We start from the raw sequence: 96,799 nt of genomic DNA, 5'->3' as shown, positions 1-96,799 counted from the left end.
TTGAGACTTTTTCAGTGCCCTCTTTTTTTAAAATAACCTTTTTTTTTATTGCTTTTTGAAACGCTTCGAAAAGTATAGCCTACGCTTCTACTTCTTCAGGCGCAAATTGATCATATACTTCTCCAAAAGCATCATAGTCTTGATCGCCGTTGGGCTCAAAAACCTGAATATCTTTTGATCTTGCAAAATCAACTATTTCGGTATTGACATTTTGATCTGCAACAACGACCATATCGGTAAAATGCAAAGCACCTTTATAGATAGCCTCATAGCTACCATCACCGTACACCTGCGCATCCTCAGCTTTAAATGAACCCTCTGGCGCCATTTCCGCATACTTCGTACCTAATGTACCTTTAAACTCTTCATTGAACAAAGAGTACATTACTTTTGCATCCTTGAATGTCGGATCGTCTTTATAAGTCGTCTTGACATACGCCGGTACCAACGCAGAGAACCATCCATGACAGTGCACTACATCTGGGGACCAACCTAATTTCTTCACAGTTTCCAACGCTCCTTTACAGAAGAACACCGAACGCTCATTGTTGTCTGCAAAGAACTCGCCATGCTCATCACTAAAAACTTTTTTACGCTGAAAGTAGTCTTCATTATCCAAGAAATACACCTGCATCCGGGCCGCAGGTAATGAAGCAACTTTAATAATTAGCGGATTATCATTATTATCCACAACAATGTTCAGGCCTGAAAGACGAATAACCTCATGTAATCTATTTCTACGCTCATTGATATTCCCAAAACGCGGCATTAAGATCCGGATCTCAAAACCCTTTTCTTGCATCGCTTGCGGAAGTTGACGTGTGATTTCAGAAATTTTAGTTAATTCGAGGAAAGGCGACATCTCGTGAGTAATAAACAATATCTTCGTTTTTGCCATCTCCAGTTATTTTTATTTATTATTTTCGAACAGTAAAATCGGTCTACAAAGGTACGAAAAAAATACTTACTATGCAATTTACTATTAATCATCGTTTTATATTCCCAAAATTATATGCAACTTTGCCCACAAAAACTAAATAGCAAAGTGGAAATTTTCAAAACGAAAGCCTCTCTCCAAGCATACCTGCAAGAAGCACGAAAAACCGATCAAAAAATCGCCCTAATCCCGACCATGGGGGCATTACATGAAGGACATTTATCCTTATTAAATTATGCAAAACCTTTGAGCGACATTCGCGTCTGCAGTATTTTTGTAAATCCTACGCAATTTAATGACCCAAAAGATCTCGAGAAATATCCACGCCCAATCGAGAACGATATCAAACTATTGGAAGCTGTGGGGTGTGATATTCTTTTCTTGCCAACCGTTGACGAAATGTACCCCGACAAACACGAACACTGGCATATCGATTTGGGCGAACTGGATCAAATCTGGGAAGGGGAAAAACGTCCAGGGCATTTTCAGGGCGTCACTCAAGTCGTCTATAAATTATTTACATTAGTACAACCGCATATTGCCTGTTTCGGACAAAAAGACTTTCAGCAGGTCATGGTTATTAAACGCATGATTGAAATGAAGGATCTACCTATTCAATTGGCGATATGCCCCATCATTAGAGATCAAGATGGCCTAGCTTTGAGCTCCAGAAACATGCGATTAAGTGAAGAAGGAAAAACAATAGCGTTGGCCCTTTCACGTTCCTTGACATACGTAAAAGACCACATCAATGATGCTACAGCACTCCGGGAAATAAAAGACCAAGCGCTGAAGATATTAACAGCTACAGATGGACTGAGCGTTGAATACTTTGCCATATGTGAGAGTACCAGCTTAAAGGAGGTCGATCACATCGACTTCAGCAAACAACATGTTGCCCTCGTCACAGCCTGGGTTGAGGGCGTGCGTCTGATCGATAATATGATTCTGAATAATTTGTCAAATTAATTGACAAATCTTTCAAATTCAGTAGAAAGCCCTAACTTTGCGCCATGGTAATAGAAGTAATGAAATCCAAGATTCACCGCGTTAAGGTCACACAAGCGGAATTGAATTATGTGGGTAGTATCACAATAGATGAAGATTTGATGGATGCCGCAAATATCATCGCTAACGAGAAAGTTCAAATCGTAAACAATAACAATGGAGCACGCTTTGAGACATACGTTATCCCTGGCCAACGCGGTTCGGGAACAATTTGTTTGAATGGTGCTGCGGCACGCCTGGTTCAAGTTGGCGATATCGTCATCATCATTTCCTATGCGACCATGGATTTTGAAGAAGCCAAACAATTTCAACCCTGGCTTGTATTTCCAGACGACAACAATCATTTGATTAAATAGTATGGATGTAAGGAAAAGAGAACATTAAGGTATCAAAAATAGGCATACTTAATATTTTTTTAATCCATACAGCTCTATACTGATAAAATAAAATCGTAATTTTGAAGCGTTACCCTAAAAAAGTAACGCTTTTTTATGTACCCAAAAACAACCAGAAGTCCACGTCAGCTTATTGCATTATGCCAATTGGTATTAATGTCACTGATTATTATTTCAGGTGTTGTTTTTATGCACAAAGAGGTAAAATCTACAGGTGAAATTGTCATGCACACCCACCCTTATGATTTTACCAAGAAACAAAAGCCCCAAGAAACAGATGACCAAATCGAATACCTGAATGTCATCTATCACAACACCTACGTACAAACCGAATTTACCGTCCTTGAACTTCCAATTCCCCGCGAAGTAAGACAGGTGCGTTATAATTCCTTTTGTCCGGAAGCGATTACGTCAACTATCGATCATTACCATTTACGTGGTCCCCCCTGCTTAGTATAAAACTAACATCAGAGATTTCGAAAACCGGTAGTCTGGCATGGCAGTACTCGACGCTAATAAACGGAACGTACCGTATGCGTCCAGTAACGCATTGCTAAACCACGGAATGACTATATCTGTACGACGTCTTTGATACAATTTCTTATTGGCCTCCTTTTCGAGAATTGTCGTTGATACCAAGGCGACACCCTTCGTTGGACTACCTTACAGTGGTTTCAATGAACTCCTTGGTACAATAGCCCTATATAAGGACAAGTTATTTTCTTGTTTCCTATCCGTGTTCAATACCTTGAATGCTGTTCATAGCGCGCTATAGACAATGCTATACGAGGCTTGTATTTTTAAAATTTTTATAAAATTACTATGCTAAAGCAATACACTTTATTCGCCTTATTACTGGCGGGTACATCCACTATATATGCCCAATCGAAACTGGAAGGCTATTTATTCAATAAAAACCATGAAGCAGTTCCATCCGGCACACTGACTTTAAAAAACAGCAAGCTTGCGACTACATCTGATACAGCGGGCTACTTCAAGTTGTCTGCTATACCGATGCAAAAAGTAACATTAAATATATCTGCAGTAGGCTACCGCTCAATCAGCAAGCTTATCTCCCTTGATACGCTAAAGGCTCCGTTACATATTCAACTGGAGGAAGACAACCTCAATTTGGATGAGGTTGTTGTTTCTGCTACACGTTACGGCGTCAAACGAAAGGATGCTCCGGTAGTTGTCAATGTAATAGGCCCCAAATTATTTAATGCGACACAATCTGTCGCCATGTCTGAAACACTGAATTATCAGCCGGGCGTACGCGTAGAAAACAATTGCCAGAATTGCGGTTTTTCACAAGTCCGGCTGAATGGTCTCGAAGGTCCCTATTCGCAAATATTGATCAATAGCAGAGGCGTATTCTCCGCATTGAATAGCGTATATGGATTAGACCAGATTCCCACCAGTATGATCGATCGTATTGAGGTCGTACGAAGTGGCGGTTCGGCATTATTTGGCGCCAATGCCATTGCTGGGACAATCAATATTATTACAAAAGATCCGGTAGAAAATGACTGGCAGGTAAAATCAACCAACTCACTCATAGGTGGCAGAAGCTGGGACAATACAGTTGATTTTAACACCTCCACCGTCGCGGAAGACCTCAAGAGAGGTGCGACGTTCTACGGCATGCACCGCAATCGGGAAGCATATGATGCTAATGGAGATGGTTTTTCGGAAATGACCAAACTTCGAAACACTACTTTTGGCACAAAAATATTTTACAAACCGAGTGATCTAGATAAGATAACCGTAGATTTTAGTACAGTGAATGAGTTCCGTCGCGGTGGTGATCAGCTTGATAAAGTACCCCACTTGACGCAAATCACAGAACAATTGGAAACCAGTTCGCTTGTTGGCGGAATTACCTACGATCATTACTCTAGCGATTACAAGCAAAAAATGTCGCTTTACGGCTCTGTACAGAAAACCGTTCGTGACAGCTACTATGGCGGCCTAGGGGGCGGAGCAACACTCGCAGACAGCACATTAGCTGCCAATGCATACGGAAAGACAAATGATATCGCGCTGGTTGCAGGGGGACAGTATACCTACAACTTTGAACGCGATGTATTTACCGCCGGAGCGGAGTTCTCGTACAACGATACCCAAGACGACATACCGGGGTACAAACGAACCATTGATCAGCAAAACAGAGGATTAGGCAGTTATGCCCAATATGAATGGAAGCCTTTAAGTAATTTTAAAACCTTGATCGGAGCCCGATACGATTATACCTATGTCGATGGCAAATACAGTCTTGCAGGTATAGACCGAAACTCAGATCAGCGTTTTGGCAACTTTAGCCCACGGTTGACAATCTTATATGATATCACCAAGGACCTTCAATTTAGAGGGGGCTATGCCCGCGGTTTCCGTGCGCCACAAGCTTTTAACGAGGACATGCATGTCACTTCCATTGGTGGAAATCAAGTATTTGTGTTAATTGGTGAAAATCTAAAAACAGAGTATTCTAATGCGTATACAGGTTCCTTTAGCTACAACAAAAATTTTGGAAATGTACAGACGAGTCTGCTTGTGGAAGGGTTTTATACGGATCTAAACAATCAATTTGTCAATGTCATGGCATCAGAAAAAGACGGATTGATCATCCAGGAGATGCAAAACGGTGAGGGTGCCCGGGTATATGGCTCTAATATTGAGATCAATATTGCACCATCATCTTGGTTTTCTATCCAAACCGGTGGGACCATTCAGCGCTCTCGCTATAAAAGAGATCAACTTATCTACGAGGGAAAGGAAGACGGACAGGATATCCTGACCAAGAAATACGTCCGTACACCCAATATTTATGGCTATATGAATAGCAATTTAAAGGCGACCAAACAATTTGCAGTCGATCTGACCGGAGTCTACACCGGAAAGATGATTGTTCCTCATATCCAAAACGATTTGATGACCTTGAAAGACGCGCGCGACTTCGTCGAATTAAATCTGCGGCTGGGCTATACCTTGCCCATACATAAAGATTTTAGTATTGAAATTTTCGGCGGTATACAAAACATGTTTAATGCTTTTCAGAAAGACTTTGACAAGGGGCCATTGAGGGATTCAGACTATATCTATGGTCCGACTCGTCCACGGACATTTACCTTTGGTTTGCGCGTTGGCCATTTCCATTAAAAAACAATAACTGATCTATGAAGCATTTCAGGAAAATATCCGTTCTGTCGATGATGTTATTTTATCCGCTCTGTCACTTTGGACAAGAGCGGATAAATTGGATCAGCTTCGAACAACTTGATTCTTTACTCGCTGTTGAGCCAAGGGAAACACTGCTTTTCATCCATACCGATTGGTGTAGCTACTGCAGAAAAATGGAGCAAGAAATCTTTACAAACAGAGAAATTATTGAATTAATTAACCAGCGTTACTATGCGGTGAAGTACGATGCCGAATCTACCGAAGAGATTGTTTTCGACAATAGCATATGGAAGCCCCTAAGCAGAAAAAAGAAAGTAGGGAAATACCATCCATTAGCAATACAATTACTGCGGGGCAAACAGCTTATCTTTCCAAGTATTTTAAGACTGGACCTTGAATTTCATTTAAAAAGCATACGACAAAAATACCTGAATTCAAAAGAATTATATGGTTTTTTAGAATAATTTAACATTTGATGTAGCGAAGTTTGTCCAGCCTGCGTTTTGAGTTTTATAATTAATACACACTTTAAGAAATTATGAAAAATATCACAAAATTTTTAATGGCATTTTTGTGTCTTGGTATTCTTTTTACAGCTTGTAATAAAGATAACATTGACTATGATGAATTAAGAAGACAACAAGAAGAAGCCGCCAGACAAGAGAAAGCACGCAAAGAATCCCTATTGAAAATACAAGCTCCTCAATTGGAGCAATATGCTAAAATGAAATGGGGAGCAGATGCAAAATATTCCGATTCTACGGGTATTTGGTACAAAGTTGAATTTTCGCCCACTACTGAAACTCCTTATTCATATACAGGTACAAATGGATATTATGGTCCGGCTGCAAATTCTTGGTCGGCGACTTTTAACTTTAGGGGAGAATTAATGAGTGGGCAAGTCTTTGACAAAAATACGGATGGCATCCCTAAGGTTTATGATGATATCAGAACTGCTATTACGGTATATAATACTGCTTGGGTTCAAGCATTCATCCCTACGATCATAAATATTCAGGGGAAAGATGTAAGATTTGAGGGCTTATTACCTAAAGGCCTTCAGAAAGGAGATAAGATATCCTTTATTTCACCTTCCTACTACACTTTTGACCAAACAGAATACACAGGAAGCGAAAAGGTGACCGTTCCTAAAAATACACCTGTTGTATATACTATTGAACTGAAAGCAGTCGGTCCTGTCAAATAAGAAATATAAACCATATTCAGAAAAAGCCATTTTCTCAATGAGAATGGCTTTTTTTTTAGCAGATCTTAATACAGAAATGTAAATCACTGTATCAATTTGTTAATTATTTAGGCGTAAATATACAAAAAGAAAAAAATCACATACATTTGCTAGGCCAATTTCACAATGAAATGGCTACTTATTGAAAAACTAACAAATAATACCATGAAAAAATTGTTATCACCATTATTTTTAGGAATTACAGCAATCGCTTTCCTTATTATTAGCTGTGCCAAAAGTGATGATGCGCCGATTTACGATGCAGCTGCACAATTTAAAACAGACTCCGTCGCACTTAAAAATTATGTTAGCCAAAAGTATCCCGATGCCCAATACAATAGCGAGACAGGCATTTGGTATGAAATTTTGGCTGAAGGCACAGGAAATTATCAATATAAAATTGTGGATACCTTAAATGCTAAAGCCTTTAAAGTTAATCCAACTGTAAAATATACTGGTCGCTTATTAAATGGCAGTATTTTCGACCAAACTGAAACCGATAAAACGGCTAGCTTTGAGCTCCTTACCAATACCGGTTATGATTATCCTTTCGAGAGCACGCTTATACCAGCTTGGACATTCGCCTTTGCTCCTAAAAAAATAGGTGATGTAGATCTCGGAGGACTGACAGAGAAAGGGCTTCAAAAAGGTTCTAAAATTCATATCATGGCGCCTTCTAAATTCTGTTATGGAAACCGAGCGGTAGGGCCAATTCCTGCCAACTCACCCTTGGACTTCGTGATTGAAGTGGTAGACATTAAATAAAAATATTTTAACTAAATAAGTTCTCTTGTATACAATGGTGTTAGAATCTAAAAATCCTAACACCATTGTTAAAAGGTACAAGTTGGTTACAACTTGATCCCCATTTGCCACCGTTAAGAATTAAATCAGAAAAAATGGAAGTAACTGTGCGGATGTAACAAATAGATCTATTTTAAACACTCATAATCTAGTTGGGATGAAAATGAATTGGGAGCAAAAACCGCATGCGAAATATCTATAATAATAAAAGCTCGAAGTGGGGAACTCCGAGCTTTACCTAACCAATTATTAACCTAAATTATGAAAAGTTCTTTATATATTATTTTTAATATCTTTCGTTGCTTTTGATACATCAAAGGTACTATACATCTGCATTCATGTCAAGAAATTTAACAGCATTTAACGTTGTTAAAATTATGTTAAAACAATTTAGCATAATCTATACCCTTAAAGCTATTCATTCTTCCTATCCCGATTTGCTTATAGCAGATTGCTGCCTTAAGAAGCGGCCCTATTCGATGCAATTGCCCTAGCTTATTTTATATATACCTTAGAAATACCCCAGTATATTGCCACATCGGTAACACACAGGTTACAAACATCGATTTCTCTTGATTAACTTTCCTTTATTCCAATAAGAGCAAGCTTAGTATCAAAAAAAAGAAATAAATTTGTGAGAAGATCCTCCATAAGTAGGTATCTTATTTTTAGAAGATCAATAGCATATGAAAATAGCTTTAGCACAGTTAAATTACCATATCGGTAATTTTGAAGCAAATACTAAAAAGATAATTAGCGCCATCCATCAGGCCAAAGAAGCCGCTGCCGATCTTATTATCTTCGCCGAACTCGCAATTGGCGGATATCCCGCCAAGGACCTGTTAAGAAATAAGGCATTCAGACATCAATGTGATGAAGCTATTCATCAAATCGCTGCACAGTGCCATGATATTGCCTGTATCATCGGAGCACCCGTCAAAAACGGTGATCCTGAAGGTAAAGAACTCTATAATTCTGCTGTATTTATCGAACATGGAATCGTAAAGGATGTTGTTAAAAAAGGTCTTTTGCCTGATTATGATGTATTTGATGAATATCGCTATTTTGAACCTAGTAGAGTTTTCAACTGCATCGAACTGAACGGCGTAAAGATTGCCCTAACAATTTGCGAAGATCTGTGGGACGATGACGAGGGTGGCAATTCGTACGTTGGCGATCCCATGGCAGAACTGAGAAAAGAAAATCCAGACCTACTCATCAACATTGCGGCCTCTCCTTTTTCCTATACGCATTTTGAGGAACGCGTTAAAGTTCTTAGTCAGCAGGTCAAAAAGTCGGGCAGACCGCTGATTTATGTTAATCAAATTGGGGCTCACATGGATATTATATTTGATGGACGCTCCATTGCCTTGAATAATGAAGGTACAACGGTCGCTGAACTAAAAAGCTTTGAAGAGGATCTTCAATTTATAACCTATCATCAACAAAATATAATCTCCACCACAGCCGCTCCTAAGCACCCTAAATCTGAGATGGAGCTTGTGCACGATGCATTAATCCTGGGCCTTCGGGATTATTTTCAAAAATCTGGTTTTAGAAAGGCAGTTTTAGGCCTGTCGGGCGGACTGGATTCGGCCTTGGTTGCTGCTTTAGCCTGCGAGGCTCTCGGGGCCGATAATGTATTGGCCATACTGATGCCATCGGTTTATTCTTCCGACCATTCGATAAAAGATGCCATGGATCTGGTCAACAATACTGGCTGCAAACACCATATCATTCCCATCAAAGATATTGCTAATGCATACGAACATAGCTTGGCCCCTCTTTTTGAGAATCTACAACCCGATACGACTGAAGAAAATATACAGGCACGCGCCCGTGCTGTAATTTTGATGGCCGTTTCCAATAAGTTTGGTCATATCCTGCTCAATACGTCCAATAAAAGTGAAGCTGCTGTAGGATACGGTACGCTCTATGGTGATATGGCAGGTTCCATCTCTGTAATCGGTGATGTTTACAAATCCAAAGCCTATGATTTAGCACGCTATATTAATCGAGAACGGGAAATCATTCCAATCAATACCATTGAAAAAGCACCTTCCGCAGAACTTCGGCCAGATCAAAAAGATTCAGACTCCTTACCGGAATATGAACTATTGGATCAAATCCTCTTTGAACTCATCGAAAATGAGAAAGCAGGATCTGAGGTTGTAGCAATGGGCTTTGAACAATCGTTAGTAGAAAGGATATGTAAATTGGTTAATAATGCTGAATTCAAACGTTTTCAAGCTCCTCCTATCCTGCGGATCAGTCCAAAAGCATTTGGTCCTGGAAGACAGATTCCGCTAGTGGCAAAATATCCTTATTAATTTTACAATTACGATTAAACCATATTTATAGTTTTTTGTCTAAAGTAATAGGTTGTAAAATCAAAAAGGATAATAGCATCCCGGAGGATAAAGAAACAATTGCCATAAAGACCGTCAACTGTAATATTTTTACACTTGAAAGGTATACGATAAGGAATAAAAACAAATTAGTTAAATAAATATAAGTTCAATATAGGCCATGAACCATCATGAGTTGGCCGTTAAATACGGTGATAAAATACTCATGATAGATTCATCACAGTTAATAAACAAACCGAGTGAAACGAGCTCATTTACACCGATGAGATCACACTTATAAATAATTACTACGATGAAAAAGATTCTATTATTTTTGGTGCTTTGCGTTGCACTCGCATCATGTTCGTCTTATCAATACAATACCACACGGGTAGAAAAGATGGATTTTACGCCATTTAAGACGTATGCTTGGTTGCCTCCGGTCGACTCGTTATCAAAGTCTTATTTTGACAATGATATCGCTAAAACAAATATCCTGGACGCAGCAAATGCAGCTTTGGAAGCAAAAGGCCTTCAATATTCCAAAGATAACCCTGATTTGCTATTTCGATACATCACGATTGTCAATAATAAGAGTCGCTTGGTCTATGGTGGCGGCGGTTACTACGGCTGGGGTGGACCCTGGGGTTGGTATCGTCCATGGTTTTCACCATATTACTACGGTGGCGGCTATTACCCAGTTGCAAAAGAGCGCTATCGTTATGGTCATCTAATTATTGAAGCTATTGACCGCAAAACAAATGCAGTGATTTGGCAGGCACGCGGATCGGGAGATGTCGATAACCCAGAAAAAGCAATTAATAACATCAGCAAGGTTGCAAAAGGTGTTATTGAACTGTTTCCTGTGAAGACCTTAAAAAAATAAACGAAGTTTATATATAAAAGAAAAAGACTGGTNNACCAGTCTTTTTCTTTTATATACAACTACCTCTATTACAAAAAGACAGCTACTATCGGCATACATTTTGGACTGCGCATTCCTTATGTATATTCCCCCGCTATGCGAAGAACTCATTATTATATCTTGGTTCTAAATCGATGATCTAACTTTCAAATAAAATGGAACCTCAACACGGTCTTTGGATTTTTTAATAATCAATTCGGCCGCTAAACGTCCCATCATTTCAAAATCAGTCGATATGGTTGTGATACCATTGAGAATAAATTTCTTCAATGGTGTTTCATTATAGGAGATCACACCAACGTCAGTTCCGATGACCAATTTTTTCTGTATCACTTTGTTCAGCAGTTTTACAAGATCATCTTCGATAATGTTAATGTAACACGTTCCCTTCTCTACCTTCTCTTCATCGATATCAGAAACTAATTCGTGATCAAAAGCATATTGCTGACAAAATTTATAAAACCCTTTGATAATAGCCTTTGGAAAATCACTGTAGTCCGGAAAGACCAGTTTTAAGCTTTTGTATTTACTCAAAACTTCATTAGCTTCCTCCAGAGCGGAGTAAATATCCTGTTCATAGTTCTCATAAACCGCAGGAAAATCGCCAGGTACATCTTCGATAAACTTACCCAATAGCATTAGCTTTTCTGAAGGGATTTTCCGGATAATATCCGGGGCCTTATCCCTGCCTTCTTTAAAGTGTGGAAAAAGAACATAATGGTCATAAGTTTTCGTTAGACTCCCTAAAAGTGTATTTAAATACGATAGATCTGAATTATAAACAAACAAATCCAAATTCGCATAGTCACTTAATTCCTTTGCAAAGGAATCATACACAATTTTTTTATGCGCACTGAGTTTATTCAGAAAGATTGCAATCTTAAGTTTCGATTGTACATCTGTTTTATGCACATAATAGCCCTTACCGGGGTTCGAAGCAATAATCTCATTTTTCTTAAGGTATCGGTATGCTTTTTCAACCGTATCACGTGAGATTTCTAAATAGGCACTTAACTCATTAATGGAAGGCAACATATCATCCCGGACCAATATTTCGTTTTTTACGGCATCAATAATCGTATTCGCCAATTGCAAATACTTTGGAGTAGCAGAGAAATCACTAATTTCTAACGTTTTTAAAAATTGATTTACAGAATTGGTCATTGTTAGATTTTAAGAAATATAAAATTAACGATTTGTTCATAACTTTTTTAAAAAAACTTAAAAACTACGGTTTTCAAAATTCTTTTGCGATGCAGCCTATGAAAAAAAATCTATTGTCTTCGAATCGTATAAACATACCCTTATTTTAACAGTGAATTTTTTAGCAATTGAAATCGTTATATATTGAACCGCTTAAAATGTAAATGAAGTTTAATTTAACGGATATTGAACAAACCAATGATTTCTATCCAGCAAATATTGGCGAATCTGGTTCGTTTGGCCTACGGGGTACTTCTGCGCGACGATATCGGCTAAAATTGTAGGGTCGTTCCAACGATCGGCAATGCGCATCATCGCAAAATAAGCCTTTGCTTCGCCAGCACTTTCCATCAGGGTCTCTTCAACAACTAATTTATCTAATGCCTTCTTATAAGCATCAACTTTTTCTGTCGTTGATAAATCATCTCTGCTAACACCTTCTGGGTGCACCGGTGCGAGATTGACCCGACGTCTAATTCCCCAATTTCTGGCAAGGCTAACATTCATCGCCGCATTGTCAAAAGGATACTTTAAATTGCCTGCGTTTCGTGAAAGATACAACTCTACACCATCATTCAACAATGCCTCCGCCTGATCAAACATGCCCAAGTTATTGAGGGCTTCTATCATAAAAAAGTGTACATCAGCATCTCGGTATATGACAATATGGACATTATTTTTATAGATTTCCGAAGCGCTCTCCCGATCTCTCGAAAATTTGCGGATCACCCATGCTCCGTTCTGTAAAAAGTAGGTGTAATTCTCTCCCCGATATTGATCACCCAAGGTATGCCCATCATATCGAATTTGTTCCTGGTACCGACCCATGGCGGCAGCCGTCGGCTTTAAATAATATAAGGAAGGACTTTGATTCGAGAAAAACTGCATCAAGCGATTTGTCTGGTTTCGTTCAAAATCATAGGGTACAATATTCATCAATACTCTTGTCCGTGTTATTGGATCCCTCGTAAATACCTGAACCCACTCCCCATTATAATCGTCATTACTGACTTTAAACTTATTACTACCATTGTCATAGATAAAGCGAATACCGATATCGACCACTTTTGTATATTGTCTCGTCCACAGATACAGCTCCATTAATAATGGTTCAGGCGATGGACAAATCATATTCCAAGTGAGATCTTGCTGATTAGTAGCCACCCCTGGAAATAAAATATTGCCCCAGTTCGCGACATACTTTCCATCAACACCGTCCACACCTATTTCCATCAATGAGACCAGTTTAGGCAACAGTTCATTTAAAGAAATTACGGGAATGGAAGACAGATTGTCTAAATCGATCTTAGAATCATCGAAATAAGCTACCTTACCGTATAATTTCCCTAGCGTCAGATACGTCCATACTTTAAAACGAATTGTTCCAGATATCAATGCATTATAGTGCTCGTCCTCCAATGCTTTTGGGTTTGCTTTTCGATAAGACCTAATTTTTTCCAAATAAGCATTGGCATTTACAATAAGATCATAATAGGTGCGTGGGTTGGCAAAAGTATTGCCCTTTTTTTCCTTGTAGTTGTACAAATCCCACAAATCTTGGGGTGCATTGGCCGTAGGTTCAAGTAGATCGGTTCGTAAGTCACTTAAAAATACAGTTTGATCGGCCAGAGCCTGCATTTTTGCAGCAACTCCCATATAACCTGAATACAGTTCATTGGTTTCTTGACCATAATCTTTTTCCGTCAAAACATCGTTGGTATTCACTTCAAAATATTTGGAACAACTGGTAAGAACCAAGCACACGACGACTATGCTATAGTGTATATAATAACTTTTCATACTTTCTAGAGTTTAAAATTGACGCCTAATTTAAAGGTCCGTGGTAAAGGGATTTTGCCATAGTCTGCACCGGTATAAGCCATGCTATTGCTGTATGCCGTTACAGGATCCAGTCCCAAATATTTACTCCATGTAAATAAATTTTCAGCAACGATATACCATTCCGAATGCGCAAGAATTTTAAGTCGATGATTCCCAAAACGATAAGACAAAGACAAGTTCTCTAAACGCATATAAGAAGCATCTTCAATCCAGCGGCTAGAAAAGCGTGCGTTGTCCATGGGATCACCATACTGTACCTGTGGGATATCAGTTTGTTGGCCATCGGTCTGCCAACGGCGCAGTGCCGCAATGGATTGATTATTGTAACCTGCGAGATCCTCGAGACTTCTACGTACAGCATTATAAATCTTGTTGCCCTTGGTAAAACTCAAGAGACCCTGCAATTGAACCTTCTTATAACGTAAAGTGAAATATGCGCCCCCAAATAATTTCGGCAAACTACTTCCTAGATTGACCTGATCTTCGGCATCTATAATACCATCGTTATTCACGTCCTCAAAGAAAACATCGCCTGGAGCAAACATTCTATTCTTATAATCGTATAAATTCAATTGCTCGGCCTCTCTGGCGCTAGCAATAACGCCATTGGATTGATATCCATAAAAAGAAAAGGGTGCCTTATCCACCTGATGGATGCGAACAACATCATCTTCCTGCTGTAACAGTATTGGATTCACACTCAACAGCTTTTTTACGGTACTGTTTAATGTGGATAAATTACCGCCCAGTGTGAAGGACCAGTCTGTTTTGTCAACGAAAACAAAATTAGCATCCACTTCCAAACCACGATTGTTGATTTGACCCCCATTTAAAAATATCCTGTCGATTCCCGCTATGGGCGACACAGAAAAACTATTTAAAAGATGACTGGCACGGTTGTAATAATATCCCACGTTCATATTTAAACGTTGATTTAGCCCCGAAAAGATTAAATTACCCTGCATATTTTGGTTATCTTCCCATCTAATTTCATTGCTAGGAATGTTACCCACTACAATTCCAGCAAGTTGTCGATATAATTGGCTACTGTAGTACGATTGTCCAATCTTTGATGAAAAGCGGCTGTTACCGGTTTTTGCGTAACCAAATTTTAACACGAGGTTGTTTATCGATTCATTCTCCTTCAGAAAAGACATATTAGAGAGCAGAATTGATAAGTCCGCCGCCGGGAACAGTCCAAACCTTTTGGCATTTTCGCCTGTAACGGAGGTACCGTCAACGCTAAGACTGGCATCTAATTTCAATAAGCTGCGCCAGTTGTAACGGACGAAACCATACATGTTCATCCAATTCCAGTCTTCATCATATCCCCAAAATTTACGTCCTGCGTTACTGACATAATTCAGTGTACGGTAAAAATCGGAACTTGTATTCCTGCCCGCACCGGCATCATACTCCTGACTATTCAGCAGGCCCTGTATACCGATACCAGCATCCAATTGATCGCTGCCCAACTGCTTCGCATAACTTCCATAAAAATTCCATGAAATATTAGCAGACTGCCCAGCGCCCGATCGCGCCGTATTTAAAGCAATTCCATTCTCTAAGGGCAGAATGGTACCGCTAGACAATCCTGGTACAAAGGTTGTCTGCCGGCTATAATTTGTATAGTAACCCAGCAAAGCATTAAATTGAAGATCTTTAGTCGCTCTATAGCGCAAATTAGCTTGCGCAAAAACATCGTAGACATCCGATGTAAAATCGCCGGTTTGTAGAAGAGCTAAGGGATTAGAGACACCAAATTGTCTAACACCATCCAAATCAGTCAATAGGTTGTTGTCTTTATCTTTTGTATAGGGGCTAAGAATCGGCGCTCTATACATTGCGGCCAACATGGGATTGGTGGCTTTTAACATGCCTTGTTCCTGCATTCTTCCCGTGTTATAGGTCAATGCCATAATTGCATTCAAGTCGAATTTCTGTCCTAAAGCAATCGTTGAATTCAAACGCGTGCTGTATCGGGTGTTGTTTGTATTGTCCAATACGCCCTGTTGGTTCAACACGCCAAGCGAGAGATCATATTTTGCAACCGCATCGCCACCTTTGATTCTTAAATGATGATCGGTTACAAAAGCATTTCGATAAATCTGATCTTGCCAATCCGTTTTATTATTGTACAGGTAGTTATAATAATAATTCGGATCATCTTTCAGGAAAGGAAATTGCGCCAGCAGCTCGCCCATATCGTTGTAATTGGTCATCCCAACGGCACCGAGATAGCTCTTGTATTGACTATCATTCAGCACAGGCAGCGTTCTATACTGATGCGCTACTCCAAAATTACCTCGATACTCAATAACCGTTTCCATATCATCGGATGCAGAGGTTTCTAATTTGAGTACTCCATTTGAGCCTAACGAACCGTAACGTGCTGTTTCGGCTCCCTTCAAGAATTGAATACTTTTAATATCATGAAGGTTAAATGGGGCAAAGATACTTCTCGAGTATCCACCAATAATCGGAGAATTATCCATATCTGGTAAATACGGTACATTATCGACGACAATCAGCGGATTGCTATTTGCTTCAAACGAGCGCACTCCCCTAAAATTCAATGCAGCACCTTCTGAAGGCATTCCACCTTTGTTGGCCGTGCGTAACCCTACAATCTGGCCAGTTAGTACTTGTTCAGCGGTGGCTGCGCCCTTAGGATAGTGTTCCGTGGTCAACAACGTCGCATTAGCTGCAGAAAAAGACCCCGAAACTACATTTTCATAATGTTCTCGTCCCTCCGAAATCAACTTTATTTCAATTTGGTTACGCCCCAACACTTCAATACGTGATTCAAAGAATCCGGGACTCCAAATCCGAATAACTGGCGACTCATCTCGTATATTATCGAAAACAAATGTTCCATCCGATTTCGTCTTGGTGGTATGTGTTGAGTTCAAAATACTTACAATAGCCCCCTCTACGGGAGTTTTATCGTACGATTTCACGACCTTTCCCTGAATATTTTGCTGGGCATAACTATGCATGCAGAATAATGAGAATGACAAAGCCATTGACAACTTCCACACATGTTTATTTTTCTTATACATGAGATCTGTAAAATTCATTTGGTTAATAATTATTTACTGTTGGAATCAACGCCCAGTGGTAAGGCTCAATATTTTCTACAGTTCCCTTTCCTAAGCCGGCAAATTCAACTTTAATTTTAAAGGACCGGATTTTATCGCCCTCGATCACTACAGGTCCGACCAGTCCTCCCCAACCATTATACTTGGTTCCAGCTACGGTATTTGTCGCGCGATCATAGTTCCACGGCGTCGACGGTTCCACATTTAAAGACTTTGCCACTAACTTATCGTCTACGTAGATATTCACAAATGGATGGTTTTTGGCCAAAAATCCCATATACAGATTATATTCTCCTGGTGGAACTTCCACGACTTTATAACCTGTTGAACCATCTGGCTTCCGCTCTAACATAATCGGAGTAAAATTGATTGATGCAGGCTTATTGTCAGCTATATCTCCCCGTATGAGAAGGGTTCGGTAGGTAAGCTCGATCCCCAATGTAGGAAAACTTACCTTATCCCTGTCCTTTGGTTCTATAGCGGTCACATTGGCGAGGCCAAACAGGTTTGCCTTTTCATTTTCCGGTACATATTCATAATAATGAAACAACTGCTTTATCATTTGAATATGGACATTATTGGGAATTTTTAATTTGGTCACGTTAAAGATTCTACCGTTACTCATGCGTTTATATTGCGGATCTACCAGTTGTATACCTGGCTTCCATAAGCGATTAAAGGCGGATGTCAGATCCTTTGTGCCATAGTCAGTTATAATTTCATTATAAAAAATAGCCTCTTTGATCCATGTATAGGCGATTAAGGAGTCTTCTCTCAAAAACTTCTTTCCAAATTGATTATAGAGACGCTGTAAATCATCAAAACAATTTTTAATAACCTGATTAGTAGGAAGGAACATCGTAACATTTGCAAACTCAGAGCGGATGTTCGCCTTTTCAAATATTGGATTTGTAATGGTAAATACGGAGTCGTATAACGTGTTCCCAGTTGGATCTACCCCTATGGGAACACTATTTGACAAATCAAAAATCGTATCATTCATGGCGAGAACGCTATCTCGAATGATCGAATAGTCATTCCCCAGACCACGGAGATAATCATAAATGCTAACGTCCGGCTTCAGCAACAGATCAATTTCATGCACCACCCCGTTTTTACAAAATTGATTGGCCTTAATCAGTTTGGCGTCACCAACATATGCCTGATTATCCTTACGTGAAACCATCAGATACTTCCCATTTAAAGTAATTAATTTTAAACCATCTTTAAGTTTTCCACTGTCATATTTGAGGTTATTAATATGATACTTTAAGATCGAGATTTTATCTTCTGTGGATGATTCAAAGGCTGCCATCTGATCATTAGGTACCGCCCATATGGTTAATTCTTGATCGCGGGTCAGCTCCTCAGCAATCCCATACTCTTCCAGTTTTGAGACAAATAGGCTGTATTGTGGTTGAGTTTTAAGATAAGCTAACAAATCTAATTGGGATATGGATCCTTGTTCCTCGTAGTGCTCATTCCAATTCTTTTTACATCCTGTTACTGCAACAAGCATGAACAGGAGAATTCCTACAACGTTTTTCATGTGTGTATAATTAGATCTCATTTATTTGGGTCAATTAATCGGGTCGAACTGGATGTAATCTAACGTCAGCAACTTACCATCCAGTGATAGTATGCGGAGGGTATGGTCTGTTGTTTCCCTAAATTCCACGGTTCCTAAATCCTGCGTCATCATTTTGTCGGAGCTGGTATTGGACATCACCAACCGGGGATACAGCATTTCATTATCCAATACAAAGGCACAAATTCCTGTATTTGAAGTATATTTAGTACTAGGCCACGTCAATTTGACTTTGTATTTTCCCTTTACAATAGTGGGGCTTCGCATCTGAATCCATCCCGATTCGCCCAATTCTACACGTAAATGATCGTAATTCAGCGGACCCGTATACCAAATACCGTCCGCACTCCTGTTGTTACGATAAATCAATACATTTGACTTGGTCTCTGGTTGCGCCCGCCATGTAATACTCGTCAGCTCGTTGGCCACAAAGATTTTATTGTATTGCGCTCCAAGGCTCGGGTTTCTGTATTGGGTAACATTGGCGGCAATATCTGGGTAGTCTGTAAACTCCCAAATAACCTTGACCTGCTCTGGAACGAAAATTGGCATCCAATGGCTAATATCGTGCAATACACCATTTTTGCAGGGGATATTGATTTCATTAAAATGAATAGCACTGCCGACACGTTCATCGGTATTAATAACCAAACCTTCTCCTCCTTCGCTAATTTTTATCAATTCGTATTGGGCCATGGTTTCCAAATTCATTTTTGTCGCGCCAGCGGGGAATTTACCTAAATCGGCAAAAGAGCGCTGCTGCGCCAATAGGTGGTAAGCCATGTAACGGTTAGCAAGATTGCTTGTCGATTTCAGGTCTGATCCTGATGCGCCCAGTTTATTCAATAGCTCTGCTAGCGTATGAATGCCTTCTTTCAGGTAAACAGCATCACTTACCGCAAATGCCGTATATTTGAATCGCTGTTGGATTGGATTTCCATCCGGGTCTGTGCCTACTGTGTAGACGGTATTTAATCGCTCGTCGTATCCGGTTGCCACGGCCAGATCATGAAATATGCTATATTTTTGATCCTTCAATCGATCCAATATAGTCGCTGTAAGAGGTTCCAAAACATCGTCTACGCTATGGATAATTCCATTAGTTACCTTAATATCGAAAGCATTAAATCGCGATAGCCCATTCAAATAGATCTGATCCAATCCACCATCTTTGAACTCCACAAAAAGATTATCATCGGTAGCATTTAAATCTGAGATTGCCCCACTTTGAAACTGACCGAGGTCAATTGAAACATTTGGAACAAGATGATAACGCACCAAATAGTTAGCATCGTCTTTTGTCATCTGATCAACCGAAGTCAGATTCACTTTTTTGAGATATCGTTCGACACCATCGTTGACTGGAGCAAAGAGCGTGTATATGGTATTAATATTCAATGTATTGTACAAATCTGCTTTCTCGAGGATTTTGACCCATAGATCATATTTTTCGGGCTGATTTTTAAGGTATGAAGCCATGGGTAAATCTTCATACGCTGAATAGGTATTATTTTCGAAATCATCTTTACAGGAGGAGAGTAGGATTGAAAATAATCCAATAAAAAGCAGCACAAGGTTAGAAAGAGGAATAAGATTCTTTTTCATTTTTGCATTAATTTAGGTTTTCATAATACGGGTTCTGCACAAGCAATTTATTATACTTCAATTCATCGGCATGTATTGGCAAATAGTGCGCATTCTCATTGAGCAATAGGGATCTAATCACAGGTGTTGAGGCTCCTGATACGCCGAGTAATACTTGTTCGATCAAATATTCTTTATATTTATATTGATCTCGTTGCGCCACACGTAGTAGATCAAACCAACGTTTTCCTTCTCCCACAAACTCCCGTGCACGCTCATCCATTAATGCTTTCAATATATCCAATTCGGTACTCCCTGCTTCGAGCGGGCGGGAAATTGAGGCCCTTGACCGAATCGTAGTGATCAATTCTACCGCTTGTGGGTAGTAACTTTCTCCTTTCATAATCAATGCTTCGGCCTTCATCAGGTAAATATCCGCCACCCGATAAATGATCCAATTTTGATCACTATAGGGTCTAGGAATCGTTGTATTTCCTTCTGCCCCTAAATATTTCCAAAGCTTGTAGGCAACCGTTTCGTAGGATGCCCCTGCGCCGCGGATATCTTCGGCATTTTCTGTAAATAGCGACACACAATAGTTGGATATGATCCAATTATAGTTGGAGCCATATATTTCCATCAATTTATTTGTTTGATTCTTGGTATAATCAAATTGGATTTCAAAAATCCCCTCGTTGGAATTTCCGGGATTAAAAATACTGAACCAATTATTCTTATTATTGACTGTTCCCTGCAAGAGCCCGTACTTTCCTGACTGCAATATGGCATTACAGGCGATTATCGCCTCATCATATTTTCCCAGCCAGAGGTAGACATCGGCCAGCAGCGCTTGTATAGCCCATTTTGTGGAACGCCCTTTGGTTTCCCAAACCGTTGGCCAGATCTCCTTACCGTTGTTTGACGCAACCGTCAGATCCTGCACAATCTGATCAAAGAGCTGAGCTTTGGACGATTTTGACAATTCGTATGCTTGCTGATCGTCCATATAGGGTTCTAGGATCAATGGTGCCTCGCCAAAACTCCTAACGATGTAGAAATAACTGAGTGCTCGCAAAAAATAAGCCTCCGATAAAAAAGATGCCATAGTCGCTTGATTAAACGCTGGATCTTTTTCAACAACAGCAGGAGCATACTTTATCACCATATTAGCATAATTGATAATCTGATAAAATTCACCCCATTTTGCATAATTGTTTGTCGGCAAAAGCGAGAAACTTTTTAACCTTAAAAGATCGACATCAAAATACCCGCCTAAGCTCAGTGTATTTCCCCGGCCTTCGCCCCATACTAACATTGTTTTAACAGCACCTTGTAATTTTACGTAGGCCGCACCTAATACAGCTTCCACTTCAGCTTTATTGGTCCAGTAAGCATCACTGACCTGTTCATTCTGTGGTTTGAGATCAAGCCATTTCTGACAAGATGCCGCTGGCAACAATAGACACAGCATCATTAATTTATAACATATTTTCATCACTTCCTTTTTTTAAAAGTTTACATTTACCCCCAAAGCAAAGCGTCTTGGACGTGGCGTACTTGCATTATCCTGGCTCAGCATATAAATATTACTTGAGAGGGAGACTTCTGGATCTTGACCAGAATAATCAGTCCACGTAAAGACATCCTGAACGGTCATAAATATTTCACAGCGGGTCAATCCCCATCTTTCGATTACTTTTTTAGGAAGTGCATATTTGAGAGAGATCATTTTTAACCTAACAAAAGATGCATCCTCCACAAAGCGGTCTGACCCTAAGTAATTGTAACCTTCACCATATAGCGCCCGTGGTATATCTGTAACATCTCCCTCTTGGCGCCACCTTCCAAGTACAGCGGTACTTTGGTTCGCTGTACCATACATATTCTCCGTATTGATCCGTACCTGATTGACTACTTTTTGGCCAAATCTACCGTGCAAAAAAGTACTTAGCGCAAAAGCTTTGTAACGCAGGTTTATCCCGCCCCCCATTGTAAATAAGGGCATTGCATTTCCTAAATAAACAATGTCATATTGATTAATCACACCATTCCCGTCGATATCCTGATATTTGGCATCGCCGGCAAATACCCGCCTGTTGCCATTTACCATATAGACAGGTTGCCCCTGTAGGTCGTACATTATTTTTCCGTCCAGGTCTTTGGCATAGGTGTCTTGTTCGTTCTGATATACACCGAGATAATGGTAGCCGTAAAATGAGCCTACTGGATTGCCTTCGATAATTTTATGCGCATATTTGCCATTACCGAAGTTGTAGTTCTCAAATTGCATGTTATCGGGTAGTACAATAACTTCATTTCTATTACGTGACACATTCAGATTAACAGAGAGACCAAAATCCTTGGAGCGGATTGCCTCAGCATTGAAAATCAATTCCCAGCCTTTATTGGCTAATTTGCCAGAATTGTAGTACCGCATTTTACCAAAACCAGTGGATGAAGGTAATGTCACGTCCTTTTGTAGGAGGTCTGTGGTAACCCGATTATATAGCTCACCCGTAAATTGAAGTCTATTTTTAAAGAAAGAGAGATCGACACCAAAATCAGTTTGGGTTATCGTCTCCCATTTAAGATTATCCAATTGAATGGATACTGGTCCCACAGCAGGCATATCAATATAACCTGGCGTGAGCGGCTGAAACGTGCCCAAATAGGTGAAAGCGCCCGAAGGGGCATTTCCACTTTTCCCCCAGCTAAAGCGAAGTTTCGCCGTACTGATAAGGTCTAATTTTTTAATAAATTCTTCGTCCCCGAGATGCCAGGCAGCGCCAATTGAAGGAAACCCTTTCCAGCGATGTTGTGCCGAGAGACTGGAGTTGGCCTCCCAACGGTATGTACCACTGACGATATAACGATCCTTATATGCGTAATGCAAACTGGAAATCGCACCGATATTCCGTGTTTTAGAATTTCCCGACCCCATATTCACGACGGCGCCGCCGGCGGTTGGATCACTTAAAGATGATGATGCGTTGCCTGATGTCTCACTGGCATAGCTAAACTTTCGTGCTTCATTTGTCTGCAATAAGCCCGTAGCAACAATGCTATGCTCTTTTATCTTTTTATTGAATATAAATTTATTCTCGGTGTTTAGGTATAACTCATCTGACAGCATATCCGATCCCCTATTGAAGAACGGATCGGTCCAGATAACTCCGGTAACAGCCTGCGGCAAATATTTTCGATTTTTCGTTGACCTGGTATCAAATCCAACTGTACCAATATATTGAAGCGCTGGAATAATAGTATAGATCCCTCGAAAGACGACCCTTGCTTGCTCGCCGACAGTATTATTGATTGATTCATTCACCATCGCTACTGGATTGAACATTTGGTTCTCCCCAAATGAACCCTGAAAGTTAATCCGTGGTGTAAAATATTGATCTGTATATTGGCCATCCTCCCCGATGACATAAGGACTCATATTGGGCATTTTGGTCATGGCCATACCTCTTGGTGTACTGATATCCTCACCCGTCCAAAAATTCTTCCGATCACTAATGGAATAGGACATATCGGCATTAACATTAAACTTGTTAGAGAATTTATAATTGAGACTCAACAGTGAATTATAGCGATTCAGTTTGGTTCCTTTTGTCGTTCCAACATCATTTAAAAACCCTAGTGACAGCCTGTAGGTGGCTTTATCTCCTCCGCCACTAATCGAAAGAGAATTATCTTCGAAATGTCCCACTTGGGTCACTTGTTCAAGCCAGTTGGTATTTTGATTATACTCATTAAAATAGACCCATGATGGATCATATTTAATTTCGTTCGTATTATAGAGTAAATTGAGGTATGGTAACGCGGAAGTATAGCCCAGATCATTCACTGAATTCCAAATGGCATCCTGTACCAGTGCGACATATTGTCCTCCATTTAACATGGGGATTGTTTCTGCTTCGCGCTTAACATCCAATTTGCTGGACAATGCAAATTGGGTTTTACCCTTACGTCCTTTTTTCGTGGTAAAGAGTAAAACGCCGTTTGCGCCTTTAGAGCCCCAAATCGCTGTAGCCGCGGCGTCTTTTAACACTTCAATGGATTCAATATCGTTAGGAGATATATTCACTAGGCCACCAAAATCTTCGTCGTTAGCGGTGGAAAAATTAAAGTCGCTACCTATGGAGGTAGGATAAGGAACACCATCAACAACGATTAAGGGTTCTGAATTACCATTCAACGAGGATGTCCCTCTAATCCGGATAGAGCTTCTTGCACCGGGGTCTGCGCTAGACACGATATCCACATTCGCCAGCCGACCTTGTAGCCCACTTTCAATAGAAGCAAAAGGCAGTGCTTCCAACTCTTTCATGTCAAAGCGTTCTGTCGCCGAAACCTGATTGCGGTAGTTAATTCCCATGCTATTCTTTGTATTGGCCTTCTCTCCTGTAACGACAACCTCGTCAATCATACGATCGTCTTTAACGAGCTTGATGATTACAGTGCTCTGCCCGTTAAATGGAATTTTTGTGGTCTTATAACCTATACAGGCAGCGACAATAGTTAGTCCTTCACCGGCGGGAACTCCAATGGTGAATTGACCTAAATTGTCTGTTGAAGCGCCCATCAAACTCCGATTATCTTTGTTTTCGATATAGACGGAAGCCGCTGCCAAAGGCGCGTTTGGTCCGCTTTGGACAGTACCGGTCAAGACTTTTGCACGCTGCCCATAAGCAGGCAGTACAAAAGCAATCCAGGTAATGATTAAAAATATATTTAGCTTCATGAATTTTAGTTTATGGTAATGAATCAACGCGAATGAAACCATGCCTATGGCTTTAAAAGTTTGTTGATATGATAGACAGCTCCATCATTAAATACTTGTGGCAGATAGTCTACGATTGAAATGTGCGTCCCATCTGAATCTTCCAAACTCAGTCCCGTCCCGTAATCCATTAGGGTAATTTGCCGATAAAGGTTATACCCTGTTCTTCGTGTGGTATTCCAGGTTCCCTGAACACCGAAACCGGGGAAAGGATAATCGCCAATAGAATTGTCGGATACGGAAACAAAATAAGATTTAAGATATTCTGCCAAGGCTGTCTTCTCTGTTGGAATCAGGCCAGCAGCTAGGCCCGACAAAACTGTGGCATTATCCGGGGCGAACAGAATAAAACGATTGCCAAAAAGAAAGGACAGCGAGCTGCCTGCATCTATCATCCCTGCTTTAGCCAATAACTTCGAAAATTCGGCATATTTATTTAGCGGATTGCTACTTGTTTCAGCACCAATCAGTGTAAACTTAATAGTCCGCGTTTCACCCAGTACCGTTTGCGCTACTTCATAACTTTTCCCATTATACCAATTGCCTGCAAGTGGCAACACAGACACAGGCTCGTTGCTATTGTATGTCGCTGTTGAATATAAGTTGCCATTTTTCGTGAAGATATAGTTGTATGGATTCCGGGTGCGGTAAACTTTGGCAGCAGATAAACTTGTGATATCATCATATACAATATGGTCCGAAACAAAAAGTTCCTGTTGCCGTTGCGACATTGCCACCTTAACACCGTCGTTATTTTGAATTTGGACTTCTTCGTCTCCAAATACAAAGGGGTTACCTTCATTCCAGAAGATATAACTATCGCCATAAAGCGTACTGAGTATTTCTTCATCAGAAGGAATCAACAGTGTGTAACGTATATCTTTGCTCGTGAGTGTTTTGAACATACCCGAGTTATGGAGCATGTACATGAAAATTTTGTATTTTGGATTGACTAACACGGGGCCAGTCACACTATTAAAAGCTTCCGGAATTAACACTTTATTTAACCCATAGAATGTTCCATTAGAGGCAATCGCTTTATCTCCTACATCCGACTGAGTATTGAAAACAATAGGAATTCCATCGACTGTTTTGATATCGGGATTCTTACCGATCTCAGCAGGAAAGACTATATTTCCAGCGTATACGTGGTTACGTAGCATCATTGCCAAAGGCAACATATCTACCTCCTTCATCGACGGATAATATGATTTAAAATATTGATTAAAGAAAGTCGACAATGCTTGGTTATTGGGCGCAAATACATTAAACGCTTTATAGGAAAGATCGCCAAGATTGGCATAGTCTGGAGTACCTGACTCACCATTATATGACCATTCCGAAGCAATCGCAGGTAAAGCACCATGGTGAACTAAAAATAAGGACTCTCCTGCAGCTGCATAATTCATACTCGCCTGTTCATCATACGTGTAAGTTCGAAAACGGTCGTAAACAGCCAAGAAATCCTTGTAGGCTGTACTATGATCCAATCGTTCATAAACAGTAGGTAAGGGCGCAATTACCTGATCGATCACATACACATAACCATTATCTGCAGGAATATCATATTCCGTAACTCCTGCATTCGAGACATTAAAACCAGTTGTTCCTGACCAGCTATCTGCTCCAAAAAAATATTCATAATTCTGCTTTGCATCAATTCCTTTAGTTTGAAAATGGGTCGCAGAAAGAACTGGAACAAACCTGTCTTTATGATATACTTTTTTGACAATTCCATCGGTTACATCCATTTCTTCACTGATGGAATCTTGACTTCTGCTGCGGTGTTTGTAATACAGTCCTGCAAAAGCTGGTTGCAGATTTTGACTCCCCTGCGGTTGATAATTCATCAGTCTATTTTTATCGTACGAATAATAGATCAGATGGTAACCGATCATTTTTTTTAGTTCGTGGATTGGGATTTGATCTATCGAGGCTAGGTTTCTATCCTTCAGATAGCTTAAAAATACAGGGTCGCTGGGCGCAAAGACAGATACAATTGTTTTGCCATTCAATATTTCTTTAAAACCAGCACGTTCAACCGCTTTTAAAAAAATGGTAAATTCTTTGCGATTGTCCAAAACCTCCCACACATTGCCTTTCAGCCAATCTGGTCTCTCATAGTGCGATACAAGTTCCTTTTTGGAGCAGGAATATGTACAGGCTAAAAAGACACTAATAACATAGATGAATAGTCTTTTCATAAAAATTAAATGTGCCAATTTGTTAATAATGGCATTGGTTTATAATTGGAGTTTGATGATCGGGAACTAAACTATATTTATTTCTGAGCAAGCAGGATCAAATAGGCTTCGAGATTGAGGTAACCTTTGAACAACTGCTGAGTACTTAATTGCAGTGCATCCGCACGATTGTTTTTGTCCAGCTTTAACTTTTCCTCCCATTCATCCGGTATTCCATCTCCATCTGAATCCAACGGGATATCTGCGCTCTCATAATAACCTAAACCGCCATTTTCCAAGGGAAGGTCAGATTCCCGATAGGTATAAAATCCCAAAGTTCCTTTACTTTGTAGCTCAGTGACTAAAAAAGCATCTACTTGGTCTCTTTGGGGCAATATGGCACCGACGTTATTGATCAGGTACGTATAGGCATCTTTGGCACTTAATTTTGGTCTCACAGAGGGATAGGCCGTGTAAACGTCGATGGTTTTAAAATTCTCTGCGGCAATGCCCGGGTACCAGATTTCATTCGCTTCAATGCGTTGCCCGTCCAATATGCCATTTTGATTGTTATCAAAGTAATTACCCGACTGATAGAGGTTAAAGTTGCCGTTTCCTCGCGAGAACGGCGTTGTTTTGGTCTTGGGTGTTGACGGCCCACCAACAAAATAATTGTTCAATATGGTCACATTAGACTCCCCGGAGGATTCTCCTCCTAGAATATAGGCATTGGCAGATATTGCATGATCCGGATAGGTTGTATTTGCATTCCCAAAGTTATAGATAACATTGTTCACAAATTCGTTGACTCCTTTGACTTTTGGATTTCTAGTTTTGTTACTATGATAAAGGGATCTGATAATCGATATTTTTCCACTAGTCTGTATCAATCCGCCAGCGGAATGATTATGGCGCTGCAGGCCTTGACCAATAATCGAATTTTGAATGGTGATACTATCCGGTTCATTTCCTTTATTATCCCAATTAATGGAAAATACCTCATCTAAGCCCCAAGAGAAAGACATATGATCGAGCATGATATTTTTTCCATTTGCAATACCAGAAGCATCATCATTTTTTCCTGCCCCTGCATTGGCTCCAAGCCTAATGCGAAGAAAACGTGCTATCGTTTCATTTGATCCTGTAAAAGAGACCTTTCTTCCATAGAGTACAATGCCCTGTCCTGGAGCGGTGTGACCTGCAATTGTCGTATGTGCTGCAATGGATACATTCGATTTGAGGTAAACAATCCCAGCAACCTTGAATAAAACGAAACGTCCTGGTTTGCTGACTGCATCCCGAAAAGAGCCTGGTCCGCTGTCATTCAGATTCGTCACAAAGTAGACGCTTGGCGTGATTGCTGCTCTTGCGCCTTTCGCAAAACGGCCGAAGCCCTCTGCTCCAGGGAAAGCTACTAATGCAGAACCGTCTGCTGTGGCATTGTGCGCTATCCATTCAATCCAGTCCAGCTTTGAAATAAGCCCCTCTTTAGCGCAAGAAATAAATATCATAGCCAAAGCGCCAAAAGAAAATAGACACCTTCTTTTCATAATAATGAATTTTCAAGCCAACTCGCGTTAGCTTTTGGGTTTATAATTGTATCATATTGGTTGATTCAATATTACACAATGCAACCGGTTTCATCATCCTGCACTGTACTGCTATATGTCCAAACGACACATTGATACTCAGAGGCTATCGGTGCTTTTCAAAGGGGGACACTATCCTTTGGCCATCGTTCTTATTTTCTATATCATCTATTAAGGCATTTTTTTAAATCCTTCTTTTTTTATAACCCATGAACCATCTTTTGGAAATCCAGGAAGATCACCTGTGGACGCATCCCAACCTTCAAGCATCATGGCAACGGTTGTTAACACACCGCCATTGCCGGGCAGATAGATTCTGAGCCGTCCATCTTGGTAATTATGACCATTTTTGAGATAGGTATTGGTCTGGGCATTCATAAATAGTGCATCAAGTGCTTTATTGGGAAGATTTAGACGAGCAGCATTCATGGCCGTCATCGGGAAATCCCATCCCCAGGTTTTTTCCCAATGCCATTTCTTCCAAATGACATCCAGCGTATTTTTCATCACATCTTTATTGAGCTTCGCGGATTCAGGAACCATGCCCAATGCACCGAGTACCGCAGGATGGTCTGTCATCCATCGATCGTAAGTATAAGAATCGGGCGCAGTTTCCGTGGCCAGGTAGCAGTTGTCTTTCATTGGTAAGGGAGCTAATTTGTCAATAACTTCATCCCATTTTGCCACCCTTGGTTCTCCCAGACGCTCCTTCCATTGTTGGGCGATACGCAGCGCCCAATCCCAATAAGCAACCTCATAAGTAGGGTTCAGTGTTTCGGAAGCTTTGAATACTTCTTGCGCCGGAATAACTCCCTTTCCGATATTATAGCGACCTGTTACTCGATCATAATGGGCAAAGTCAGCCATAAAATCAGCCGTTGCAAACACCAAGTCCTTGTATTTTTTCAAGACATCCAGGTTCTTTTTGTCCCGGTACGCCAATTCCGTCATGTAAATGATATGAGGCTGTTGCCAGACTAAAAAAGCAGCTACAGATGAGGGACTTTCATGGCCATCGTTGTCAGACATTTTAATCCATCGAACGCCTTGATAGCCTTGCCGCTCGGCCAGTGCCCTGGCCTTTTTAAACGTCCTAAAATAATAGTCTAATGTTTTTTCCATCATGTCTGATCGTCCCCATAATGCAAAATGCACAGCATGCCACCAATGCATTTCCGTGTGTGGTTTTCCATACCAACTATTAAAAGTGAGGCCTGTTTCTTGGGGCGGATTGCTTCCGCCACATTGTACTTTTGTCAGGTATTGAGAGAGTACAACTCTTCTTTCCAATTCATTGGCTCTTGGGTCTGTGCTGCCTGCAAAGTCTACCGCAGCACCACTTTCCCAAAAACGCTTCCAGGTATCGGTACTTTCGGCAGCAGCTTCCGTAAACCCATACCCACATTCGTCATCGTTGTTTGTTTCTGCAAACGCAAATGAAAAATCAAACTCTCCCAGTGTACTAGCGGGTTGGTACACAAAGTAATGCGAAACCTTATTTTTTAGGGTTCCTTGGGAGTAATTCAGTTTTGTAACATAACTTGTGCCCTGCAACTGATGATTTATCACTGCACCATTTACCGCTTGCGCTACGAGGGTTGTTTTATGATCATTCACCTGATCATAGTTGGTACCTTCATCCAGAAATTTTCCGCTTGGGTAAGGATACTGTATAAATATTTTAAGCCTTTGCTGTGCAATCAATGGCGAAGCGACATGTACAGCAATACGGTCACTTCCTTGATATGCGGCCGTTTTTACGGCAATTGGCTCTCCCTCTATGCGAAATTCACTGGTAATAATACCGGTCCAGAGATTTAATTCCTGCCAAATGCCTTCAATATCCTTGACCGTAGCCCGTTGGCCATTTTTTAGATACAGCTCCAAACCCACGTTCCCTAATTGCAGGCGATGTTTGTTTTCTCTAAAATAGTTTACTGCACCGGCATTACGCGCTGGCTCCTTCAGCTGCACACTATATTTTGCACTCCGGCCTTCGTTGTTAAAGTCGTAAGATTGTAAGGTTTCCTCAAATTTATAGTTCTTAGTATTTGGAAAGGCGTCCCAACCCCACTCAGACTGCGTTCCTAAAGAAACTCCGTTTTTGTAATAGATCGGAAAAGATTGCATCCCTGTAGCATCGACCGTATAGGCAAAGGTACCATTCCCCACGGTTAGCGATGCTAAAGTATCCATAACATGATTGGAGACGTTATGCCTTTTAACGACATTTTCTCGATTAATTTTAGTCCCTTGCTGAGCTAACACCAACATAGGATTTAAGGCACTTATAAGGAAAGTGAAAATAATACTAAACTTCTTTTTCATCTATATTGTATTTTTAGATATACGCTACCCCAGTGCACGATTTCTACTAGAAATTTCGGCGTACATTTTAATATTTCTTAATTTATCTATCGGATTAAAGTGAGACTTATCAGACCGATGACCGCATCGTTTGCTACAGCAATAAGCTCTACGGATTGGAGCGTCTTTTTTACGTTTAACGGTAAATCCAATAAGGTAGCCGCTCCGCCTTCAATGGCTCTGCTGCTATATCCTTTGATATCGGTGTAATGCTTCCAGGTTCCTCCCTTATAAAGCTCTCCAGACTTCAAACTGATTCGGTAAGGAATTCGTTCATCGGGGAGTTCAAAAGCGTGGTTGTCATCGAGGTAATCCTGTTCGATAGGCCACCAGTTTATAGGATTGATGAGATCTAACGTATCTAAAGTTCCATCGGTATAATTGACCTTAATCTTGGCGTTGATAAACTGGGATTGCATCGGATTTGTAGAACCGGCGACCAAGAGATACATTTTGCTGGCCTGGCCCGCTAAAGGTATTTTGACGCTTGTCGGATAATTATCCCACTGGCTGACAAAGACAACATTTTTGGAGTCATTTTTTAGCTGAAACGGAATACCTAGGTATGTTAGATCCTTCTGCTCGGCTTTTTTCATGATTCCGCTGTCATCAATATTCGCCGTCGTCAATGGATAACACCAATTGCCTATCCCTTGCCAAGGGAGTTGCAACGTCGGACCTTCTGGTCGCGGCGAAAGATATTGCTGTTGAAATATATCTGTCAAACGGGCATTGTAATAATTTGATAAATTTTGTTTCAAAAAACTCGGTTTATCCTTAATCGTCCAATCGGTATAATCTATTTTTTGAAGATATGTCTTCCCACGCAGATAAAAGTTGTTTGTTCCTTTCGAAAAGATACTACTTGGAAGCTGCAGTTCTTTTGCTTCATTAGATTTTAAATTTAAGGGAGCCTGGAAACTGTTATGCTCAATTTTGAGGTCCTGCGGGTGAACGGAACGATTTTCTACGATTAACCCATAACCTGCACCCTTTTTTACAATCGTTGCTTTCAATGGTGGTAATAACCGAATATCAACGGCTTGCCACCAAATCATCTCTCCCTGCTGAAGCTTCACAAAAAAGGTCCCTAACCGCTCTTGCTGTACGAAAGAAAATTTTTGCCCTATGCTGTTTACAATGAGACCTTGAGGATCGAAGCTTTCCAACAGTTGGGTATTAGCAGCTAAGGGGACTGACCAATGATCGGTGAATGCTTGCTCTACATTTCTGGTTTCTATTCTTTCGAGTTGACCATCACCGATGATCGAAATATCGAAATCTTTGTCAGGGTCAGATTCAATCACGACATATGGCCTATTAATAGCTGAAGATTTTAGCGACCACTTGGCTTCCTTTCCATTGACCTTCACGGCACGTACCGCTGTAAAATCTACTGGAACTTCCAACGTAAGTTTTACTGGCATTGCATAACGCGTGTTAATTTGAAATGTAATAGTGGTGTTATCTTTTTTATAAGCGTAACTCCATTGCGGCAATTCGATCCGCGCATGATTCCATGTCGATGGGAAACCAGGTTTAATAAACAATTGTTTGTCCAATAGACGCGGATGCACGCCAAATAATCCTTCGACTAAGGTACGAGATGCCACACCAATAGGGTCGGCAAAATCACGGTATAATTCGCCTCTAAATGCATCGTAATGGGAAAGCTGCTGAAAGTTGGCTGGACTGATCCCATGGTACATACTTTCCATGAGGTTACTTTTCCAGAGCTGATAAGCATCATCTGCCCGACCAGATTGCCAATAGGCCAATGCTGTCTGTAGATTCTCTGCCAAAGCAACATTATTGATCGACCAAGTGTAGGGCTGCCATGTCGTCGTGGGCAAAGTATACAGGTGCTGTTGCACTTGTCCGTTGACATGAATAGGAATCTTTGGCAAATAATTAGTTACATATTGCAGGTTTTGATAGCTTTCAAAATCATCCAGTATAGCAGCATCTGCAGCGTGATAAATGGTCCATAAACCCGGATTTTCGTGTACAAGCTGATTGCCAAGCGCATCCTGAAATTCTGCGAAATATCCCTTTTCTTTTAGCCAAAGTCGGTTTTTTAATGCCTGTTGAATCTTATTAGCTTCCTGTTGATAGGGATTTGCATCTTCACCGATAACCTTTGCGAGTTTGGCCATCATCTGATACGCACGATACATATAAGCGGTCGTATGCGTGACAGCCCCACCAGAATATTGCAATCCATCGCTGGCCCAGATCGCACAATAGGCATCGTACAGGCCATCATTGTCACGATCAAAATTGCGCTTTTCCCAATTGAGATGCCGGGTCAGGATAGGCCACATCTCTTTGATATAAGCGACATCCCCGGTATAATTAAAATGTGACAATAGTTGATCGATAAAGACCAAGTTCATATCGTAGTGATGGGGGACAGAATTGTTATTGGGATTGCGGGAAATATAGCCACTGGAAAACATGGAGGTGCCCATTTTCTCCAAATGTCGTGCGAGGTGTAATGCGGTATCCATCACTACGGGGCCGGAGCTTGGTTCCATTACCTGCGAATTGGCGTAGCTCGAAAAGTGTTCTTTCGCCCTATCGTGCCAGCCCAACACATCTGCTGTATAAGCTCCCCGCCAGGCATTCAATCGCATACGCCATGCCACAGCACCATGCAGAAAAGTAGGCGATTCCCAAATACCGTCAGCAGCTACCGACAATGCTGCACCCAAATTATTGATAAAGCGATCCGGTGTATTTATTTTGACCCGACCGGCTAAGGAAGCTCTTTTCTGTTCTGCTTGTTCAAAGATCTTCGCTATGGAGCTTTCAGAAAATTCCGTGGCCGAAAGCTTACCCTTAGCGATTTGAATATAATGTGTTTTTTCAGTCAGATCATATTCTCCCACAAGAATAGGGCTGCCCCTATTTTCCAGGTTCGCCAGATTGGAAAGATCATCCAAAACCTTAGCATCTGACACGCGCAGCTTTGAGAGATCGGAAAAACTACCTTGCATAAACTGCGGCTCATTTTTACTGTTTTGATACCTGAGCTCAAAACTATATTTATGTAGTCTATAGTGGTTACGCTCACAATACGCTGGAAGAAGGTAAAACCCTGATTCAGGATCAGCGCCTATGTCGCCATTTCTACTGAATGTTTGTCCGCTCGCTCCCCCATAGATAGCATACAGCTGTACATCAGATTTAACGTTTTTCGGCTGTAGTTTTACGATCATCCCCTCAGCATTGGCCTGCGCCAGGACAGTAATATCAATATAACCCTTTCCTAATAAAGCATCTTGAATACGATAGTGCATCGCTCCAGGTCGATACCTTGTCTCTATGTGATCGGCATCAATCATTTTTTTTCGCAGTTGCTTGTTGCCTAACACAAATTGCAGATTACCGCCCATTCCTGGCATGTATAACGCGAATTCGGGTAGATCTCCTGCTTCAACGCGGGATGCGAGGTTATTACCATAAAGCGCGCGATTAAATCGATATCGCCCATTGACCAGCAGGAAGTCACCCTGATCTTCGGTATAATGTAACGTGCGGTCATTATCTTGCCAATGCTTGGATTGAGCAAGAGTTTTCTGTAAAAATACGGCAATCGAAAAGCAACAAAAAATCAAACACTTTCGTATCATATCAATAATTATTTCATGCATTAGCGATGCTGAGCTTTCTTTTTTAATGAAAAACATGCTACTTCATGGCCAATGGACTTTAAATTTTCTCGTGACGGATAGGTTATGCTAATCGAAAGACCTGATTTCCTTCCCATTAACAATGACATTCTTTAGTGTTACATGCTTTAGGTAATCCACTTTATAGGCTTCTTTTACACCTTCAATTTTACAATTCACCATTGTAAAACCAGTGACAGGTGACGATTCATAAGCCGTGGAGAGCACAGCATACTTGCCGCCACCTTTTACCTGAAGGTTTTCGACCCAGATATTCCGAATCGTCGGAATATGTTTTCCGGGCTTTTCATAAAACATATTAAAACGCACAGCAGCTTCTTTATACTGTCCCACCTGTGTGTTATAAAAAAACACATTTTCGATAGTACCGCCTCTACTTGAACTGGTCTTTATCCGAAGGGCACGATCTAGATTTGGACTATCCATGACATTGTTCAGCGCGTAAATATTTTTAGCTCCGCCGGCAATCTCGCTACCGATAACGACACCGCCATGTCCATCTTTCATTTCACAATTTTCGATGATATGATTCTCCGCAGGTCGACCAATATTGCGGCCATCTTCGTCTCGTCCAGACTTAATGGCAATACAATCATCGCCGGTATCAAAATAGCAATTCCTGATCCATACATTTTTACTTGCTTCGGGATCACAGCCATCATTATTAGGTCCATGACTCACCACTTTCACTCCTTCAATCAACACATTCTCACATAGGACAGGATTGAGATTCCACATCGGAGAATTAATTAACTTCACGTCAGCAATCCAGACATTTTTGCATAGATAAGGTTGTACAAAATTGGGCCGGAGAAAATTTCCGTCGCCAAATACCCTTTTGTGCGGATTGATCTCTTCGGCCATCTGCTGATGCAAAATTGCACGTGCAGGCTTTTGTTCGCCAGGGCGGCCTTCATGCCAACCATATTTTCTCGCACCGCACCAATACCACCAATGATCATTGTCGGCATTTCCATCCAACAATCCTTTTCCCGTAATGGCAATGTTTTCTTCTTTATACGCATAGATGAATGGGGAAAAATTGACACATTCCATACCTTCCCAACGTGTGAATACCATTGGGTAATCTGCGCTATCTCTACTGAACAGTATCGTTGCGCCTTCACTAACGTGAAGATTGACATTGCTTTTCAAATAAATAGCACCGGTCAAGTATACCCCTTTAGGAACCACCACCCGTCCTCCACCTTGCTTATTGCACGTTTCAATTGCTTCTTTAAAAGCTGCTGTATTTTTTGTCTTTCCATCTCCAAGTGCCCCAAAATCGGTGATGGAATAATCTTTATTTCTAAATGAGGGGGCCACAATAATCTTTTTAAGCTGTTCAATTTCTTTTAGGGGCTGCTGGGCACTGCTCCAGGTCGCCTGTTGCGCTTGACCTGCTGCGCAGGCAAAAATTGCGAGGAGCATACTAAGAATCTTTTTCATTGACTTATAATTGTTTCTGGTTATACTTAAATATATGAGTGGGCACCTCCAGCCCACTGGCATCGATGTTTAAGATACAAGGGCACCATTGTGCTGTTACTTACTCAAAGTCTACAAAACGATGGTATATCTTCACAGGATCTCAAAAACGTATGTTGTTGAAGTACCGGCGGCACCACCCTGTGTGGCTCCAAAAAGGAAACGCGGTTCATCTGTTTTTTTATCCATCAGGATCATAGGTCTTTCAAGTCTGCCAAAGCGCTTCAAGTTTGCGGGTGGCGGCGGCTCCTGAATATATGTTGATAAATTTAAATAGGCTACTTGCGGTTCAGACCATTTAACGCCATCCGATGATTTTAAGATCAATCCATATTCGTGATTGTAAAACCCCATATCCCTAGCTAACAAACAATACTGTTCATCCTGTTTCCATACAAAAGCATCTTCAAGCTGCGCATTATGAGGACGATCAGAAAAATCAATTACCGGATGTTCGGATACTTTCATATAGGGTCCCAATGGATGTTCAGCTTTGGCCAATCCATACTTTCGATTTCCTCGAACAGGACCTTTATCCTGTACGTATTCAGCGGTATTCCAAGATTTATAATACAGCCAAAATTTACCATCGTTACCTTTTAGAAATGCTGGGTTTGTGGTACAATGATCATCCCATGCACCTTCCGCTCCGGGCAACAAAATGGGATTATCGCTCCGTTTCCATGGTCCATCCAAGCTTGTAGAAGTTGCCACACCGATCCTCTTCGTATCTGTTTTTCCATTGGAGTTTCCCATATAAAAAAGATAATAGGTATCCGCTATCTTTTTTATCAGAGGATTATGGCAGGTTGTACTATCCCAAAATCCTTCCCGAGGTTGTAGAACAACATCCTTATGTTGGAATGTTTCATAGGGAGAATCAGCAACTGCGTGCCCTATCTCAGAACCTTTGATCCAGCCTCCCATCCCTTTTTCCTTTCGCCAACGTGAATAAAAAAGATGAACCTTACCATCATCCCCCCAGATCGGAGATGAGCACCAAATAAAATAATCCTGTAATTGTAAAGAGCGACCAATCGGTTTCAATGTGAAATAGGACGACGCTATTCCGCCTTTTCGCCCCGATGTAGCTAGAGGGAGCAACGTTGATATCCACAAAAATGCATTTGATTTTAAGAAGAATCTTCTATCCATTTAACACTTCCTTCCCGTGATTTACAATTTGGTTTAATTAGACTCGCAGTGATCGGCGAATCAAGCTGTAAGATAAGAAAACTAGCGAAGGGACCTATCCTGCGCTATCCTGTAACCGAATGCATTTTTACAAAAAAAACCTACCCGTTCAGAACGGGTAGGTTAGGTTGAGTTTGATTATAAAAATTATTAATAGCCTGGATTCTGTGTATATAAGCCCGGACTATTGTCTAGTTCGGATTGTGGCACTGGATAGAGCACATAATTGACTTGGAAATCTGACATCTGCTTTGCGACATCCTCTTTCGTGATCCAAGCCTTCATGACAGATTCCACATTACCGCTGCGGACAAGATCAAACCAACGCAGCCCTTCACCAACAAATTCCCGTCTCCTTTCGTCCATCAGCTGCGATTTAGTGACATTGGTCAGCTCACTTGTCAATCCAGCGCGCTTTCGGATTTGATTGACTACCGCATCTACATCCGTTTGAATAGCCCCAGGGGCGCCATTCAATATACACTCCGCCTTTAGCAACAATAAATCACTATAGCGAAATACAATATAATTAATCGGCCAATCCATTCGATTTGCAGGCACTTTAGTAACATCCACAAATTTCTTAATAAAAGATCTTGTTTCAGCAACATTGCCATAGGTATATCCTTGCTGAATACTGAATGTTCTCCGACTATCGCTTGCATCATACGATTGAAGCAAGTCATCCGATACTGGCCTAATCGTGAGGCCTCCTTGCGTGGCCAGACCGAGTGAATTGAACCAATTGTCAGGCACAAGTACCCAAGGAAATGTAGCCCCAACAACGGGATTAGCACCGCTAGAATATTCAATATTAAAAACCACTTCCTTGTTGCGCTCATTACCATAATCAAAAATGCTATTATAGCTGGTCAGCAAACTAAATTCATTGCTATTGATTACCTCGTTGAACTGCTCCACGGCTTTCGCCCATTCATTGCTGTTTAAACCGGCACCTTCAATACCCAAAGTGGGCCCTGACCGCGTCATGTAAACCAATCCCAGCAACATTTTTGCAGCATATTTATTGACACGACCTTTATCAACAGCCGCATAGGCGCTGGGGGCTGGAAGGGCATTAATAGCCTTATTTAAATCTTCAATAATTAAGGCATATAGCTCCTCCACGTTGCTCCGCCCAATATTCTTAGCTTGACTGGCAGAGACCACCTTGTCAATCAGCGGTACTTTCCCGAAGTATCGAATCAAATCAAAATAAAAAAATGCACGCATAAATCGAGCTTCGCCTTCCATTCTATTACGAAGATTCACATCCGAGATGGCTGTAGCTCCATTCGCCTCAAGTTGTTCTAAATAATTGTTTACACGAAAGATACCGTTAAAATTTGTTTGCCAAGCTTCTATTACATAGGGGTTACTGGCAATGGTTTTATGAAAACTATTGATCCCTTCCCAATCTCGTACCCCACCATCAGAAACGGCGTATAAATTGTCAGATCGTGTCTCCGAAAGATTCATTAAGCGGTCTGGATATCCTCGTGTACTATTATATATGGCATTCAATCCTTGAACAAAATCATTCGTAGTCTTAAAGTACGTATCTGATGTTGCGTTCGAAATGGGCTGCTGGTCCAGATCCATTTTGCAAGATCCCAATAGACCCGCTATCAACAAAAATATACTCAATTTTTTCATTGTTTTAGAAATTTACGTTTAAACCAAATGTTATCGTTTTCGGAATTGCCAAGCCTCCATAATCACCTGCCTCGGGATAATCAGCACTCCCACTTAAATTTGTATTGGCAGATTCTGGATTCACACCGCCGTCATATTTGTCCTTTCCCCAAAGATTCTCCAATGTCACGAATAAACGGACTAAACTAAGTTTGGACTGACTTCCCAATTTCAGGTCTTTTACATTATAACCAAGAGTGACGTTGCGTAGGCGCCAATAATCCGAGGAATACAGCCAATCTGTATTTTTAATCCGCCCAAACGTTGAATAAGCTTTTCCAACACGGCCTTCTCCAGGCTCCTCTTCTGAACACCATCTATCCCGATAAAAACCAAGTGCATTGTCCGATGATCCTTGGCCCGTACGTCCCAATGCCCTTCCTAATAAGGAATAGATATGACCTCCATTCTGGCCTTGGAACATAAAACTCAGGTCAAAATTTTTATATTTAAAGTTGTTGGTTATCCCCCACACATAGCTAGGGTTTGGATGCCCCACAATCACACGGTCATTCGCATCAATCACACCATCCCCGTTGGCGTCCACATACCTTGGATCGCCTGCCTTTTGGCTACCATACAATGCCGCCCCAGCATCAATATCCGCCTGACTTAATATGCCATCTTGTTTCACGACATAAATACTGTACATCGGCTCACCAATCCGCAAAAGGCTATGTTGGATATCAAACGAAGATGGAATTAAAATTTCTTTTTGCTCCCCATCAAGTTTTGTTACCTTATTGGAATTATGACTGATGTTGAAAGAGGTAGACCATGAAAAATCCGATTTTCTGATCTGATGGGAAGTGAACTCAAAATCCCATCCTCGACTTTTCACTTCACCAGCATTATCCAAGTAGGAAGAAAACCCTGTCGCCAGCATGGAAGGGACATTTAATAATAAATCACTGCTTTTGCGCGTATACAAGTCAAACGATCCTGTAAGGCGTGAACCGAAAAGGCCAAAATCCAATCCAATATCATAAGTTCGTGATTTTTCCCATTTGAGATCCGGATTAATGATATTGCTTGGCGCCTGTCCCGAAGCAGATGAGCCATTTAACGAATAATTATAAAATCCCAATAAAGCAATACTGCTGTAATCACCTATATTGTTATTCCCAGATTCACCATAACTTCCACGTAATTTCAGCTCATTGATAAAGGCCATTGGTTTCATAAAATTCTCCTCTGAAAGACGCCAGCCCATGGATAACGATGGAAACCAACCCCATTTGGTATTGGATCCAAAACGCGATGAGCCGTCCCGACGAATACTTCCGGACAGTAAATACTTACCATCATAGGCATATTGGACACGCCCAAAATAAGAGAGCAAGACACTTTGTGTTGCACCTGTTGAAGCCACTGTAGCAACTGCGCCGTTCAACGTTGTTATAGAACTATTGGTATAACCGCCCTGCGAGGTGATGGAAGAAGTTTCAAGTTTATCAAAATTATAAGCTTGTCCCAACAGCGCAGTAACATCATGCTTGTCGATATTAAGGTGATAATTTAAGGTGTTTTCGTTCACAAAGGTCTGCTTTCGGTAAACACTATTGGATCCGTAGGTCGCTTGATTCGGATTATTGGTTCGGTTAGCCAAAGTTCCTCCAACTGTGTAAGGCTGAAATCTATTGCTCCGGCTATCGGTTTGATCCAAATTGACCGTAGTCTTAAAATTGAAGTTATCAAGAATATTGTATTGTCCATAAACTGTTCCCAGTAAACGTGAAATTTTGTTTTCCCCGATATAATAATTCAATTTAGCAATGGGATCATTTGTTGAAGTGCTCCAAGGATATTTTTCATTGTCAAAAACGTTTACTGTTCCTGCAGGATGATCCTGAACCGGTGACATCGAATAAATCTGATGCATGATATTATCCTTTCCTTCCACCCCTGGGTCATTTCCTATCGAATAAGTAGGTGCTAGGTTTAAACCGAATGCGAATTTCTTATTCGGTTTCACTTCAACGTTAGCCCTGGCAGTATAGTTTTTATAATCCAATCCTTTCACAATACCCTGCTGATTGAGATAATTCCCAGAGACATAATAATTGACAAATTCTGTCGCTCCCGACGCTGCAACCTGGTAATTTTGAATCACTCCTTTTCGATACGCTTCGTCCTGCCAGTTAATGAGGTGAAGCCCGGGATGTCCAGGCTCCAGCCAGCGGTCATCATACATATAAGATGTATTATATGTCCCGTCGGCGAGCCCCAATATTTTCCGCCGTTCGGCATTACTTTGGTTTGTCAGCCTTCCTGTACCCGAAGCTTCCCACTGCGCGTTGATCATCTCCACGGCTCTATCTATCCACTCCTCACCATTTAACATATCCAATTTCTTATAAGCCTCGGAAATACCGACATATGAATTGAGACTCAGTTTGGCCTGACCGCTCTTTCCACGCTTTGTGGTGATCAGGACCACGCCATTTGCTGCCCGGGATCCGTAAATAGCAGCCGCAGATGCATCTTTTAAAACCTCTACAGATTCAATATCATTGGGGTTCATATTGTCCAAAGGATTTCCCGAGGCATAGTTTCCGGAGCCATTTTGCGAGGCCGTTGACAATGGGAAACCATCAATGACATACAAGGGCTCACTACCAGCAGTAATAGACCCCGACCCCCTGACCTGTACACTTAACCCCTTTCCGGGAACACCCGTAGATTGCTTGACCCGTACGCCAGACATCTGCCCGATCAAGGCTTGATCAACCCGAGCAATAGGCCGTTCATCGAGATTTTCAGCGTTAAATTTTGAAACGGGTGCAATAAGATTAGTCCGCTTTTGCGTTCCATAGCCAATGACAACGACTTCGTCAAGAGCTTCTTGCTTGGACATCATGTCTACCTGCAAAAAAGAGCGGTTGGATACGATTAAGGTTTTAGATAGGTATTCTATCGAAGTGAAGGTAACTTTATCCCCCGGCTTGGCCACGATACCAAATTCACCATTTTTATTCGTCGTTCCACTACCTTTGCCGTTCACACGGATAGTCACTCCGCTAATAGGCTGACTTTTATCGTCAACAACTTTTCCTTTCAGCAGTTCTTGAGCATACAATACCTGAGTCAATGCCAACTGGATCATTACCACGGTACCATATCGTAAGCTATTTTTCATGGGTTGAAGTTTAAATTGTTACTTGTGATTTATATTGGTAACAGGAAGTTATAGCATCCCTTTAAACTAACTATCCTGAACTTACAGGTTCGCAGGTATCTCCGTTTATTTTAGAAAGCAAAAAGCCCCATTTAAGGGGCTTCTTGTAGTTATACAGGCCTATTATTGTAACAACTTGTTCTCTTTCTATCCGCACTAAAGCTACTGACCACTTTTTATGCTCGCAAAAAATCAATCAGATAAAGACAAGCTCGCACGAACACATCCAATCGTTTTTCATTTAATAACTCCAAATGGTTACGGGCCCAATCAGCCCACTTTCCATGGGCGCCCATTTGCTGGCATCAAAATCTTTATAATTGATATTGACGAAATTGATTTCGTGATAATTTCGCCAGGTAACTTTTTTGCGGTCCAAATAACTAATCCGGTTTGCCATTAAGTTGGCGACTTCAATACGAATCTTGTTTTCGCCATTTACCAATAATGGGGTAATATCCTGTTGAAAAGGAATTGACCATAACACACCCGCGTCCTTTCCGTTAATATATACTCTGGCACTTTCCGCAACACGCCCAAGCTTGAGTAGATATGATTTTGACAAGTCTTTATGGATAGAGAATGTTTTCTCGTAGTTTGCTGTACCCGAAAAATTAACGGCATCTTTATCGCCCCATTCGGTCCACGAAGAGAGCTGATCAAGCTTTTTAGCCTTTGGTAAAACAGGTCCTCCGGCAATAAAATTCACTTTCCAGTCGCGGTCCAATTGAGCCACTTGGTGTAACTCATCCTGATAGCGGAAAGGTTCGCTGGCTTGTTGCTCCGAGGCCAAGACAATCCAAGAATAACCCGATGGAATCTGCGCCCGTATCTTTCCATCAGATGATGGCAACTGATAGGTCCGCCCAGTCTGGGGATCCAATAAAGAATAATATTTCGCTTGTACATTCAGCGCGATATAGCGATCCACGGTCTGTCCGCTGTGATTGACTAAATAATAATAGGTATCCTTACCGGCAACTCTTCTTGAAAACTTTAGCCCGGTTTGATTAATCCGTTCAGGTAATATCTGTTCGGTTTCCAGGGCTGAATTAATATTTGTAGTCAAATAGATTTTTCCTTTTCCAAATGCTGTATACTGATTCGCTTTATCTTTATCGAACCCTAGTGATGCAATTAATTTATTGAACAGCGTGCGGCGTTGTTCTAATTGGCCGTAGCCAGGCACGGTCAGTGGTAATTCTTGGAAAATAATAGTTGCTCCCTGGTTGGCCATTTCCAGTATTTTCTGCAGGGTCACTTCAGAAAAATAATGACAGGCAGGTATATAAATTGCTCGATACGGGATCGCATCCTTTGATGTTTGTAATTTCCGGTCGTTTACTGTAGTTCCCGCCAAAATTTTATCAGTTGCAAAATCAAAGCTATACCCCCGTTTCTGCAGCTGAACACTTTGTTTATAAAATTGCGTTGGATGTAACCACTCGTCAACATCATGAACCTTTAGTGCCTTATCCATTCCTTTGGCATTATTCCAAATATCATAAATGGGCCAATATACCAGCAGTTCATTGTCGGCCCGGCTGGATTGAAGGATGGATTGCACACGCGTAATATATTGATTCAAACCAGTAAGGTGATCCCAGAACGAGTTTTGCGGAACAAAATTAACGGAAGCATAGAACAACCATCCCGGAAAAGGTACATTTTCTGGCGAATAGGTTGTCCCGTGATAGAATACATGATTCACCCCAGCGAGGAATAGTTGTTCGACTTCAGGTTTCGTTTGTGACAAGGAGGTTTTAAAATGTTCCGTAAGCCACGTGAATGTTTCCGAAGAAGTATATTTTTTACCGTATACATTTGTCGCCGATGTCGCAAATTTTGCCATCATGGGATCCGGGTCCACATTACGGATATCAGCAGTATCCCGTCTTAATCCGGGAAGATTGAAACTACTGGATCCAAAGGTTTCACACTCCGCAATATCTGTATCCGCATACAAGTCAATCAGATTTCCTGGAGATCCATGGGCTTGATTTTTTGAAATCGCACGATAGCGATGGGCAAAATCCGTAAATGGGATCAAGAAATTCTGGGCAAGCAGTGCATTCACAACTTCACGATAATCCGATTTAAGGCCTGCTGTTTTAGCTTCATCCTTACCTTTACCCACAAAATCTAGCAGGTTATCTTGAAGTTTGTATCCTTTTATCCGTTCGAATGATTGCAAAAACTCATCCGTCCAATTTGCCCCATATACTTCGTAGCTATCGTTAAAAAAAGCACGCACATGCAATGGTTTATCCTTAAAAGCTTCGGTAAATCTATTGAAATAAGATACGACAGATTGCTGCCCAAGGTGATCGAGCGTATACCCCGCTCCCCCCGGTGCGGCACGTTTGACTTTCTGCCCCGTTCTCCCAGAAAATACCGCTAATAGACGAATATCGGCAGGTGCTTCCCATGTTCCAGTGGTCTTTGAAATATAATCATCCAGTTTAATCTCACTATTGTCGGCTCTAAATGCCCGTAAAGCCTGCAGAAAGAAATAATGCTGTTTAGGATCCTTAGGTTTTAGGGGAAACGTGATCCTTTCACCTTTTTTCAGTTCAAATTCATCCAGGATTAATTTGGTAGCGGCATCCTTTTCTTTGATTTGAGGTCCCCCGAATGGCCACCCCGTACCCAAATTAATGTCTACCCCCATTCCCAAGGCATTGGCCTTATCCGTTGTTACACCCAACATATTCATCCATTGTGGTGAAAGAAAGTTCAGGTAGTTGGATTCAAATCCTTTAGCACCATAAATCGGTGTTACCTCGACGCCACCAAATCCGCTTTTGTCAAATAAGGTTAATTCACGTTCGAGATTAGGCCGGTCCACAGCTGAACCCAGCCACCACCAACGTGTCCAAGGTCTCATTTCTTTGGTAACTGCTGGCCATAGATCCTGCGCTATCGTTCGACCGACAGCCAAAAGATTACAGGCAAGCACTAATGATATATAGATTTTCTTCATGTTAAAATTAACCTAATCCATGTGAAACACCTTTTTCAAATTTATCGACACTGGGGAGTGGTCGGGATTTACGTCCATGATATCATGCATATAATCCCACCATTGCTGAACAATAACTTCCTTACCCAGCTCTTGTGACGAATGTCCTGCTAAATACTGAACCGCAAATAAAGTATCCGTCTCCTCATCCAAAAAAATGCTATAATCAGACACCCCGTTTTCGCGCAATAGGGTTATTAATTCTGGCCAGATCGCATCATGTCTCCGCTTGTATTCCGCAGACATGCCCGGTTTCAATTTCATTTTAAACGCTATTTTCTCCATTTCGTTTATGTACTGAACTATTTTATAATCGCCAAATATTCTTAATTAGCCAATACCTGATGTATGTCAGCTTCGATAATGCTCAAGGTACCTTTCGCCTTGGCGTCATTGCGTGCGATGCCATCATCAAGTTTCTTACCGCCCACTTCTACCTGATTATTTTCTTTCGCAGTAAAAGGTGCATTTTTAAGCTTTATAGTTACCCTTTCACCCTTTGTACGTGGGAAAGAAAGTGTGCAGTAACCTAGCGTAATATCTGTATTTCCCTCAAAAACAAGTTTGTCGTCTATGAAAACCTGTAGCGGATAGGATCTCGACCTAAAATTGTTCAATTTCAAATCAATCTCATCAATATCAGATTTTTCCTGTAAAGTATATGTAATCCATGCGGTACCTAGCTGGCCATCATTGACCCAATCCGACAGCTCATTATCATCGTAGGATTGTCCCACTTTATCTAGGTTAGCTCCAGCTGTCGCTGTGCGGATTTTGAGGCTCTTTTTCAGCTGGACCAAAGTAGCTTTCGCTGGACTCGGCCCCCGTTCTAAGAATGATGGTAAATTTTCATTAGATTCTTTTACAAAATAATTCCCCAACGTTTTGATAGGTTGCACCGTCCACACGGCTGAATCTGATAAAAGTCCATTAGATATCGCCTTCAACACCACCCGCCCAGATTTATCGTACTGCGTACGAAGTAATACGCGATTTATCCCCGCCTCTACCGGCAGCGATCGAACTAAAATATAATTATCAGGTCCCTGAGCAATACCACCGCGCCAATCCATCGGTCCATCTAAGTTGAAATCTATTCTGTTTGATGCCAATGGGCAGCGTACCCCATTCTTGTCAAGCACTTCAACTTCTGCTAATACCATATCATTTCCATCCGCAAATAGGCCATTTTTACCATGTTGTGCCGTTAAACGGATTTTATACGGTTCACCTGCGGTTCTAAGCTCCTTTGTATTCAATAATTTCCCTTCTTTGGTGAATGATTTCGCAGATAAGACCCCAGCCTCAAAATCAACAGCTGGAAAACGGTATAGGAAATTATATAGCTTTTCGGCTTTTCCCTGTACCTTACCGTTTACAGCTAATTCGACCCGATCAGCTGCAGAAACGACCAATACATCTTTTTTCGTTCCAGGAGCATAGTTCCAGTGCCCTACCAGATACAATCCTTTTGGATCTGGAGCAATCCAGCCATCCCACATAACCTGATGAGCATAGTAAGCGTCTTTGGGAATACGCATGGCATCTACTTCGCCACTTCTTCTGTAGTTCTCCTTTCCTCTAAAATGAGTATTGGAATCCGAAAAGATAATATTGACGCCGCCTGAATTTACGCGATCACCAGTACCGGGACGCATCTTCCAATATTCCCACCAACGATGTACAGCTTCAATGACATAACTATCTTGATTCCTATTATAATCACTGGCATCTACGCCTTTATAAAGTGGCCCTTCACCATCCTTGTGAAATGGATAACTCAATTCATCCCAATATTTACGTAAGGCTTCGTCCCGCATATATTCGGTTGCAATCGTGGGGTGGCGTGCACTTTTATTGATATATAGCATTTCACCGCCATATTCAGCTAGCTTACTATCCAACATTTCGCGAGAGCCAATGGCGCGCCCACCAGCTGGATCGTATTGATCGCGGATAGCTTTCATCTCAGCCATATGCTCTTCCGAAATAGACTCGTTTCCACATTCATAAAACAGAACACTGGGATTGTTCCTATAATAAATAATTGCATCACGCATCAGCTCCGTTCGCTGCTCCCAACGTCTACCTTGTGTATCTTTTTCGGCATCTCCTGCGGGTAGCATTTGCATCAATCCCACACGATCACAGGATTCAACATCCTGTTTCCAAGGTGTTACGTGCATCCAACGAACCAAATTGGCATTGCTTCTGACCATCAGCCCATTGCTAAAATCACTTAACCAAGGCGCTACAGACAAACCAACAGCAGGCCATTCATTACTTGTACGCTGTGCATAGCCCTTCATCATCAATACCTGATCATTCAGATATACCATCCCATCTTTAAAAGCCGTTTTTCGAAACCCTGTTTTCGTTTGTACAGCGTCTATAGTTTTGTTGTCCTGTACAATTTTTGTCGTAACCGTATAAAGATAGCCGTAGCCCCAGCTCCAAAAATTAACATGATTCATGGCTGAGTTCATGGTCAATTGCTGGGTTTGATTGGCAGGAAGATTGAACGTTTTTGAAAACGTTTTTACCAATTTTCCTTCAGCATTACGTACTTCGGCAACAAAATCTACCACGCTCGATCTATCGGTTTCATTTTTCACCTCGGAAGAAACGAAAAGATCCAATGTCTTTTTAGGGATGTTTATATTTTTTGCATAGACGTAAACACCCGTAGTCTTTAAATTGGAATACAATGGTAGGGTCTGATAAATTTTGGAAGCAAAGTGGATCCACACATTTTTGGGAATTCCGCCATAGTTTGCATTAAAGTTTTTATCGTTCCATTGATAAGTGCTATTTGTTGCCTTTTCACGATAGCTCCAACTATTGTCTATACGTATGGCCAAAATATTTTCGCCATCTCTATTCATCAGATCTGATAAATCAAATCCGGCGGCCATGACGCCATTTTCATGACGCCCTATAAATTTCCCGTTAAGATAAAATTCTCCACCGAAGCGAATCCCCTCAAATTCCAAAAAGACCTTATCAGAAGTAACTCCCTTGGGAATAGTAAACTTTTTTCGATACCAAACAATAGTTGCCGAAAGGTCATGTATCGCTTTTGCGAAAGCTTCATCTTCATTCCAAGCTTGAGGCAAGGCAACCTGTTGCCATGTACGATCATCGAAGCCTACAGCAGAGGCATCGCTTATATCGCCGATGTGATAACGCCAGTCAGCGTTAAAACTAAAAGTCGTTCTCCCTGCTTGAGCATAGGTACCGAATGAAAGCAGCAGGCAACAAAAGATAAAGAATAACCTTTTCATCTTATCTTGCCAACATTTTATAGACTTCTGTTCCACCTAATAAGAAACAACCCAAACCGTAATCTTCAAAATCCGGCTGACTTGAAAAACTGACCGGCTGACCATCCTTAGGTTCCTTTCCCGTTCCTTGTAAATAGCCCAAAAAACCAGAAGGGTGTACCGCTTCTGCTGTCATTGCTTTCCACGCCTTTTCTACAACAGGTCGATATATTTTAGCATCTAGGAAACCATTATTGATGCCCCAGGCCATACCATAGACAAACAGTGCAGTGCCTGAAGTTTCACGCCCACCAAAATTTGTCGGATCGTGTAGACTGACATTCCAGAATCCATCCGGTCTTTGAATAGGAACAAGTGCTTCCATCATAGCTTTATAATCCGACAAGTACTCGGCACGATGTGCTTCGTTCTCCGGAATCAAAGAGAGTACCCTAACCAAAGCTGCCACAACCCATCCATTGCCACGTGACCAATAGCAATCCTCACCATTCGGCTCCTTGTAAGGAGGAACAAAATCCTTATCGCGCCACCAAAGTTTATCGGCCTTGTTATACAGGCCTCCACCTTCTTGCGTTTTTGAATGATGATACATTTTATACATGTAATCAAAGTAAGTTTGATCCTTCGTCATTACCCCAAGTTTAGCATAAATTGGCATGGCCATTTGTATAGCATCAATCCAGGTCCAATCGTCTACTTTTCCAGATTTGATAATGTAATCAATATTGGCTTTAATCTTTTGGATACGCTCAGGCTTCGCTTCAATTTCATAGAGATCCAGGTAGGTCTGCCCACAAGCTTGGTCATCGGCATTTCGAGTTTCCAAACCGTTGCGCATACCCCAGTCATGTTTATTTCCCCAATCCACAGCATAATTGTAGTATTCGTTATTTTTATCAATCTGATAAAGTGCCATGAGCCCTTCGTAATAAACGGCCCGGGTCCAGATATTGCTCGGCCGCCAACGGTTGGTATAGATCGGTTTACCGGTATCTGTCCATTTGTTCATGAAATAACGATTGGTCAGCTGCAACGACTGAAGTACATCTACAGCGGTTAATTCCTGCTTCTGTTCGACAACTTTCTTCGTCGATGAACATGCTGAAAGGAAAAACGCAATCATCAAAGTGGCCGTATAAATATTAAATAGTTTCATGCTTTGTTTGCTTTATAATTTATTTATCAGGAGAATTTCCCTTTTTTTGTACAAGTTTTTCGTATGGTATCACTCCGACTCTTTTAGCCCAATTTTCATAGACCTGAATCATTTCATGATATATTTTCGGAAAAGTGGTGGACAAGTCTACCGTTTCGCTCCGATCGTTTTCTAAATCATACAGATACCAGCTGTGTTCAGGATAGGAAGACACAAGTTTCCATTTTCCTTTGCGCACAGCTTTGTTGCCCTCATGCTCAAAACAAATTTCCCTATTAACATCCCCTTTTTGTGCTGTCCATAGTGGAAGCAAGGACAATCCTTCCATCGGTTTAATCGTATTACCTGCATAGGTTTTAGGATAGCTTGCTCCTGACCATTGCGCCAAGGTTGGCATGATATCGATCAAATGGGCTGGCCTATCAAACTGTTTTCCTACTGGCAGGAATTTCGGTCCATAAGCGATAAATCCGGTGGCATTCCCACCCTCAAACTCCCAATGCTTGAACTTTTTGAAAGGCGTATTGCTCACTGCAGCACCTTCAACTCCATAAGCTGTAAAAGAGCGTGGGTGACTGGCAGGAAATTCGTTAGCCGCTCTAATTTCTGCTGTAAATCCAGCATTGCTTATCGTTTCATTACTCGCGCCGTTATCAGAGAGAAAGATAAAAACAGTGTTGTCCAATTGCCCCTTCGATCGGAGGAAATCAACCAGTCTGCCAACATTCTGATCCAATTCGTCTACCATCGCCGCGTAGACAGCCATCTTTTCATCCCATTTGACTTTTTCTTCCCAACTGCAATCATTCCAATTTCGCAATGTCGTATCAATTGGTGACAATTTGGTCGTTGGCGGCAATATCCCTAACTGCTGCTGTTTTTGAAAACGCTTTTCACGAATAGCCTCCCATCCTTCCATATATTTACCCCGATACTTTGCAATATCCTGAGGTTTGGCATGTATAGGCCAGTGGGGAGCCTGAAAAGCGAGGTATAGAAAAAAAGGATTCTCTTTTTTAGTTTCTAAATGCTCACCAATGAAAGTCATTGCATAATCTGTATAGGCATCCGAGCTATAGTAATCTTTTGGCGGAACGATCGCCTCATTGTCCAAGGCTATCGTTAATGTTTGATTGGGGCGATAAGGCCGGTTTTCAAAGTAGCTGTTTGCTCCATCAATTAGCCCATAGTAGCGCTGAAATCCACGCTGCCGGGGCCAATTTTCCTTTTCCTGTCCAACATGCCACTTCCCAGCCATATAGGTTCCATAACCTGCGCTTTTCAATAGTTCGGCCAATGTGATCGAATTTCTGTTCAAATAACCCTGATAGGCTGGAAAAGGACGCTTGTTCATCATATCGCCGACTCCCGCCTGATGCGGATATAATCCGGTCAATAGGGAAGCACGCGATGGACAACAACGCGAAGCATTATAAAAATTAGTCATCTTAATCCCTTCCTTTGCCATTTTATCCAGATTTGGAGTCTGAATTTCAGAACCAAAGCAACCCAAATCGGAATAGCCCATATCATCGGCCAGAATCAACACAATATTGGGCCGTTGCTGTGCATGCACTTCAAATAGGGTCAACAGAAAAAAGATCGCCAGAGGAAAGGTAGATTTCTTCATACTACATAAATTTCTTTAATCCGATTTTGGTTTGCTTTTTCAATTGCTCAGCAACGAGTTTAGCATTCAGCAAAGCACCGGCTTTAATTGTATGGGTCGCATCTTTCGGATCAAAAAATTCCGTTTCTACTTTCTTTTTTCCCAATGTTTCATACTGTGCAATCACGAGATCCTGCAATGGTATAAAGAAAGCACCACTCTGCTGGGCAGCTTCCTCAGCCCATATTGCATAATCCGATTTACGAACCTGATTTCCATCCCAAGCATTGCGTGGAATGGGTGAACAGATAATCGCGACCGCTCCTTTATCTTGAATGTTTTTCACAAATCGACGTAAGTAAAAACCATAGCTATAGACTACTTCATGCTGTTTCAGCAATGGATTATACACTTCTTGGTAATCATCACCATTTCCCTTTATCGTTCCTCGAGCGCGTAACGTGTCCACAATGGGACTTGAATCATTATGTCCAAACTGGATAAGTACAAAGTCACCAGGCTGAATGCTATCCAGTACTTTTTGCCAGAGTTTTGGATTATTATAAAATGTTCTTGTGCTTGTTCCCCCGAGTGCACGATTCTTGACATTAATTTTATCGGTTTTAAAATACTCCCCTATAAAACTTCCCCAGCCCCACTGTCCGTTCGAGCCATTTCCCTGTCCGTTTTTTACTGTAGAGTCACCAATAATAAACAAGTTCGGTTTGTGCTGCTTTTCCAAAAAAGACATGCTAATTACAGCGAAAAGGACCGCAGCCCAAGGCAACAATTTCAATTTCATCTTCGTTACTATTTAATATATTGTACTAACTGACTTTTAATCCTACGGAATCCTTCGATAACAGACCATGCATTTTCTCGCGCTCCGTCTTTATTCGTATGTGTATGGTCACCGGGAAAAAAACTGGTTTTTACCAGTTCTGGTCCAAGGCGATCATATTTATCTGCGGTAATACTGTTCAGATCCAGAAAAGGAACGCCTTGTTCTTCGGCAATCTGCTTAGCCCACAAGCCAAAGTCTTTGTCGGCCCGCTTCACTTTACCTTGATCATCCCATTGGTTGCGCGGAATCATGGATAACAAAATCGGTGTTACCCCCTTTTTCTTTGCTTCAATCACAAAGAGACGCAGGTTTTCACCATAAGTGTGCACGGTTTCCCTCTTCCCATTTCCCCAATCTAAAACAACAGAATCTTTACCGATACCCCTTAGCACACCTCGATAGCCTTGCTTGCTGGTATCAGGTTTACTTCCCTCGTTATGACCAAACTGAATCAATAAAAAATCTCCAGGCTTGAACAAAGAATCAACTTTTCTCCATCTTCCCTCTTTAATAAATGTACGTGTACTCCGACCCGCCATCGCATGATTGTCCACACGGACTCGTGTCGTATCCAGTAATTCAGTAAGCAAGGTACCCCAGCCCCAATATTCCTTATTGCTGTTCTTAACTGTCGAATCACCGATAAGATAAATCGTGGGTCTATTTTGCTGCTTTGCAAAGGATATTAAAACAACCGCTACCAATGCCATCCCTATCCATTTTATTGTATGCTTCATTTGCTAACTTATCTATTTCTTTTAATCAAACAATTCCAATCGTACGCGTCTAAATTTCTATTTTGTGCGGGCAGGCTTCACCAACTGAATATTCGGTTTGACCGGACGATCCATACTTACACCAAGGTAATACCCCGTATGTGGCGGTTGATTATAGGCTACATTCTGCCATGCTATACTCAAGCGATATTGTGGATCATGCATGAGTGTATATACACGCTTTTCCGTCGGGATCGTTGTGGTATAGATACGCAGATATTGATTATCATCTGAACGTAGGATCAATTCTTCCCGCCAATCACCGAAGATATCCGCGCTCAGGTTGGGCGTACTTTTAGTTCCATTAATCGATGATGCTCCCATCGCCGTAAAGATTCGTTCTGTTTTTCCATTTTTATATTTTTCAATATAGTTGCTGTTTAAAAGTTCACGGCTCAAATCAGCATCCCACCAAATCAGAAAATTGGTCGATCTCGGAGCCGGTCCTACACGATTACCTTTGGTATCGTACATATCTCGAGATCCCAGCCACCACAGATACGCCCCTTTATGATCGGAATCTATATTTGCAGCAACACCGCGAGGAATATCTTGGTCTATTGCACTTTTAAACAAAATTGCCCCGGTTTTGGCATCCAATAAAGCCACACCAGTCCCTTTCCGCCCACCTTTCAGTTCATGGATTCCAAAAATCTCTAGGCCGGGTCTATCCGGATCCAAATCACTGACATGCAAAGCATCACCATGCCCAAGACCTGTACTATATAGACCTTTTCCATGATCATCAATAACCATCGAACCAAAGACAATTTCATCTTTGCCATCTTGGTCTACATCCGCAACCGTGAGATTGTGATATCCCTGACCAGAATAAGGATCTTTACGCACTTTACTATCGAATACCCAACGGCTTACCAGTTTTTTATCTTTAAAATCCCATGCTGCCAAGGCCGTACGTTCGTAATATCCTCTCGTCATGACAACACTCGGGTGTACGCCATCCAAATAGGCTACACAAGCTAAAAATCGATCACTGCGATTGGCATTGGTATCCCCCCATGAACTTAGCTCTCCACGTTGTGGCAGATAATCAACCGTACTCAGGGCTTTTCCCGTCAATCCATCAAATACCGTTAAGTATTCAGGACCTTTCAATATTCGACCAACTGTCCGCGAATTTAATAGGGTATCACGCCAATCGACCCGTGCATCACCAATAACATTTCCCAGTCCATCTTTAGTACCGTCGGCCGTTTTACAGACTAACTCCGCACGGCCATCACTATCGAGGTCATAAACCATAAATTGGGTGTAATGTGCCCCTTCACGGATATTTTTACCCAAATTAATTTCCCATAAAAAAGTACCGTCCAGTTTGTACGCTTGCAATATAGGTTCGGAAGTTATGCCATTGTGCGCATTGTCGTGTCCAACACCAGTCTGATGAACAATAAGTTCATACGTCCCATCACCATCCAAATCGCCGACGGAAACATCCCCAGGCATATAGCCTTTAGGAGTGCGTAAAGGAATATCCAAGTATTGCTGTACTTTTTGATCTTTTGGTAAGGTCAGTTTAGCCACTTCTTTCTCTTTTCCTCCAGCGACTATATTGAGAATATACGTTACATCTTGATTCAAATCGATATGATCGTCCACGAAGTTAGTTCCCTTCACTAAAGGTGAAGGGTTCAGTTTTTTCAGCTGACCATTCCTTTCCTTTCTATAAATTGCGAAGGCTGTATCAAAATCGTCAGTACCAAGCAAACGCCAGCTTAAGAAAACAGAATTATCGGTCGTTTTTAGGCCGATCATTCCTCGATCCAAAAACTCCATTTTGCGTTGACCTGAAACAGCAAGAGAACCGATCAGCGCTCCTATTAAAAGAATAAGTTTTGTCTTCATCATCGTAGGCCTAATTCACAAAAACATGCTGGTAAAGCATATTATTGCTTTTTATTGTTAACAGTCACCTGATTCAGGACAAAGTTTTTAACATATTCCTTATGAATCACGGGATCTTTGGCGGCGCGGACATGCAGATTTTGAAATGTAAAATCCGACAGTACATATTGCTCCGAGTTGAGTACATCAAATACGATGTCGCAATCTAGGTCAATATTGCGCAAAACAATATTTCTTGCATACGACATTTTAATACCTTTCTCACCCTTCAAATCAAAAAACTGGGTCCAAGGTTTAATAAACAACATGCTATTGACATTTCCCTTTACATTTTCGATCAAAATGTTTTCATATTCCTGGGGTGTATCGGGACGCATTTTTAATTGCAGTAGCTTACGTGCTTTATCTAAGGTATTGTTCCTAAAAATCACATTATAGCTATGAATAGATTCACTGCCGCAAGTCAGTGCACTATGACAAAATCCAAAGAAACAGTTCTCAACAATAATATTTGAATTGGGGCCGTTGTTAGGATCTTTGTCGGACTTAGGCCCTTTACCGCCTTTTAGTGCAATGGCATCATCGTTAACGGATAAGTAACAATCTTTAATCAATACATTACGGCAGACATCCAAATCGATCGCATCGGAACTAGGTGCTTTTACAGGTTCCTTTGGTGCTGAAATATGTAAACCGATCAATTTGAGATTTTCACATTTATAATAATGCGAGGTCCAAAAAGGTGAATTGATCAAGCGAATGCCGGAAACCTGTACATCCTTGCTATTGGACACATAAAGTAAACGTGGACGCATCTCGTCCATATTTGTGCATTGTGGATTAAACTGTCTCCTAAGCCAGAAGGATCGCCAGTAGCGTAACCCGTTTCCATCGAGTGTACCTTTACCCGAAATTGTAAATCCATCCACCTGGTCTGCATTGACAAGCGCCAAAAAATACTTCACTGTTTGCCCTTCCATACGAGTCTCCGCTAGCGCAAAATCCGCAATATCGTCACTTCCTTTCAGTACAGCGCCTTCTTCGAGGTGTAAATGTGTATTCGGTTTAAAAAATAAGGATCCACTCAGGTAGACACCTTTAGGCACTATGACTACACCTCCACCGCTGGTATAGGCCTTATCAATAGCTTGTTGAATTTTGGCCGTTTGCACGATGGTGCTATCTGACGCAACACCAAAATCTGTGATGAGAAATTTCTTTCCGAGCGTTTCGATCTCAGTCGATTTTACAGTCTCGAACCATGTTGAAATTACCGTTCCGTCCGGAAACTTTCCTTGCGCATGTACATTGGACAAAATCGCAATTGATGTAAGCAGATGTAAAAATCGAAAGAATTTTTTCATAATATTAAGTTTTATTAAGTCTTGTTTTCCCGCTTGTCTACAGCTTAATTAAAACGTGCAGACAATACCGTCAAATTGATCAGCGTATTTAAGGATGCCTAAATAAGTAGCTAGTTTTAAAAGTATCAACATTTTTAACAAGAGCCGTCCTGTAGTATCCTGAACAAGCTCAATTACACAGTCAACACATCTTCATTTTCATTGATAATAAACCCAATAACAAGGATTCAAAGCTATTCGTAATATATTTGTTATAGAATTCCCAACACCAACTCCATACCAACTTAACACCAACTCCTAACTGTAACCACTGTGAGTCCACAGTGAGTCCACGTTGAGTCCACCTTTTATGGTGCATTCACTATGCTTTTACCTTTTTAACAATCCGCTTGCAGTTAGGAGTTGGTATGGATTTGGTCATAACCTATCCTTCAGACAGCATATCCAAAACCACCTTGCACTGTCCTGCTTGGTAAAATTAGAAGATCAATGGCAATCCCGAACTTCCAATTCAGACCGTACAATTGAAGGATGTACATCTTAAAAAAACAACATCAACTGCTATTCAAAATAAATACGTCAATGATTTTTCCTTCACGAATAGCGATAAAAGTGAATAAAGCACAACCTTTTTAGGTTCAAGAAACCTAAATAAGCATTATTGAAAAGAATACATACTATTAGGGGTATACCATAAAAAAGGGCTTTTCTAAAAAATAAAAGCCCTTTTTTATGCATTATTCTTTTAATCTGTCAATACATTTACTTTAGGCATCACAAATTGTGTATTTTCTTTTTCGCCCTTCGGGGTACCAAAGTAAAAATAGAGTGTCCGATTAATCTTTTTATCCATTTGATTAAGCTCACCTGCGGGTCCATTCACCGCAGCATTTCCATTGATTCCCAACGCCAGTTTTGTTCCAATAGGAGGAATAGCATCCAAAAAGGAAATATCCCCCGTCGGCAACTGCGGATAACCTTTGGGACCGGAAATTCCGTAGAACTCGAATAATCGCACAAATAAATCTTCCTGATCTGTTGCAACCAAAAACTTCCCTTGCACTGTATTGAATTGTATCCAACTAACATCCGAGAAGTAGCCTTTAAACTCAGGAAATGTCCACGGCCCAATACCTGCTTTTCCGTCATTATACATTTTTTCCCATGTATTTAGTGTGACACCTTGCATCCTATTCTTCCATACGCGATAAGGGCCATTACCAAGCCATTTGGCCCCAATAATATAGTTTTCAGGAAAATTAAAGCTCACTCCAGCATAGGGTACTGCTTTGCCCATATGATAAGCATAATCAAGTTTTAACCACCCGTCTGGGCGCATCGTCCAACGGATAAAACTTAGTTTACCATCAAACATAAACTCAACAGCTTCACTTTTTCCGTCTTTCCAACGTTTAGCACTTTTCAGCTCCGACTGTCCGTCGATAAGCACCGGACCATTATTGAAAGCCAATTTCATGCTATAATCATTGGCCAGATCAACCAATAATCCTGTTTTTTTGGAAATCATAGCTGTTATTCCGTTTGCCTTAAGGATATAATTCGCACTGTCTTCTTTCACTTCAACATCGGTAGAAGATTTCAACGGCAAAATTTCCGCAGTAAGCATTTGATTGGATTTTACACGCCAGGTCCAAGTATAAATTTCCTCCCCATGTGGATCAATCGCAGTCAATATCAGCGCATCATATTGTTTCCAGTCGCTCGGTAAATTCAATTGCAAGTTTCCCTTTTGTGTTGGAGGCAATATGGGACTGTCGACGTGTAGATGTAGCACTGAATCCACACCTGATTCGTCCGCATAGGGTTGTTGATAGGTAATCAGTTTACCCTCAAATCGACAGTTTTTCAGATCAGTAAAATGATAACGATTTTCCACCGAAATCGTTCCGTTGAAGTCAACAGGTAATTTCTTCATCGTAATATGTACAGGTGCATAAATCTCCCGAATGGCATAGAAACTGCCCTCCTTTTCGCGATGTGGCCCAAGAATTCCATCAGGGGCATTTACGCGGTTGACATCAATCGCATTATTGAAATCTGTACGCACAATACCTTCATCTGCAAAATCCCAGATAAATCCGCCGGCACCTAATTTGGCATTCCAGTGCAGCTCCCATATATCCGCCAATCCTGCCGCAGCACCGCCATCATCCTGTGCGTGGAGAAATTCGGTTGGCATATAAATATTTGGTCCTTCCAGAATTTTTTTTGTCGAATAAAAATCTTCATAATGGTTACAGTCGATTCCATTGATTGCATTTCCCGGTCTATGATGTGCATGAATGACTGTTCTCGCCGAAAGATCATATTTCTTGTACTCGTCTACAAGTTCTTTATTATGTCCACCTTCATTGCCGTTGCTCCAAAGTATAATGGAAGGATGGTTAGCATCTCGAATAACCATTTCTCGCACCAACTTTTTACCCACAACGGTACTGTATGCTTTTTGCCAGCCAGCCAATTCATCCAAAACATATAAGCCCAATGAATCGCAATATGCCAAAAAAGATCTATCTGGCGGATAATGCGAACAGCGGACCGCATTCATATTCATTTCTTTGATCAATTTAACATCGTTCAGATCCAATTGCGCGTTTACCGACCGTCCGGTTTCGGGCCACCATACATGACGATTAACACCTTTCATCTTTACTTTTACACCATTGACATAAATGCCGTCTCCCTCACGAACTTCAATTGTTCTGAAACCAAAGCGATCTTGATATTGATATTCTTTATTCTTCCCGTTCCATAGGGTGTACGTGACCTGATATAGGTTTGGTGTCTCGGCGGTCCATAATAAAGGGTTTTCAACTTTCATTTCGACCAATTTCACTGAGTCTTTCGCAGTAATTGGAAACTGTTGAATCGCGATCACATTACCCTTCAGATCTTTGATCTCTACCGATAGTTTATTAGCCTTAGAGAGCCCCTCTAAGTGCACATTGCTTCGAAAAGCTCCGTCTGCCTTTGCATCGATAGCCGTCCAGCTGATGTGTTCCTGTGCTGTCGCTTCAAGGTATACGGGCCTATAAATACCGCCTAAAATCCAATAATCCGCAAGGCGCTCCGCATTGTTAACAGATTTATCGGAAGACATTTTTGACACAGTAGCCTCCAATATATTGGCCTTGCCAAAGGTGATCTTGTCGGTAACATCGTATTTAAACTGATAAAAAGCACCCTGATGGATATCTCCGGCTAGCTTCCCGTTGATCTTGACTTCAGTATCGGTCATTGAACCTTCAAAAACAAGGTTTATTTTTTTCCCTTTCCAATTCTTTGGGACAGTAAATTGATGCCGATAAAGACCTTTCTCATCATGGAAGGTAAAATTCTTGCCATAAGTCACATAATCCCGTCCATAGTTGTATGCCCCGAAACCTTGTTGTTCCCAATGGCTAGGCAAAGCGATCTTATCCCATTTCCCGGCTTTACGCCCCCCCGTCACCCAAAAATCCCAATTAACGGTATGAACGTTGTCAGTTCCCGAAAGATACTGTATTTCTTTCCCAATCTGCGCTGAGGCGATATGTGCCATCATAACGTATATTAAAGCAAAGAGCGTAATTCGAATTTTAAGCATCGGTCTATTCATTTGGGTTAGCAAACTCCTAAAATAAAAAATTCAGGACGCACCAGTGTCCTGAACTTACCTGAATGGTTTCAGATCTAACCCCATACTTTTGGAACAGTACAGCACAGGATGACAAGTTCATTTGGTTTACGTAAACTTGCTGTATTGAATCGGTAGCTTTTCAATTTAATTGGTCTGTACGTATGTTATGATTTAGATGAGATGGTTTAAATCAAAGGAAAACCTATAGCAAAGCATCATATTTTTTATCATAAATTTAGGATTAATTGGTTATTTTAAAGGTTTTCATTCTCCCCGTTTGAAAACCTTTTTTATTACAATCGCTATAATTAAGATGACAACTGTTATTCTCAACTATCTTTTCAATGATAATAGATTGGATAAAACGGTTGGATTTACCGTAAAAGCTGTTCCATGACGAACGCCTTTAGGGAAGCTCACCAGATCAGAGACATCTTCCCAGTTGATACCATCTTTACTACGAACAGCACCATATTTATGATCGCGGTATTTATCGAAATATACATATATATACTCCCCTACTTGCAGCGGCGCAGGGCCCTCCGCCCAATAATCGCCTGTGATTGGTTTAGAGACAGTAGTGGGAAATCCTTTGGCTAAATTCTTTGTTGCCGTGATTCGAATATTTTTTTCCGGTGGATTAGAGTTTTCGTTTTTCAGCACCATCATATATTCCTTATTGGCTTGTTGTATAATGGCCGCGTCGATCACACTAAATTCGGGATCAAAAAATAACTTAGTTTTTGAAAAAGTTTTAAAATCTTTCGTCGTCACGCTATACATCCGGTGGTTTAATCCTTTTTCACTAGCACTAGTCGGTACCTCTTTGTGGCGACCAGGAATTGTCGTGGCCCAAATGATATAATATTCTTTCGTCGCATTGTCGTAAAAAAGTTCGGGAGCCCATGCATTTTTTGCATCTGGTTCATCTACCATGACTGGTATTGCTTTTTGTTGGGTCCAATGCATCAAGTCTATGGAAGAGGAATATCCGATAATTTTGTCCCACCAACCTGTTGTCCATACCAGATGAAAGGTACCATCGGGACCCTGACAAATACTGGGGTCGCGCATCAGTCTATCTTTTCCTACTGTTGGTGTTAAGAAGGGTTTTCCCTGATTCAATGGCTCCCATTTCAAACCATCCAAACTATAAGCTAGATGTAATCCATCAGCGCCATTATCTACAAAATACGAAAAAAGGTATACGGGAGATTGCGCCTTAACCAGGTAAGTTAAAAGAACGAATAGGGTAACTAGAAATTTTTTTTTCATTTTTGCCAAATAGAGATGAATAAAAACTAACATATACTTTTCTGCACAACTAGTGGTTTCATAGGAGTTGAATTGGGCTATTTTGCACGCGATGGAATTCGAATGATGGTTAACGAATAAGGTGGCAATTGCTGGTTTTTAAGCTTTTCCACTGGCACGCTCTTTTGTTCGGGCTTCGCTGTTGTACTCTTCAACTCTCCTGTGAGCTGCGCGACAACAGCAGGCTCAGTTTTTAGGTTGAATTTATCTAGTTCCAATTCCATGTTGACGGCAACAGGCAAAACATTGACCATTTTTATAATGATTGATTGATCTTTAGGATCCTTAACAATAGAAAATGCCACGCGCTTCTGTACCTCAACGGCAGCATTAGAATAGCTGGCTTCCACAGGAACATATTCCGTTCCATTATTACGACCGAATAATTGCTGTACATAATAGGATGGCGTTAAATTCACATCGGTATTGTTGAAATAAATAAGATCGGGGCGCCATTGTGTATAGCCATCTTTGGCTAACAGCGGTGCATAGGAAGCCATCTTAACGATATCACCATTTCTTTCCAATGCAGTGAGATATGCGGCTTCGGCTAATGCCACTTCCAAGGTACTTGCACGTCCTTCGATATGAGCGGCATATTCGCCCAAATAAACCTGCGCTTTATTCCGATCGTATTTATCGTAGAAATCTTGATTATGAATAAACCATCCGGGTGTCTGGTAATAGTGTTCGTCCATAATAGGTACGTTTAATTTATTGGCGATTTTCCAGCCCTCAACATAGTCGGTTCCCTCAAAAAATGGCCCCGCCGTTCCAATAACCTGTATATCGGGATATTTTTCACGGATAGCATTGTAAATCATCGTAAAACGCTCCTCAAAAACATTCGATATTAAATCTTCGTTACCCACGCCAATATATTTGAGATGAAATGGTTCTGGATGTCCAGCTGCTGCACGTACCTTTCCCCAGGTGCTATTTTTATCCCCATTGGCCCATTCGATCAGATTGAGCACTTCCTGGATATAGTCATCCATATCTTCCATTGGAATACCACATTGTTGCCCGCCCAATGGATGACCGTGAGCGCCCGAATTTTGACAGGGTACCCCAGCCGCCACTACCGGGACAGCATAGGCACCTATATCTTCACAAAATTGAAAATACTCATAATATCCTAAACCAACAGTTTGGTGATATCCCCACATATTGCGTTGTGGCACACGGCTTTCTAAAGGTCCTACAGTATTGGACCAATGGTAGATATTTTCGATACCATCGCCATGTGCTAAACAGCCTCCCGGAAAACGAACAAAACGTGGATTCAAAGCTGCAATAGCCTCGGCTAAATCTTTACGTAATCCATTTTTGCGTCCTTTGAAGGTGTTTTGAGGGAATAAGGAAATCAGGTCCAAATCCAATTGTTGTCGATCTGTAAATACAAATTCCAATACGGCATCCTTACAGGTCGCATTGGCTGTCAATACCAATTGATATTTTTTCCAGTTTTTGCTGTCAACAACAAGGGATTTTTCATCAAGGATCTTTCCATCTTGTGTACTTATCCGGATTTTTAGTTGACGCCCTTTACCCGCAGTGCCCCGTCCAAAAAATGAAAGATCATAGCGTTCGTTTTTATGCAGAGCAATCCCATCGTAGCCTATATTTCTTAGTATACCCGCGCATTGTAACCTCGCATAATGCTTATTATTGGGATGAATGGGATTGATACTGTCGATATGAAATTGTCCCGATCCATCCATACTCCAAGCTGTTTTCTCGTTCCAATTTTTGTCATGCCCTTGTTTATCGCTCAATTTATATTCAAAATCTCTATTTTGAATCAATTCCGCATAGAGACCTCCGTCTGCTGCATAATTAATATCTTCAAAAAATACACCTACCAACATATCGCTGATGGACTTGCTTTGTCCGATCTTTGGGGTTAACTTAACATCCAAGGGTTTTAAGCCTGCAAAGCGTACATCATCGTCAACACTTCGTTCGGACCATTGCTTTTGCTTAAGCAGAGCAAGATCATAGTGTTTAATCAATTCTTTAATTATAGACCATGTAACTTTCAGCTTCGTTCCACGTAAACTTTCGCCATTAATGGAAATAATCTCACGGTCCAACAAACTGTTTTTTACAAGCGAAATCATTGATTTATCCAAATCATTTAATTCGACATAATAGTCTTGCCTGCCCCAATTAAAAAAATCAGTTGTAAAAGTATAGGCATATGGCCCATTATTTTCAGGACTTAATTGCCACGCACAGGACCACCCCCCGCCATTTCGAGGAAACAACACCGGATTTATCATCCGTTTTTCTGATCCCCAACGTCCATAATCTGATTTTACAAATGCGAGTTCTGTTCCAATAGCGTCCCATTGTTTCCCGTCCAAACTCCAGGCATATAATAACCCTTCTCTACCAGCATTCTTATCTTTTGCATAAGCAAAGAGATAGGCTGAATCCGGTTCAGAAATCGTGCTGCTATAGGCATATGCGGGCGTAATGAAAATCCAAAACAGACAAAAAAAGCAAATTGCTTTTGCAAGAAAAAAAGAGCAGGCTCTTAATGTGAAAATAGCTCGTTCCATTGGTTATAATTAATCAGAAATAATTATAAATGTAAATATTACATTTATAAAACACAAATCGAATGGTCAAATGATCGATCTGTCATTGACATGTTACGATGATATCGGCTTCTCGCAATCCGCAAAAAATAAAGAAAAAGGCCTGCACAAAGCAGACCCTTAACGTTTAAATCAATAATCCAAATCTATGCCGGGCTTACCGCAATTTAAATGGCAAATACCAATTGTTCATATCCATCAGCTTGCTGCGTACTGCTCCAGCTTTCGGGTTATTTGCTTTCAGCAATTTCTCATAGACTTTATCGGCTAGGAAAGCTGGATCATGACGGCGTTTTGCTATACGCATCAGATCGGACCAACGTTCGCCTTCGAAGGCTAACTCAAGAGCAGATTCTTCGATAATCTTATCTTCCAGATCAGCTTGCGGCACATTAAAAGCGGTCATCACGCTTCCGTAACCACTTACTGTACCTGGCCCATATTCAATGCCTGCGAATTGCCAACGCGGCATGGTAGCCCGTCCACGGATTCCCGAATTCCGATACCACACCCCACGTACGATACTCGCATTGTCGCGTGCATCAAAATAATAGGGCGAGGATTCGGCAAAAGTGGTCCTATTCGTCCCAAATCCTTCATGGGTTATCTCCGACTCCAATTCAAAAAAATTGCCAGGTATAATACCACCGTCTTTCGTAAAAGCGCCATAATAGAAGGTACTGATTAGCCCCCAGTTTGCCAATGCATAGGCCAAACGGCCCTGACCATCACGATTAGCAGCTTCTGCAAAGCGAAGATGCGCCCCTGCGGCTCGATTGATATTCCAACGACCGCCCTTATTCAGCAAGCCCAATACATCTCCTGAATTGTCCGTAAATTTTGTAATCACAGGATCACCATTTGCAGCAACTTCATAAGATAGCTTACTCCGGGGGTCCCAGGGAATACCCGCATTATTGGTCTGTGAATTCCATAAATCGATCACCTTTTGGGAGGGCTTAAGCGCATATTTTCCTGACTTAGCAAATAGCTCTATAAAAGGATTTCCAGGAGCAAAAGAGTTATGGTATGGAATAGACCAGTTCCATTCGGAATTCCATTCCCGTACCGTGTTCGATAGCGCAAACATACTTCGCCACCCGGCTGTTAGGGAATTGACCAAAGATGAACCCTCCTGGGCTCTTGCAAAACTTACATTAAAGTAGCTCCAGCCAATACGATTGAAATTGAACAGATAATCAATATTACTGTTATTGTCTTCGGCAGACAGCAATCTTTTATAAGTCTTTGCCGCTTCATAATAGTTTCCTTTCCAAAGATAGAGTTCGCCGAGGACATGGGCCTTGCTGATGAACCCCTTCTGTGTGCTCGCGCCATCTGTCGTAAAAACCAATGTGCTGCCTGTCGGATAGGCATAAGGGTCTTGATATGGCAAATCTTTTGTGTCATTGATCAGAGAATCGACCAAATGATCAAAAGTTGTTTTCGGATAGTTCTCCAAACTTTTAATCTCGTCAACACTTTCTATTGTATTTTTGATATAGGGAACATCTCCAAAGTGGATCCCTAATTGTAAATACAACCATGCACGCAGCATCGCGAGGTCAGAATAACGCTGATTAAATTCGGTATTGCTCAGCTTACCCTGCCGCTCCATCACCTTGAAGTTCTTCAAGGCATCATTGCAATTGAAGATAATTTTATAAAAAGCAGATGGATCGGCATAAGGATTATCTTCCGCTACTTCATGATTGGAAACTTGCTGCAAATAGGGATTTGCATTTTGTGTTACATCTATGAGATCGGCCCTTAATTCGTTCAGGACAATATAACGTTCACCTAGCCCAGCTACTTGTCCATAAATCCCGAGCACCACCGCATCAGCATCGGCAAGCGTATTGTACATTTTTGAACTGTCCAATTTATCTTCGGGAGAGAAATCCAATGCTTTCTTACAAGATGTAAAAGAAAGGCTACAGGCCAATATGGCCCAAAGCGAATATTTCGAATATTTTCTGTATGTGATAAACATAGTATATTAAATTTTTATAGACCGATCCTCAATCCCAGCTGCACAGAGCGAACGATGGGTTCCAGCGTCACATCAACCCCTTGATGAAACACATCAGCAGACTGCGCGAATTCAGGATCATAACCCAAATATTTACTTAAAGTCAACACGTTATTGGCAGTACCATATAGACGGACGTATTTGATGATACGTTTATTGACTGGAATACCGTACTCAACGGAAAGCTGACGAAGCCGAACATATGAGCCGTCTTCTATCCATCGGTTTGAAAATCGACTATTTCCCATTGGATCGTTGAGCGCGACACGAGGTACATCGGTTTCCTGGCCCTCCGCCCGCCATCTATTTTGTAATAGTTCTGTCTGATTGTAAAATGTACTTCCCGACTCTAGTTGCGCCCGTGTATAGTTATAAATATCATTGCCTAAGCTGAACGTCACCAATGCACCGAATTTCCAGTTTTTATAGGTCAGGCTGTTATTTAATCCGCCCACCAGATCTGGATTAGGATCACTTAAGATCATTCGATCACGATCATCAATGATCTTATCACCATTACGGTCGGTAAATCGAGCATCTCCTGCCTGGAAAGGTATTTTATTGCCTGTTGCATCTAAAATCGCCAGTCCGGAAGCGGCAGCTTCAGCACTGGTACGGTAAATACCGTTGAACTGGTACCCATAAAAGGCATTTGGTGCGCCGCCTTTCTCGCTCACAAAAGTTCCACCGGCATACTGTGTATACGATGTTTCGGGAAGATCTGTGATCGTGCTTTTATAGTGACTTAGTGTCAATGATGCATCCCATTTGACCGGACCCGTCAGCATACGTCCAAATAACGTAAAATCAATACCGCGTGTACGCATTGCGCCATTATTATAGAGGTAGTAACTAATTCCAGACACAGTATTCCCCGAATTATAGGCTAGCATATCACTTGTCTTGTTTTGGTAGATATCTACGCCTAAATTGATGCGTTCATTCAACAACGAAAGATCTGTCCCAACATTTATTTTTTCAACTTTCTCCCATTTTAGATAAGGATTGGCTACACCATCGCGCACAAGCCCCTGGACACCTAAGAAGTTCTGGGAAATGTAATTCTGCCGCGCGTCATAATTGCCAATATCATCGTTGCCTGTAATTCCATAACTCGCCCGAAGTTTCCATAATGACACCGTACTATTTTCTTTCAAAAAATCCTCATTGGACAATAACCAGGCAGCTCCAACGGCCGGAAACACTGCATACACCTTATCTGCAAGCTTCAAGCCTCCTTTTGCTTTATCTCCAAAGCGGGAAGATCCATCCATTGATATGGATGCATTTAAGATATAGGTATTTTTCCAGCTAAAATTACCTAAAGCATAGGCCGTCATATTTGCCCATTTACCAATATGTCCGCCATAGACACGGGATGCCGGTGTCGAATTACCAATACTGACCAGCTGATCGGTGGCCGAATTATAGCCTAATGCATAATCTTGTTCCGAATCATGCTTATGGTACCGGAATCCACCACTAGCTTCCAAACGGGCTTGAGTTCCCCAATCCTGATTGTATTGTAGACGCAAATCATTTGAAATTGAATAGTAACGAGCCACCTGCGCGCCCAGGCGACTGTAAACTTCCATATTATTTATCGTATCCTTCGCGACTCCTTTTTTAGGAATAAAGAAATCCTCTTGCGCTTTGTCATAGGTTACAGTAGACAAATTACTTAACTTAAAATTTGAATTGAACGCATAGTTGAACACCAAAGAGCCCAAGAATCGATATGCCTTTTTATTATTAATCCCATTTTGTGTAAGTTGCATCGGATTAGAATAGCCGAAATAATCAGCTTCGGCATAATTCGGTGAGATGCTACCATCTGGAGCAATATCATGCGTATTTAGAAATGGAGACTTAATCAATGAAAGAAACAGCGGGTTGGTCTTCGGTGATAACCCCTGATCCTTCAAGTTTTGCTGCCCATAACCTATGGAGATATTCGTCTGAGCAGTAAATTTCCTGGTCAAGTTCATATCGCCATTAAAACGTGCCGTGTAGCGACTTTGCTTTGTATTGTCTAAAACACCTTGTTCATTATTGTAACCTACTGACAAGGCATAGCGTGCAATGTTATCTCCGCCTGTCACGCGAAGAAAATAATTTTGGTCGACCGTATTATTAAGCACTTCTTTTTGCCAATCCGTTTCATTATGATACTTCGCATATTCATCGAATTTTGGGTTATCATTATTGAAAGGCATATTGGCAATTTCCTCACCGCTGTACGTACTCGTTGCCAACAAGTCATTCAAATAACTTCGATAGGCATAAGATTTCATGACAGGAATAGTTTTCGGACGGAAATTATAGCTTGTTGTTGCCTGCAAATCAATCTGTGTGGCCAACTCTTTTGAATGGTTGGTGTTAATGACCACGACTCCATTGGAGGATCTGGCGCCATAAATATTCGCGGAGACTGCGTCCTTCAACACCGTGACATCTTGAATATCACGCACATCAATATGCTGCAAGGCATTATTGAGATGTCCTGTGGTTATAGAAGGACTCAAATGTTCCGCATGATATACAATACCATCAACAATATACAAGGGCTGATTATTGGAATATAATGATTGCAGCCCTCTAATATGGAGATTTCCACCAATTGATGGTGTTCCTGAATGTCGCGTTACTTGCACTCCGGCCAGCTTACCCTGCAGGTAGCTATTGACCGTTTCAGAATTCTGTTCCCAGGCATTGAGTTCCAATTTATCGACTGCGCCAGTATTGTTTAAAACTCCATTATCACCAAATACTGTCTCTGTTTTTTTATAGAAAGAACGGTACCCCTCAGGGTATAAGACCACCTTCATGGTTCCATCTAGCAGCACTGGTACCTGTTTGGCGATATATCCATCCAACGAGACTTCAACGATTGCATTGGAAACCGGTAGTTCCAAACGGAAATTCCCTTTACTATCTGTCAATTTCGCTACGCTAATGCCATATGTGATACGGGCACCTGCAATAGGTTTATTGGTTTGGCTGTCATAAACCGTACCTTTAACAGAATAAGCAGCGGTACCTTGACCTTGTGGTTGTATATTGCGGGCGGCAGTATCTTGTTGCGCCCAAGTGCTGTGCGCTCCCAACGTGGAAATAAACAAGATAATACCCAATTTATAATATATTTTGATCGAACTCATTTCGTTTTGCTTTGTTATTGAATAATCGGGACGAATCGGAGATATTCTAAAATAATAGGACCAGTACCATTGCTCATCACAAGCAAAGGCAGATTCCCATATTGGTCTTGCGTCACCACACCTAAATAAACTTCTCCGTGATTGAGCGGCTGTACATCAAATGTCATTCGCGTATCGTTTCCTCCCAAGTTATTGACGACTGAGCGTTTGTATACATCGGCCTCATTAACCGAGATAAGTTTTGGATCAAAAAAGTAGACATATTGGATAAACGCTGCTGTTTGCGGATCACCAGCCAATCCCATAATTGCTCGTCCGTATACTTTATATTTAGCTACATTCATACCTGTAGCGCGATACTTTACATAAAAGGAAGTTACTTTATGATCATACACCTCAATATCATTGTAAAGGTTTCCCTCATTATCACGTTTGTCCCTGAAAAATGTATTTGAGCGCTTATCAGCCTGCTTGTAACCGATCGGCCTAGTCCCCAATACTTTGATCTCTTTGATCTGATCCGCTAGTGCAAACTCGAGTCGCTTCACACGATAAACGACCCCATTACTAGCCTTTGTCCTCGAGATGATATGGGCAGGATCAAGGCTAAATTTTGTTCCAGCTATCGAAATAAGATTATTTGTCAATTGATCCATCCCCAACTCTCCCGCTACAATAAAATCGCGTAATAGTGCCTTTTTGGCAAAGAAAGCAGTGGTACTGTCGGGGCGGTGTGTATTCCCCTCCTCATAAGCTGTCGCATAGAATGGTTTTAGCTTGGCATACTCGGTCTCAAAATTTTCATCGTCCACTACGAAATAGGTATGTTTTCTATTTTCAGTCGTCATATTGCGACGTACCTCCGTGTACCAGACCGGACTGTACCTATAATATAGGATATCACCTTCGGTAGACACTGTATCAAAGGAATTCAAGGCCTCAATTTGTTTGGTGTCTGCAAAAAAAGTGTGTACAAGATTAAAAATATTCTGAAGAGGTTTTAAGGGACGACCTACCACATGGTATAGTCCATTGCTCGCCACTAGATTGCTCTGGAGCGGTTCGACACCGTCAAATGTACCATGTGTAAACTCCACATATTTATTTCGGAAGTTTAATGCCTTTACAGTATCGGCTCCTGAATTCACATTATAAACCGAATTGATAATATGGTAGCCAACAAAACTCTTGATCACCGCTGTATCAGAAAAATTGTATTGATCCTGTATTGCTGCAATTGCTTCATTCGTCGGCACAATCAAGGTGTAATTTTTCGATGCTTTCAACGATTCACCATAACCTGACTTGTTGAGGAGGTTCATAAAAGTTGAAAACTCAGGATGGTGTGCAACAATTTCATACAAGTTTCTTTGCGCATCGGCATCTTTTCCACCAAAATGATTCTCCCAATTTTTGGAACAAGAAGTCAGTAAAAATAAAGCCAATAAGGCTAGATAAATTTTGTAAATTATAGCTTTAATCATGGTGTATCTTATTATTTTGGTCTATAAAAAAGCTCGCCTGTAAGCTGATGGAATCTCGGATAATTTTGCTCGAGATCATCAGCAGGGATAAATTGGATCATGTCCAGATAGACCGTATTATTAGCACATTTTTTATCTTTGATCGCTTCAAAACGGAAGATATGTCGATCAGTAGTCTCCACATTGATAATACCAGCCAAACGCCCCACGTTCAAAGGAGCTTCGCCGCCAGATTTTGCTTTGAGTCCACCGGTAATATTATTTGGATTAAAATCGCCTACAGTTGCCATGTAACGCTTATACCCTTGTGCCAGCATCAGATTATCCGCGTTTGCATTCGCGAGGTCGCTTACACCTGATGCGGTGAGACTTTGATTCAATATGATCGTATTGGGAAGGATCTGTTCATCCCCTTTTCCAGGATTGAATGTCGCCTGAATCTCAGGTGCATCCCCATGCTGGGCATAACAAATCCACACTTTATAGCGGCCTTTTACGAGATATGGCGTCTTAAATTCTATCCATTTTGCCCGCGCACTATTGTTTGCACATAGCGAAAGACTCAAAAGATCACCATTTGCATAGGGACGCTTCGTTTCTAAAGCTTTGTAATAGTAATATCCGTTCGTACCAATGGTTGAAACCGTTAAACTATTAAAGGCAAAAGAATTGGCTATCGTTGCACCATTGGCTACCAATGCCTTATTGCTATTCAAATAGGTACTTCCCAATGCATTTGTTAACTCTGGAGAAGTGGCAATATCAAAATAAACAGGCACCTGTTGACGAACTTTGATCTTAAAGGTTTGTTTTGCTTCATGCAGGACGCCATTGGACGCCAGCACATCACTCTGTACCCTGTTGATTTCGGCGCCGGCTTCATGAACGCCATTAAATACATCGTCATTCAATAAAATTTGTGCACCTACTAATTTTGTCGAGATAATTTCTTTTGGAGCCAAAGTATAAATTGTATTTGCAGCAACGATATCTTCCAAAAACTTGATGTCGTTGCTTAAATGATAGGCTACATATAGCCACAAACTATCTTTATGGTTTTTCACATCACCAGTTTGCGAATAAGCCGATTTCATTTCCGCATAGCTTGTGATCCCTTGTAACCGCAGAACAGAGTCCGACTCCACAATTGCGGTCTGAAAACGCTTTCCATCCGCCACAGATTCTCCTCGTTGATAAGATAACGTATCATAAAAACCCGTCTCTTTTAAAGCCTCGGCGAAAATGGAATAACGGGGATTTGTTCCTATCAATTCAGCAAGGCTCTGTGCTGGTGGAACTAATACCTTATCAATGGAGTGGATGATACCGTTACCACAGCTAATATTGGATCTGATAATTCTGGCCGATTTATTAATTCGATAGACTCCATTTTGCACATCTGTGTATAAAAATTCACCCAGTAAACTTGCTGTTTTTATTTTACCATCGGTAAACCGCGTACTGCCTACCGTATCTCGAACCACATGGTATTTGACAAAATCCAATAGCTGCTCATCGGTAAAATCACTCAATGCTGCTTTTCCATTCGCCTTGATCCAAGTGTTGATACTTTCATTATTGGGCGCAAAAAGTGTGTAAGTACCGTAGGCGCCAAGATAACCAGCTGTTTTCGAACGGTATAATATTTCGGTCAATAAGGAAAAATCAGTTTCATGTGCCTCCAAATAGCCCGTAATATTAACTTCATCTGAGGTAGAAATTCGATATTTTTCTTTTTGACAGGCAAATGTAACCGCTATAACCAAGACAAACCATGTCCCGATCAGCCAATACTGTTTTCTAAAATTTCTTTTCATCATGATCTATTTTAGGTAAAATGGGTTTTGCTTCAACCGTGGATCTTTGAAGAGTTCGGTCTCTAGGATGGGAAGATAATGGCTATCCACATCGCGTACTTTATTAATAGCAGATTGACGAACGTTAGCATCAACAACTTTAGTCACCAGATCCACGAGCACATTGATATTGGCGTAATTATCCTTTTTGGCCAGGCGTAAAAGGTCAAACCAACGTTTACCTTCGAATGTCAGTTCCCGAGCACGTTCAGCAAAGACAAACAAAATAATTCCGTCCAAATCGGTCGCTTCGATATTCGGATTTGTAGCTTGTAGGGCTTTACGTTTAGTTCGCAAATCCTCAATAAGTGTCAATGCTTCTACACCGCGACCCAATTCAGCTAATGCTTCTGCACGCATCAACATGACATCGGATATCCGATAGAGTTGAAAATTATAGTAACTAGGTGATTCTGTGCCGTATTTTCGCATATCTCCTGATACTCCATATAGAATCCCTTCACCACGGCTGTCAGACAAATCGATATCAACGGTCTCATTTGCCGGAAAAATTTCGTTATTCAGGATATCGACATTGGCGGTATAGGGGCGGCGCGCAATCGCACCAAGATTATACAGAAGATTTTCTTTCGAGTTTTTATGACTCAGCTCCAAGATGGTTTCCATCGTACCTCCATCAAAGAGCTCGGGAAGAGCAGCTCCAATTAAATTGTATCGACCGGTTTCCAAAATTTTTGACGTTTGTTCTTCTACTTTATCGTATTTCTCCATCCATAGATAGAGATCAGCCAACATGGCCCGTACAGCCGGCCTGGTCACCCGGCCCGCATTTGTTGCATTATAAACGGTACTGCTTACATGGTATTCGGGGACCCAGTCTAATGCCTGCAAGAGATCTTTCTCGATTTGTTTGAGTACCTCATCTGCACTGGATTGTCCTACAGAAACCACATCTGTATCTTTTGCCGTGCCTTTTAGTTTTAATGGGATATCCCGGAAAGTACGTACTAAATAGAAATACAAAAAACTGCGAACAGCCAATGCTTCTCCCAAGTCGGTATTGTATTCGGCATCTGAAAAAGTAGGATCTGCCTGTTTTGCCTGACCTGCGTAATCGATCAAAAGATTACAATTGTTTATCGCCGTATAGACAGCACTCCAATCTGCAATCACATTGGTGCTTAAAATATTATAATTTTTTACTAAACGGTTGTCATCGCTTGCATAAGTGGTCAAGGCTACCAGATCGGCACGCAGTTCGCCCCAAGTAAACAACTGCTGTTCCACAGCACCCGAATTAAGGGAAGAATAAATCCCAATTAAGGCGGCATGGACATCTTCCTTTGTTTTCCAAAATTCTGCCCTGGTGATTCCATCCTGCGGCTGTAAATCCAGCCATTTATTACAAGAATTGAGTAAAATGCTACCTGCAGCAATTAAACTCCATAAGATTGTTGCTTTCATAACCTTGTTTTAAAAACGTGCTGTAATGCCTAGTGTAATTGTTTTTAATGGTGGTGTCATTGAATTATCCATTAAGACAGTGAATGCATCCTTTAACTTTACGGCCACATCAGGATCTTGACCGGTATACTTCGTTAACGTAAAAATATTTTCTACTGTCACATAAGCTCCCAGCCCCTCGATATGAAGCCGTTGTAAGAATTCTTTCGCAAAATCATATTTCAGAGTGACTGTGCGAAGCCGTAAAAATGAGGCGTCTTCGACATATCGGCTTGATCCTAAAGAATTATATCCAGTGCCAAACAAAGCTCGCGGAATATCGGTTACGTCGCCCTCTTTACGCCATCTGCGCAATACAGCTGTACTTTGGTTGTTATACCCAAGCATATCTGTCGTATTCATTTTAGTTCCATTAATAATTTGAGACCCTTGTCGATAGTTAAAAAAAGCGCTTAATTTCAATCGTTTATTATATCCCACATTAAATCCAAATCCGCCAGTAAGCTTCGGATTGCTATTGCCCAAATAGACAATATCCTTTTGGTCAATTACACCATCATGGTTGATGTCTTCATACATAGCATCTCCTGCCTGGAATACATAATCGACCGTAGGGTAATTAAAACGCATATAAATTGTCTCTCCATCGGGACTCGAAATGGCATTCCCTTGTGCATCTTTTGCAATGGTTGCTTCTTGATCCTTGTAAACGCCCAAATAGCGGAAGCCATAGAAAGATCCATACGGATTATTCTCCTGGAAATAGGTGAAAAACGCTTTATTCCTTAATGATGATTTGGCATTTTCGCGGGGATAAAGCGGTGATATCTCCCGGATCACATTCTGATTATGTGCTATATTAAAAGTAAAACTCACATCCCACTTTTTACTGCGAATGGGCACCACGGTGAGATTTGCCTCCCAACCGTCATTGTCCATCGTTCCTACATTCATTGACAACCCACTGTACCCGGTGTAGGTCGGAATCTGGATATTGTCCATCATCAGATCTGTGGTTCTATTTTTATAAATCTCCCCGCCAAACATCAAACGGTAGTCGAACAGCTCTACATCCATACCCAAATTCTGCTGTGTCACGGTTTCCCATTTCAAATCCGACAATTCTATATTTTTCGAATAGACCCCGTTCTCATCCAAATAGGCATAGTCATTGGTGCTGTATACATTGATATAAGTATAATCACGGCGAGGAGCATTGCCGCTGCGTCCCCAGCTCGCCCTTAGCTTGATATCTTTGATGGCTTTAACATCTTTCAAGAAATTTTCCCTTCCGATCTGCCAAGCGGCCGAGAATGCAGGAAATAGTCCATACCGATTATCAGGGCCAAATTTTGAGTTGCCATCACCACGCAGACTTGCGGCAAAAACATATTTCTTGTTGAGCATATAGTTCGCCTGCATCAAAGCTCCGACTGAACGAGATTGCGACGAAACTGATTGGGCATATCCTGTCAGAGTCCGCGACGGTACACTTGGATCCTGCAGATAAGAAGATGCCGTATTTGTCGAGCTAAGTCCTTGTATTGTATAGCGATAATCTGAAGTCAGGAAAGATAGATTGGCCGTGAGCTGGTGGTTTTCACCTAGTACGGGCGTAAATAGAAGTCGGGTATTTGTGCTGAGTGAAAATTCGTCCAAATCCGAGTCCGATGCCCTATTCACCGTATTTTCTGTAAACGGCCGACCTGTTGCCAACTGAGGTAGAAAGAGTTTGGTTTTGTTGTTTTTAATATTCAAAGCTAGCGTACTCACAAAGCGTAATGTATTCGGTATTAACTTATAATCCACATTAAACCGCGTTTGTAAGATATCTCCCAATTGTTTGGCGATCGAATTGTTAACCATGGATAGGGGATTATAGGTGCCAGGATAATAACCTTGGGCCGAGGTAGAGGGATTAAAAAGATTACCTGTTGGATTACCGTACTCATCATATTCCCAAATGGCCTGATTGGGCATTTTGCGATAGGCAATATCCCGCACATTGGAATGATATAGATTATCGTTGTCAACGTGACTATAAGAAACGTCCGCCTGAAAGCCGATTCGCTCAGAAACGACATAATCTAGATTGATCCGGGCAGATAGACGGTTTAAACCTGTAGCAATCGTTGTTCCTTCTTGATTAAAGTAACCTATTGAGGCCAAATAACGTGCCTTTTCGCCCCCCCCACGCACCTGGAGATTATGATCTTGAAAATAGCCCAATTGAGTAATGGCATCTACCCAGTTGGAATTATTACTGTAGTTGTGATAGATATAGGTATTGTTTGGATCATACTGGAACTGCTGGGCATTGTCTGTCGTAGAAAAAACCTTACCTGCGTTGTAGAATTCTTCGGATAATAAGGTCGAGTACTGATCACCATTCAATAACGGAATCGATTCGGGTTGCTTTGAAACAGATCCTTTGAAGGTATATCCCAATGTTGGAGCGCTTACAGTACCGCGTTTAGTTGTAATAACCAATACTCCATTTGCTCCACGCGATCCCCAAACAGCAGTTGCGGCAGCATCTTTCAATACCGAGATATCCTGAATATCAGATGGGGCTATATTTAAAAGTTGCCCATACGCATTATCATCAGAGGTTGCGAAGTTAAAATCGTCTGGAATAGTTATGTCATAAGGCATCCCATCAACCACAATTAATGGATCTGTTGCTCCGTTTAACGAAGATGTTCCTCGGATGCGGATCTGCATCCCAGCTCCGGGATCTCCTGATACCGTTGTGATATCCACACCCGGCAGCCTTCCCTGCAAGGCTTGATCGACAGATACAGATTGCATTTCGGACAGCTCATCCATACTGATGGTTGAAATTGCAGCTGTATTTCGTTCTTTCGAAATCCCCATGCCAGTTCCGTCATTGACAGGTTTGGACTTCGAGATAACAACCTCATCAATCACATTATTTGTCGATTCCATCTGCACATTGATCGTTTTCCTATCCCCTACGGTGATAGTGCCTGAAGATTTATACCCCGTGTATGAAACCGCTAGTTTCAAGCCTTGCGTCCTAGCTCTAAGACTATAGTTACCCTCAACATCTGTAGTCGTTCCTACAATTGTGCGGTTATCATTATCTTTTAACACAACTGTTGCACCCACGATCGGCTGTTTAGTTCCTTTTTCCGTCACCTTACCGGTCAGCAGAACCCCATTTGTCTGCGCATATGTCTTTCGGCTACAGAAAAGCAACAACGCCATACAGCCTATTAATATTAAATTCGTTATCTGTTTCATCATCAATTCGTTTAGATTACAGGCCATGCTTTAAATACCCTTTGAGAGAATGAATCAATACGCGCTGCCCCAGCTGATTGCTTTGGTCGACATCAGCATCGATGGTACGGTTTAGATTATCGACCACCTGCAACTTATTTATTTGATTGACAGACACCTGCATGGATTGCGCGTCACCTTCAACATTTTTACAAAGCGACTGGAAGTACCCTGTTTTTTTACCGTCGATAGCAAATGAATTGCGCGTAATATGGTATTGAATAAATCGCGTTACTTTGTCAATGTCTGCTTGCGCCGTTGGGGCTATCGAACTCGGTAAATCACCATTTGCAACGGCACTCGCTATTGCTGCATTATTCGGGATTAACATGGTATAGTTTAACCCTAGTTCCACTCCTTTTATAACGCCATCCGTGGCAGAATACAGTGCATTTGCAGTTAGATATTTATAGAATGAATTAAATGGAGAGGCGGCTTGATCAGCTCCCAACTTTTTGAGAAAGAAGCCGATATTGGTATTAGAAGAAGTCAATCCTCCATTGAGATAGACTGCAACTCCATTTAATGGTCCTGAGAGTTGATTTCCTATATTAATGGAGTCCACAGGAATTTGCTGTGGTCCGGATTCGATATCCATTGTTCCGCTGGAGGACATCTTCATCTGTGAAAATTTCACATATTCGCCTGCATAACTTTCCAGGATTCCGTTTCCAGACAAATCAGGGATAGGATCATTTCCTAAGGGAATAATATGAGACATCAGCACCTCCCGCATTTCTGGAGTACCATTTCCACCATTAAACCGAATTGGATCTGAGGTATTATAAGAATCATAGTCAAACCCCATTTCATATAACTTCTTATCTGATACTAAGATCAGCATATAACGGATCGTTGGGATTTTCAGCGTTAGATTCATGCTCATACGCTCCAATGCGCGACGCATAAAACTATACTTAGGATCCAATAACACATTGCCATATACGGAATGGAAAACATTGGCGGCCTGACAGGCATCTGTACCATAAAATGTCCCATTACTCAACATTTTCATTTCTTTGATATTTGCGGTTGTCACTTTAGAAAATTCACCGACAAAGTTTTGTGCTTGAGCAAATTGGGATGGCCAAACCTGTGTATTGTACAAATGAGAATTTACAAATTCCGTCAAGACAGTAGGATTGGTATAAAAAAGATCTTTTAATGTTGTCCCTTGAGGGTAATATTTTAATAATACACGTTTAGCATAATTACTAACCGCCTCATTGTTCGGCACTGTGATCGAAATATTATTGGTTTGTGCGTCGTTGGGATCTTCCTTCGCATAATTTTCATTGTTGACTGTCAAGCCAATTCCAGTATAACTCTTAACAAATACAGAATCTTTTTCGCCTGTTAGGACCTCATTTTTTCGCGTAATCTCTGCATTGTACGTATAGGTGCTGAAGAAATCTAGAATTGATTTAAAGGCTGAATAACTCTTATTGTCACGAAGGTACTGATCGATACTTTTGTCGGCGACCAAAACTTTATCGACGACATGGATATAGCCATTCTCTGCAGCGATATTACTTCGTTTAGGATCAATTTGAGCAGCTCCGATATTCAATCCCGTGTAGACACTCGTTGGATAAAATGATTGGTAATCCATAGCTCCTAAACCACGTTGGCTCATGTAATCCTTAAAAAAATAACTAATATGTTTATTATTGTTGTCGGAAATGGCATAAGCTATATTAGGGCCACGATTTGTTGAGATAAACCGTCTAATTTTTCCGTTCCCTACATCTTCTTTCTCGACAAAGTCATAGTACACAGACCGGCGTCGGAAAGCAAAACCCTGTTGCCAGCCTTTTGCTGAAAAATAATCGTTCAACTTCTCCAGCCGCTCACCATCATAAATCATCGAAGAACGCACAATCTTCTCGGCCAGTTGTGCATCAATCTTTGATACATTACTAATACCATTTTCCTGCATAAACTGATCAAAAGCTTGATCTGTGGGAGCAAAAACCGTCCATGATCCTGCAGTTCCAAGTGTATTCTTATAACCTGACAATTCAATACAGCTCAAATACGTTTTAAAATCGCCCATCGAATCGAGCTGTTGGTAAATTGGGCTTGCAAGCCAATCTGGTCTTCCATAATAGGCGTCAAAGGCTTCTTTCCGACACGAAACTATCGTCGTCAATAGTGCAATCCAAAACAGGTTAAATTTGGATGATAACATAGCAAATGTATTAGGTCAGCAATTGGGTTAATAACGAATTACGGCAAATTCTAGATCAGAGAGCTCAAACAATAAGTTTTATGACGCGAAAGTTTGTCTTTTTGCGGTTCATAATTGGTGTAACAAATATATATCTAAAACAAATTTTTGCCAACCTGCTCTATCCTGCTTGGATACGTCATTCTGCCATTAAAAAAGCCGAACAAATATGTTGTTCGGCTTTAATACGATATTATAGAAAACTAATTGCCATCTGGCTTTATAACACTATTGATCAAACTTGGAGGCCAATACCAAGTCTTAAAATCATCGGGGTGGTATGGATCAAACCCGTTAAAATCTACCATATTACCGGAAATAACAAGCTTATTTTCTTTAATTCCCATTAATACCATTTTTGCAATCTCATAAGCACCATACGGGTTAAAATGGGTATTATCAGCCAATGCATTTTCCTGATTTGGGAAAGTAGAAGCGGGATAGTGAACAAATGCTTTCTTGGAACCTTCAACGCCCAATGCTTCATAAAATATACTGGTCTTGTTATTAAGGTCGATCAAAGGGACTTGAAGTTCTGCCGCAACTTTACGTGCAGCATCTGGAAAGTCTCCTAAAGTATGAACTAAATTTCCCTGTTGATCAAATAAACGTCGTGCTGTCGAAGTGAGAATAACGGGAATACCACCCTTTGCTCTAAATTCATTGACAAAATAACGCAATCTTTCACTGTAACCTTTATATGCTCCAGCAGCTTCTCCCTTTTGCTTTTGATCATTGTGCCCAAATTCGATAAATAGATAATCTCCCTTTTTGGCTACAGATAAAATTTTCTCCAATCTTCTTGAGGATAAAAACGAACTTAATGCTAACCCAGATTCGGCATGATTAGCAATAGCAACGCCTGCATCGAAAAAGCGGGGAATCATCTGTCCCCAAGAAGCCCATGGCTCATCTTCTTGATTCACGACCGTAGAATTTCCTGCTAAAAAGACCGTTGTGACATTGCTCATCGCTTCAATGCGAATAGCCGAAATACAATTCGTTTGCTGAAACTCCAAAGTCAACTTATCATCCCAGTCTAACTTTTGCTGCTCCCGGGGCTTCTTCAATTCCACCCTTCCGCCTGATGAGATCTTGGGATCTTTGAGATGTACAATGAACGTTTTCTGTACGCATTTATTTGGCACTACTTCCTGATTTTCTATTTGTAACCGACGCGATTCTGACCGCACCGTGCTCTGGTAGGGTTTATCGCTTAAGCCATCGTAACTAATCGTAATTTTGTAATTCCCTTCAGGAACTTTCACAGAAAAGTAGAATGGTTTATCGCTAAAAAGATGTTTACTCTTTCGATCGATTCTTACATTTTTCTCTGTAAAAAACTCAAAGCCATACCCTTTGGCCTCCGTATACGGGAGGGCTTCCTTTAGCGCAATTACAGCCCGCTGTTTTTTAGTATCACCAAAGCTAAATTCCTTCACAATCTGTTCGGCGAACAATACCTGACAGAACAGTACAAAAAAAACAACCGTTGCAACTTTCTTCATCTTTAAATTTTATAATTTGGAATCTCAAATTTAATTTCCCCAGTTCTTCCTGCTCGCCAACTGTTCAGGACTTTACTCCCCGTTTGGAATCCCTTTTTAATATTGTTAAAGTGGCGAGAAACTCTTACTGGTTATTTGTTCATACGCTAGAAAATAAAAAGTAGGCCAGACAACAAAGTGCCTGACCTTTCACGATAACCAATAAAAAAAAACTAGATTCTTATTTGCACAAACTACCTTTTATATATGCGTTTGCTGTTTGGCCCTAAAATAGCGCAACTCGATCATGTCATTTGGCATAGCCTGCGTATTCCAATGCTCATGAATGACCAGGGCAGCTCCTAGTGCCGTAGCCTGTGCCATTGACGCTCCAAAAACCTCACTATTTGGAAAAGCTTGGGCCAATAGCGTCATGTATATTATATTTTTACTAAATCCGCCATCAACGAATATGCGTTGAACACCGTTGTTCTGTAACACCAAAGAGGTTGCTTTGATCTGTGCTTTTACCAAATGCATCATAAAAACATGATAAGCTTCGGTATAATCATTAAAATGGCTCAAATCAATGGATGAAAAAGCCGACAGCTCATCCGATATATCTAACGCTTGATATTTTTCTATAATATTCCATTGCAGCCCAATTTGCTTGAACCTGCCCGTTGAAACCTGAAAGAAATTTGCAATACGTTTGACTTGTTCTTCATGTTCATAACCCGCAAATAGGCGTGATGCTTTAACTGGTTTACCGGTGTAAGTCATATATTGTAAGCAGTCTTCATTCAGCTCTTCTTTAGTCAACGGTTGTTCGTTAAATGGGTTGAATGAAATGCACCAGGTACCCGTTGAAATCAACACAAAAGGTTCATGAAAATTCAACAAGTATGGGATGAGAGCCGAAGAACTATCATGCAGCCCACTGCCAACAAGATAACCACTGCCAGGAAATGTTGCCCTGAACAATTGGTCACCCTGCACAATAGGTGCCATTTTTTGGATAATGCCTGTATCAAGCACCCACTGATGGTAATTATTTTGGTTAAAATCCCAAAGTGCGGTATGACAACCTATACTTGTCATATCAGAATATGCTTGGCCTGAAATCAAATAACTCAGGTATTGCGGAAGATGCAATGCCCATTTCACCTCCTTATATATTGCCGGTTTTAATTTAAATATACGATAGATCTGCAATCCAGAATTTAGACTTCCCAAACTCGGAGAAGAGGTTTCCAACGCTAAGGTATCTTTTCCGCCATACTGTGCATAAAAAGAATCCAACAATTTCTTTGGATATTCTTTCAAATAGTTATATAATGGCGTTAAAGGCCGACCATCTTTATCAATATAGACGAAACTTGCGCCATAGGACGTAAAATTAATCGCTTTAATTTCAAACTCGCCTTTTCGAAATACCTCGTGCAAGGAATCGAAAACGGACAAACGTAAACTCTCCAGGTTTTCGCAACTATCACCATCTTCATCAGTAGTTTCTAAAAAACGGGCAGACCTTTCGAAAACAATCTGATACTGCTCATTAAAGAGAAATAACTTTTTGTTGGTCTTTCCAACGTCGAATATGGCGACTACTGGTATTGGTTTTCCCCTCATTCCTTTTCCCTCGTTACAAACCGGTAGCGACGGAATTCTTTCCGCGTTCTTCGATAAGTTTGGCCCGTAAATTTTCTTCATTAAATAATTGAACGGGATTCAGCGCCGCTCCACTTCTACGTCTTGCTTCTGCAACAAGCGGTCTGACATCGGTACGGAATGCATCCTGCAGGATTTCCTGTGCCTTCACGATATCGTTTGCTTGCTGCGCCTGTTTCAATGCCTTTCGATCGACCAACAATGCTTGAGCATAAGCAATCTTAATGGCCTCCACTGACTGTAAAAGATCTACCAGTGGATCTTTCAGATTATGCGAGGCATCAATCATCCAGCCCAATCCGCTGGCATGATCAATACCTTTCACATCCATACCATCGATCAGTTCATTAAAGATCAAGAACAGTTGATATGGCTTGATACTACCTGCTGTCAGGTCATCATCTGCATACTTACTATCATTAAAATGGAATCCACCTAATTTGCCTTCCATCAACAATAAAGAGACAATTTGTTCAATGTTTGCATTTGGCAGATGGTGTCCCAAATCAACCAGGGTATATGCTTTGGGACCTAACTTATTGGCCAACAGCAGAGATTGCCCCCAATCGCCAATCGTCATGGAGTAGAAATGGGGTTCAAATGCTTTGTACTCAACAAAAAGTTTCCAGTCTTCGGGTAGATGTTTATATATTTCTTGTAGGCTTGATAAGGTATTTTGAAAAGCCTCTCTAAAATTCAATTGTCCTGGGAAAGATGATCCGTCAGCCAACCAAACTGTTAAGGCTTTAGAACCGACCGCTTTACCATAATTGATAACTTCGATGTTATGATCTACTGCTTGCTGACGAACGCCTGGATCGACATGATGTAATGAACCAAATTTATAACTATGCTCCTGACCTGATTGATCTTGAAACGTATTGGAGTTTACTGCGTCAAATCCAATTTCTAGGGAAGATGCCAATGCTTTAATCTTTTCTGCATCTGATGGAATATCCCAAGGAATATGCATCGAAATTGCTCCACTCGATTTGTTGAGCGCATGCAGCAAGCCAACATCCTCTAGCTTTTGCTCTAAAGTACCGGGTTCACCTGCGCCAGAAAAGCGACCAAAACGCGTTCCACCTGTACCTAATGCCCAGCTTGGTATGGCAATTTGAAACTTTTGAAGTTTATTCAGCATTTTATCTAACTGTGGAATATCTGCCGACACGTAGTCAAATGCCCTTCTATGCTTATCTATTAATTGGTTATTGTGCTGATCTATAATTTTCTTATCCAGAATCATAATTTAATGGTTATTGTGTAAAAATGTGAGGTGTCGCGTCCATATTTCCCTTTCTGAACGCGACACCTAAGATATAAAAATTAGCGTACAAACGCCATTGCAACACCTCCGTCAACGTTTAAAACATTCCCTGTAGATTTGCTCAACAGTCCGCCCACAAAGGCGAAACAAGCGTTCGCAATATCCTCCGGAAGAATGATCTGATTCAATAAAGTTCGCTTTGCATAATAGGCCGGCAATTCGGCTACCGTGATACCATAAGCCTTAGCACGACCTTCGGCCCATCCGCCGGCCCAAATATTACTGTCTGAAATAACGGCGTCCGGGTTAACCACGTTCACGCGTACGCCTGCCGGACCTAATTCGGCAGCACATAAACGGCTTAAATGCAATTGTGCGCCTTTTGCACTTCCATATCCTGTATTATTTGGACCACTGACCAAGGCATTTTTACTGACAATATTGATGATATCACCGCCGATTGCTTGGCCTTTTAATAATGAAGTCACTCCTTGAGTAACAAGGAATTGACCTTTTACCAGTACGTTATATAATAAGTCCCAATCGTTCTCCGTATGATCTTCGATTGTTTTCGAAATCGACAATCCGGCGTTGTTGACCACAATATCAATACCACCAAATGCTAGCGTAGCATCTTTCAAAGCATCTTTGATCGAATTCGCATTGGTTACGTCGAGGCTCGTAGCGATGACTGCATCTTTTCCAAACTCGGCTACAAACTCGGCTTTGCTTGACTCCAAACGTTCTGTGTTGATATCATTTAACACGATAACAGCCCCCTCTTGTGCCATCTTTTTTGCAATCGCTTTACCGATACCACCCCCACTTCCAGTGACCAAAGCAATTTTCCCTGACAGAGCTTTTGGCTTTGGCATACGCTGAAGCTTGGCTTCTTCCAATAACCAATATTCAATATCGAATGCTTCCTGACGGGGCAAAGCGGTGTACTCACTCACTGCTTCTGCTCCTTTCATAACATTGATTGCATTGGTATAGAACTCTGCTGCTACGCGTGCTGTCTGTTTGTCTTTCGCAAATGCGAACATTCCTACTCCAGGGTATAGAACAATTACCGGATTTTTATCCCGCACTGCTGGGCTATTTTCATGTCTGCAGCTTTCATAATATTGCGCGTACATCTCACGGTATTCGTCAAATAAGGGTGTTAACTTTGCTTTTAACTCCTCCACGTTGTCTAAATCTTGTGATTTATCCAAATTCAATACCAATGGCTGAATTTTCGTCCTTAAGAAGTGATCCGGACAGCTGGTACCAAGCGGAGCCAAACGTTCTAAATCATTTGAATTGATAAATTCCAATACGCGCTCATCATCTGTAAAATGCCCGATCATGTGGCGCTCACTGGAACAAAAACCTCTTAAAACAGGAGCGAGTTTGGCTGCTTGTGCATTTCTTTCTTCCTTGCTGAGACTAGTTACTTGCTGCCCCCCGAATACAGGCGCTTTTTTACCATAGTTTTGCTCAAGATATTCCGCACAAGCTTCGATGACGTCCAAGGAATTGATATAACAGTCATAAGCCGTATCTCCCCAAGTAAATAAGCCATGTGAGCCCAACATAATACCGCGGATACCTGGGTTTTCTTCTAAACAAGCACGCAACTGCAAACCTAGGTCAAACCCTGGGCGTTGCCACTCCACCCATCCTATTGTTCCATTAAACAATTCTTGGGTTATTTTCTTTCCATCTTTTGCCGCAGCAATGGCAATTGCAGCGTCTGGATGGAGGTGATCTATATGTTTAAACGGCAGAAACCCATGTAAAGGTGTATCGATAGAAGGGGCTTTTGATGCTAAATCATAGATACAATGGTTAAATAACTCAACCATTTCATCTTCATGTTCAAGACCACGATAGACATTTTCCAAATTGCGAAGACGTTGTAAATAAAGCGCTGCAAGACCTGACTTTTTCAACGTTCCGATATCTCCACCAGACCCTTTAATCCACATTACCTCTACTTCTTCTCCCGTCAAGGGATCTTTTTCCACTACTTTACAAGATGTATTCCCTCCACCATAATTTGTAATTCTTAAATCTGCACCTAGAATATTTGAACGATATAATAACAAAGCTACTTCATCACCCCTTAGTGCCTGAGCTTTCTCATCGTCCCATAAATAATTGACATGTTTGTACGTTTTCACTGCTTCTATATTTAAATATTAATTTTCTAATGTCTTCGCAAACCCTACAATGCAAATAGAGATGATAATGGTTAGAATTCCTCCTATGATTGAACGATACGTCGAACGATCGACACCTTTCCATTCCTTGAGCACTACGCCCCATGCATTGGAAATAAGAATGATAAAGGCCATGTGTAGGATCCAAGAGCTAGCGCCGTTTCCAAGACGGCTTTCTCCCATACCGTAAAAGAAAAACTGTAAATACCAGGTGGTTCCTGCTAAAGCACATAAAAGGAAATTCTTGCCTCTCGGTGCTTTTGATTTCGTATAATCCGAAAACGTTTTGTTTTTAATCAACAAATAAAGGCACCATAGGAAGTTTGTTGTAAACCCGCCCCAAAGTATCACAATGTAGGTGACATTATTCTGGTAAAGAAATTCGCCTTGGTTTGGATTAACAGACTTCCATAATGTATTTGCCACATCGGCCATGGGTTTTCCGGCTTCAATCCCGAAATTGAAACAAGCACTTAATATCCCTGAAACAATAGCTACTACAATTCCTAAACCAAAATTATAATCGGATTTGCTCGCTGTGGATAGGGAGGTTATATGTTTCTCTTTAGAAACACCTGCCTTACCACATAGATATACACCAAGCACACAGACTAAAAGACCAAGGAGAATACAAATACCGGATTGGGTTGTAAAAAAATAATCTATGCCATGCTTGCCTTCTGCTTTATTAAAAAAATAATAAATGCTGGGCATTAAAGAACCAAACACCATACTCAGGCCCAAAATAATACTGCTACCCAGAGATACTCCAAGATAGCGTACACCAAGACCATACGTTAAACCGCCGATGCCCCAAAGCAAACCAAACAAAAATGTGTAACCTAATATCGTGTTATTCGCACTTTTAATAATCTCAATAAAATTGGGTATCGTCAACATCGCCGCTATGGGCGGAACAATAATCCACGAAAAAAGTCCGCCTAGAATCCACATGGATTCCCAGGACCATCCTTTTACTTTCTTGTACGGCACATAAAAACTTCCAGAAGCGAATCCGCCTATGAAATGAAATATAACTCCGAAAACTGCATTCATATAAACGTTATTTAGGTTCTTAGCAACTAAGATAATTCTTTGGTTTTTCAGAACTGTTATGCACTGTTATGAACGACCCGATTTTGTATAAAAAAAAACAAAAGTGGCTATCCAAGAAGATTGGATAGCCACTTTATTAATATTTTAGACATCGTGTGTATTGACCTAGGAGTCAAGGCATCAAACGGCTATTTTCTTATTTTTCAGCGCTCGATTTAATGGTTACAATGGGTTAATACGCGATGTTGTTTCGCTAACAATTTCGAAGCGGCTATTGCAATAGGTTGATAATTGCCGCTTCTCTTTCTTTTGGAAAAACTTTCAGCTCCAATAATTTACCGTCCTTTAATCTTCCTTCAACGGTAGTCTGCCCCGGCGCATGTAGTTTAAAATCCACATTCCAATCTTTGGGCCAAGCTGGAAAAAGATAAATTTTATCATCTGTTACCTGCAAAAGCATTTCCTGCAAGCCGATCATGCCCGAACCACCCCAGTTATGATCCGGAACCCAATCAAACCCTGGCCCCCAAAAGGTGGGGAATCGCCGTTCTGCATTTTTTAGTTTCGAGAGGGTCAATTGCTTCGCTTCGTCGGTCAACCCAAGGCGTGCAGCAAAGATATTATGCTGCTTCCAGCCAACATGGCTTTTGAATTTAAGCACATCGGGATCATAGGTGTACGTATTGAGGGCAATATCGATATCTGCTTTACCGATACCATAAATTCCCCAAGGATATATAGGATAGAGCTGCGGGGATTCGGTATTGTTGATCCGGGCCCATAGCTGCGCTGGCGCCAACATCTTTTTGCCCCCGATTTCACGCTGTGGCAAAGGTGGGATTCTGGTTAAAAACCCCTGAAAATAACCACGCGACTCAGCGTTGATATACCCCTTGGGCAATGCCAGCAATCCCTTGGTTACCTGCTGTAAAGCAGCAATTGTACTTGCCGAATTATAGGCCATTTTATAGGTTTCCGCAGAAGAGCCAGGATATAGTACAAGATGACCTGCATCATCCAATACCTTGCTACCCCGTTGCCGAGCCCGGTATTGATAATGCTCATCAAAAAAACGCAGACAACTTTCTATCAACGGAATATAAGTCTGAATATCGGACTTATTATAACGTTCTGTTTCCAGTATCATCATGCAGAACTCCAGCACCGTATCCCACTCGTATTCCAGCCAGGCATTATATTCGAGGCCCTTATCAAAATCTTTGGGCCGTTTCCAATTGTATTCAGCGGGATTGGGTAAACCAAAATTTTCGATCTGTTCTGTAAAACTGGCACCAGCGTGCCCCCAATAAAATTTGGATCGCCATTCGGCATTCTTCAAAAGGCGTTGATAAAACTTAAACTGCGCCGGCATTAGATCAAAATCACCGCTCTTCAATAATGGCCAATACACTAAGCGCTGATTTTGTGCGGTATGGGTACCTCCACCCCAATTCCGAAAATCCGGTGTGAACGTAAACGTACTATCGATCGTGACAGGATCGTAGGTAAATAAACCGCCATTAAATTTTGTTGGATAATCTCCGTAAGCATTACAAGCTAGCATAAATCGAAACAACTGATAGTTTCGGCCGACTTGCCAAGCTTCATTATGGGGATCTTTTAAGCCAGGCTGGATAACGATATGACTTCTATCCCAAAAAGATTTCCACCAGGATTCCGTCGCCCGTTTGAGCGACACAAAGCTAGGTTTGGGCGTAGCCAGATCTTCCAGTTCTGCTTTCCAGTGCTTTAGGTCTGCTTGCTGTCCTACGTGAAGCGTAACTTGAAGTGCATGATTGGTTTTTGCGGCTTTACTTTTGAGTACCCAAGCTTGATATGGTGTATTCATATAGGTTCCGGCACGCTCACCGGCGTATACAAAATCTTCTCCTTTTAAAAGTCCCCCTGAAATTAGGCTTTTCAGGGGATTATATAATGAATCTTTGATTGTTGTCAAGCCTTGTTGGTCTACGACAAGATCAAATGCAGTGGTATCTTGATTTTGATGATAAAAAATAACATGGTTTGCTGTTGCGGCAATCTGATCTTTAGGCGTCACTACCGGTTTTGGAGGTGCCCATTTCCAAGAGTTTGCATTGTTTTCCTTTTTCTTTGGAAAAAGATCCTGAAAGCGCCAGTTTTCGTAAGCCGCTTCCACCTTAACCTTCCGGTTGCTGCTCACTTCAAGATGGACATTAGGATTGAAAACATCCACCCAAACCAATATTTCAGCCTTCACTCCTCTGTTCTCCCCTTTCAGAACAATGTGTCCCTTTTCCAACTGCAATTCCTGTTGAAATTTTCCGTCCAAAAACGGGTTGGGATAGAGACGAAGTCGAATACGGCCAAGCTTCAACAGGGTATTGTTCTCGTCAAATGCCCCGGTCTTCCCTAAATACACAAGTAGTTCACCGTTCTCCATCCAAACGTTCAATCCAATATCTCCACCTCCTACAGGCATGGATTCAGATGAATTCTTGCTTTGCCTGGACCAAGTTACATTGTAGTCCTTCCAGTTGAACTCCTGCGCCCAGGCTGGATTTAAGAAGGTTGCTACTAGAAATAGGACGCCTATAATACGTTTTTCAATCATCATTTCTATTTACCAATCATCCGTACGGAAAGAGCTTAAGGGCAAGCCATTGGCTCCAAACACATCTCCGACAACGAAATTTTTAAAACCATAACGCACAGCCACTGGTTCACTAACTTTTGGCGACACGAGCACAATACTCTTTCCCTTAAAAACAGCCTCTGCAGGATAAAAAACCTGATCTTTACCCGCAATTTCAAAAGTCTCCACTTTTTTACCATATGATGTTAGCCCCAATGGTGCATCCTTAAAAGAAAGTATCGCTGTACTGCCTTTAATTTCCAACGTTTCATATAGGGGGCTTTTGAGATTTAACGTCTCAAAACCATAGCTATCATGCAGTGCAAGGTAGGCCAATCGTTCGCCACTTTGCTGTTTATGTGATGGGTGGATGCAATTCTGTTCGCCCAAATCCAAGGTGACGGCCATTGCAGAATACGGAATTTTATCCAAAGATTTACGTTGTGCATCGCGTAGATAGGCCGAATTGTATTTTCCCCCAACATGATAAGGCGGCAATGAAGCATAATCAAATGGTGCAATTTGCATAAAATAAAACGGAAGTTTATTATTTCCCCATAACGCACGGAATTTTTCAACCATCCGGGGGAATAGTATTTCATATTGCTCTGGACGATCGTAGTTAGATTCTCCTTGGTACCAAATCATGCCACGGATACCGTATCCTGCAATAGGATGGATCATACCATTGTACAACATGGTCGGAATACGGTTTTTATCTTTCAGTCCCTCTTCTTCTTTAGGGATCTGCAGACCTTTCTGATCTGCCAACCAGGATGCCTCCATCCAGGCTTCAATAGTTGAACCACCATAGCTGCTATGAATCAAACCAACAGGCACCCCTAAAGTTTTGCGCAATTGCCGTCCGAAATAGTAGGCCGTTGCACTAAAACCGACCACGGATTGCGGTTCAGCTTTCTTCCAAACACTTGGTTTACTGTCAGCTGCGGGCTGAATCTGTGGATTGCGAGGCACGGTATAGATACGCAGTTGATCGTCTTTGGAATCCATCATCGTTTCGGTGCTACCGAGGATCGGTTGCCCTGGATAGCCTTTTAAAGGCATTTCCATGTTCGACTGGCCCGAACATAACCAAACTTCACCAATTAAAATATCATGGAGTTCAATGCTATTCTTTTCTGAGACCTTGATCTGATAAGAACCGCCTGCTACAGGTGTTTGTACTACAATTTTCCATTTGCCAAGTTTATCTGCTTTCGCTTGATATTTCTGCCCATTCCAGGAGGTCTGTACGGTTATTGTTGCCTGCGGTTCTGCCCAGCCCCAAAAAGGGACTTTGCTTTGTTGCTGCAGCACCATTCCATCGGTAAAGAGCGCCGATAAACGGACTTCCGCCTGGCTCTCCAATTGTGCCAATAGGAATACGATCATAAAAAAATAAGTTTTCATCTTCATACGATTTATCCCATTAAAATACTGGCATCCAAACGCTCATATCACCAAATGCACGGTTTCCCCAAGCAAAATAGGGTACCAGACGCACAGGGATAGTTTCAGGCTTTCCATCGGAAGTTTTACGGTATAGTGAATTCCATTTCGTGCTATTTGTACGATAGGCTTTTCCTTCCAACAAGACAATATCCTGCCCTAAGATATTTTCATTTTTCGGCACAAACTGTTCACCCTGTTTCATTTTCAGATCAAAGATATTGACATCCGCAGCCACATCCTGCTTCTCTAGGCAATACACGATCGGTCCACGCATGACTGCAACCTGGTTACGCGTTTCCTCAACAAGTGGATTTGACTCCATCAGAGCAACCTCCATCGGCAGTTTGACGGTAACGCGATCACCTTTCTTCCACAATCCAGCTAATATGGCATAGCCTTTCTCCATCGGTGCTTCGATTTTCGTTTCGTTTTTCCATATTTCAACCTTCCCAGCCCAACCCGGCACCCGGAGTTTCAGGGTATAACTGGAAGGAAATTCTTTTAGGATAAAGGTGGCGGATCCTTCCCATGGGTAGCTGGATTCTTGTACAATGTAAATATGTTTGCCTTGGTATGTTGTATTCAATTCATTTCCGCCATACAAGTTGACTGCAACAGCATCTTTGGATAGTCCGTAAGCATAGTTGGCTACTTCTGCAATCGTACGAACGATATTGGGTGGACAACAATTAGACAACGAGATATAAGGAACTCGCTTTTTGGACCAGCGCTGCTGGAAAGGGAGATCGGATGAATAACTCAATGGATTGGTGTACAAAAATTTGTCACCATCTAAACTGATCCCAGACAGCACACTGTTATAGAGTGCCAGTTCCAATACATCGATGTATTTTGCATCGCCCGTGAAATTTGCCATGCGCCAATTCCACAACATATTGCCAATATTTGCGCAGCTCTCATTATGCGCCGTTAAGTTGGGCAATTGATAATCCCGCCCAAATGCCTGATGGATTTTCTGTACCTCACTAGGATTATAGGAAGTTCCGTCAGGTGAGGTACCATCATACAGCGATCCCAGACCGCCTGTAATGTACATCTTGTGCTTCGTGACATCGTCCCAAATTTCAAAAAGGCGGTTGCTCAACGTTGTATCTGCAATTTCAGCGCATAAATCTGCTACACCTGCATAAAGATAGCTCGCCCTTACGGCATGTCCCGTAGCTTTATGTTGCTGACGGAATGGAATGCGATCTTGGTTATCATCCGTTCCATCTTCGATTTCACCTTTAATATCAATTAAATGCTTGGCTAATTCTAAATATTTTGGGTCTTTGGTCGTCCGATAAAGCTCGACGGTCCCCATATAATGAGAGGGACAGATTGCATTTCGGGCTAAAGTTGGATTGGACTTTTTATAAAACCCATACAGATAATCCGCTGCCTTTATTGCAATATCCAATAGTTCCCGTTGTCCCGTTGTCCGGTAATGTATGCATCCGGCCGTCATTAAATGTCCAATATTATAAGACTCAAAGCTCAAACGATCTTGAAATTCAATATTTTTTCCCGAACGTTCCTGATCAATTGTCGCTTTCGTATAGATGTAGCCATCAGTACGTTGTGCTTTTCGGATCACAGGAGTCACTTCATCTATCATCCGAAGCAGCTTTTTATCTTTTGTCTGGGCATATAGTGCACAGACTGCTTCTAATGTTTTGTAGAAGTCGCCGTCATGAAAAGATGGTCCGCTATGCTCACCCTTTTCCAATCCCGCGGCGATTTCAAAATTACGATAAGCATGGCTAATGGAGGCATCGGTATAAACGTGCCAGAGTTGCGGTACCATCTGCTCATAACACGATTTGGTACGATCCGCCCAAAAGCCTTTCGTCCATTTCACGTCGCCCATATCAACTGCGTTTTGAACAGCTTGGGGACTCGACCCCGTATTGGTAATAGACTTTTCCTGGGCCTGGACTTGACAGGCCGTCGCGAAGAAGAGCCCCAGGATCATTAGTTTGTGCTTCGTATTCATGATTTCTTTATTTTGCATCTAACCACAGTAAGTCAACTTTCCCTTGTAATCCGGAAGGTAATAAGCCTTTGAGGAACTTGTCTGACGCTGTTGTCTGTATTTTCTTTTCTACTGTTGTATTCTCTTTTTCATAAAGGAAACGGTTCCCCCATATATTATAGACCTTGACCTGTACTTTATTATCACCTTGCCGGATAAAATCAGTTACATCGATCTGATAAGGTTTTGTCCAGACAACCCCAGCATATTGTCCATTGACAAAGATTTCTGCCATAGATTCAATGGCCGAAAATTGTAAATGAGCGCGTTGCTTTTCAGCTATTTTTTGGATATGAATGGTCGTTTGATAACTTCCTGCTCCAGCATGATATTTAATGTCATCGTCTGCACTGGCTGTCCAAAACTGAGGCTCTTGCTGTTTAATTGCTTGCTTGCCGGATAACCCATCAGCCGTAAATGACCAGGGTCCTGTCAAAGCTGTTTTTCCGGAGTATTGATAGGTCGGTATATCTATTTTTTTATCGCTGGTCAATACAAAGCTAGATTGATACGCATCAAACGAAAGTTCGATAACGGTCCTATCGTTGATCACTTTAAACGGTAAAACCGCTAGTTTGTCGCTTACAGGATCGTAACGGTAGGCATATTTTTCTTTTGTCCGTAAAGATAAAGTTGCCTTTTGCGCTAAACTATCTTGATTGGCTACAAAAAGCAAATCACCACCATCGAAACGGCGATGGTTCCAAGAAATATGTGGATTGTGCCCTTCGTTAATCAGCACATCGGGAGCAATATTGAGAGGACTAAAATCTTTGGATTTATAGTTTCCAACAAGTACGCGACCTTTGCCGATCTGCTTCGTTTGTAATGTTGTATTTGTGAATGGCTCTAGCCCAGTGAATAACTCATCAAGCAAAATGCGATACTGTTGTACTTTGTCATCGGTCAGTTTGCCCCGCCATGTCTGTGGAATATCTTGGAAGAGCACCGTAGCCCCTTGATTGACAAGACTCCTGATGCGTTCTAGCGTACGAAGGGAATATTGGCTACCATTCGGATTTAATGCTGTTTCTCCAGGCATCACAAGTAAAGCATAAGCAATATGATTCGCAAAAATCACCTTACCGTCCTGTACGCTAGTCTGATTCCAAAGCGCATCGGGATTGAAGGAATCGTAGGCATAGCCGCGTAGTGGATCGACCCAATCTTCGGGTCTATACATATTGGCTCCTGTAGTCACACCTGCAACTTTTTGTAAGGGTAGGCCGACATTGGCCAACAAAGAATCTGTCCGATGAACACGGGCTTCACCAATAATACCGGGTAAGAAATCGATCAAAGCACTTGGGAGTACAGACCTTCTTGGAATCTCCTCCCCAATAAACACAGCCACATCTCGTACGGGTACTCCATATTGAAGTAGCTGCTGTGAACGGATTGCATAATTAACCCATTCCTTACCAGGCTTCCACCACGTTTGATCGCGCTGAAAATAGGTTCCGATACCGTCCATGGTCATACCAGGTTTACGGTCCATCCAGGGATTATGCACATACACATGGTAGACCAGATTGTTGATGCCCAAGGCGTAATTTCGGTCCTGAAGACTTTTCAGAAGCCGCGGATGTTCATCCCATTGTGCACGGATCTGGGTAAAAGCCTCCGACATGGTAACGCGCTTACCATAAATATGGCTTCCCGAAATGGCATCCAAGATATCCGCTGGTTTATCGTGCGAAGGGCTTCGGAACCAAAATTCGCCCATTGGACGGTCGGTTGAAGCAAAATGTGCCAAACCATCACCGACCATCACAGGAGCAGTGGCTTCTGCTGTAAATTCAACACCGTATTCATCCGCTTTTCGACGTAATGTCGCATAGCCATTCTCTTGTAACAGTTCGCTGATGGTCTGTCTGTAATCTTGCAAAAAGGCTTCGGAATCTTCCACACTATTCACAAAACAACCTGCTAAAACCGGGAGATAGTTAGTCAGGTCATAGCCCCGGCGTTTTAAAAACTCATCCGGAAAACTACGGGTCCAGTTTTGACTACCACATTCCCAAGAATCAATATGAAATACCGTGAGAACTTCTTTAGACAAGTGTGGATCTACATGCTTTTTGGCTGCTCCAAACCACTGATCAAATTGAAAAGCGACAGTAGCTGCGTCCAACTTATCACATTCTAGGCCCTTTCCTGCACCAGCAGTTTCATTTTTATGGCCAGTAGAGGTATGTCCCACCCGTAATATTTTCCACCTTCCTGCAGGTAATGTCAGGTCGACACGACCCGCTTGATCCGGCTTAGGCAAACGGATAAGCTGTTGCTGTCCAATAATAGCTTTCGGCACAACAGCGCTTGGGTCGGACTTTTTGCCAACACGCCATATTTCACCTGTCTTGCCTTCGATCTGATGAACCTGCGCTTCTTCAAACAGACTGATACCATTCAATTTTAGGGAAGGCTTCCATTTACCAGAATCAAGGTCTTCGGCTCCGGGCTCACTTCCTGTGGGATCGTATACGAAGCGAAAATATTTCGCTTTGGTGTAGGGAATCAGATGTGTTACACCATTATCCCAATCCAACCAGCCCATTCTTGGGGATTCTAATTGTGTAATCTTCCGAAAATTTAAGCCATCATCGCTGGCCCAAACTTGCAGACGATTCGCTTGGTAATTGGATGCTGTCCATTCAATTTTCAATGAATTGCAAGGGAAGGGCCGCTCAAAAGCATATTGAATCCATCCTGGCGCAGCTGCTGCAAAATTTTGTTTGTTGCCCCTTTCAGCCAATCGTTTTAGATCTTCGCCATAGCTATTGGTTACCTGTACCAGCTCTGTAAAGCTCTTTCGCGGCGAGTGGGTCAATGGCATCGCAAATAAAGCGATATCTTCGTAATAGCCTTGTTGCGTTTGGGGTTGTGGCAATTGAATACCAGGTGATCGCCCGCCCTTGCTATTGACTACGGTATCTGCATAAACCAATTTTTGCATCGATTTTTCTGGACTAATCCATGGTCCACCAGCGGTCGCAAATCCATCATTAGGTAACAAAGCGATCTTTAATCCATATTTTTTTGCCTCGGCAACGATGTATCCAAACATATCCCACCATTCGGGTGTCAAAGACTCTGTTGGCGGATTGAAAAGCGGCGGATTGGTTTTGCCCTTGATCGGTGCTAGATAGGCTCCTGCGATCTTATTTTCAGCCATCGCTTTCAAATCTGCTGCAATCCCTTCCTTGGAATAACTGGCATGCATAAAGTACCAAAACACCCAAGGTTTTGCCTGTTCAAACGAACGCTGATCCAAAGGAACTAATGCCGTTGGAATACCTTTAATCTGTGCACTGCTGTTCAAACAGCCAAAAAGAAGACTTGTCCCTAATAGCAACTTAATCCTCGTCATATCTTATCTTGTTCTTTAAAGCTATCCAAAAAGGTTGGACAGCCTATTTCTTTCACTTTTAAATTTATCTCCCTTATCACGTCATTTCAACTAGTCGACACCTACAGGGTTTAACTTTACTTACTGGATATCTTCCTGCTAATCTTCATTTATTTAATTAGATTTTACAAAATCCTCGATCGATTGATTCAAATCTGTCGGAATCAAATAAAAGGAATAATTGTAGTCTTGTGCTGGAATCTGATATTTTTCCAACGGTTGCGACACATCTGTCCAAGTATCATTTCCACCGACCCCCATCTGTTTTAAATCGACATTTAAGGTAA

Annotated in this window: 54 protein-coding genes (1 of these 54 cut by a window edge); 9 read left to right on the top strand and 45 right to left on the bottom strand. The window is 41.4% G+C overall.

Annotated elements, in window-relative coordinates; all coding sequences use genetic code 11:
* Positions 1 to 79: 79 nt before the first annotated feature.
* Positions 80 to 898 (bottom strand): glycogen/starch synthase, encoded by an 819-nt coding sequence (locus tag B2W36_RS21120; RefSeq protein WP_209578264.1) that lies wholly within the window; start codon positions 896 to 898, stop codon positions 80 to 82.
* Positions 899 to 1,045: 147 nt separating this feature from the next.
* Here B2W36_RS21120 and panC point away from each other — a divergent pair, with 147 nt between their 5' ends.
* The 9 genes from panC to B2W36_RS21075 all read left to right on the top strand — a co-directional run bounded on the left by panC (position 1,046) and on the right by B2W36_RS21075 (position 10,804).
* Positions 1,046 to 1,906 (top strand): pantoate--beta-alanine ligase, encoded by an 861-nt coding sequence (panC, locus tag B2W36_RS21115; protein WP_293889458.1) that lies wholly within the window; start codon positions 1,046 to 1,048, stop codon positions 1,904 to 1,906.
* Positions 1,907 to 1,950: 44 nt separating this feature from the next.
* The gene (gene panD, locus B2W36_RS21110; protein ID WP_293889457.1) at positions 1,951 to 2,301 is read left to right on the top strand and encodes an aspartate 1-decarboxylase; all 351 of its coding nucleotides are present in this window, start codon (positions 1,951 to 1,953) and stop codon (positions 2,299 to 2,301) included.
* Between the two features lie 135 nt (positions 2,302 to 2,436).
* Positions 2,437 to 2,799: a hypothetical protein gene (locus B2W36_RS21105; protein ID WP_293889456.1), complete on the top strand. Its 363-nt coding sequence runs from the start codon at positions 2,437 to 2,439 to the stop codon at positions 2,797 to 2,799.
* Positions 2,800 to 3,162: 363 nt separating this feature from the next.
* Positions 3,163 to 5,499 carry a TonB-dependent receptor gene (locus tag B2W36_RS21100; RefSeq protein WP_293889455.1) on the top strand — a complete coding sequence of 779 codons (2,337 nt, stop codon included), beginning with the start codon at positions 3,163 to 3,165 and terminating at the stop codon, positions 5,497 to 5,499.
* A 50-nt stretch (positions 5,500 to 5,549) separates the two neighbouring features.
* A complete protein-coding gene (locus B2W36_RS21095; protein ID WP_293889454.1) occupies positions 5,550 to 5,984 on the top strand; it encodes a thioredoxin family protein in 435 nt (144 codons plus the stop codon).
* Between the two features lie 74 nt (positions 5,985 to 6,058).
* Positions 6,059 to 6,727 (top strand): hypothetical protein, encoded by a 669-nt coding sequence (locus B2W36_RS21090; RefSeq protein WP_293889453.1) that lies wholly within the window; start codon positions 6,059 to 6,061, stop codon positions 6,725 to 6,727.
* 204 nt (positions 6,728 to 6,931) lie between these two features.
* On the top strand, positions 6,932 to 7,531 hold the full coding sequence (locus tag B2W36_RS21085; protein WP_293889452.1) for an FKBP-type peptidyl-prolyl cis-trans isomerase: 600 nt from the start codon (positions 6,932 to 6,934) through the stop codon (positions 7,529 to 7,531).
* Between the two features lie 725 nt (positions 7,532 to 8,256).
* Positions 8,257 to 9,900 carry an NAD+ synthase gene (locus tag B2W36_RS21080; protein ID WP_209578257.1) on the top strand — a complete coding sequence of 548 codons (1,644 nt, stop codon included), beginning with the start codon at positions 8,257 to 8,259 and terminating at the stop codon, positions 9,898 to 9,900.
* Between the two features lie 331 nt (positions 9,901 to 10,231).
* Positions 10,232 to 10,804: a DUF4136 domain-containing protein gene (locus B2W36_RS21075; protein WP_209578256.1), complete on the top strand. Its 573-nt coding sequence runs from the start codon at positions 10,232 to 10,234 to the stop codon at positions 10,802 to 10,804.
* Between the two features lie 165 nt (positions 10,805 to 10,969).
* Here the strand turns inward: B2W36_RS21075 and B2W36_RS21070 are convergent, their stop codons facing one another.
* From B2W36_RS21070 to B2W36_RS20855, 44 genes are all read right to left on the bottom strand, one after another.
* Complete coding sequence (locus tag B2W36_RS21070; RefSeq protein WP_209578255.1) at positions 10,970 to 12,007, bottom strand: GntR family transcriptional regulator; 1,038 nt, start codon at positions 12,005 to 12,007, stop codon at positions 10,970 to 10,972.
* A gap of 210 nt (positions 12,008 to 12,217) precedes the next feature.
* Positions 12,218 to 13,846 (bottom strand): RagB/SusD family nutrient uptake outer membrane protein, encoded by a 1,629-nt coding sequence (locus B2W36_RS21065; RefSeq protein WP_293882823.1) that lies wholly within the window; start codon positions 13,844 to 13,846, stop codon positions 12,218 to 12,220.
* 5 nt (positions 13,847 to 13,851) lie between these two features.
* Positions 13,852 to 16,968: a SusC/RagA family TonB-linked outer membrane protein gene (locus B2W36_RS21060; RefSeq protein WP_293889451.1), complete on the bottom strand. Its 3,117-nt coding sequence runs from the start codon at positions 16,966 to 16,968 to the stop codon at positions 13,852 to 13,854.
* A gap of 4 nt (positions 16,969 to 16,972) precedes the next feature.
* Positions 16,973 to 18,538: a fasciclin domain-containing protein gene (locus B2W36_RS21055; RefSeq protein WP_293889450.1), complete on the bottom strand. Its 1,566-nt coding sequence runs from the start codon at positions 18,536 to 18,538 to the stop codon at positions 16,973 to 16,975.
* A gap of 30 nt (positions 18,539 to 18,568) precedes the next feature.
* Positions 18,569 to 20,182 carry a fasciclin domain-containing protein gene (locus B2W36_RS21050; RefSeq protein ID WP_293889449.1) on the bottom strand — a complete coding sequence of 538 codons (1,614 nt, stop codon included), beginning with the start codon at positions 20,180 to 20,182 and terminating at the stop codon, positions 18,569 to 18,571.
* 7 nt (positions 20,183 to 20,189) lie between these two features.
* Positions 20,190 to 21,656 (bottom strand): RagB/SusD family nutrient uptake outer membrane protein, encoded by a 1,467-nt coding sequence (locus B2W36_RS21045; RefSeq protein ID WP_293889448.1) that lies wholly within the window; start codon positions 21,654 to 21,656, stop codon positions 20,190 to 20,192.
* Positions 21,657 to 21,668: 12 nt separating this feature from the next.
* The gene (locus B2W36_RS21040) at positions 21,669 to 24,908 is read right to left on the bottom strand and encodes a SusC/RagA family TonB-linked outer membrane protein (RefSeq protein ID WP_293889447.1); all 3,240 of its coding nucleotides are present in this window, start codon (positions 24,906 to 24,908) and stop codon (positions 21,669 to 21,671) included.
* A gap of 44 nt (positions 24,909 to 24,952) precedes the next feature.
* Complete coding sequence (locus B2W36_RS21035) at positions 24,953 to 27,151, bottom strand: fasciclin domain-containing protein (RefSeq protein ID WP_293889446.1); 2,199 nt, start codon at positions 27,149 to 27,151, stop codon at positions 24,953 to 24,955.
* Positions 27,152 to 27,228: 77 nt separating this feature from the next.
* Complete coding sequence (locus B2W36_RS21030; protein ID WP_293889445.1) at positions 27,229 to 28,680, bottom strand: hypothetical protein; 1,452 nt, start codon at positions 28,678 to 28,680, stop codon at positions 27,229 to 27,231.
* Between the two features lie 210 nt (positions 28,681 to 28,890).
* Positions 28,891 to 31,047, bottom strand: coding sequence for a hypothetical protein (locus tag B2W36_RS21025; protein ID WP_293889444.1), 2,157 nt, complete (start codon positions 31,045 to 31,047; stop codon positions 28,891 to 28,893).
* 86 nt (positions 31,048 to 31,133) lie between these two features.
* Positions 31,134 to 34,721 (bottom strand): DUF4450 domain-containing protein, encoded by a 3,588-nt coding sequence (locus B2W36_RS21020; protein ID WP_293889443.1) that lies wholly within the window; start codon positions 34,719 to 34,721, stop codon positions 31,134 to 31,136.
* A gap of 108 nt (positions 34,722 to 34,829) precedes the next feature.
* Positions 34,830 to 36,230, bottom strand: a complete 1,401-nt coding sequence (locus B2W36_RS21015; RefSeq protein WP_293882849.1) for a glycoside hydrolase family 28 protein — start codon at positions 36,228 to 36,230, stop codon at positions 34,830 to 34,832.
* Between the two features lie 132 nt (positions 36,231 to 36,362).
* Positions 36,363 to 37,424: a glycoside hydrolase family protein gene (locus B2W36_RS21010; RefSeq protein WP_293889442.1), complete on the bottom strand. Its 1,062-nt coding sequence runs from the start codon at positions 37,422 to 37,424 to the stop codon at positions 36,363 to 36,365.
* A 189-nt stretch (positions 37,425 to 37,613) separates the two neighbouring features.
* Positions 37,614 to 39,119, bottom strand: coding sequence for a RagB/SusD family nutrient uptake outer membrane protein (locus tag B2W36_RS21005; RefSeq protein WP_293889441.1), 1,506 nt, complete (start codon positions 39,117 to 39,119; stop codon positions 37,614 to 37,616).
* 4 nt (positions 39,120 to 39,123) lie between these two features.
* A complete protein-coding gene (locus tag B2W36_RS21000) occupies positions 39,124 to 42,297 on the bottom strand; it encodes a SusC/RagA family TonB-linked outer membrane protein (protein ID WP_293889440.1) in 3,174 nt (1,057 codons plus the stop codon).
* 280 nt (positions 42,298 to 42,577) lie between these two features.
* Positions 42,578 to 45,319, bottom strand: a complete 2,742-nt coding sequence (locus B2W36_RS20995) for a glycosyl hydrolase (RefSeq protein ID WP_293882860.1) — start codon at positions 45,317 to 45,319, stop codon at positions 42,578 to 42,580.
* Positions 45,320 to 45,331: 12 nt separating this feature from the next.
* Positions 45,332 to 45,643, bottom strand: coding sequence for an L-rhamnose mutarotase (gene rhaM, locus B2W36_RS20990; RefSeq protein WP_209578238.1), 312 nt, complete (start codon positions 45,641 to 45,643; stop codon positions 45,332 to 45,334).
* A 41-nt stretch (positions 45,644 to 45,684) separates the two neighbouring features.
* Entirely contained in the window at positions 45,685 to 48,642 is a 2,958-nt protein-coding gene (locus B2W36_RS20985; protein ID WP_293889439.1) for a sugar-binding domain-containing protein, read from the bottom strand.
* Position 48,643: 1 nt separating this feature from the next.
* The gene (locus tag B2W36_RS20980; protein ID WP_293882867.1) at positions 48,644 to 49,798 is read right to left on the bottom strand and encodes a glycoside hydrolase family 88 protein; all 1,155 of its coding nucleotides are present in this window, start codon (positions 49,796 to 49,798) and stop codon (positions 48,644 to 48,646) included.
* A gap of 19 nt (positions 49,799 to 49,817) precedes the next feature.
* On the bottom strand, positions 49,818 to 51,428 hold the full coding sequence (locus tag B2W36_RS20975) for an arylsulfatase (RefSeq protein WP_293889438.1): 1,611 nt from the start codon (positions 51,426 to 51,428) through the stop codon (positions 49,818 to 49,820).
* Position 51,429: 1 nt separating this feature from the next.
* Positions 51,430 to 52,209, bottom strand: coding sequence for a rhamnogalacturonan acetylesterase (locus B2W36_RS20970; RefSeq protein WP_293889437.1), 780 nt, complete (start codon positions 52,207 to 52,209; stop codon positions 51,430 to 51,432).
* 8 nt (positions 52,210 to 52,217) lie between these two features.
* Positions 52,218 to 52,988 (bottom strand): rhamnogalacturonan acetylesterase, encoded by a 771-nt coding sequence (locus tag B2W36_RS20965; RefSeq protein ID WP_293889436.1) that lies wholly within the window; start codon positions 52,986 to 52,988, stop codon positions 52,218 to 52,220.
* 57 nt (positions 52,989 to 53,045) lie between these two features.
* Positions 53,046 to 54,896, bottom strand: coding sequence for a rhamnogalacturonan lyase (locus B2W36_RS20960; RefSeq protein ID WP_293889435.1), 1,851 nt, complete (start codon positions 54,894 to 54,896; stop codon positions 53,046 to 53,048).
* A gap of 38 nt (positions 54,897 to 54,934) precedes the next feature.
* Positions 54,935 to 56,257: a rhamnogalacturonidase gene (locus B2W36_RS20955; RefSeq protein WP_293889434.1), complete on the bottom strand. Its 1,323-nt coding sequence runs from the start codon at positions 56,255 to 56,257 to the stop codon at positions 54,935 to 54,937.
* Positions 56,258 to 57,002: 745 nt separating this feature from the next.
* Positions 57,003 to 59,864, bottom strand: a complete 2,862-nt coding sequence (locus B2W36_RS20950; protein ID WP_293889433.1) for a glycoside hydrolase family 2 protein — start codon at positions 59,862 to 59,864, stop codon at positions 57,003 to 57,005.
* 366 nt (positions 59,865 to 60,230) lie between these two features.
* A complete protein-coding gene (locus tag B2W36_RS20945) occupies positions 60,231 to 61,172 on the bottom strand; it encodes a glycoside hydrolase family 43 protein (protein ID WP_293882886.1) in 942 nt (313 codons plus the stop codon).
* A gap of 77 nt (positions 61,173 to 61,249) precedes the next feature.
* Positions 61,250 to 63,778, bottom strand: coding sequence for an alpha-L-arabinofuranosidase C-terminal domain-containing protein (locus tag B2W36_RS20940; protein WP_293889432.1), 2,529 nt, complete (start codon positions 63,776 to 63,778; stop codon positions 61,250 to 61,252).
* Between the two features lie 196 nt (positions 63,779 to 63,974).
* The gene (locus B2W36_RS20935) at positions 63,975 to 65,810 is read right to left on the bottom strand and encodes a RagB/SusD family nutrient uptake outer membrane protein (protein ID WP_293889431.1); all 1,836 of its coding nucleotides are present in this window, start codon (positions 65,808 to 65,810) and stop codon (positions 63,975 to 63,977) included.
* 14 nt (positions 65,811 to 65,824) lie between these two features.
* Positions 65,825 to 69,010 carry a SusC/RagA family TonB-linked outer membrane protein gene (locus B2W36_RS20930; RefSeq protein WP_293889430.1) on the bottom strand — a complete coding sequence of 1,062 codons (3,186 nt, stop codon included), beginning with the start codon at positions 69,008 to 69,010 and terminating at the stop codon, positions 65,825 to 65,827.
* Positions 69,011 to 69,024: 14 nt separating this feature from the next.
* Positions 69,025 to 70,494, bottom strand: coding sequence for a fasciclin domain-containing protein (locus tag B2W36_RS20925; protein WP_293889429.1), 1,470 nt, complete (start codon positions 70,492 to 70,494; stop codon positions 69,025 to 69,027).
* An 11-nt stretch (positions 70,495 to 70,505) separates the two neighbouring features.
* Positions 70,506 to 72,311, bottom strand: coding sequence for a fasciclin domain-containing protein (locus tag B2W36_RS20920; protein ID WP_293889428.1), 1,806 nt, complete (start codon positions 72,309 to 72,311; stop codon positions 70,506 to 70,508).
* Between the two features lie 6 nt (positions 72,312 to 72,317).
* Positions 72,318 to 73,775: a RagB/SusD family nutrient uptake outer membrane protein gene (locus B2W36_RS20915; RefSeq protein WP_293882901.1), complete on the bottom strand. Its 1,458-nt coding sequence runs from the start codon at positions 73,773 to 73,775 to the stop codon at positions 72,318 to 72,320.
* A gap of 9 nt (positions 73,776 to 73,784) precedes the next feature.
* Positions 73,785 to 77,042 carry a SusC/RagA family TonB-linked outer membrane protein gene (locus B2W36_RS20910; protein ID WP_293889427.1) on the bottom strand — a complete coding sequence of 1,086 codons (3,258 nt, stop codon included), beginning with the start codon at positions 77,040 to 77,042 and terminating at the stop codon, positions 73,785 to 73,787.
* A gap of 16 nt (positions 77,043 to 77,058) precedes the next feature.
* The gene (locus B2W36_RS20905; protein ID WP_293889426.1) at positions 77,059 to 79,272 is read right to left on the bottom strand and encodes a fasciclin domain-containing protein; all 2,214 of its coding nucleotides are present in this window, start codon (positions 79,270 to 79,272) and stop codon (positions 77,059 to 77,061) included.
* A 242-nt stretch (positions 79,273 to 79,514) separates the two neighbouring features.
* Positions 79,515 to 80,819: a rhamnogalacturonan acetylesterase gene (locus B2W36_RS20900; RefSeq protein WP_293889425.1), complete on the bottom strand. Its 1,305-nt coding sequence runs from the start codon at positions 80,817 to 80,819 to the stop codon at positions 79,515 to 79,517.
* Between the two features lie 240 nt (positions 80,820 to 81,059).
* Entirely contained in the window at positions 81,060 to 82,430 is a 1,371-nt protein-coding gene (locus B2W36_RS20895; RefSeq protein WP_293889424.1) for an FGGY-family carbohydrate kinase, read from the bottom strand.
* 13 nt (positions 82,431 to 82,443) lie between these two features.
* Complete coding sequence (locus B2W36_RS20890) at positions 82,444 to 83,718, bottom strand: sugar isomerase (RefSeq protein ID WP_293889423.1); 1,275 nt, start codon at positions 83,716 to 83,718, stop codon at positions 82,444 to 82,446.
* An 80-nt stretch (positions 83,719 to 83,798) separates the two neighbouring features.
* The gene (locus B2W36_RS20885) at positions 83,799 to 85,907 is read right to left on the bottom strand and encodes a bifunctional aldolase/short-chain dehydrogenase (RefSeq protein ID WP_293889422.1); all 2,109 of its coding nucleotides are present in this window, start codon (positions 85,905 to 85,907) and stop codon (positions 83,799 to 83,801) included.
* 18 nt (positions 85,908 to 85,925) lie between these two features.
* Positions 85,926 to 87,002, bottom strand: a complete 1,077-nt coding sequence (gene rhaT, locus B2W36_RS20880) for an L-rhamnose/proton symporter RhaT (RefSeq protein WP_209578225.1) — start codon at positions 87,000 to 87,002, stop codon at positions 85,926 to 85,928.
* Positions 87,003 to 87,273: 271 nt separating this feature from the next.
* Positions 87,274 to 89,598 (bottom strand): DUF5703 domain-containing protein, encoded by a 2,325-nt coding sequence (locus B2W36_RS20875; RefSeq protein WP_293889421.1) that lies wholly within the window; start codon positions 89,596 to 89,598, stop codon positions 87,274 to 87,276.
* 6 nt (positions 89,599 to 89,604) lie between these two features.
* Positions 89,605 to 91,026 (bottom strand): sialate O-acetylesterase, encoded by a 1,422-nt coding sequence (locus B2W36_RS20870; RefSeq protein WP_293882925.1) that lies wholly within the window; start codon positions 91,024 to 91,026, stop codon positions 89,605 to 89,607.
* Positions 91,027 to 91,045: 19 nt separating this feature from the next.
* Positions 91,046 to 93,064: an aceric acid hydrolase gene (locus B2W36_RS20865; RefSeq protein ID WP_293882928.1), complete on the bottom strand. Its 2,019-nt coding sequence runs from the start codon at positions 93,062 to 93,064 to the stop codon at positions 91,046 to 91,048.
* Positions 93,065 to 93,071: 7 nt separating this feature from the next.
* Positions 93,072 to 96,473 carry a glycosyl hydrolase gene (locus B2W36_RS20860; RefSeq protein WP_293882930.1) on the bottom strand — a complete coding sequence of 1,134 codons (3,402 nt, stop codon included), beginning with the start codon at positions 96,471 to 96,473 and terminating at the stop codon, positions 93,072 to 93,074.
* Positions 96,474 to 96,626: 153 nt separating this feature from the next.
* Positions 96,627 to 96,799, bottom strand: the 3' portion of a protein-coding gene (locus B2W36_RS20855; RefSeq protein WP_293889420.1) for a glycoside hydrolase family 2 TIM barrel-domain containing protein. Its footprint extends 3,148 nt past the window's final position; the window shows 173 of its 3,321 coding nt (coding positions 3,149-3,321); the start codon falls outside the window, past its right edge — the gene reads right to left on this strand; the stop codon is at positions 96,627 to 96,629.

This window comes from Sphingobacterium sp. UBA3549 (assembly GCF_002376635.1).
Taxonomy (GTDB): domain Bacteria; phylum Bacteroidota; class Bacteroidia; order Sphingobacteriales; family Sphingobacteriaceae; genus Sphingobacterium.
The sequence above is the reverse complement of the archived record's forward strand: the minus strand, read 5'-3'. Positions and strand labels throughout refer to the sequence as shown.

What these genes read in the sequence shown, in the direction of transcription:
- rhaM (WP_209578238.1), bottom strand. Translation starts at nt 45,643, where the DNA reads ATGGAGAAAATAGCGTTTAAAATGAAATTGAAACCGGGCATGTCTGCG.
- B2W36_RS20975 (WP_293889438.1), bottom strand. Translation starts at nt 51,428, where the DNA reads ATGAAGAAATCTACCTTTCCTCTGGCGATCTTTTTTCTGTTGACCCTA.
- B2W36_RS21080 (WP_209578257.1), top strand. Translation starts at nt 8,257, where the DNA reads ATGAAAATAGCTTTAGCACAGTTAAATTACCATATCGGTAATTTTGAA.
- B2W36_RS21060 (WP_293889451.1), bottom strand. Translation starts at nt 16,968, where the DNA reads ATGAATTTTACAGATCTCATGTATAAGAAAAATAAACATGTGTGGAAG.
- panD (WP_293889457.1), top strand. Translation starts at nt 1,951, where the DNA reads ATGGTAATAGAAGTAATGAAATCCAAGATTCACCGCGTTAAGGTCACA.
- B2W36_RS21040 (WP_293889447.1), bottom strand. Translation starts at nt 24,908, where the DNA reads ATGAAGCTAAATATATTTTTAATCATTACCTGGATTGCTTTTGTACTG.
- B2W36_RS20985 (WP_293889439.1), bottom strand. Translation starts at nt 48,642, where the DNA reads ATGAAAAGGTTATTCTTTATCTTTTGTTGCCTGCTGCTTTCATTCGGT.
- B2W36_RS20910 (WP_293889427.1), bottom strand. Translation starts at nt 77,042, where the DNA reads ATGAAACAGATAACGAATTTAATATTAATAGGCTGTATGGCGTTGTTG.
- B2W36_RS21020 (WP_293889443.1), bottom strand. Translation starts at nt 34,721, where the DNA reads ATGATACGAAAGTGTTTGATTTTTTGTTGCTTTTCGATTGCCGTATTT.
- B2W36_RS20875 (WP_293889421.1), bottom strand. Translation starts at nt 89,598, where the DNA reads ATGATGATTGAAAAACGTATTATAGGCGTCCTATTTCTAGTAGCAACC.
- B2W36_RS21055 (WP_293889450.1), bottom strand. Translation starts at nt 18,538, where the DNA reads ATGAAAAACGTTGTAGGAATTCTCCTGTTCATGCTTGTTGCAGTAACA.
- B2W36_RS21065 (WP_293882823.1), bottom strand. Translation starts at nt 13,846, where the DNA reads ATGAAAAGTTATTATATACACTATAGCATAGTCGTCGTGTGCTTGGTT.
- B2W36_RS20960 (WP_293889435.1), bottom strand. Translation starts at nt 54,896, where the DNA reads ATGATGAAGACAAAACTTATTCTTTTAATAGGAGCGCTGATCGGTTCT.
- rhaT (WP_209578225.1), bottom strand. Translation starts at nt 87,002, where the DNA reads ATGAATGCAGTTTTCGGAGTTATATTTCATTTCATAGGCGGATTCGCT.
- B2W36_RS21085 (WP_293889452.1), top strand. Translation starts at nt 6,932, where the DNA reads ATGAAAAAATTGTTATCACCATTATTTTTAGGAATTACAGCAATCGCT.
- B2W36_RS20980 (WP_293882867.1), bottom strand. Translation starts at nt 49,798, where the DNA reads ATGAAACTATTTAATATTTATACGGCCACTTTGATGATTGCGTTTTTC.
- B2W36_RS21100 (WP_293889455.1), top strand. Translation starts at nt 3,163, where the DNA reads ATGCTAAAGCAATACACTTTATTCGCCTTATTACTGGCGGGTACATCC.
- B2W36_RS21005 (WP_293889441.1), bottom strand. Translation starts at nt 39,119, where the DNA reads ATGAAAAAATTGAGTATATTTTTGTTGATAGCGGGTCTATTGGGATCT.
- B2W36_RS21015 (WP_293882849.1), bottom strand. Translation starts at nt 36,230, where the DNA reads ATGAAAAAGATTCTTAGTATGCTCCTCGCAATTTTTGCCTGCGCAGCA.
- B2W36_RS20865 (WP_293882928.1), bottom strand. Translation starts at nt 93,064, where the DNA reads ATGAATACGAAGCACAAACTAATGATCCTGGGGCTCTTCTTCGCGACG.
- B2W36_RS20950 (WP_293889433.1), bottom strand. Translation starts at nt 59,864, where the DNA reads ATGCTTAAAATTCGAATTACGCTCTTTGCTTTAATATACGTTATGATG.
- B2W36_RS21030 (WP_293889445.1), bottom strand. Translation starts at nt 28,680, where the DNA reads ATGAAAAGAAGGTGTCTATTTTCTTTTGGCGCTTTGGCTATGATATTT.
- B2W36_RS20915 (WP_293882901.1), bottom strand. Translation starts at nt 73,775, where the DNA reads ATGAAAGCAACAATCTTATGGAGTTTAATTGCTGCAGGTAGCATTTTA.
- B2W36_RS21070 (WP_209578255.1), bottom strand. Translation starts at nt 12,007, where the DNA reads ATGACCAATTCTGTAAATCAATTTTTAAAAACGTTAGAAATTAGTGAT.
- B2W36_RS20890 (WP_293889423.1), bottom strand. Translation starts at nt 83,718, where the DNA reads ATGATTCTGGATAAGAAAATTATAGATCAGCACAATAACCAATTAATA.
- B2W36_RS21120 (WP_209578264.1), bottom strand. Translation starts at nt 898, where the DNA reads ATGGCAAAAACGAAGATATTGTTTATTACTCACGAGATGTCGCCTTTC.
- B2W36_RS20870 (WP_293882925.1), bottom strand. Translation starts at nt 91,026, where the DNA reads ATGAAAACTTATTTTTTTATGATCGTATTCCTATTGGCACAATTGGAG.
- B2W36_RS21105 (WP_293889456.1), top strand. Translation starts at nt 2,437, where the DNA reads ATGTACCCAAAAACAACCAGAAGTCCACGTCAGCTTATTGCATTATGC.
- B2W36_RS21010 (WP_293889442.1), bottom strand. Translation starts at nt 37,424, where the DNA reads ATGGATAGAAGATTCTTCTTAAAATCAAATGCATTTTTGTGGATATCA.
- B2W36_RS21050 (WP_293889449.1), bottom strand. Translation starts at nt 20,182, where the DNA reads ATGAAAAAGAATCTTATTCCTCTTTCTAACCTTGTGCTGCTTTTTATT.
- B2W36_RS20925 (WP_293889429.1), bottom strand. Translation starts at nt 70,494, where the DNA reads ATGATTAAAGCTATAATTTACAAAATTTATCTAGCCTTATTGGCTTTA.
- B2W36_RS21025 (WP_293889444.1), bottom strand. Translation starts at nt 31,047, where the DNA reads ATGAAAAAGAAGTTTAGTATTATTTTCACTTTCCTTATAAGTGCCTTA.
- B2W36_RS20995 (WP_293882860.1), bottom strand. Translation starts at nt 45,319, where the DNA reads ATGAAGAAAATCTATATATCATTAGTGCTTGCCTGTAATCTTTTGGCT.
- B2W36_RS20895 (WP_293889424.1), bottom strand. Translation starts at nt 82,430, where the DNA reads ATGAGGGGAAAACCAATACCAGTAGTCGCCATATTCGACGTTGGAAAG.
- B2W36_RS20965 (WP_293889436.1), bottom strand. Translation starts at nt 52,988, where the DNA reads ATGAAGCATACAATAAAATGGATAGGGATGGCATTGGTAGCGGTTGTT.
- B2W36_RS20945 (WP_293882886.1), bottom strand. Translation starts at nt 61,172, where the DNA reads ATGAAAAAAAAATTTCTAGTTACCCTATTCGTTCTTTTAACTTACCTG.
- B2W36_RS20905 (WP_293889426.1), bottom strand. Translation starts at nt 79,272, where the DNA reads ATGTTATCATCCAAATTTAACCTGTTTTGGATTGCACTATTGACGACG.
- B2W36_RS20935 (WP_293889431.1), bottom strand. Translation starts at nt 65,810, where the DNA reads ATGTTTATCACATACAGAAAATATTCGAAATATTCGCTTTGGGCCATA.
- B2W36_RS20900 (WP_293889425.1), bottom strand. Translation starts at nt 80,819, where the DNA reads ATGAAGAAAGTTGCAACGGTTGTTTTTTTTGTACTGTTCTGTCAGGTA.
- B2W36_RS20955 (WP_293889434.1), bottom strand. Translation starts at nt 56,257, where the DNA reads ATGAAAAAATTCTTTCGATTTTTACATCTGCTTACATCAATTGCGATT.
- B2W36_RS21095 (WP_293889454.1), top strand. Translation starts at nt 5,550, where the DNA reads ATGATGTTATTTTATCCGCTCTGTCACTTTGGACAAGAGCGGATAAAT.
- B2W36_RS21000 (WP_293889440.1), bottom strand. Translation starts at nt 42,297, where the DNA reads ATGAAAAATAGCTTACGATATGGTACCGTGGTAATGATCCAGTTGGCA.
- B2W36_RS20930 (WP_293889430.1), bottom strand. Translation starts at nt 69,010, where the DNA reads ATGAGTTCGATCAAAATATATTATAAATTGGGTATTATCTTGTTTATT.
- B2W36_RS20940 (WP_293889432.1), bottom strand. Translation starts at nt 63,778, where the DNA reads ATGGAACGAGCTATTTTCACATTAAGAGCCTGCTCTTTTTTTCTTGCA.
- B2W36_RS21075 (WP_209578256.1), top strand. Translation starts at nt 10,232, where the DNA reads ATGAAAAAGATTCTATTATTTTTGGTGCTTTGCGTTGCACTCGCATCA.
- B2W36_RS21045 (WP_293889448.1), bottom strand. Translation starts at nt 21,656, where the DNA reads ATGAAAATATGTTATAAATTAATGATGCTGTGTCTATTGTTGCCAGCG.
- B2W36_RS20970 (WP_293889437.1), bottom strand. Translation starts at nt 52,209, where the DNA reads ATGAAATTGAAATTGTTGCCTTGGGCTGCGGTCCTTTTCGCTGTAATT.
- B2W36_RS20860 (WP_293882930.1), bottom strand. Translation starts at nt 96,473, where the DNA reads ATGACGAGGATTAAGTTGCTATTAGGGACAAGTCTTCTTTTTGGCTGT.
- B2W36_RS21090 (WP_293889453.1), top strand. Translation starts at nt 6,059, where the DNA reads ATGAAAAATATCACAAAATTTTTAATGGCATTTTTGTGTCTTGGTATT.
- B2W36_RS20920 (WP_293889428.1), bottom strand. Translation starts at nt 72,311, where the DNA reads ATGAAAAGAAATTTTAGAAAACAGTATTGGCTGATCGGGACATGGTTT.
- B2W36_RS21035 (WP_293889446.1), bottom strand. Translation starts at nt 27,151, where the DNA reads ATGAAAAGACTATTCATCTATGTTATTAGTGTCTTTTTAGCCTGTACA.